At 63.3% G+C, this 113160-nt stretch carries 105 protein-coding genes and 2 pseudogenes (1 of these 107 only partly in view); 47 read left to right on the top strand and 60 right to left on the bottom strand.

Annotation, left to right across the window (positions count from 1 at the left end):
* Together A6723_RS20135 and A6723_RS20130 are read right to left on the bottom strand one after the other, a co-directional pair.
* Positions 1-233, bottom strand: the beginning of a protein-coding gene (locus A6723_RS20135; protein ID WP_054907916.1) for a thermonuclease family protein. It extends 235 nt beyond the left edge of the window; the window shows 233 of its 468 coding nt (coding positions 1-233); it begins with the start codon at positions 231-233; its stop codon lies off the left edge, out of view.
* A 67-nt stretch (positions 234-300) separates the two neighbouring features.
* The gene (locus A6723_RS20130) at positions 301-1293 is read right to left on the bottom strand and encodes an aldo/keto reductase (RefSeq protein ID WP_054907917.1); all 993 of its coding nucleotides are present in this window, start codon (positions 1291-1293) and stop codon (positions 301-303) included.
* Positions 1294-1407: 114 nt separating this feature from the next.
* Here A6723_RS20130 and A6723_RS20125 point away from each other — a divergent pair, with 114 nt between their 5' ends.
* Together A6723_RS20125 and A6723_RS20120 are read left to right on the top strand one after the other, a co-directional pair.
* Positions 1408-2307, top strand: a complete 900-nt coding sequence (locus A6723_RS20125) for a LysR family transcriptional regulator (RefSeq protein ID WP_054907918.1) — start codon at positions 1408-1410, stop codon at positions 2305-2307.
* A gap of 143 nt (positions 2308-2450) precedes the next feature.
* A complete protein-coding gene (locus A6723_RS20120; RefSeq protein WP_054907919.1) occupies positions 2451-3272 on the top strand; it encodes an alpha/beta fold hydrolase in 822 nt (273 codons plus the stop codon).
* 80 nt (positions 3273-3352) lie between these two features.
* Here A6723_RS20120 and A6723_RS20115 read toward each other — a convergent pair whose 3' ends face one another.
* The 14 genes from A6723_RS20115 to A6723_RS20050 form a co-directional block, all read right to left on the bottom strand.
* A complete protein-coding gene (locus A6723_RS20115; protein WP_054907920.1) occupies positions 3353-3706 on the bottom strand; it encodes a VOC family protein in 354 nt (117 codons plus the stop codon).
* 39 nt (positions 3707-3745) lie between these two features.
* On the bottom strand, positions 3746-4255 hold the full coding sequence (locus A6723_RS20110) for a hypothetical protein (RefSeq protein WP_065348198.1): 510 nt from the start codon (positions 4253-4255) through the stop codon (positions 3746-3748).
* A gap of 135 nt (positions 4256-4390) precedes the next feature.
* Entirely contained in the window at positions 4391-5035 is a 645-nt protein-coding gene (locus A6723_RS20105) for a methionine ABC transporter permease (protein ID WP_054907922.1), read from the bottom strand.
* Entirely contained in the window at positions 5028-6089 is a 1062-nt protein-coding gene (locus tag A6723_RS20100) for a methionine ABC transporter ATP-binding protein (RefSeq protein WP_054907923.1), read from the bottom strand. The genes A6723_RS20105 and A6723_RS20100 overlap by 8 nt, the downstream gene beginning before the upstream one ends.
* Positions 6090-6315: 226 nt before the next feature.
* Positions 6316-7113 (bottom strand): MetQ/NlpA family ABC transporter substrate-binding protein, encoded by a 798-nt coding sequence (locus A6723_RS20095; RefSeq protein WP_054907924.1) that lies wholly within the window; start codon positions 7111-7113, stop codon positions 6316-6318.
* Positions 7114-7151: 38 nt separating this feature from the next.
* A complete protein-coding gene (locus A6723_RS20090) occupies positions 7152-8549 on the bottom strand; it encodes an LLM class flavin-dependent oxidoreductase (protein ID WP_054907925.1) in 1398 nt (465 codons plus the stop codon).
* Positions 8550-8664: 115 nt separating this feature from the next.
* Entirely contained in the window at positions 8665-9882 is a 1218-nt protein-coding gene (locus A6723_RS20085; RefSeq protein ID WP_054907926.1) for an SfnB family sulfur acquisition oxidoreductase, read from the bottom strand.
* A gap of 9 nt (positions 9883-9891) precedes the next feature.
* Positions 9892-11127 carry an SfnB family sulfur acquisition oxidoreductase gene (locus tag A6723_RS20080; protein WP_054907927.1) on the bottom strand — a complete coding sequence of 412 codons (1236 nt, stop codon included), beginning with the start codon at positions 11125-11127 and terminating at the stop codon, positions 9892-9894.
* 121 nt (positions 11128-11248) lie between these two features.
* Positions 11249-12019: a MetQ/NlpA family ABC transporter substrate-binding protein gene (locus A6723_RS20075; protein ID WP_054907928.1), complete on the bottom strand. Its 771-nt coding sequence runs from the start codon at positions 12017-12019 to the stop codon at positions 11249-11251.
* 128 nt (positions 12020-12147) lie between these two features.
* Positions 12148-12813: a methionine ABC transporter permease gene (locus A6723_RS20070; protein WP_045208070.1), complete on the bottom strand. Its 666-nt coding sequence runs from the start codon at positions 12811-12813 to the stop codon at positions 12148-12150.
* Positions 12813-14186 (bottom strand): LLM class flavin-dependent oxidoreductase, encoded by a 1374-nt coding sequence (locus A6723_RS20065; RefSeq protein ID WP_054907929.1) that lies wholly within the window; start codon positions 14184-14186, stop codon positions 12813-12815. The genes A6723_RS20070 and A6723_RS20065 overlap by 1 nt, the downstream gene beginning before the upstream one ends.
* Before the next feature lie 10 nt (positions 14187-14196).
* On the bottom strand, positions 14197-15420 hold the full coding sequence (locus A6723_RS20060) for an SfnB family sulfur acquisition oxidoreductase (RefSeq protein ID WP_054907930.1): 1224 nt from the start codon (positions 15418-15420) through the stop codon (positions 14197-14199).
* 309 nt (positions 15421-15729) lie between these two features.
* A complete protein-coding gene (locus A6723_RS20055) occupies positions 15730-16197 on the bottom strand; it encodes a YbaK/EbsC family protein (RefSeq protein ID WP_054907931.1) in 468 nt (155 codons plus the stop codon).
* Positions 16198-16276: 79 nt separating this feature from the next.
* Entirely contained in the window at positions 16277-16924 is a 648-nt protein-coding gene (locus A6723_RS20050) for a hypothetical protein (protein ID WP_054907932.1), read from the bottom strand.
* Between the two features lie 246 nt (positions 16925-17170).
* Here A6723_RS20050 and A6723_RS20045 point away from each other — a divergent pair, with 246 nt between their 5' ends.
* The gene (locus A6723_RS20045) at positions 17171-17596 is read left to right on the top strand and encodes a YciI family protein (RefSeq protein WP_024765485.1); all 426 of its coding nucleotides are present in this window, start codon (positions 17171-17173) and stop codon (positions 17594-17596) included.
* 17 nt (positions 17597-17613) lie between these two features.
* A complete protein-coding gene (locus A6723_RS20040) occupies positions 17614-18030 on the top strand; it encodes a VOC family protein (RefSeq protein ID WP_054907933.1) in 417 nt (138 codons plus the stop codon).
* 89 nt (positions 18031-18119) lie between these two features.
* Here A6723_RS20040 and A6723_RS20035 read toward each other — a convergent pair whose 3' ends face one another.
* Positions 18120-19166, bottom strand: coding sequence for an AraC family transcriptional regulator (locus A6723_RS20035; RefSeq protein WP_054907934.1), 1047 nt, complete (start codon positions 19164-19166; stop codon positions 18120-18122).
* Between the two features lie 111 nt (positions 19167-19277).
* On the opposite strand from A6723_RS20035, the gene A6723_RS20030 reads away from it, so the two are divergent.
* Positions 19278-21026 (top strand): amidohydrolase, encoded by a 1749-nt coding sequence (locus tag A6723_RS20030; RefSeq protein WP_054907935.1) that lies wholly within the window; start codon positions 19278-19280, stop codon positions 21024-21026.
* Complete coding sequence (locus A6723_RS20025; protein ID WP_054907936.1) at positions 21023-21940, top strand: GTP-binding protein; 918 nt, start codon at positions 21023-21025, stop codon at positions 21938-21940. Before A6723_RS20030 ends, A6723_RS20025 begins: the two co-directional genes overlap by 4 nt.
* A 148-nt stretch (positions 21941-22088) precedes the next feature.
* Here the strand turns inward: A6723_RS20025 and A6723_RS20020 are convergent, their stop codons facing one another.
* Together A6723_RS20020 and A6723_RS20015 are read right to left on the bottom strand one after the other, a co-directional pair.
* Complete coding sequence (locus A6723_RS20020; RefSeq protein WP_024765480.1) at positions 22089-22370, bottom strand: pyrimidine/purine nucleoside phosphorylase; 282 nt, start codon at positions 22368-22370, stop codon at positions 22089-22091.
* A 111-nt stretch (positions 22371-22481) separates the two neighbouring features.
* Positions 22482-23033, bottom strand: a complete 552-nt coding sequence (locus A6723_RS20015; RefSeq protein WP_054907937.1) for an exonuclease domain-containing protein — start codon at positions 23031-23033, stop codon at positions 22482-22484.
* A gap of 97 nt (positions 23034-23130) precedes the next feature.
* Here A6723_RS20015 and A6723_RS20010 point away from each other — a divergent pair, with 97 nt between their 5' ends.
* The gene (locus A6723_RS20010) at positions 23131-24015 is read left to right on the top strand and encodes an NAD(P)-dependent oxidoreductase (RefSeq protein WP_305729048.1); all 885 of its coding nucleotides are present in this window, start codon (positions 23131-23133) and stop codon (positions 24013-24015) included.
* 66 nt (positions 24016-24081) lie between these two features.
* Here A6723_RS20010 and A6723_RS20005 read toward each other — a convergent pair whose 3' ends face one another.
* Positions 24082-24423, bottom strand: a complete 342-nt coding sequence (locus tag A6723_RS20005; protein ID WP_045208042.1) for a DMT family protein — start codon at positions 24421-24423, stop codon at positions 24082-24084.
* A 70-nt stretch (positions 24424-24493) separates the two neighbouring features.
* Here A6723_RS20005 and A6723_RS20000 point away from each other — a divergent pair, with 70 nt between their 5' ends.
* The 3 genes from A6723_RS20000 (at position 24494) to A6723_RS19990 (ending at position 27753) form a co-directional block, all read left to right on the top strand.
* Positions 24494-26743 (top strand): alpha-glucosidase, encoded by a 2250-nt coding sequence (locus A6723_RS20000; protein WP_175405567.1) that lies wholly within the window; start codon positions 24494-24496, stop codon positions 26741-26743.
* Between the two features lie 25 nt (positions 26744-26768).
* Positions 26769-27023, top strand: a complete 255-nt coding sequence (locus A6723_RS19995) for a YkgJ family cysteine cluster protein (RefSeq protein WP_054907940.1) — start codon at positions 26769-26771, stop codon at positions 27021-27023.
* A gap of 124 nt (positions 27024-27147) precedes the next feature.
* Positions 27148-27753 carry an START domain-containing protein gene (locus A6723_RS19990; protein WP_024765475.1) on the top strand — a complete coding sequence of 202 codons (606 nt, stop codon included), beginning with the start codon at positions 27148-27150 and terminating at the stop codon, positions 27751-27753.
* Positions 27754-27965: 212 nt separating this feature from the next.
* Here A6723_RS19990 and gltA read toward each other — a convergent pair whose 3' ends face one another.
* Entirely contained in the window at positions 27966-29249 is a 1284-nt protein-coding gene (gltA, locus tag A6723_RS19985; RefSeq protein WP_045208034.1) for a citrate synthase, read from the bottom strand.
* A gap of 355 nt (positions 29250-29604) precedes the next feature.
* Between gltA and sdhC the strand changes: the two genes are divergently transcribed.
* From sdhC to brnQ, 10 genes are all read left to right on the top strand, one after another.
* Positions 29605-29991, top strand: a complete 387-nt coding sequence (sdhC, locus tag A6723_RS19980; RefSeq protein WP_162483999.1) for a succinate dehydrogenase, cytochrome b556 subunit — start codon at positions 29605-29607, stop codon at positions 29989-29991.
* On the top strand, positions 29985-30353 hold the full coding sequence (gene sdhD, locus A6723_RS19975) for a succinate dehydrogenase, hydrophobic membrane anchor protein (RefSeq protein ID WP_024765472.1): 369 nt from the start codon (positions 29985-29987) through the stop codon (positions 30351-30353). Before sdhC ends, sdhD begins: the two co-directional genes overlap by 7 nt.
* Before the next feature lie 3 nt (positions 30354-30356).
* Positions 30357-32129, top strand: coding sequence for a succinate dehydrogenase flavoprotein subunit (sdhA, locus tag A6723_RS19970; RefSeq protein ID WP_054907941.1), 1773 nt, complete (start codon positions 30357-30359; stop codon positions 32127-32129).
* Between the two features lie 11 nt (positions 32130-32140).
* On the top strand, positions 32141-32848 hold the full coding sequence (locus A6723_RS19965) for a succinate dehydrogenase iron-sulfur subunit (RefSeq protein WP_024765470.1): 708 nt from the start codon (positions 32141-32143) through the stop codon (positions 32846-32848).
* Between the two features lie 249 nt (positions 32849-33097).
* The gene (locus tag A6723_RS19960) at positions 33098-35929 is read left to right on the top strand and encodes a 2-oxoglutarate dehydrogenase E1 component (RefSeq protein WP_054907942.1); all 2832 of its coding nucleotides are present in this window, start codon (positions 33098-33100) and stop codon (positions 35927-35929) included.
* Between the two features lie 42 nt (positions 35930-35971).
* Positions 35972-37204: a 2-oxoglutarate dehydrogenase complex dihydrolipoyllysine-residue succinyltransferase gene (gene odhB, locus A6723_RS19955; RefSeq protein WP_054907943.1), complete on the top strand. Its 1233-nt coding sequence runs from the start codon at positions 35972-35974 to the stop codon at positions 37202-37204.
* 81 nt (positions 37205-37285) lie between these two features.
* Complete coding sequence (gene lpdA, locus A6723_RS19950; protein ID WP_054907944.1) at positions 37286-38722, top strand: dihydrolipoyl dehydrogenase; 1437 nt, start codon at positions 37286-37288, stop codon at positions 38720-38722.
* Positions 38723-38881: 159 nt separating this feature from the next.
* Positions 38882-40048 (top strand): ADP-forming succinate--CoA ligase subunit beta, encoded by a 1167-nt coding sequence (sucC, locus tag A6723_RS19945; protein ID WP_015477516.1) that lies wholly within the window; start codon positions 38882-38884, stop codon positions 40046-40048.
* Complete coding sequence (gene sucD / locus A6723_RS19940) at positions 40048-40929, top strand: succinate--CoA ligase subunit alpha (RefSeq protein ID WP_038803160.1); 882 nt, start codon at positions 40048-40050, stop codon at positions 40927-40929. The genes sucC and sucD overlap by 1 nt, the downstream gene beginning before the upstream one ends.
* Before the next feature lie 482 nt (positions 40930-41411).
* Positions 41412-42725 (top strand): branched-chain amino acid transport system II carrier protein, encoded by a 1314-nt coding sequence (gene brnQ, locus A6723_RS19935; protein WP_054907945.1) that lies wholly within the window; start codon positions 41412-41414, stop codon positions 42723-42725.
* A 102-nt stretch (positions 42726-42827) separates the two neighbouring features.
* Here brnQ and A6723_RS19930 read toward each other — a convergent pair whose 3' ends face one another.
* Positions 42828-43493 carry a DUF3313 domain-containing protein gene (locus A6723_RS19930; RefSeq protein ID WP_054907946.1) on the bottom strand — a complete coding sequence of 222 codons (666 nt, stop codon included), beginning with the start codon at positions 43491-43493 and terminating at the stop codon, positions 42828-42830.
* Between the two features lie 75 nt (positions 43494-43568).
* Positions 43569-44870 carry an OmpP1/FadL family transporter gene (locus tag A6723_RS19925; protein WP_054907947.1) on the bottom strand — a complete coding sequence of 434 codons (1302 nt, stop codon included), beginning with the start codon at positions 44868-44870 and terminating at the stop codon, positions 43569-43571.
* A gap of 615 nt (positions 44871-45485) precedes the next feature.
* On the opposite strand from A6723_RS19925, the gene A6723_RS19920 reads away from it, so the two are divergent.
* From A6723_RS19920 to A6723_RS19875, 10 genes are all read left to right on the top strand, one after another.
* The gene (locus tag A6723_RS19920) at positions 45486-46979 is read left to right on the top strand and encodes an arylsulfatase (protein ID WP_256233667.1); all 1494 of its coding nucleotides are present in this window, start codon (positions 45486-45488) and stop codon (positions 46977-46979) included.
* A 273-nt stretch (positions 46980-47252) separates the two neighbouring features.
* Positions 47253-48233: a MoxR family ATPase gene (locus tag A6723_RS19915; protein ID WP_054907949.1), complete on the top strand. Its 981-nt coding sequence runs from the start codon at positions 47253-47255 to the stop codon at positions 48231-48233.
* Positions 48234-48247: 14 nt separating this feature from the next.
* On the top strand, positions 48248-49189 hold the full coding sequence (locus tag A6723_RS19910; RefSeq protein WP_054907950.1) for a DUF58 domain-containing protein: 942 nt from the start codon (positions 48248-48250) through the stop codon (positions 49187-49189).
* Positions 49186-49683, top strand: coding sequence for a DUF4381 domain-containing protein (locus tag A6723_RS19905; RefSeq protein WP_054907951.1), 498 nt, complete (start codon positions 49186-49188; stop codon positions 49681-49683). The genes A6723_RS19910 and A6723_RS19905 overlap by 4 nt, the downstream gene beginning before the upstream one ends.
* A complete protein-coding gene (locus A6723_RS19900; RefSeq protein ID WP_054907952.1) occupies positions 49670-50677 on the top strand; it encodes a VWA domain-containing protein in 1008 nt (335 codons plus the stop codon). Before A6723_RS19905 ends, A6723_RS19900 begins: the two co-directional genes overlap by 14 nt.
* Positions 50677-52251, top strand: coding sequence for a VWA domain-containing protein (locus A6723_RS19895; RefSeq protein WP_054907953.1), 1575 nt, complete (start codon positions 50677-50679; stop codon positions 52249-52251). The genes A6723_RS19900 and A6723_RS19895 overlap by 1 nt, the downstream gene beginning before the upstream one ends.
* Positions 52248-53570: a BatD family protein gene (locus A6723_RS19890; RefSeq protein WP_054907954.1), complete on the top strand. Its 1323-nt coding sequence runs from the start codon at positions 52248-52250 to the stop codon at positions 53568-53570. Before A6723_RS19895 ends, A6723_RS19890 begins: the two co-directional genes overlap by 4 nt.
* Positions 53571-53584: 14 nt before the next feature.
* Positions 53585-54580, top strand: coding sequence for an HAD family phosphatase (locus A6723_RS19885; protein WP_054907955.1), 996 nt, complete (start codon positions 53585-53587; stop codon positions 54578-54580).
* Between the two features lie 107 nt (positions 54581-54687).
* Positions 54688-56262: an arylsulfatase gene (locus A6723_RS19880; RefSeq protein WP_054907956.1), complete on the top strand. Its 1575-nt coding sequence runs from the start codon at positions 54688-54690 to the stop codon at positions 56260-56262.
* A 124-nt stretch (positions 56263-56386) separates the two neighbouring features.
* A complete protein-coding gene (locus A6723_RS19875) occupies positions 56387-58897 on the top strand; it encodes a fused MFS/spermidine synthase (protein ID WP_256233668.1) in 2511 nt (836 codons plus the stop codon).
* A 21-nt stretch (positions 58898-58918) separates the two neighbouring features.
* Here the strand turns inward: A6723_RS19875 and A6723_RS19870 are convergent, their stop codons facing one another.
* Together A6723_RS19870 and aspT are read right to left on the bottom strand one after the other, a co-directional pair.
* Positions 58919-59527 carry a hypothetical protein gene (locus A6723_RS19870; protein WP_054907958.1) on the bottom strand — a complete coding sequence of 203 codons (609 nt, stop codon included), beginning with the start codon at positions 59525-59527 and terminating at the stop codon, positions 58919-58921.
* Between the two features lie 63 nt (positions 59528-59590).
* Positions 59591-61279 (bottom strand): aspartate-alanine antiporter, encoded by a 1689-nt coding sequence (aspT, locus tag A6723_RS19865; RefSeq protein ID WP_054907959.1) that lies wholly within the window; start codon positions 61277-61279, stop codon positions 59591-59593.
* A 249-nt stretch (positions 61280-61528) separates the two neighbouring features.
* Between aspT and A6723_RS19860 the strand changes: the two genes are divergently transcribed.
* From A6723_RS19860 to A6723_RS19840, 5 genes are all read left to right on the top strand, one after another.
* Positions 61529-62125, top strand: coding sequence for a paraquat-inducible protein A (locus tag A6723_RS19860; RefSeq protein ID WP_054907960.1), 597 nt, complete (start codon positions 61529-61531; stop codon positions 62123-62125).
* On the top strand, positions 62122-62757 hold the full coding sequence (locus A6723_RS19855; protein WP_054907961.1) for a paraquat-inducible protein A: 636 nt from the start codon (positions 62122-62124) through the stop codon (positions 62755-62757). The genes A6723_RS19860 and A6723_RS19855 overlap by 4 nt, the downstream gene beginning before the upstream one ends.
* Positions 62738-64378 (top strand): intermembrane transport protein PqiB, encoded by a 1641-nt coding sequence (locus A6723_RS19850; protein WP_054907962.1) that lies wholly within the window; start codon positions 62738-62740, stop codon positions 64376-64378. The genes A6723_RS19855 and A6723_RS19850 overlap by 20 nt, the downstream gene beginning before the upstream one ends.
* Before the next feature lie 24 nt (positions 64379-64402).
* Positions 64403-64936, top strand: a complete 534-nt coding sequence (locus A6723_RS19845) for a membrane integrity-associated transporter subunit PqiC (protein ID WP_054907963.1) — start codon at positions 64403-64405, stop codon at positions 64934-64936.
* A 146-nt stretch (positions 64937-65082) separates the two neighbouring features.
* Positions 65083-67056, top strand: a complete 1974-nt coding sequence (locus tag A6723_RS19840; RefSeq protein ID WP_054907964.1) for a choline BCCT transporter BetT — start codon at positions 65083-65085, stop codon at positions 67054-67056.
* Positions 67057-67058: 2 nt separating this feature from the next.
* Here A6723_RS19840 and A6723_RS19835 read toward each other — a convergent pair whose 3' ends face one another.
* The 12 genes and pseudogenes from A6723_RS19835 to A6723_RS19785 form a co-directional block, all read right to left on the bottom strand.
* The gene (locus tag A6723_RS19835; protein WP_371914067.1) at positions 67059-68282 is read right to left on the bottom strand and encodes a chloride channel protein; all 1224 of its coding nucleotides are present in this window, start codon (positions 68280-68282) and stop codon (positions 67059-67061) included.
* Between the two features lie 352 nt (positions 68283-68634).
* Positions 68635-69789: a DUF1254 domain-containing protein gene (locus A6723_RS19830; protein ID WP_083192889.1), complete on the bottom strand. Its 1155-nt coding sequence runs from the start codon at positions 69787-69789 to the stop codon at positions 68635-68637.
* Between the two features lie 523 nt (positions 69790-70312).
* On the bottom strand, positions 70313-71077 hold the full coding sequence (locus A6723_RS19825) for an ABC transporter ATP-binding protein (RefSeq protein WP_054889688.1): 765 nt from the start codon (positions 71075-71077) through the stop codon (positions 70313-70315).
* An 18-nt stretch (positions 71078-71095) separates the two neighbouring features.
* Positions 71096-71185, bottom strand: a pseudogene (locus tag A6723_RS32465) (hypothetical protein); the annotation flags it as partial.
* Positions 71186-71204: 19 nt separating this feature from the next.
* Positions 71205-71903: an ABC transporter permease gene (locus tag A6723_RS19820; protein ID WP_054889689.1), complete on the bottom strand. Its 699-nt coding sequence runs from the start codon at positions 71901-71903 to the stop codon at positions 71205-71207.
* Positions 71900-72589 carry an ABC transporter permease gene (locus A6723_RS19815; protein WP_054889690.1) on the bottom strand — a complete coding sequence of 230 codons (690 nt, stop codon included), beginning with the start codon at positions 72587-72589 and terminating at the stop codon, positions 71900-71902. The genes A6723_RS19820 and A6723_RS19815 overlap by 4 nt, the downstream gene beginning before the upstream one ends.
* 279 nt (positions 72590-72868) lie before the next feature.
* Complete coding sequence (locus A6723_RS19810) at positions 72869-73138, bottom strand: hypothetical protein (protein WP_137108988.1); 270 nt, start codon at positions 73136-73138, stop codon at positions 72869-72871.
* Between the two features lie 83 nt (positions 73139-73221).
* Positions 73222-74004 carry a transporter substrate-binding domain-containing protein gene (locus tag A6723_RS19805; protein WP_054889692.1) on the bottom strand — a complete coding sequence of 261 codons (783 nt, stop codon included), beginning with the start codon at positions 74002-74004 and terminating at the stop codon, positions 73222-73224.
* 50 nt (positions 74005-74054) lie between these two features.
* Positions 74055-74405 carry a RidA family protein gene (locus A6723_RS19800; RefSeq protein WP_054889693.1) on the bottom strand — a complete coding sequence of 117 codons (351 nt, stop codon included), beginning with the start codon at positions 74403-74405 and terminating at the stop codon, positions 74055-74057.
* On the bottom strand, positions 74402-75808 hold the full coding sequence (locus tag A6723_RS31410; RefSeq protein WP_083192887.1) for an NAD(P)/FAD-dependent oxidoreductase: 1407 nt from the start codon (positions 75806-75808) through the stop codon (positions 74402-74404). Before A6723_RS31410 ends, A6723_RS19800 begins: the two co-directional genes overlap by 4 nt.
* Positions 75798-76136: a (2Fe-2S)-binding protein gene (locus tag A6723_RS31405; protein ID WP_054889695.1), complete on the bottom strand. Its 339-nt coding sequence runs from the start codon at positions 76134-76136 to the stop codon at positions 75798-75800. The genes A6723_RS31410 and A6723_RS31405 overlap by 11 nt, the downstream gene beginning before the upstream one ends.
* Positions 76126-77250 (bottom strand): FAD-binding oxidoreductase, encoded by a 1125-nt coding sequence (locus A6723_RS19785; RefSeq protein WP_054889700.1) that lies wholly within the window; start codon positions 77248-77250, stop codon positions 76126-76128. The genes A6723_RS31405 and A6723_RS19785 overlap by 11 nt, the downstream gene beginning before the upstream one ends.
* A gap of 158 nt (positions 77251-77408) precedes the next feature.
* Here A6723_RS19785 and A6723_RS19780 point away from each other — a divergent pair, with 158 nt between their 5' ends.
* Complete coding sequence (locus A6723_RS19780) at positions 77409-78320, top strand: LysR substrate-binding domain-containing protein (protein WP_054889696.1); 912 nt, start codon at positions 77409-77411, stop codon at positions 78318-78320.
* Between the two features lie 41 nt (positions 78321-78361).
* Here A6723_RS19780 and A6723_RS19775 read toward each other — a convergent pair whose 3' ends face one another.
* The 11 genes from A6723_RS19775 to A6723_RS19725 all read right to left on the bottom strand — a co-directional run bounded on the left by A6723_RS19775 (position 78362) and on the right by A6723_RS19725 (position 89351).
* Positions 78362-78826: a hypothetical protein gene (locus A6723_RS19775; protein WP_054889697.1), complete on the bottom strand. Its 465-nt coding sequence runs from the start codon at positions 78824-78826 to the stop codon at positions 78362-78364.
* Positions 78807-80846, bottom strand: a complete 2040-nt coding sequence (locus A6723_RS32460) for a hypothetical protein (protein ID WP_065348197.1) — start codon at positions 80844-80846, stop codon at positions 78807-78809. Before A6723_RS32460 ends, A6723_RS19775 begins: the two co-directional genes overlap by 20 nt.
* Positions 80843-82573: an integrase gene (locus A6723_RS19765; protein ID WP_054889701.1), complete on the bottom strand. Its 1731-nt coding sequence runs from the start codon at positions 82571-82573 to the stop codon at positions 80843-80845. Before A6723_RS19765 ends, A6723_RS32460 begins: the two co-directional genes overlap by 4 nt.
* Positions 82566-83855: a site-specific integrase gene (locus tag A6723_RS19760; RefSeq protein WP_054889699.1), complete on the bottom strand. Its 1290-nt coding sequence runs from the start codon at positions 83853-83855 to the stop codon at positions 82566-82568. The genes A6723_RS19765 and A6723_RS19760 overlap by 8 nt, the downstream gene beginning before the upstream one ends.
* Before the next feature lie 303 nt (positions 83856-84158).
* Positions 84159-84704: an arsinothricin resistance N-acetyltransferase ArsN1 family B gene (locus tag A6723_RS19755; protein ID WP_043273945.1), complete on the bottom strand. Its 546-nt coding sequence runs from the start codon at positions 84702-84704 to the stop codon at positions 84159-84161.
* 7 nt (positions 84705-84711) lie between these two features.
* Positions 84712-85413: an arsenical resistance protein ArsH gene (gene arsH / locus A6723_RS19750; RefSeq protein ID WP_043273944.1), complete on the bottom strand. Its 702-nt coding sequence runs from the start codon at positions 85411-85413 to the stop codon at positions 84712-84714.
* A gap of 12 nt (positions 85414-85425) precedes the next feature.
* A complete protein-coding gene (locus A6723_RS19745) occupies positions 85426-85896 on the bottom strand; it encodes an arsenate reductase ArsC (protein WP_043273942.1) in 471 nt (156 codons plus the stop codon).
* 27 nt (positions 85897-85923) lie between these two features.
* Positions 85924-87207 carry an arsenic transporter gene (locus A6723_RS19740; RefSeq protein WP_043273941.1) on the bottom strand — a complete coding sequence of 428 codons (1284 nt, stop codon included), beginning with the start codon at positions 87205-87207 and terminating at the stop codon, positions 85924-85926.
* Between the two features lie 20 nt (positions 87208-87227).
* Entirely contained in the window at positions 87228-87575 is a 348-nt protein-coding gene (locus tag A6723_RS19735) for a metalloregulator ArsR/SmtB family transcription factor (protein ID WP_043273940.1), read from the bottom strand.
* 179 nt (positions 87576-87754) lie between these two features.
* A complete protein-coding gene (locus tag A6723_RS19730; RefSeq protein WP_043274015.1) occupies positions 87755-88372 on the bottom strand; it encodes a class I SAM-dependent methyltransferase in 618 nt (205 codons plus the stop codon).
* Positions 88373-88421: 49 nt separating this feature from the next.
* Positions 88422-89351, bottom strand: coding sequence for a LysR family transcriptional regulator (locus A6723_RS19725; protein WP_043273939.1), 930 nt, complete (start codon positions 89349-89351; stop codon positions 88422-88424).
* Between the two features lie 132 nt (positions 89352-89483).
* Here A6723_RS19725 and A6723_RS19720 point away from each other — a divergent pair, with 132 nt between their 5' ends.
* A complete protein-coding gene (locus tag A6723_RS19720) occupies positions 89484-90662 on the top strand; it encodes an MFS transporter (protein ID WP_043273938.1) in 1179 nt (392 codons plus the stop codon).
* 39 nt (positions 90663-90701) lie between these two features.
* On the opposite strand, the pseudogene A6723_RS19715 reads toward A6723_RS19720, so the two are convergent.
* Positions 90702-91672: pseudogene (locus tag A6723_RS19715) on the bottom strand (arsenic resistance protein).
* A gap of 146 nt (positions 91673-91818) precedes the next feature.
* Here A6723_RS19715 and chrA point away from each other — a divergent pair.
* The gene (gene chrA, locus A6723_RS19710) at positions 91819-93015 is read left to right on the top strand and encodes a chromate efflux transporter (RefSeq protein ID WP_043273936.1); all 1197 of its coding nucleotides are present in this window, start codon (positions 91819-91821) and stop codon (positions 93013-93015) included.
* A gap of 273 nt (positions 93016-93288) precedes the next feature.
* On the opposite strand, the gene A6723_RS19705 is transcribed toward chrA, so the two are convergent.
* A complete protein-coding gene (locus A6723_RS19705; protein WP_236175246.1) occupies positions 93289-94551 on the bottom strand; it encodes an OprD family porin in 1263 nt (420 codons plus the stop codon).
* Positions 94552-94978: 427 nt separating this feature from the next.
* On the opposite strand from A6723_RS19705, the gene A6723_RS19700 reads away from it, so the two are divergent.
* Together A6723_RS19700 and A6723_RS19695 are read left to right on the top strand one after the other, a co-directional pair.
* Complete coding sequence (locus tag A6723_RS19700; RefSeq protein WP_043273934.1) at positions 94979-95653, top strand: heavy metal response regulator transcription factor; 675 nt, start codon at positions 94979-94981, stop codon at positions 95651-95653.
* Positions 95650-97029, top strand: coding sequence for a heavy metal sensor histidine kinase (locus A6723_RS19695; protein ID WP_043273932.1), 1380 nt, complete (start codon positions 95650-95652; stop codon positions 97027-97029). The genes A6723_RS19700 and A6723_RS19695 overlap by 4 nt, the downstream gene beginning before the upstream one ends.
* Positions 97030-97630: 601 nt before the next feature.
* Here A6723_RS19695 and A6723_RS19690 read toward each other — a convergent pair.
* The 3 genes from A6723_RS19690 to A6723_RS19680 all read right to left on the bottom strand — a co-directional run bounded on the left by A6723_RS19690 (position 97631) and on the right by A6723_RS19680 (position 103400).
* Positions 97631-100795, bottom strand: coding sequence for a CusA/CzcA family heavy metal efflux RND transporter (locus A6723_RS19690; RefSeq protein WP_043273930.1), 3165 nt, complete (start codon positions 100793-100795; stop codon positions 97631-97633).
* Between the two features lie 12 nt (positions 100796-100807).
* Positions 100808-102064, bottom strand: a complete 1257-nt coding sequence (locus tag A6723_RS19685) for an efflux RND transporter periplasmic adaptor subunit (protein ID WP_043273929.1) — start codon at positions 102062-102064, stop codon at positions 100808-100810.
* Positions 102065-102257: 193 nt separating this feature from the next.
* Complete coding sequence (locus tag A6723_RS19680) at positions 102258-103400, bottom strand: TolC family protein (protein WP_236225493.1); 1143 nt, start codon at positions 103398-103400, stop codon at positions 102258-102260.
* A gap of 404 nt (positions 103401-103804) precedes the next feature.
* Here A6723_RS19680 and A6723_RS19675 point away from each other — a divergent pair, with 404 nt between their 5' ends.
* Both A6723_RS19675 and A6723_RS19670 read left to right on the top strand, forming a co-directional pair.
* The gene (locus A6723_RS19675) at positions 103805-104479 is read left to right on the top strand and encodes a heavy metal response regulator transcription factor (RefSeq protein ID WP_043273927.1); all 675 of its coding nucleotides are present in this window, start codon (positions 103805-103807) and stop codon (positions 104477-104479) included.
* Complete coding sequence (locus tag A6723_RS19670) at positions 104476-105861, top strand: heavy metal sensor histidine kinase (RefSeq protein ID WP_043273926.1); 1386 nt, start codon at positions 104476-104478, stop codon at positions 105859-105861. The genes A6723_RS19675 and A6723_RS19670 overlap by 4 nt, the downstream gene beginning before the upstream one ends.
* A 1-nt stretch (position 105862) precedes the next feature.
* Here the strand turns inward: A6723_RS19670 and A6723_RS19665 are convergent, their stop codons facing one another.
* The 6 genes from A6723_RS19665 to A6723_RS19645 all read right to left on the bottom strand — a co-directional run bounded on the left by A6723_RS19665 (position 105863) and on the right by A6723_RS19645 (position 108240).
* Positions 105863-106225: a DUF2790 domain-containing protein gene (locus tag A6723_RS19665; RefSeq protein ID WP_236225492.1), complete on the bottom strand. Its 363-nt coding sequence runs from the start codon at positions 106223-106225 to the stop codon at positions 105863-105865.
* Between the two features lie 75 nt (positions 106226-106300).
* Positions 106301-106651: a DUF2790 domain-containing protein gene (locus tag A6723_RS19660; protein ID WP_051879426.1), complete on the bottom strand. Its 351-nt coding sequence runs from the start codon at positions 106649-106651 to the stop codon at positions 106301-106303.
* Positions 106652-106807: 156 nt separating this feature from the next.
* Complete coding sequence (locus A6723_RS32170; protein WP_169890401.1) at positions 106808-106975, bottom strand: co-regulatory protein PtrA N-terminal domain-containing protein; 168 nt, start codon at positions 106973-106975, stop codon at positions 106808-106810.
* A gap of 106 nt (positions 106976-107081) precedes the next feature.
* Positions 107082-107360, bottom strand: a complete 279-nt coding sequence (locus tag A6723_RS19655) for a metal-sensing transcriptional repressor (RefSeq protein ID WP_043273924.1) — start codon at positions 107358-107360, stop codon at positions 107082-107084.
* Between the two features lie 31 nt (positions 107361-107391).
* Entirely contained in the window at positions 107392-107742 is a 351-nt protein-coding gene (locus A6723_RS19650; protein ID WP_043273923.1) for a DUF3147 family protein, read from the bottom strand.
* 96 nt (positions 107743-107838) lie between these two features.
* Entirely contained in the window at positions 107839-108240 is a 402-nt protein-coding gene (locus tag A6723_RS19645; protein ID WP_043273922.1) for a helix-turn-helix domain-containing protein, read from the bottom strand.
* Positions 108241-108307: 67 nt separating this feature from the next.
* On the opposite strand from A6723_RS19645, the gene A6723_RS32455 reads away from it, so the two are divergent.
* Genes A6723_RS32455 through A6723_RS19620 form a run of 5 tightly spaced genes read left to right on the top strand, consistent with a single transcriptional unit; the run spans position 108308 to position 111280 of the window.
* Complete coding sequence (locus A6723_RS32455; RefSeq protein WP_081884771.1) at positions 108308-109261, top strand: cation diffusion facilitator family transporter; 954 nt, start codon at positions 108308-108310, stop codon at positions 109259-109261.
* An 18-nt stretch (positions 109262-109279) separates the two neighbouring features.
* A complete protein-coding gene (locus A6723_RS19635; protein ID WP_043273921.1) occupies positions 109280-109705 on the top strand; it encodes a copper chaperone PCu(A)C in 426 nt (141 codons plus the stop codon).
* Between the two features lie 11 nt (positions 109706-109716).
* Entirely contained in the window at positions 109717-110151 is a 435-nt protein-coding gene (locus tag A6723_RS19630; RefSeq protein ID WP_043273920.1) for a disulfide bond formation protein B, read from the top strand.
* A complete protein-coding gene (locus A6723_RS19625; RefSeq protein ID WP_043273919.1) occupies positions 110148-110813 on the top strand; it encodes a thioredoxin domain-containing protein in 666 nt (221 codons plus the stop codon). The genes A6723_RS19630 and A6723_RS19625 overlap by 4 nt, the downstream gene beginning before the upstream one ends.
* Before the next feature lie 5 nt (positions 110814-110818).
* Complete coding sequence (locus tag A6723_RS19620) at positions 110819-111280, top strand: isoprenylcysteine carboxylmethyltransferase family protein (protein ID WP_043273918.1); 462 nt, start codon at positions 110819-110821, stop codon at positions 111278-111280.
* 374 nt (positions 111281-111654) lie between these two features.
* Here A6723_RS19620 and A6723_RS31380 read toward each other — a convergent pair whose 3' ends face one another.
* A complete protein-coding gene (locus A6723_RS31380) occupies positions 111655-112917 on the bottom strand; it encodes a HEPN/Toprim-associated domain-containing protein (RefSeq protein ID WP_082450912.1) in 1263 nt (420 codons plus the stop codon).
* Positions 112918-113160: the final 243 nt, after the last annotated feature.

The following is a 113160-nucleotide window of genomic DNA, read 5'->3' as shown; positions in this document are numbered from 1 at the left end:
GCGCTTTTGCCCAGCGCGAGTTGCACCAGGGCTGCCCGAGAGCGCTGGCCAAAGGGCTGTTCCAGTTCCGGGGCCGCGACACCGCGCAGGTGAATGGTGGTGTCGTTGCTGTCCGCGCGCTGGCAGGTCAACTGGTCGCCGCTGAAGACGGCCGTTACCTGGCACTCTTCATCCGCGTGCGCGGCAAAGGGAAGGACGGAAAGTACGAGCAGTGCGGCGGGAACGAATCGCATGGAGCCTCCGGTGGACACTGCCAGCATAACCGCTGCGAGCGCCCACCGGAGCCCCGGTGCAGAGCTTTTACTGGATCAGCGCCATCACCTGTTCGCTGTAGCGCCCGCCGGCGGCGGCGCCGGCCGGGAAGATCGCGTCCAGTTCGAGCAGTTCAGCCTGGGTCAGCGCGAGATCCACGGCGGCGACGTTCTCTTCCAGGTACTTGCGCTGCTTGGTGCCGGGGATGGGCACGAGGTGCTCGCCCTGGGCCAGCACCCAGGCCAGTGCCAGTTGCGAGGGTTTCACGCCCCGAGCGGCGGCCAACTCGGCGACCTTGTCCACCAATCGCAGGTTCTTCGCGAAGTTCTCCCCCGTGAAGCGTGGGCTGGAGCGGCGATAGTCGTCTTCGGCGAAATCATCCGGGCTCTTCAGCGCGCCGGTGAGGAAGCCCCGGCCCAGAGGGCTGTAGGGCACGAAGCCGATGCCCAGGCGTGCACAAGCAGCCAGCACGCCGTTCTCTTCCGGGTCGCGGGTCCACAGCGAGTACTCGCTCTGCAGCGCGGTGATCGGGTGGACCCGGTGCGCGCGCTCCAGGGTTTCTGTCGAGGCTTCGCTGAGGCCGAGGAAGCGCACCTTGCCGGCCTTCACCAGTTCGGCCATGGCGCCGACGGTGTCCTCGATGGGCACCCTGGGGTCGACGCGGTGCTGGTAGTAGAGGTCGATGTGGTCGGTGCCCAGGCGTTTCAGGCTGCCTTCCACGGCCTGGCGGATGTACTCCGGGCTGCCGTTGGCGCCGCGCACCTGCGGCTGCTCCGGGGTGCGCACGATGCCGAATTTGGTAGCGAGGAAGACCTGCTCGCGCTTGCCTTTCAGGGCGCGGCCGAGCAGTTCCTCGTTGGTGTGCGGGCCATAGATGTCGGCAGTGTCGAGCAGCGTGACGCCCAGTTCCAGCGCGCGGTGCAGGGTGGCGATGGATTCGGCTTCATCGCTGCCGGTGGTGTAGAAGTCGGACATGCCCATGCAACCGAGGCCGATGGCAGAGACGGTAGGGCCTTGCGGGCCCAGGCGACGGGTTTTCATGCGGGATTCTCCAGGTGAGGAAAGGGCAGGACCATTCTTGTTGTTTGTCTGGCATGGATAAACCAGCGGATTACGGTTTAACTATTCGGCATGGATGAATAATCGGAGCGCGTTATGGACCGCTTGCAGGCCATGCAGGTCTACACCCGGATCGTCGAACTCAGGGCCTTCGGCAAGGCGGCGGACAGTCTCCAGCTGCCGCGCGCCAGCGTGACCCAGCTGATCCAGCAATTGGAGACGCACCTGGGCGTGCAACTGCTGCGGCGCACCACCCGGCAGGTCAGTGTCACCGCCGACGGGCAGGCCTATTACGAGCGCTGCGTGCGCCTGCTGGAGGATCTGGAGGAAGCGGAGAACTGCTTCTCCGACTCTCCCGACAACCCGCGCGGCAAACTGCGGGTCGACCTGCCCAGTTCGCTGGGGCGGCTGGTGGTGATCCCGGCATTGCCGGAGTTCTGCCGGCGCTACCCGCAGATCGAGCTGGAGCTGAGCCTGAACGACCGCCAAGTGGACCTGGTACGCGAAGGTGTGGACTGCGTGCTGCGCGCAGGCGAGCTGCCGGACTCCAGCCTGGTCGGCCGGCGTATCGCCGAACTCGAGCAACTCACCTGCGTGGGGCGCGCCTACGCGCAAGAGTTCGGGCTGCCCGAGCACCCGGAGCGGCTCGAAGGGCACTTCGCGGTGAACTACCAGTCGGCTTCCAGCGGGCGCATCTTCGACCTGGAGTTCCGCTTCGATGGCCAACTGCGCACCCAGCGGTTGCCCAGCCGGATCACGGTGAACAACGCCGATGCCTACATCGCCGCTTGCCGGGCCGGCTTCGGGATGATCCAGGCGCCGCGCTATCACCTGCGTGAGGGCCTTGCCAGCGGCGAGTTGGTGGAGGTGTTGCGCGATTGGCAGCCGCCGCCGCTGCCGGTAAGTGTGCTGTACCCGGTGCGGCGGCAGATGTCGCGGCGCTTGCGGGTGTTTTCCGACTGGCTCGGCAGGCTGTTCGAGGCCGGCATCGACTGAGCCTTCCGACGCTCGTCGGAAAGCCGCCGGCCGTCGCTGCCGGCGTCACCGCGCTGTCTATGCTCAAGGCCGCCGTAGAGCGGTTCGCAGTCGCCGGAGTTGCGGCGTTTCTTTTCAACCAATCCCTGAAGGAAACGACCCAAATGAGCATCGTGAAAGCGAAAGATGGCACCGAAATCTTCTACAAGGACTGGGGCAGCGGTCAGCCGGTGGTGTTCTCCCATGGCTGGCCGCTCAATGCCGACGCCTGGGACGCGCAGATGCTGTTCCTGGTGCAGAAGGGCTACCGGGTCATCGCCCATGACCGGCGCGGCCACGGCCGTTCGGGCCAGCCGGCCAACGGCAATGACATGGACACTTACGCCGATGACCTGGCGGCGGTGATCGATGCACTGGACCTCAAGGGCGCAACCCTGGTCGGTCACTCCACCGGCGGCGGTGAGGTGGCGCACTATATCGGCCGCCACGGCACGAAACGGTTGTCCGGTGCGGTGCTGATCGGCGCGGTGCCGCCACTCATGCTCAAGACCGCGGCCAACCCCGGCGGCTTGCCGATCGACGTGTTCGATGGCATCCGCAAGGGCGTGAAGGAGGACCGCTCGCAATTCTTCAAGGACCTGGCAGTGCCGTTCTACGGCTACAACCGGCCCGGCGCGAAGCAGTCCCAGGGGGTGATCGACAATTTCTGGCTGCAGGGCATGACCGGCGGGCACCTGGGGCAGTACCTGTGCATCCACGAGTTTTCCGAGGTGGACTACACCGAGGACCTGAAGAAGATCGACGTGCCGGCGCTGATCCTCCATGGCGATGACGATCAGATCGTGCCCATCGATGCGGCTGGCCGGCGCTCGGTGGAACTGGTGCAGAAGGGCGAATTGAAAGTCTACAAGGGGGGGCCGCACGGCATGTGCACGACCATGGCCGACCAGGTCAACGAGGATCTACTGGGCTTCCTCAATCGCTGAAACCGTTCGCGAGCAAGTTCGCTCCTGCAGGTGCCTGGGTGTTCTTCCTGCAAGAGCGAGCTTGCTCGCGAACCCTCTCTTCAATGGACGTGCTGCAGCACGTTCAGCAGCGTCCCTAACGGGTCACGCAGGAAGAAGCGCCGTACGCCCCACGGTTCGAGGGTCAGTGTGTAGGGAATCTCGTGACCGGCAGCCAGGGCACGCTGGTGGACCTCATCGAGATTGTCCACTTCGATGGAAAGGTCCGGCACGGGTGCGCCGGAGCCGCCTTCGCTGGCCAGGCTGACCTGCGCCAGGGCTGGCTCGCCGCTGGCGAGCGTCAGTATCCAGCCATGGTCCATCACGACTTCCAGATCGAACAACTCGCGGTAGAAGCGTGCCACCTCGGCAGGTTTGCCGGTGGCGAGGTTGGCGACGATGCGGCGGACGGTCATGGCGGCGCTCCGGAAGGATGACGCCGCCAGCATAGACCCTCAGTGCGCCGGGCGCGCCGGCGGCATGCGGCGCCGGTGGATGCGGTAGAACTGGTAGAGCACGCCAACGAAGAACACCAGTAGCGCGATCATCACGGCAGTCTGCACCGGCGGCGAGTCCGGGCCCTGGCCGATGGGGTTGGAAGGCGGTAGCCGCGACAGCGATTCGTTGAGCGTCGGGATCATCATCAGGAAGAAGCTGAAGCTCATCGCCGCCGTTTCCACGTACTCGCCCAGGCCGCCGAGGGCGCCGACGCGCTGCGCGTAGCTACCCACCGCAATGGCGACCAGGCAGAGGATGCCGATGGCGTGCCCCGCATTGAAGCCGCCGGTACTGGAGAGTCCGAATGCCGTCAGCACGCCGAGGATCATTCCGTAGACATACCACCTGCCGACACGGCTGCGCGGGTCGATGCGCCCTGCCTGATAGAGCGCCCAGATGCCCGCGACAAGGGGCACCAGGCTGATGGCGGTATGCACGATACCCAGGGTGGAAAGAGGGTTGGCCATGACGAACGCCTCCGCAGTGAGCACAGGGACGCCACGCATCCACGAACTGTGCCGCGGCACGGAGGGGCGGGTGTGTAGTCAGGTTAGACGCAACCCACGTGGGAGTAAGGCTTCGCTGGATTCAGCCGACGAACGTCACAGCCGCTTGTTGAGCCAGCGCGCCAGACGGTCGCCGCCGAACTGGATCAGCGTCACCAGCGCCACCAGGAGGATGATCACGGTCAGCATCACCTGGGTATCGAAGCGCTGGTAGCCATAGCGGTATGCGAGATCGCCCAGGCCGCCGGCACCGATGGCGCCGGCCATGGCCGAGGAGTTGATCATGGTCACCAGGGTGATGGTGAAGCCGGCGACGATGCCCGGGCGTGCCTCGGGCAGCAGCACGTTCCAGATGATGTGCCGGGGTTGGCAGCCCATCGCCTGCGCCGCTTCGATCAGGCCGTGGTCGACCTCGCGCAGGCTGACTTCGGCGATGCGCGCGAAGAACGGCGTAGCAGCGATGGTCAGCGGCACCACGGCGGCCCATACGCCGTAGCTGGTGCCGACGATCAGGCGGGTGAAGGGGATCAGCGCGACCATCAGGATCAGGAACGGGATCGAGCGCAGCACATTGACCACGCTGCCCAGGCCCTGGTTGACCAGGCGCGCCTGGAATATCCCGCCGGGGCCGGTGGTGACCAGCACCAGGGCCAGCGGAATGCCCACCAGCAGGACGATGGCCGAGGACGCGCCGATCATCAGCAGGGTATCGAGCAGGCCTTGCAGCAAGCGATCAGGCATGGGTGAGCACCTCCAGGCGATCGGCGACGTCGCGGGCACGTTCGAGCAGTTGCGGTGCGTTGGCGGCGGGGGCGGCAACGCTCAGCAGCAGGCGGCCGAGGGCGCGGCCCTGGATGCGCTCGATGCCGCCGTGCAGCAGGCTGACGCGGCTGCCCAGGGCCTGGGCGATAGCCAGCAGGTCGGGTTCCTGTTCGCGCACGCCGGTGTAGTGCAGGTCGAGGATGACTTCGTCGGCTGACGGATGTTCCAGGCGCGCCAGCAGGTCCGGCGGCAGGTGCTGCTGCAGCGAGCCGAGCAGGGTGCGGCTGACTTCGTGCTGCGGGTTGCCGAAGACTTCCCAGACATCGCCCTGCTCGACGATGCGCCCGCGTTCGAGCACCACCACGCGGTCGCAGATTTCGCGGATCACTGCCATCTCGTGGGTGATCAGCACGATGGTCAGGCCGAGGCGGCGGTTGATGTCGCGCAGCAGCGCGAGGATGGCCTGGGTGCTCTCCGGGTCCAGCGCCGAGGTGGCTTCGTCGCAGAGCAGGATTTCCGGCTGGTGCACCAGCGCGCGGGCGATGCCGACGCGCTGCTTCTGCCCGCCGGAGAGTTGTGCCGGGTAGGCGTGGCGCTTGTCTTGCAGTCCCACGAGCTGCAGCAGTTCGTCCACCCGCTCGGCGATGCGCGCCTTTGGCACCCCCGCCACGCGCAGGGGCAGGGCGATGTTCTGCGCCACCGTCTTGGCCGACATCAGGTTGAAGTGCTGGAAGATCATGCCGACGCGGCGGCGCAGGCCGACCAGTTGCTGGGCGTCGAAGGCGCCGATGTCCTCGCCGTCGATCAGCACCTGGCCGACGCTGGGATTTTCCAGGCGGTTGAGGGTGCGGATCAGCGAGCTCTTGCCGGCGCCGCTGCGACCGATGATGCCGAACACTTCGCCACGGCGGACGGAGAGTTCGATGTCGCTCAGTGCTTCCACCGGGCCGTGGTGGCCGGCGTAGGTCTTGCCCAGCTCGCGCAGGGCGATGTGCTGGGTAGCGAGTTCGAGGTTGCGGTTGAAGCTGACCATGGTGGGGGCCTGTTCCTGAAATGTGAGGCAAGGAACGTAGGGCGCATAACCTGGAACAGGTTATCCGCCGGCTGCTATGCGGCGGATAACGCTGGCGCGTTATGCGCCCTACGAAAGCAAGCTTGCGAGTCCGGCAATCGTTGTAGCGGACTCTGTCCGCGATGGCCTCGGGCGCGATGCGGACCTATCGCGGACGGAGTCCGCTTCTACGTAAACGCTAACGCGCTTATTGCCAGCCCGGCTGGTAGAGCGAGCCGTGGGCCTTGTCCAGCGCGGCGCGGACCTGCGGCGAGTGCTGGTAGAGATCGACGAACCGCTTCAGCCGGCCGTCCGGGTCCTTGTAGTCATCGCGGGTGACGAACTGGATGACGTATTCCTTGTTCTCGATGCCGTCGAACAACAGCGCGCTGTTCGGATCGATAGTCCCAGCGAGACGGATGTAGTGCGGATAGCCCTGGGCGAGGTCGACGTCATCCAGCGCGCGCACCAGCTGCACGGCCTCCAGCTCGATGATCTGGATGTTCTTCGGGTTGGCCACGATGTCGTCCAGGGTCGCCTTGTAGCCCACGCCATCCTTGAGCTTGAGCAGCCCGGCTTTCTGCAGCAGCTGCAGGCCGCGGCCGCCATTGATCGGGTCGTTGGCGATGGCGACCTTGGCGCCGTCGGGCAGGTCGGCGATGGCCTTGTAACGGGTCGAGTAGAGGCCGACGTTGTTGATGATCCCCGGCGCGAACGCCTTCAGGTGCAGGCCACCCTCGCGGTTGGCGTTCTCCAGGAAGGGCGTGTGCTGGAAGTAGTTGGCGTCGATGTCGCCGTGGTCGAGGGTGATGTTCGGCGCGTTCCAGTCGGTGAATTCCACCAGTTCGACCTTCAGCCCTTGCTGGGCGGCTTCCTTCACCGCCACTTCCAGCGGCGGCGCGAAGGCGGCGGTGGTGCCCAGGCGCAGGGTGTCGGCGGCCTGGGCGAGGCCGGCGGCAAGGAGGCTCAGCGAGAGGCCGAGGGTGAGTTTGAAGCGTGCATGCATGGCAACGAGTCCTTATAGGTTTTAGAGCCTGATGGCCTTTAAAGAGAGAAGGCTGGAGTCGCTCCAGTGGCGGTTGCCTGGCGATAGCTCGCACCGACGTGCCGCGCGGGCAGTCGGGCGCGGCCGGCGCCGAAGAGTTTTTCCCGCAGGGTGCCGTCGGCGTAGGCGGTCTTGTAGGCGCCACGGTTCTGCAGTTCGGGCACGACCCATTCGATGAAGTCGGCGTAGCTCTCCGGCTCCACGGTGCGGGTCAGGTTGAAGCCATCGAGCCCGGCATCGTTGATCCAGCCCAGCAGCTCATCGGCGACCTGCACCGGATTGCCCACCAGCGTGGTGTAGCGCCCGCCAAGGGCCAGTTGCTCGAGCAACTGGCGCACGGTGGCGTCGGTGCGGGCGACGGTCAGGGCCTTGGTGGCGGACTCGATGGCGTTGGTCTTCTCGTAGCGGATCGGCTCGTCCAGCGCATAGCGCGAGAAGTCGATGCCGGTGGTGCTGGAAAAGTGCGCAAGACCCGCCTCCGCGCTGGCGAAGCGGCGATACTCGGCGAGCTTGTCGCGCGCCTCGGCCTCGGTCGGTGCGACGATCACATTGATGCCCATGAACACCTTGATGTCGTCCGCCCGGCGGCCAGCATCGACCGCCGCCTGGCGGATGCGGTCCACCAGCACGCGGGTGGCCTCGCGGGTCTGCGCCGAGACGAATACGCACTCGGCGTGGCGTGCTGCAAAGGCCAGCCCGCGGTTCGACGCGCCGGCCTGGAACAGCAGCGGCGTGCGCTGCGGTGAGGGCTGGCTGAGGTGGTAGCCCTCGACGTCGAAGAACTCGCCGCGGTGGCGAACCTTGTGCACCTTGCCCGGCTGCGCATAGAGGCGGCGCTCGCGGTCGGCAATTACCGCGTCGTCTTCCCAACTGCCTTCCCAGAGCTTGTAGAGCACCTCCAGGTATTCGTCGGCGCGGTCGTAGCGGCGGTCGTGGTCGATCTGCCGGTCCTGGCCCATGGCGCGGGCGGTGCTTTCCAGGTAGCCGGTGACGATATTCCAGCCGACCCGGCCATCGCTCAGATGGTCGAGGGTGGAGAGGCGCCGGGCGAACGGGTAGGGCGCCTCGTAGGTAAGGTTGGCGGTGACGCCGAAGCCCAGGTTTTGCGTCGCACCGGCCATGGCCGAGACCAGCATCAGCGGGTCGTTCACCGGGAGCTGGATGGCTTCTTTCGCGGTGAGCTCGATGCCGTTCTGGTAGACGTCGTAGACGCCGAGGATATCGGCCAGGAACAGGCCATCGAACAGGCCCTTCTCCAGCAGGCGTGCGAGGTCGGTCCAGTGGCTGAGCTTGTTGAAGTCCGTCGAGCGGTCGCGCGGGTGGGTCCACAGGCCGTGGTTGATGTGGCCGACGCAATTCATGCTGAAGGCGTTGAGGAGAATCTGTTTCTGACTCATGGGAAATCCTCGCTGGCAGAGGCCCTGTAGGAGCGAGCTTGCTCGCGAACCATCGGGCGCAAGGACTGTTCGCGAGCAAGCTCGCTCCTACGAAAGGCAGGTAGGGTGCGGGGCATCACAACGTCCCCCGGCGCGGCGGCAGCTTGCCGTTGAGGTAGTAGTTGCCCACCGCGAAATACTTCCAGCGCGCCGGGTCGTGCAGGGTGTGCACGCGGGCGTTGCGCCAGTGGCGATCCAGGCCCAGCTCGGCGAGGCTGGCGCGGCTGCCGCCCAGTTCGATCAGCTTGCTGCCGGCCAACAACGCGACTTCCGTGGTGATCGCCCGCGCCTCGGCCACGGCGATGGAGGCGGCGGCAACGCTTTCGGCAGTCGGCTCGGCGGTGGCTGCGTCGAGCACTCGGCCAGAGCGATCCAGCAGCGCTTCGGCGGCATGCAGGCGGATCGCCAGGCGTCCCACCTCGTTGATCGCCAGCGGATCATCGCTGGCCTTGTCCACGCCCGAATCGATCCACGGTCGTGCCTTTTCGCGCAGGAAGGTCAGCGTGTCTTCATAAGCGCCCCGAGCGATGCCGACATCGATGGCCGCGTGCAGAATCTGCGCGTACGGGCCAACGGTGGTCGGGCGCTCGAAGGCTGCCTGGAACGAGACGATGTCGTCCTCACTGACCTGCGCGCCATCGAACACCACGCTGCCGCTGCCGGTGGTGCGCTGGCCGAAGCCGGACCAGTCGTCGATGATCTCGACGCCCGGAGTGTCGCGCTGAATGAAGGCGAACTGCTGCAGGCCATCGTCATCGATCACCAGCGTTGGAATGCGCTGCGCGTAGAGCGCGCCGGTGCAGTAGAACTTGCGGCCGTGTATACGCAGACGGCCGTCCTCGCGCTTGAGGCGCGTGGTGCGGTCGTGGGCGGTACGGGTGCCGATCTCCGCCAGCGCATTGCCGAAGCGCACGCCGGCCAGCACCTCGGCGAACAGGCGGGCTTTCTGCTCGTCGTTGCCATTCACCCGCAGCAGTTCGACGGCGTAGAGATGGTTCTGCGGAATCTGCCCCAGCGAGCCGTCGGCGGCGGAAATGATGGCGATCACGCGCGCCACGGTGACGCGGGAGGCGCCCGCGCCGCCATACTCGCGTGGCACGGTGATGCCCCACAGGCCGGAGCGGCTGAAGCGTTCGAGTTCGTCCCATGGCAGGCGTCGCTCGCGGTCGCGGGCGATGGCGTCTGCGCTGAAGTCGGCGGCCAGCGCGCGGGCGACGTCGAGAGCTTCGTCGTCGCTGCGGATGATATGGACGGGATTGGCCAGCTCTGGGTTGGACAAAACGATGCTGTTCATCGGCGCTCCTCAGATCCAGGAATGACGCGCCGGGCGGGCGCCGTTGAGGTGGTAGGCGCCAACTGCCTGGACCTTCCAGCGCACCGGGTCGTGCAGGGTGTGCACGCGGGCGTTGCGCCAGTGGCGGTCGAGGTTGAATTCGGCGAGGGTGGCGCGGCTGCCGGCCAGTTCGAAGAGCTTTTCGCTGGCGGCCAGGCTGATCTCGGTGGTCAGCACCTTGGCCTCGGCCACGGCGATGGAAGCGCGGGCGGCGGACTCGTCGTCGATGGGCCGCGCGCTGACTTCGTCGAGGATGTGCCCGGCGCGCTCCAGCAGGGCTTCGGCGGCGTGCAGTTCGACTTGCAGGCGGCCGATCTCGAAGAGGGTGAAGGGCTCGTCGCTGGCCTGCTCGACGTTCGCGTCGATGAATGGGCGAGTGCGCGTGCGGATGAAGTCGATGGCGTCTTCCAGGGCGTTGGCAGCGATGCCGGCGTCGATGGCGGCCTGGATCAATTGCGAGACGGCGCCCTGGATGTTCGGGATGTCGGCCAGGCGGCCGTTGTGGATCACCAGGGAGCCGGCGACGGGTGCGTTATCCAGCAGCACGGTGCCGCTGGCGGTGGTGCGCTGGCCGAAGCCGGACCAGTCGTCGACTATGCGCAGGCCATCCACGCCGCGTTCGACGAAGCCCATGACCGCGCGGCCGTCTTCGTCGATGGCTTTCACCGCGACCCAGTGGGCGAACAGCGCGCCGGTGGAGTAGAACTTCTCGCCGCTGACGCGGAAGTTGTCTCCATCGCGCAGCAGGCGCGCCTTGAGTTCGAGGGTGTTTCTGGTATTGCGCTCGGGCCCGGCATTGCCGATGCGCCGGCCGTTGAGCACGCCGCCGAACAGCACGCGCTTCTGTGCCTCGCTGGCGACGCTGTCGATGACGTTGAGCAGGCCGAACTGGTTCTGCGGGATTTGCCCCAGTGCCGGGTCGGCGGCACAGATCACGCGGAAGACGTCGGCGACGGTGGCGTAGGAAACCTGCGCGCCGCCGTACTCGCGGGGAATGCTGATGCCGCCGAGGCCGAGGGCGGTGAAGTGTTCCAGTTCGCTCCAGGGCAGCGCGCGCTCGCGGTCGCGGGCGGCGGCTCCGGGTTTCGCCAGGCGGGCCACTTCGTGGGCGGCTTCGATGGCCTGGGCGTCGTTACTGATACGGCGCGCCGGGAGTAGCCGGGGCGCCTGGTCACGAAGGTCCTTGGGTGCGGATTCGTTGGTCATGCGGTTTCCTGTGGTGACGGAGCAGCTCTTCGTAGGAGCGAGCTTGCTCGCGAACAAACCCTGGTGCGGGGCCGAAAGGTTCGCGAGCAAGCTCGCTCCTACAGGACAAACGCGGGGGCGCTTAGAACGCCGGCGCAATCTCGCCCTTGTAGCGGGTCAGGATGAACTGGCGGACTTCCGGCGAATTCAGCACCTTGGCCAGCTTCTGGATGCCCGGGTCCTGGATGTTGTCCGGGCGAGCTACCAGGAACTCGGCGTAGAGGTCCTTGCCCTTCTCCACGATCAGCGCGCTCTTGGTATCGATACCGGCCTCCAGCGCGTAGTTGGCGAAGATGAACGCCAGGTCGACCTGCTTCACCGCGCGGGCCAGCAGCGCGCCTTCCAGTTCACGGATCTTCAGGTGCCTGGGGTTGTCGGTGATGTCGCGCTCGGTGGACTGCGGGTTGCTCGGGTCCTTGAGCTTGATCAGGCCGCTCTCGGCCAGCAGCACCAGGGCGCGGCCGGTGTTCACCGGGTCGTTGGGGATGGCCACGCTGGCGCCGTCGGGCAGTTCGGCGAGGGACTTGTACTTGGTGGAGTAGGCGCCGAACGGCTCGATGTGGATGCCCACCACCGGCACCAGGTCGGTGTGGCGGGTCTTGTTGAAGTCATCGAGGAACGGGCGGTACTGGTAGTAGTTGGCGTCGAGGTTCTTCTGCGCGAGTTGCAGGTTGGGCTGGATGAAGTCGGTGAAGACCTTGATGTCGAGGTCGACGCCTTCCTTGGCCAGTTCCGGTTTGACGAACTCGAGAATTTCCGCGTGCGGCACCGGGGTGGCGCCGACAACGAGTTTCTCCCCCGCGTGGGCGGAGAAGGCGACGACGGCCGCCAGAATGGCGATGGCCTTTTTCATGGGTGTTGCTCCTTGGGGCTTCAGTGGGTGGGCCGTCGTGGTGTGGACGTGGGGCCTTGATGGCAGCGGGGCCCGGCTGCCGGCGGGTGTTCTGGGTGCCGCTCCCGGAGAGGGAGTGGGCGGGGAATTCAGCGCCGGGTGTAGCGCGCCACCAGGCGGTCGCCGCTCATCTGCAGGGCCTGCACCAGCAGGATCAGCAGGGCGACGGTGATGATCATCACGTCGGTCTGGAAACGCTGGTAACCGAAGCGGATGGCCAGGTCGCCGAGGCCACCGCCGCCGATCACGCCGGACATCGCCGTGTAGTCCACCAGCACGATGGCAGTCACGGTGACGGCAGCGATCAGCCCGGTGCGGGCTTCCGGCAGCAGCGTGTGCCAGATGATCTGCCAGGTGCTGGCGCCCATCGCCTGGGTGGCTTCCACCAGGCCGCGGTCGACTTCGCGCAGGGCGGTTTCCACCAGCCGCGCGAAGAACGGCGTGCAGCCCACCACCAGTGGCGGAATGGCACCGGGCACGCCCAGCGAAGTGCCGGTGACCAGCGTGGTGACCGGGATCAGCACGATCAGCAGGATGATGAACGGCAACGAACGCAGCATGTTCACCACCACCGACAGGGCGCGGTACAGGCCGGGTTTCTCGTGCAGCTGGCGCTTGCCGGTGAGGTACAGCAGGACGCCCAGCGGCAGGCCCAGCAGCACGGTGAAGGCCAGCGCGCCGCCGAGCATGGCGAGGGTGTCCAGGCAGGCCTGGCCGAGGTCGTGCCAGTCGAGGTTGCGGAACCAGCCGTCCATCATTCGCGGCCCCTGCGCAGCTGCGCGGCGCGGTGCGAAGCGCCGAGGCGGTCGCCCTGGCCGAACAGCTTGTTGCGCAGCGTGCCCTGTTCGTACTCGCGCTTGAACAGTCCGCGCGCCTGTAGTTCCGGCACCAGCAGGTCGACGATGTCGACGAAGGTTTCCGGCGCCACCAGGCTGGAGAGGTTGAAACCGTCCACGTCGGTTTCCTCGACCCAGGCCTGCAACTGGTCCGCCACGGTCTGCGGCGAACCCACCAGCAGCGGGCCGTCGCCGCCCAGGGCGCAGTAGTCGGCGATCTCGGCGGCGGTCCACTGGCGCTGCGGGTCGGCAGCGCTGAAGGCGTCCACCGCGGACTGGATGGCGTCGCTCTGTACGTGGCGCAACACCTGGTCCGGCGCGTACTGGCCGAAGTCGATGCCGGTCCAGCCGGAGACCAGCGCCAGGGCGCCTTCGCGGTCGCTGTACTGGCGGTAGTCTTCCAGCTTGGCCAGCGCCTCGGCATCGGTCGGCGCGACGATTACCGTGAGCTGGTTGAGCACCAGCACGTCGCCGGGCTGGCGGCCGGCCTCCACGGCGAGGCGGCGCAGGTCGGCCACCTGGTCGCGGAGGATGTTTTTGGTCGGCGCGGCGACGAATACGCACTCGGCATTGCCGGCGGCGAAGGCCTTGCCGCGGCTGGAGGCGCCGGCCTGGTACAGCACCGGCGTGCGCTGCGGCGATGGCTGGCTGAGGTGGAAGCCGGGCACCTCGAAGTGCTCGCCCTTGTGCTCGATGGGGTGCACCTTGCGCGGGTCGGCGTAGACGCCGCTCTTGCGGTCGGCGACCACGGCGTCATCGTCCCAGCTGGCTTCCCAGAGCTTGTAGCAGACCTCCAGGTACTCGGCGGCCAGGGCGTAGCGCTGCTGGTGGTTGAGCTGCTGCTTCAGCCCCAGGTTGCGCGCGCCGCTGTTGAGGTAGGAGGTGACGATGTTCCAGCCGGCTCGGCCACGGGTCAGGTGATCCAGCGTGGACATGCGCCGGGCGAACGGGAACGGGTGCTCGAACGACACCGAGGCGGTGATGCCGAAGCCCAGGTGCTCGGTGGCCGCGGCCATGGCCGGGACGATCTGCAGCGGGTCGTTGGCCGGCACCTGGGCGCCGGCGCTCAGCGCGGCGTCAGCGTTGCCGTGGTAGACGTCGTAGACGCCCAGCACGTCGGCCAGGAACAGGCCGTCGATCCTGCCGCGTTCGAGGGTTTTCGCCAGTTCGATCCAGTAGTGGATGTCGGTGTAGCGCGCGGCCTGCTGGTCGCGTGGGTGGCGCCAGAGGCCGGGCGAGAGGTGGCCGACGCAGTTCATGGCGAAGGCGTTGAGGCGAATCTGCTTGCTCATGGCGATGGCCTCAGTTCCAGTCGTGGCGCGGCGGGCGCTTGTCGTTCAGCAGCCAGTTGCCGACAAGGTGGTACTTCCAGCGCACCGGGTCGTGCAGGGTGTGCACGCGGGCGTTGCGCCAGTGGCGGTCGAGGGCGTGGCGGGCGAGGGTGGAGCGGGTGCCGCCCAGCTCGAACAGCTTGTTGGCGGCGTCGATGGCGACTTCGGTGGTCAGCACCTTGGCCTTGGCCACGGCAACCGAGGCGCGGGCCACGCTGTCTTCGTCCGGCGCCGGGCGGGCGGCGTCCATCACCTTGCCGGCGCGCTCCAGCAGGGCGTCGGCGGCTTCGATGCGGATGCCCAGTTCACCGACTTGGATGATGGTCAGCGGGTCTTCGCTGGCCTTCTCCACGCCGGCGTCGATCCACGGGCGCGCCTGTTCGCGGACGAAGGCGATGGTGTCGCGCAGCGCCGCGCGGGCAATGCCGGCGTCGATGGCGGCGGTGGTGATCTGCGCGAACGGGCCGGCCAGGGTCGGCACGTCGTAGGAGCGGTGGGTGGGGAAGACGTTGAACGCCGGCACGCGCAGGCCTTCCACCAGCACGGTGCCGCTGGAGGTGGTGCGCTGGCCGATGCTCGCCCAGTCGTCGACGATCACCAGCCCCGGCGTGCCGCGTGGGACGAAGGCGAGCTGGGCGTTGCCCTGTTCGTCCAGGCCCAGCACGCCGAGCCAGTGGGCGTAGAGCGAGCCGGTGCAGTAGCCCTTGCGACCGTCGAGCACGACATGGTCACCGTCGCGGCGCAGGCGGGTCTGGATGTCCTGCACGGTCTTGCCGCCGGTTTCCGACAGCGCGTTGGCGAAGCGGTTGCCCTTGAGCGCGAGGTCGAAGAAGAAGTGCTTCTGCTCGTCGCTGCCCTGCAGGCGGATGTCTTCCAGCAGGCAGTAATGGTTCTGTGGAATCTGCCCCAGCGACGGGTCGGCGGCGGAGATGATGGCGATGACATCCGCCAGCGTGGCGTAGGACACCTCGGCGCCGCCAAAGGCGCGCGGCACGGTGATGCCCCACAGGCCGCTGTTGGAGTAGACCTCGACGACTTCCGGCGGGACTTCGCGGTTGCGGTCGCGCTCGGCGGCGCCTTCGAGCAGGAAGGCAGCGACCTTGTGGGCGACGTCGATGGCCTCGGCGTCGGAGGCGATTACCTGGGAGTTCGGCTCACGGATGTCGTAGTTGGCGGATTCGGGGAGTTGGGACATGGCAGTACAGCGACCTCGGGGCAGATGAAGCGGCCCGGTGTTCGGGCCTGTCTGTCCAGGTCATTGCACAAGCTGTGCCGAAATTTAAAAGTCTTTTAAATCAATGGCTTGGTGTTTTTCGCCAACAGTTTAGGCGCTGGGCAAACAGCAAAGTGTTGGGCGAGTGTTGCTGGAGCAACAGCGACGGCGCAGCGGGGATTCTGTCGGTAGGGGGACGATGTTCGCGAGCAAGCGCGCTCCTACGGTTCAACGCCGATGCATTTCTTGTAGGAGCGAGCTTGCTCGCGAACCAGGCTGGCAGCGCCGATCTCAGGCCAGTTCCTGGCAGACATCGATCCAGTCCGCCGCCACCAGCTCTGCCATGCGCTGCGGCCCGATCCTCACAGCGCTGTGCACCGCGCCGGCCGCCGGCAGTACCTCATCGAACGCCTGCAACGACACATCGCAATACACCGGCAACGGCGTCGCCAGGCCGAACGGGCAGACCCCGCCTACGGGGTGGCCGGTCAACTCCACGACTTCCTCGGCGCCGAGCATCTTGGCCTTGCCGCCAAAGGCGTCCTTGAGCTTGCGGTTGTCCAGCCGCGCATCGCCACGCGCCACCACCAGCACGGTGCGTTCGCCGACGCGCAGGGAAAGCGTCTTGGCGATGCGGCCCGGCTCGACGCCGTGGGCCTCGGCGGCCAGGGCGACAGTGGCGGTACTGGTTTCCAGCTCGATGATGGCGATGTCGGGGGCCTTTTCGGCGAAGAAGGCGCGAACCGATTCCAGGCTCATGGGGTAATGCTCCGTGTAGTGCGAAAAGGTCTGAATCTAGGGAGTGCCGGCGGGGCTGTCCAGCCTCCGACTGTGGCTCTTAGAGGAGCAGGGCCCGGATGTTGGGAATGTTCAGGTGGCGCTCGGCGTTCAGCCGCTCCAGGCGTACAGCGAAGGTTTGCAGTTCGAGTTCGGCAGTCTGTACGGCTACTGCCAGACCAACCAATGGAAAGGATGCCGAGGAGCGCGCGGGTGGCGGAGCAAAGGCTTCGCCCATATCGCCTTCGCGGAAGTCGAAGGTAATGGTGCCTCGCTCGATACGGATCACCGGGGAAGGATGGCCACTGTAGAGGTATCGGCCTTTCCCCTGGGCGATCTGCCGCCAGCTCTGCAGGTCGCGCAGGTCGCTGCAACATTGCGGATAGAAGAGATCGCTGTTGTCCAGCCGTAGAACATAGCCGCCTGACAGCGGGCACACCTGTTCCCAGTCGCCGGAAATCTGCAGCCCCCCGGCGCAGTGCAGGCTGGCCAGTTGAGCGATATCCTCGTCAGTCATTTCTGCCAGCCGGTAGAGGGCCGCGCCTGCTCGATACGGCTTCAGGCCCGGGCTGAACCCGTTGGCCAGCAGGCTCCGTGACTGGTAGTCCTGCCAGCTGTCCACATGTTCCCAGTAGGGGCCTGTGGCGGGCGTGGGAACTGACCCGACCGGGTAGAACAGCTCGACGACCGGGATCAGTTGGACTTGCATGTCTCGAATTCACGGGTAGCGGGAGGCACGTTGTAATGGTGCCGACTTTGTTCGTCCATAGTGAAATTTCTCATATGGCGCTCTGGCGCTCGTCTGCCGGCCTATGCTCAGAGCCCGCCCAGCATCATTAAAAAAATTTGCCCGGCCTGTCGATCTGCCGTCCTGCCCTTCGACTATTTGTCAGGAACCGGATGAAACCGGCCGCCACGCTGGCAATTACAAGAGAATGACAAGAGGAGAAAACCCATGCGTTTCATGGTGATCGTCAAAGCCACCGCCGACTCCGAGGCGGGTGTGATGCCCAAGGAAGAACTGCTCGCCGCCATGGGGGCGTTCAACGAAGAACTGGTCAAGGCCGGGGTGATGCTGGCGGGCGAAGGGCTGCACCCCAGCGCCAAGGGCGCGCGGGTGCGCTTCGATGGCGCTTCGCGGCAGGTGATCGACGGCCCGTTCGCCGAAACCAAGGAGCTTATCGCCGGCTTCTGGATCATGCAGACCGCGTCGTTGCAGGAGTGCATCGACTGGGTCAAGCGCTCGCCCAATCCCTTCGATGGTGAGTCCGAGATCGAAATCCGGCAGATCTTCGAGGCCGAGGACTTCGGCGCCGAATTCACCCCGGAACTGCGCGAGCAGGAAGAACGCCTGCGCGCCGAAATCGCCAGCAAATCCTGAATCTGGAGGACACCGCCATGTTGATGAATGCCTACCTGGTCTTTGATGGCAACTGCGAGGAAGCCTTCCGTTATTACGCCGAGGTGCTGCGCGCCGAGCTGCCGGCGCTGATGCGCTTCTCCGATGCGCCGGGCTGCGAGGACATGCCCGAGGCGCTGAAAAACCGTGTCATCCATGTCCGCCTGGAGGTAGACGGCCATGTGCTGATGGGCTCGGATGCCTCGCCCCAGTGCGGCCAGTACGAAGGGGTCAAGGGCGTGTCGATCACCCTCAATGTCGATAGCAAGGCCGAGGCGCGGCGCCTCTTCGACGCCCTGGGCAAGGGTGGCAAGGTCACCATGCCGCTGGACCAGACCTTCTGGGCCGAGCTGTTCGGCGCGGTGGAAGACCGCTTCGGGGTGCCGTGGATGATCAATTGCGAGAAAGAAGCCTGAGTGCGCCTCGATAATCCGTAGGGCGCATAACGCGCCAGCGTTATCCGCCGTGGTGTTGCCGGCGGATAACCTGTTCCAGGTTATGCACCCTACGGCTGCTCCTTCCCACCGTTGGCGCGGAATCGCTCCGGTGTTGTCCCGGTAAACCGCTGAAATGCCCGGTGGAAACTGGTGACGTGTTCATAGCCGAGCAGGAAGGCGATCTCCTGCAATGCCATCCGGCTGGCCAGCAGATAACGCTGGGCCAGCGCCATCCGCACTTCCAGCACGATGCCCTTGAACGTCAGCCCGTGCTCGCGCAGCCGGCGTTGCAGCGTATGCGGCGGCAGGCGCAGCCAGGCGGCGGTCTGCTCCAGGTCCGGCAGCGGGATGCGCGCGTTCTGCAGCAGGTAGTAGCGCACATCATCGGGCAATGCCGGGCCGCGCTCGAAGCTGGCCAGCGTTGCCGCGCCCTGGGCCTGGCACAGCCGGCTCACCGAGGGGTTGGCGGTGGAGAAGGGTTGGTCATGGAATGCCTTCGGCATCCACAGCTCGGCCTGGCCGGCATTGAAATGGCAGGGGCCGGGGAATAGCTGTTGGTACAGCGCCGCATGGGCCGGCGGCGGGTAGGGCAGGTGCAACTGCATGTCGGCGCAGTGTTCCAGGTCCGGCAGGCGCTGGCACAACCAGCGCCAGGTACTGCTCAGCCATTCCTCGCAGAGGGCGATGCGCTCTACCTCGCTGAAGGGCGGCAATTGCAGTGTCAGGCGGATGTGCTCGCCGACTTCCTCGCGGTGGGTGTGGATCGGGTGGGGCATCAGGCTCGACGGCTGGCCGAGGGAAATGTCCCAGGAGCGCCGCAGGTTGGCCGCGCTGATCAGCGCGTAGCCGATCACTCCCAGGTCATAGAGGTTGTAGCGCTGGCCCAGGCGCAGGTAGAAGTCGCTCGGGCCGAGCAACCCGGCGGCCTGCTGCAGCAAGCGATAGTAGCGGGCGAAGTTCATCTCGGTGGCTGCCGCTTCTCCGCTCGGCGGCAAGCCCAGGCCGCCGAGCAGGGGAGCCACCGGAGGCAGGGCGGGGCGAGCGCGCCATTCGTCGAGGAAGTGGCGGAACAGTTGGCGCGCGGCGTAATCGATGTCGAAGGAAGCGGTGGGCATTCGCGCAGTCAACCTGTCGTTTAATGCTAGCGAGTTGTCATCTTGTGCTAGTCAATGGCTGAAAGTCGAGCCCTATACTGCCTCCACGGACAAGAACAACAAGGGCATCCCATGACCGCTCCGGACCGCTTCCGCTCCTCCAATTCCCCCAGCGACCGCTTCGCAGAACTGCTGCTGCACAACGGCCGCTTCTACACCCTCGACCCCGCCCAGCCCTGGGCCGAGGCCGTGGCCGTCCGCGATGGCCGGCTGCTGGCGGTTGGCCGGCGCGAGGACATGGAGCACCTGATCGGCCCGGACACCCTGGTGCGTGATCTCGAAGGCGCCTTCTGCATGCCCGGCCTGCACGACATGCACACCCACCCGGACCTGGCGCTGGCACCCCGCTACGCCGACGACCTCGATGTCGGCATCGAGGACCCGACTCCGGATCAGTTGGCGAAAGCGATCCGCGACTATGCCGACAGCCACCCTGGCGATGGCTGGGTCTACGGCCAGTACTGGGTGCGTTACACCTTCCGCGAGGCCGGGCTGAAGCCGGGCCGCGAGTGGCTCGACAGCATCCTGCCGGATCGCCCGGTGGCACTGCTCGACCGCATGTGGGGCACCATGATGGTCAACTCCCGCGCCCTGGAGCTGGCCCGCATCGACGCCAACACGCCCGATCCGCGCAATGGTTACCTGGAGCGTGACGAGCTCACCGGCGAGCCCAACGGCCTGATGATCGACGGCGCCTACGCGCTGATCCATGCCGCCATGCCGCCGACCCCGGCCAAGGTGCTGCGCCAGGCTTACCGAGATGGCGTGCACTTCCAGAGTTCGCGCGGGGTCACGGCGGCAAAGTATGTGCACGTCTGCGAGAACCGCCTGGATGCCCTCAAGCACCTAGACGACGCCGGCCAACTGACCCTGCGGGTGGAAGCAGCGATCAGCTGGCAGGACGATATCTTCCCGGTGCGCCGCCGCTGGGAACTGCTCAGCGGCGAACGCCACTACTACCGCAGCGCACGGTTGTCGGCGAACGCGGTGAAATTCCACTTCGACGGTACCGTCGAACCGCGTTCCTCCTTCCTTATTACGCCGTGGCCGGGCGAGGACGCCTGGCGCGGCAAGCTGAACCTGACCCCGGAGCACATCACCGACATGGTGGTGGACATGGATCGCCGGGGTATCCGTGTGATTGCCCATTGCACCGGCGATGCGGCGTCCGACGTGTTCCTCGACGCGGTGGCCGAAGCGCGCCGGCGCAACGGCTTCAGCGGCGTACGCCACCAGTGCGCGCACAGCACCATCCTGCATCCGGGCAACCTCAAGCGCTTCCGCGAGCTGGAGGTGATCGCCGAGTTCTCCCCGGCGGCCTGGTACCCGACGCCTTTCGCCAGCGGGGCGCGCTCCGGCTACGGTCCGGATCGCCTGAAGCGCATCTACGACTTCAAGGGCGTGCTGGCCGCCGGCGGCACCGCGGTGTTCGGCACCGACTGGCCAGTGGCGTCCATCGATCCCTGGCTGGCGCTGGAAACCCTGGTCACCCGGCAGAACCCGTGGAACGACGACCCGGCCTGCTTTGGCGAACCGATCAGCCTGGAACAGGCGATCCGCGTGGCGACCCTCAACGGCGCCTACGCCATGGGCCTGGAACATCTCACCGGCAGCCTGGAGGCGGGCAAGTCGGCGGACTTCATCGTGCTCGATCGCAACCTCTTCGAGCAGCCGGCACGCAACTACATTCACCGTACCGAAGTGCAGCTGACCTTCGTCGAGGGGCGGCCGGTCTACGACCGCCTCGGCCAGTTCGCCGACACGCCGCTGGCGGCTGTCTGGCAGGGCGAGCCGCCGCGCATCGAAGGCGTCAACGCATGAACGCCGCGAGCATCCCGGTAACGGTGGTCGCCGGCTTCCTCGGCGCCGGCAAGACCACGCTGCTGCGCAACCTGCTGGAGCGCTGCGAAGGGCGGCGGCTGGCAGTGATCGTCAATGACTTCGGCGAGCTGAACATCGACGCCGGGATGATCGCCGAGCAAACCGAGGCCGTGTACAGCCTGGAGAACGGCTGCATCTGCTGCTCGGTGCAGGACGACCTGCTGGCGCAGCTGGAACGGCTGGCGAACATGCACCCGCCGCTGGAACAGGTGGTGATCGAGTGCAGCGGGGTGTCCGACCCGCAGCGCATCGTACAGACGCTGGGCTACCCGAAGCTGCGCCGACGCCTGCACCTGGATGCGGTGCTGACCGTGGTCGACGCTGCCCGTCGTGAGCCGCTCGAAGGCGAGTATGCGCGGCTGGAACGCATGCAGGCGGCCGCCGCCGATCTGCTGCTGCTGAACAAGTGCGACCTGCTCGAAGCCGATGAGCTGGCCGCCCAGCGCGAGCGCTTCGGCCGTGGCGCGCGCGTGCTGGAAACTATCCAGGCGCAGATTCCCGATGAACTGCTGCTGGGCGAGCCGTCACGCAAGCTCCGGCCGCATGGGCAGGAAGGAGTCGACCATGGCGACCTGTTCGACAGCTGGAGCTGGCAGGGCGATGAAAGCTTCGATGGCGTGCGGCTGAAACACTGGCTGGAGACATTGCCGCGCGGGCTGTTGCGGCTCAAGGGGCTGATCCGCCTGAAGGGGCAGGGTGATGTGCAGTGGCTGCAGTATGTGGGCGGGCGCTATCAACTGCGCCCGGCGACGGCGGCCGAGGCGGCACAGGGCTCGCGGCTGGTGTTCATTGCCGAGAAGGATGCGGGGCTGCGGGCTGATCTTGAGGCTGGCCTGCAAGGGTGCTTTTCTTAGCTGCCTGGAATTCTGTGCCATGGGATGCCCTCTCCCTTTAGGGATAGGGCGGGGGAGAGGGGCGCCCGAGCACCGAGAGTTCGCCGGGCCTTTTCGCAGCCAATAAAAAACCGGCCACCAGGGCCGGTTTTTAATGGAACAGCCGAACTCAGCGGTATTCGCAGAGGTAGGCGGTGTCCTGGGCGACTTTCAGCTGGAACTTGCTGTTGGCCGGCACGGTGAAGTTGCTGCCGCCTTCGAAGGTTTCCCAGCTGTCGCTGCCCGGCAGCTTGACGGTCAGCGCGCCGGCGACGACGTGCATCACCTCCAGTTGGCTGGTGCCGAATTCGTATTCGCCGGGAGCCATCACGCCGATAGTGGCGGGGCCTGCGGTCATGTCGAAGGCGATGGATTTGACGGTGCCGTCGAAGTACTCGTTGACCTTGAACATGGGCTTCTCCTGCTAGAGGGGTGAAAAAGGGCCCGCCAGTATGCCCAAGGGCGCAGGCTCCGTCACTAGAGCGGCGCAGGCGACCGTTCGGTCAGTGAATGGGGCCTTCTTTCAGCCGGCCACCGGCAGTGTCAGCGGCAACAGGCGGGCCGTATTGCGGGCATCCTCCAGGGCGCGGTGCGGCTGTCCCTGGAAGTTCAATCCGGCCAGGTGCAGCGCGGCATTCAGGCCCACCGGCCGCTTGAGCTGGCGGGCCTGGGCGAAGCGCTGTTTGAGGTTGACGTGAGGAACACGGGCCAGGTGGCTGTCCAGGTTCTGGCGACGCCATTCCAGTTCCAGCTGGTGGCGGTCGTAGTCGCCCCAGCTGGTCCAGCCGGCCAGGCACGGGCGGTGCTGGGCCAGCCAGCGCTCGAATTGCGGCCAGACCTCATGCAGGGGCGCGGCGGCATCGACGTTGGCCTGGGTGATGTGGGTGAGTTCGCGACAGAAGGCGGTCAGCAGCGGTCGACGTTGCGGGCGTACGAAGCGCTGGAAGTGATCCAGCTCGCGGCCGTCGGCCTCGGCCACCAGGCTGGCGCCGATCTCGATGATTTCCATTTCCTCGACCGGCCAGCCGCCTTCCTCGGTGGTGGCTTCCAGGTCGATCACCAGCCAGTGGGGCATAGTCGGTGCTCGTGGTTGGGTACGAATCGAGTATGGAAGGCGTTTGCGGGGCCGGCAAACCGCTGTGCTAGGCTGACCGGCTACCAGGACAAGGGGGATCAAGATGGCGAAAGTGGCATTCATCGGTCTGGGCGTGATGGGCTATCCCATGGCCGGGCATCTGGCGCGCGAAGGGCATGAGGTGTGCGTCTACAACCGCACCGCGAGCCGCGCGGTCCAGTGGGTCAGGCAGTTTGGCGGCAGTTCGGCGGACACTCCGCGCGAGGCCGCGCAGTGGGCTGAGTTCGTGATGTGCTGCGTCGGCAACGATGATGACCTGCGCAGCGTGGTGCTGGGCGAGGAAGGCGCGTTGGCCGGGATGCAGCCGGGCGCTGTGCTGGTGGACCACACCACCGCTTCGGCTGAGGTCGCCCGTGAACTGGCCGTGGCGGCGGCGGAGCGCGAGCTGGGCTTCCTTGATGCGCCTGTCTCCGGCGGCCAGGCCGGCGCCGAGAACGGTGCGCTGACGGTGATGGTTGGCGGCGATGCGGACCTCTATGCGCGCGCCGAACCGGTGATCGCCACCTACGCGCGCATGGTGCGGCGCATGGGCCCGGTGGGCAGCGGCCAGTTGACCAAGATGGTCAACCAGATCTGCGTCGGCGGCTTGCTGCAAGGGCTGTCGGAGGCGCTGCACTTCGCCCAGAGCGCCGGCCTCGACGGGATGGCGGCCATGGAAGTGATCAGCAAGGGCGCGGCGCAATCCTGGCAATTGGAGAATCGCCACCAGAGCATGCTGGAAGGGCGCTTCGACTTCGGCTTCGCGGTGGACTGGATGCGCAAGGACCTGGGGATCGTGCTCGACGAGGCCCGCCGCAACGGCGCGCAACTGCCGGTCACGGCGCTGGTCGACCAGTTCTACGCTGAGGTGCAGGCCGCCGGTGGCGGGCGCTGGGATACTTCCAGCCTGATCACTCGCCTGCAGGATTCGCCCGTGTCCTGACCCGCTTTATTCCCCGCAGGTGGCGCCATCGGTCGCAGAGATCGTCGTGCGCCGCTCCTGCCCGCCTCAGGCGCGGAAGATAAAGTACACCGCGCCCAGCAGGCACAAGCCGGCCCACAAGTAGTCGAGCTTCAGTGGCTGCTGCATGAAGTACACGCTGAACGGCACGAAGACCGCCAGCGTGATGACCTCCTGCATGATCTTCAGTTGCCCCACCGACATCACCGTGTAGCCGATGCGGTTGGCAGGCACCTGCAATAAATACTCGAAGAGTGCGATGCCCCAGCTGACTAGCGCCGCGATGATCCACGGCTTGCTGCTCAGGGTTTTCAGGTGGCCGTACCAGGCGAAGGTCATGAACAGGTTGGAAAGCGACAGAAGAAACGCGGTTTGCAGCCAGACCGGCATGGCAGAGGCTCCAGAGAGGGACTGCGCCTGAGCCTAGTGGAGCGCCGCGCGACAGCCAAGGGGCGGGATAGTGATCAGATTCTTGTTGCGGGGAGGCGCGGTGTTGCTGGCGCTGGGTGTGCTGGCATTCGGCGGCTGGAAAGGCTGGCAGTGGTGGCAGCAGCGACCGGTATGGGCGCAGCTGACGGTGGCGCCGGCCATCTCAGCCGGGCAGAGCTGGAAGCTGGGTGACTACCGCCTGGAGTGGGATGGGGCGTCGTTTGCGCTGCTGGCGGGCGAGCACCCCGCGCAGACGCTGTGGCAAACCCGTGGCGGGTTCCTCGCCGCCGGCATCGGGCGTGTCGCGGCCGAGGAGCATCGTGGCGCAATGTTCGTCCACGAACACCGTGGTTTGCTGTGTCGCCAGCAACAGCTGGATGCCGTTCGGGGCGGCCCGGATGAGCTGCTGATCTCGGGGAAACTGGGTTGCGACGATGGTCGGCAGGTGCCCTACAGCGTTGCACTGCGTGCCGATGGCGAGCGCGGCGTGCTGATGGATGTGAGCCTGGATGACCCGGCGCTGAACCGTCTCTATCTGGCTTGGGCGCGGGAGGCGGACGAGCAGTTCCACGGCTTCGGCGAGCAGTTCACCCGCTTCGACCTGAGCGGGCGCCGCCTGCCGATCCTGGTGCAGGAGCAGGGCGTGGGGCGAGGCCTGCAACCCATCACGCTGGCAGCCGACCTGACCAACCGCGCCGGTGGTGATTGGTGGACCACCTACGCGCCAGTACCTTTCTACCTCACCTCGCGCCTGCACGGCTTTTTCAGCGAGGCGTCGGAGTACCAGGTCTTCGACCTGCGCGACGATCAGCGCGTGGCGCTGGAAGTGCACGCAGGCAAACTCAAGGCGCACTTCTATAAAGGCAGCAGTCCCAAGGCACTGATCGAGGCGCACACCTCGGTAGTCGGGCGCATGCCGCCGTTGCCGGCCTGGACGCAGCAGGGAGCGATCCTCGGGCTGCAGGGCGGCACTGAGCGTGTGCGTGGCATCGTCCATCAGCTGGAGCAAGCGAAGGTGCCGCTTGCCGGCGTCTGGGTGCAGGACTGGGTCGGCCAGCGCACCACCAGTTTCGGCAAGCAACTGTGGTGGAACTGGGTGCTCGATGGGGAGCGCTATCCGGGCTGGTCAGCCTTCAATGCCGAGCTGCGGGCCAAGGGTATTCGCAGCCTGGCCTACGTAAATCCCTTCCTGGTGGACACGGTGGAGAAGGGCGGGGCGACCCGCAATCTCTACCGGGAAGCGCTGGAGCATGGCTATCTGACTGTGGACGCCCAGGGGCAGCCGCTGCTGCTGCAGAACACCAGCTTCAGCGCCGGGCTGGTCGACCTGACCAACCCTCAGGCTGCCGAGTGGCTGCGCGAAGTGATGCGCAAGGAAATGCTTGGCGCTGGCTTCTCCGGCTGGATGGCGGACTTCGGCGAGGCCTTGCCCTACGAAGCGAAGCTGGCGTCCGGGGAGCCGGCCGCGGCGCTGCACAACCGTTATCCGGAACTGTGGGCGAAGCTCAACCGGCAACTGGTTGACGAGGAGGGGCCAGGCGAGCTGCTGTTCTTCATGCGCTCTGCCTACAGCCGCAGCCCTGGACTGACCACCAGCCTGTGGCTGGGTGACCAACTGGTGACCTGGGATGCCGACGATGGCCTGCACAGTGCGCTGTTGGGATTGCTGTCTGGTGGCGTTTCCGGTTTCAGCCTGAATCACAGCGACACCGGCGGCTATACCACCATCAGCAGCTCGATCAGGAACTACCACCGCAGCGAGGAACTGCTGCTGCGCTGGACGGAGTTTTCCGCCTTCACCAGCCTGCTGCGCACCCACGAGGGCAATCGCCCGGATGATAATGTGCAGGCCTACAGCACGCCGGCCACAGTGGCGCAGCTGCAGCGTTTCGCCACATTGTTCCGCGAGCTGGCGCCTTACCGCCAGCGCCTGATGGACGAGGCAGCGAAGCATGGCTGGCCGCTGGTGCGCCCGCTATGGCTGGAGTTTCCCGCTGATCCGGCCAGCTTGGCGGAAACGCCGACGAGCTATATGCTCGGCGACCAATTTCTGGTGGCCCCGGTGCTGGAGCCCGGCGTGCAGCGCCTGAGCGTGGCATTGCCCGAGGGGCACTGGGTGCACCTGTGGAGCGGCAGCACCTTCGAGGTGGCTGCCGGCGGGACAGTTGAAGTCCCCACGCCAATTGGCGAGCCGGCGGTGTTCTACCGTGCCGGTTCCGCCGAGGGCGCGCATCTGGTGGCGGCGCTGCGCGAGCAGGGGCTGCTGCGCTCCAACCCATGATCAGCGAGTCGAGAGTTCATCAACCATGCAATGCCGTATCGGCTGTGGCGCCTGCTGCATAGCGCCGTCGATTTCCTCGCCCATCCCCGGCATGCCCGACGGCAAGCCTGCGGGGGTGCGCTGCGTGCAACTGGATGAACGCAATCTGTGCAAACTATTCGGCGACTCACGGCGTCCAAAGGTCTGTGCGGCCTTCGATGCGGACGCCGATGCCTGTGGCAGCAGCAATGAACAGGCCCTGCAGATCCTCACCGAGTGGGAACGCATCACCGCCGCCTGATGTGACTTGGAAGTCACGATTTCGCGGTCCATACTGACGCCCCGATCCGCTCAAGACCGCGGATTGCGACAGGGCGCCGGCAATTGCCGACCCTACGAGACCAAGAATAAAGAGAGGTAAGACGATGCGTGGTGTATTGCGTATGACCCTGCTGGCCACTGCCGTGATGGGCTTTGCCGGTACTGCCCTGGCGGACGACTGGAAGCTGGAGAAGGAAGACGACGGTGTGAAGGTCTTCCTCAGCCCGGTCGCGGGCTCCAAGTACAAGGCCTACCGTGGCGTCGTCGACATCAAGGCCGATGTGGCCAAGATCAACGCCCTGCAGGAAGACGTGGCCGGCTCCTGCAAGTGGATCCACGCCTGCGCCGAGATGCGTCTGCTGAAGACCGAAGGCGACAATTCCTGGACCTACTCGAAGATCGACATGCCCTGGCCGGTGACTGGCCGCGACGTGGTGATCCACGTGACCACCGAGAAGACCGCCGACGGCGGCCTGATCCGTCATCTCAAGGCCGAGCCGACCTATATCCCGGAAGAAAAAGGCGAAATCCGCGTGCCGAAACTGATCGGCGAGTGGAAGCTGGTGCCCAAGGGCGCTGGCGTGACCGAGGTGACTTACCAGGTGCAGACCGAGCCGGGTGGCAGCATCCCGTCCTGGCTGGCCAACAGCTTCGTGGTCGATGCGCCGATGAATACCCTGAAGGGCCTGCGCAGCGCTGCCGAGAAGTAATCGGCGCTGTCGTTCCCTTTCGTGAAGAAGCCGCCCTTGGGCGGCTTTTTTGCTTTTGCGGGACCGAGGTGACGCCTAGTTCCTGCTCGCGAACCGAGGGGTGGGGAAGCTCGCAGCGGGGCTGTTCGCGAGCAAGCAAGCTCGCTCCTACAGAAAAGCCGTGGCAATAAAAAGGCCGCCCGAAGGCGGCCTTTTCTTTTACGCCGTAGCGCTTAGCGGGCCTTGAGGTCCACGAAGTCGCGCTGGGTGGCGCCGGTGTACAGCTGGCGCGGACGGCCGATCTTGTACGGGCCGGAGAGCATTTCCTGCCAGTGCGAGATCCAGCCCACGGTACGTGCCAGGGCGAAGATCACGGTGAACATGCTGGTCGGGATGCCGATGGCCTTCAGGATGATGCCGGAGTAGAAGTCCACGTTCGGGTAGAGGTTGCGCTCCACGAAGTACGGATCGTGGCGGGCGATTTCTTCCAGCTTCATGGCCAGTTCCAGTTGCGGGTCGTTGATGCCCAGCTCCTGGAGAACCTCGTCGCAGGTCTGCTTCATGACCTTGGCGCGCGGGTCGAAGTTCTTGTAGACGCGGTGGCCGAAGCCCATCAGCTTGAACGGATCGTTCTTGTCCTTGGCCTTGGCCACGAACTTCTCGATGTTCGATACGTCACCGATCTCGTCCAGCATGCGCAGAACGGCTTCGTTCGCACCGCCGTGAGCCGGTCCCCACAGGGCAGCGATGCCCGAGGCGATACAGGCGAACGGGTTGGCACCCGAGGAACCCGCCAGGCGCACGGTGGAGGTGGAGGCGTTCTGCTCGTGGTCGGCGTGCAGGATGAAGATGCGGTCCATGGCCTTGGCCAGCACAGGGCTGATCGGCTTGGTCTCGCAGGGAGTGTTGAACATCATATGCAGGAAGTTTTCTGCATAGTTCAGGTCGTTGCGCGGGTACATCATCGGCTCGCCCTTGGAGTACTTGTACACCATGGCAGCGATGGTCGGCATCTTGGCGATCAGACGATGCGCCGAGACTTCCCGGTGCTTCGGATTATTGATGTCCAGGGAGTCGTGATAGAAGGCGGAGAGGGCACCGATCACGCCGCACATCACGGCCATCGGGTGCGCATCACGGCGGAAACCGTTGAAGAAGGTCTTCAGCTGCTCGTGAACCATGGTGTGGTTCTTGATGGTGCCGACGAACTTCTCTTTCTGCTCGGCAGTGGGCAGTTCGCCGTTGAGCAGCAGGTAGCAGGTTTCCAGGTAGTCGGACTTCTCGGCGAGCTGTTCGATCGGGTAGCCGCGATGCAGCAGTACACCTTTATCACCATCTATGTAGGTGATCTTCGACTCGCAGGAGGCGGTGGACATGAAGCCGGGGTCGAAAGTGAAGTGACCCGTGGAGGTCAGGCCCCGCACGTCGACAACATCGGGACCCAGCGTGCCGGAGAGGACAGGCAGTTCGACGGGGGCAGCGCCCTCGATGATCAACTGCGCTTTTTTGTCAGCCATGATGGCCTCCTATTTATGCTTGAAATCATCTGTACGACCCCCCCACGCAGGGCCCGCACCACTATAGAGAGATAAATCCGAATGTCAATTTGCACAATCGGAGAAGTTTGGCTCCTCCAAGCCCCTGTTTTGCCGGAAAAATTTGCCTGTTTACGCCTTTTATGGGGGTGCGGCAATTAGTCCTTAGGTGGAGGTCTTTCCGTTGTCATTAGGGGCCTAACTGTCTATACTCGGCGACCAGCCGCCAAGGGCCGTCCGGCCTAGCTTGATTGGTGGTTGTCACTCCCGAAGGTGATGGGTACCTGACAAGTGCACCTCCCGACAACTAGCCCTGATCCATAGAGGGGCTCTCAGTGTGAAAAAAGCCGTGAATAGCAAACGACCCGTAAACCTAGACCTAAGGACCATCCAACTCCCTATCACTGCTTACACGTCGATTCTCCACCGTATCTCCGGCGTCATTCTGTTCGTGGGCATCGCAGTGCTGCTGTTCGCACTGGATCGTTCCCTCGCATCCGAAGACAGCTTCGAGCAGGTGAAGGCGTGTCTGACCCATCCGTTGGTCAAGCTTGTGATTTGGGGCCTGCTGTCTGCGCTGCTGTACCACCTGGTAGCCGGTATTCGTCACCTCGTCATGGACGCAGGTATTGGCGAAACACTGGAAGGCGGTAAGCGTGGTTCGAAAATCGTCATCGCTGTCGCAGTGGTGCTGATCGTTCTGGCGGGGGTATGGGTATGGTAACTAACGTCACTAACTTGTCGCGTTCGGGTCTCTATGACTGGATGGTCCAGCGCGTCTCCGCGGTCGTTCTCGCGGCTTATGTTCTCTTCCTGCTGGGCTTCCTGATCGCTCACCCAGGTATCACCTACGCCGAGTGGCATGGTCTGTTCTCCCACAGCCTGATGAAGATCTTCAGCCTGTTGACGCTGGTTTCCCTGAGCGTGCACGCCTGGGTCGGTATGTGGACCATCACCACCGACTACCTGACTCCGATGGCGCTGGGCAAGTCCGCGACCGTCGTGCGTTTCCTCGTCCAGGCGGTATGCGGCATGGCCATGTTCGCATTCTTCGTCTGGGGTGTGCAGATTCTCTGGGGTAACTGATCCATGGCTAGCATTCGTACTCTTTCCTTCGACGCCATCATCGTTGGTGGTGGCGGCGCCGGCATGCGCGCTGCGCTGCAACTGGCCCAGGGTGGTCACAAGACTGCCGTGGTGACCAAGGTCTTCCCGACCCGTTCGCACACCGTATCCGCCCAGGGCGGCATCACCTGCGCCATCGCTTCGGCCGACCCGAACGACGATTGGCGCTGGCACATGTACGACACCGTCAAGGGCTCCGACTACATCGGTGACCAGGACGCTATCGAATACATGTGCTCCGTCGGCCCGGAAGCCGTGTTCGAACTGGAACACATGGGCCTGCCGTTCTCCCGTACCGAGCAGGGCCGCATCTACCAGCGTCCGTTCGGTGGCCAGTCCAAGGACTTCGGCAAGGGTGGCCAGGCTGCGCGCACCTGCGCCGCGGCTGACCGTACCGGTCACGCCCTGCTGCACACCCTCTATCAGGCCAACCTGAAGAACGGTACTTCCTTCCTTAATGAGTGGTACGCGGTCGATCTGGTGAAGAACCAGGACGGTCATGTGGTTGGCGTCATCGCCATCGACATCGAAACCGGCGACACCGTTTATATCCGCTCCAAGGCCGTGGTCCTGGCCACTGGCGGTGCCGGCCGTATCTACGCCTCCACCACCAACGCCCTGATCAACACCGGTGACGGTATCGGCATGGCGCTGCGCGCTGGTGTGCCGGTGCAGGACATCGAGATGTGGCAGTTCCACCCGACCGGCATCGCCGGCGCTGGTGTACTGGTCACCGAAGGCTGCCGCGGTGAAGGCGGCTACCTGATCAACGCCCATGGCGAGCGTTTCATGGAGCGTTACGCTCCGAACGCCAAGGACCTGGCCGGCCGCGACGTGGTTGCCCGTTCCATGGTGAAAGAAGTGATCGCCGGCAACGGCGTGGGCCCGAACAAGGACCACGTACTGCTGAAGCTCGACCACCTCGGCGAAGAAGTTCTGCACAGCCGCCTGCCCGGCATTTGCGAACTGTCCAAGACCTTCGCTCACGTCGACCCGGTCGTCGCTCCTATCCCGGTCATCCCGACCTGCCACTACATGATGGGCGGCGTTGCCACCAACATCCATGGCCAGGCCCTGACCACCGATGCCAACGGCAACGAGCAGATCATCGAAGGCCTGTTCGCTGTAGGCGAAGTGGCTTGCGTATCGGTACACGGCGCCAACCGCCTGGGCGGCAACTCGCTGCTCGACCTGGTTGTGTTCGGTCGTGCCACCGGTCTGCACCTGGAGAAGGCGCTCAAGGATGGTATCGAGCACCGCCAGGCTTCCGAGTCCGACCTGGAATCCGCTTTCAAGCGCCTGAACGGCGTGAACGAGCGCACCAGCGGCGAAGAAGTCGCTCCGCTCAAGCGCGAGCTGCAATCCTGCATGCAGAACTACTTCGGTGTGTTCCGTACCGGCGAGTACATGCAGAAAGGTATCGCTCAGCTGGCTGATCTTCGTGAGCGTATCGCCACCGTCAAGATCAACGACAAGAGCCAGGCATTCAACACGGCGCGTATCGAAGCGCTGGAACTGCAGAACCTCCTCGAAGTGGCCGAAGCCACTGCGATTGCGGCAGAAGCCCGCAAAGAGTCCCGCGGCGCGCATGCCCGTGAAGACTTCGAGGAGCGCGATGACGAGAACTGGCTGTGCCACACCCTGTACTTCCCGGGTGAGAAGCGTGTAGCCAAGCGTGCCGTCAACTTCGCGCCGAAAACTGTTCCGGCATTCGAACCCAAGGTTCGTACTTACTAAGGGTGCCCGCCATGTTGCAAGTGAGTGTTTACCGCTACAACCCTGAGAAGGACGCTGCACCCTACATGCAGGACTTCCAGGTCGATACCGACGGCAAGGACATCATGGTCCTGGACGTGCTGGCGCTGATCAAGGAACAGGACGAGGGCTTCTCCTATCGTCGTTCCTGCCGTGAAGGCGTGTGCGGCTCCGACGGTATGAACATCAACGGCAAGAACGGCCTGGCCTGCATCACCCCCCTGTCGGCCGCTGGCCTGAAGGGCGGCAAGCTGGTTCTGCGTCCGCTGCCGGGCCTGCCGGTCATTCGTGACCTGGTCGTCGATATGCGCATCTTCTACAAACAGTACGAGAGCGTGAAGCCGTTCCTGCAGAACAAATATGCAGCGCCGGCCATCGAGCGTCTGCAGAGCCCGGAAGAGCGCGAGAAGCTGGACGGTCTGTACGAGTGCATCCTGTGCGCCTGCTGCTCGACCTCCTGCCCGTCGTTCTGGTGGAACCCCGACAAGTTCCTGGGTCCCGCCGCGCTGCTGCAGGCCTACCGCTTCCTGGCCGACAGCCGTGACACCGAAACTCAGGCGCGCCTGGCGAGCCTGGATGACCCGTTCAGCGTCTTCCGCTGCCGCGGGATCATGAACTGCGTGAACGTTTGCCCGAAGGGTCTGAACCCCACCAAGGCAATCGGTCACATCCGTAACATGCTGCTGCAGAGCGGCACTTGATCTGCGGGCCTTGCGCCCAAAGATCATGAAAGAGCGACACCTGTGCCGCCGGAACATTGTCCGGCGGTACAGTCCTTAGGACCCAAGCCCACAAAGCGGGGGTCCTGTTTTGAAAACGTATATATGACCAGCAGGGGCATCCGGGCTGGTACCCGGACTATCTGCGGGAATCGGTGGCTTGAAGTCGCTGTGTTTGACTTCGCGCCAGAGGTTCCACAGGTGGAGTCCCCTTACCGAGGGTGACCAAGCATGCACGAAAGCGTAATGCAGCGGATGTGGAACAGTGCCCATCTATCCGGTGGAAACGCTGCCTACGTCGAAGAGCTCTACGAGCTCTACCTGCACGACCCGAACGCTGTGCCAGAAGAGTGGCGCACGTACTTCCAGAAGCTTCCTGCCGACGGCAATCCTGCCCCCGACGTTTCGCATTCCTCTATCCGTGATCATTTCGTACTCCTGGCCAAGAACCAGCGCCGCGCCGCGCCTGTTTCCGCTGGCAGCGTAAGCACCGAGCACGAGAAAAAGCAGGTTGAAGTCCTGCGCCTGATCCTGGCATACCGTCTGCGTGGACATCAGGCAGCATCGCTCGATCCGCTGGGTCTCTGGGTGCGTACCGCTCCCTCCGACCTGTCGCTGGAACATTACGGGCTCACCGCTGCAGACCTCGACACTACTTTCCGTACCGGTGAGCTCTACATCGGCAAGGAAGAAGCGACCCTGCGTGAAATCATCGATGCGCTGAAGCAGACCTACTGCAGCACCATCGGCGCCGAGTTCATGCACATCGTCGACTCCGAGCAGCGTCACTGGTTCGCCCAGCGCCTGGAAAGCGTCCGTGGCCGTCCGACGTACTCCGCCGACGCCCGCTCCCACCTGCTCGAGCGCCTGACCGCTGCCGAAGGCCTGGAAAAATACCTGGGCACCAAGTACCCGGGCACCAAGCGCTTCGGCCTGGAAGGCGGCGAGAGCCTGATCCCGATGGTCGACGAGATCATCCAGCGCTCCGGCTCCTATGGTGTGAAGGAAATCGTCATCGGCATGGCCCACCGCGGCCGTCTGAACGTCCTGGTCAACACCCTGGGCAAGAACCCGCGCGAGCTGTTCGACGAGTTCGAAGGCAAGAAGCTGGTCGAGATGGGCTCCGGTGACGTGAAGTACCACCAGGGCTTCTCTTCCAACGTCATGACCACCGGCGGCGAAGTCCACCTCGCCCTGGCGTTCAACCCCTCGCACCTGGAAATCGTTTCCCCGGTGGTCGAGGGTTCGGTACGCGCCCGCCAGGACCGTCGCAAGGACGGCACCGGTGACAAGGTCGTGCCGATCTCCATCCACGGTGATGCCGCCTTCGCGGGGCAGGGCGTGGTCATGGAGACCTTCCAGATGTCGCAGACCCGTGCTTACAAGACGGGCGGCACCATCCATATCGTGATCAACAACCAGGTGGGCTTCACCACCAGCCGCCAGGACGATGCTCGTTCCACCGAGTACGCGACCGACGTGGCCAAGATGATCCAGGCGCCGATCTTCCATGTGAACGGCGACGATCCGGAAGCGGTCCTGTTCGTGACCCAGCTGGCCGTCGACTACCGCATGCAGTTCAAGCGTGACGTGGTCATCGACCTGGTCTGCTACCGCCGTCGCGGCCACAACGAGGCCGACGAGCCGAGCGGCACCCAGCCGCTGATGTACCAGCAGATCGCCAAGCAGCGCACCACCCGTGACCTGTATGCCGACGCGCTGATCGCAGCCGGCGTGCAGACCACCGAGCAGGCCCAGGAGAAGGTCGACGAATATCGCGACGCTCTCGACAACGGCCAGCACGTGGTGAAGAGCCTGGTGAAGGAGCCCAACAAGGAGCTCTTCGTCGACTGGCGTCCGTACGTGGGCCATGCCTGGACCGCGCGACACGACACCCGCTTCGACCTGAAGACCCTGCAGGACCTCTCCGCCAAGCTGCTGGAGACCCCGGACGGCTTCGTCATGCAGCGTCAGGTGCAGAAGATCTACGAAGACCGCGCGAAGATGGCTGCCGGCGGCATGCCCATCAACTGGGGCTTCGCCGAGAACCTGGCCTACGCCACCCTGCTGTTCGAAGGTCACCCGGTTCGCATGACCGGTCAGGACGTCGGCCGCGGCACCTTCTCGCACCGCCATGCGGCGCTGCACAACCAGAAGGATGACTCGGTCTACATCCCGCTGGCCAACCTGTTCGAAGGTCAGCCGCGCGTCAGCCTGTACGACTCCTACCTTTCGGAAGAAGCAGTACTGGCATTCGAATACGGCTACGCCACCACCATGCCGAACGCGCTGGTGACCTGGGAAGCCCAGTTCGGTGACTTCGCCAACGGTGCGCAGGTCGTGATCGACCAGTTCATCACCAGCGGCGAAACCAAGTGGCAACGTCTGTGTGGTCTGACCATGCTGCTGCCGCACGGTTACGAAGGCCAGGGTCCGGAGCACTCCTCCGCGCGCCTGGAGCGTTACCTGCAGCTGTGCGCCGAGCAGAACATCCAGGTCTGCGTGCCGACTACCCCGGCGCAGGTCTACCACATGCTGCGCCGTCAGGTGATCCGTCCGCTGCGCAAGCCGCTGATCGTGATGACTCCGAAGTCGCTGCTGCGTCACAAGCTGGCCATCTCGACCCTGGAAGATCTGGCCGACGGCTCGTTCCAGACTGTGATCAACGAGATCGACAGCCTGGATCCGAAGAAAGTCGACCGCATCGTGCTGTGCAGCGGCAAGGTGTACTACGACCTGCTGGAGAAGCGTCGCGCCGAAGGTCTCGAGAACATCGCGATCGTTCGCCTCGAGCAGCTGTATCCCTTCCCGGAAGACGATCTGGCCGAGGTGCTGTCGCAGTACAAGAACCTCAAGCACATCGTCTGGTGTCAGGAAGAGCCGATGAACCAGGGTGCCTGGTTCTGCTCGCAGCACCATATGCGTCGTGTCATCGCCGCGCACAAGAAAGGTCTCAACCTGGAATACGCGGGCCGCGAAGGCTCGGCAGCTCCGGCTTGCGGCTACGCTTCGATGCACGCCGAGCAGCAGGAAAAACTGCTGCAGGACGCCTTCACCGTTTAACGCCAACGCGCAGTTGATACCGAATTTAAGGAAACACACATAATGGCTATCGAAATCAAAGCCCCAACCTTCCCGGAATCGGTTGCCGACGGCACCGTTGCAACCTGGCACAAGAAGGTCGGTGAAGCCGTCAAGCGCGACGAACTGATCGTCGACATCGAGACCGACAAGGTCGTGATCGAAGTACTGGCCGAGGCTGACGGCGTCCTGGCAGAGATCGTCAAGAACGAAGGCGACACCGTTCTCTCCAACGAGCTGCTGGGCAAGCTGAGCGAAGGCGGTGCTGCCGCTGCCGCTCCGGCTGCTGCCTCGGCTCCGGCTGCTGCACCTGCTGCCGCTGCACCGGCCGCTGCTGCCGCTGGCGACGACAACATCCTCTCGCCGGCTGCCCGCAAGCTGGCCGAAGAAAACGGCATCGACCCGAACAGCCTGGCCGGTACCGGCAAGGGCGGTCGCGTCACCAAGGAAGACGTCGTCGCTGCCGTTGAAGCCAAGAAGAACGCCCCGGCCGCCGCTCCGGCTGCCAAGGCTGCAGCTCCGGCTGCCGCTGCTCCGGTGTTCGCCGCTGGCGACCGAGTCGAGAAACGCGTTCCGATGACCCGCCTGCGCGCCAAGGTTGCCGAGCGTCTGGTCGAAGCCCAGTCCTCCATGGCCATGCTGACTACCTTCAACGAAGTCAACATGAAGCCGATCATGGACCTGCGCAACAAGTACAAGGACCTGTTCGAGAAGAAGCACAACGGCGTACGCCTGGGCTTCATGTCCTTCTTCGTCAAGGCCGCCACCGAAGCCCTGAAGCGCTTCCCGGGTGTCAACGCCTCGATCGACGGCAACGACATCGTCTACCACGGCTACCAGGACATCGGTGTGGCAGTTTCCAGCGACCGCGGTCTGGTCGTACCGGTTCTGCGTAATGCCGAGTTCATGAGCCTGGCCGAGATCGAGAACGGCATCGCCACCTTCGGCAAGAAAGCCAAAGACGGCAAGCTGTCCATCGAAGACATGACCGGTGGTACTTTCACCATTTCCAACGGTGGCGTATTCGGTTCCCTGCTGTCGACTCCGATCGTCAACCCGCCGCAGACCGCCATCCTCGGCATGCACAAGATCCAGGAGCGCCCGATGGCCGTTAACGGTCAAGTGGTCATCCTGCCGATGATGTACCTGGCGCTGTCCTACGATCACCGCATGATCGATGGCAAGGAAGCAGTAAGCTTCCTGGTCACCATGAAGGATCTGCTGGAAGACCCGGCTCGCCTGCTGCTGGACGTCTGATACGTCAATTCACACGACGGCCCCGTACTACACGACGGCCCCGAAAGGGGCCGTCCGCTTCACCGGAATAAGGATTGAGACATGAGCCAGAAATTCGACGTGGTTGTGATTGGTGCCGGCCCCGGCGGCTATGTAGCCGCCATCCGTGCCGCCCAGCTCGGCCTGAAGACCGCTTGCATCGAGAAGTACATCGGTAAAGAGGGCAAGGTTGCCCTCGGCGGTACCTGCCTGAACGTAGGTTGCATCCCGTCCAAGGCACTGCTGGACAGCTCCTGGAAGTACAAGGAAGCCAAAGAAGGCTTCGACGTCCACGGTATCTCCACCGGCGGCGTGAAGATGGACGTTCCGGCGATGATTGCCCGCAAGGCCAACATCGTGAAGAACCTGACCGGCGGCATCGCCACCCTGTTCAAGGCCAACGGCGTGACCTCCTTCGAAGGCCACGGCAAGGTCCTGGCCAACAAGCAGGTCGAAGTGACCGGCCTGGACGGCAAGACCCAGGTTCTGGAAGCCGACAACATCATCATCGCCTCGGGCTCCAAGCCGGTTGAAATCCCGCCGGCCCCGCTGACCGAAGACGTGATCGTCGACTCCACCGGCGCCCTGGAATTTCAGAGCGTACCGAAGAAGCTCGGCGTGATCGGCGCTGGCGTCATCGGCCTGGAGCTGGGTTCGGTCTGGGCTCGCCTGGGCGCTGAAGTCACCGTCCTGGAAGCCCTGGACAAGTTCCTCCCGGCTGCCGACGAGCAGATCGCCAAGGAAGCCCTGAAGGTCCTGACCAAGCAAGGCCTGAACATCCGCCTGGGCGCTCGCGTCACCGGTTCGGACGTGAAGAAGAAGCAGGTCACCGTGACCTTCACTGACGCCAATGGCGAGCAGAAGGAAACCTTCGACAAGCTGATCGTGGCTGTGGGCCGTCGCCCGGTGACCACCGACCTGCTGGCCGCCGACAGCGGCGTGACCCTGGATGAGCGTGGCTTCATCTACGTCGACGACCACTGCAAGACCAGCGTTCCGGGCGTCTACGCCATCGGTGACGTGGTCCGCGGCGCCATGCTGGCGCACAAGGCCTCGGAAGAGGGCGTGATGGTTGCCGAGCGCATCGCCGGCCACAAGGCTCAGATGAACTACGACCTGATTCCGTCGGTGATCTACACCCACCCGGAAATCGCATGGGTCGGCAAGACCGAGCAGCAGCTGAAAGGCGAAGGCGTTGAAGTCAACGTCGGTACCTTCCCGTTCGCCGCCAGCGGCCGTGCCATGGCCGCCAACGACACCACCGGCCTGGTCAAGGTCATCGCCGATGCCAAGACCGACCGCGTACTGGGCGTCCACGTGATCGGCCCGAGCGCCGCCGAGCTGGTACAGCAAGGCGCGATCGGCATGGAATTCGGCACCAGTGCCGAAGACCTGGGCATGATGGTCTTCTCCCACCCGACTCTGTCCGAAGCGCTGCACGAAGCGGCCCTGGCAGTGAATGGCCACGCCATCCACATCGCCAACCGCAAGAAGCGCTAAGGAACGGGACCACGGCGGGGAGGGCGGCAGTCTTTTGCGAGGGGCTGCCCCCGACCCGCCGGATCGTTTCTCCCCCGAGGGGGACTCGGTCACAGGTGGCGTGGCGCCACGAGCGCCGCGCCGAATGCGCAATACCCAAGACGAAAACGGTAGACAAGCATGAATCTCCACGAATATCAGGGTAAGCAGCTGTTCGCTGAGTACGGCCTGCCCGTATCCAAGGGCTTCGCCGTCGACACACCCGAAGAGGCCGCAGAAGCCTGTGAAAAAATCGGTGGTACCGAGTGGGTCGTTAAAGCCCAGGTACACGCCGGTGGCCGCGGTAAAGCGGGCGGTGTGAAGCTGGTCAAGAGCAAAGAGGACGCCAAGGCGTTCGCCGCCAACTGGCTGGGCAAGCGTCTGGTGACTTACCAGACTGACGCCAACGGCCAGCCGGTCAGCAAGATCCTGGTGGAATCCTGCACCGACATCGACAAGGAGCTGTACCTCGGCGCCGTTGTCGACCGTTCCAGCCGTCGCATCGTCTTCATGGCCTCCACCGAAGGTGGCGTGGACATCGAGAAAGTTGCGCACGAGACCCCTGAGAAGATCCTGAAAGCCACCATCGATCCGCTGGTTGGCGCTCAGCCGTACCAGGGTCGCGAGCTGGCTTTCCAGCTGGGCCTGAAGGGCGACCAGATCAAGCAGTTCACCCACATCTTCGTGGGCCTGGCCAAGCTGTTCCAGGATTACGACCTGGCGCTGCTGGAAGTGAACCCGCTGGTGATCAAGAAAGACGGCAACCTGCACTGCCTGGACGCCAAGATCAACATCGACTCCAACGCCATGTACCGTCAGCCCAAGCTGCGCGCCATGCACGACCCGTCCCAGGACGACGCTCGTGAAGCCCATGCGCAGAAGTGGGAACTGAACTACGTCGCGCTGGAAGGCAACATCGGCTGCATGGTCAACGGCGCTGGCCTGGCCATGGGCACCATGGACATCGTCAACCTGCACGGCGGCAAGCCGGCCAACTTCCTCGACGTTGGCGGCGGTGCCACCAAAGAGCGCGTGACCGAAGCGTTCAAGATCATCCTGTCCGACAGCAACGTCGCTGCCGTTCTGGTGAACATCTTCGGCGGCATCGTTCGCTGCGACATGATTGCCGAAGGCATCATCGGCGCCGTGAAAGAAGTCGGCGTGAAAATCCCGGTTGTCGTTCGTCTGGAAGGCAACAACGCCGACCTCGGCGCCAAGGTCCTGGCCGAAAGCGGTCTGAACATCATCGCGGCGACCAGCCTGACCGACGCTGCCCAGCAAGTCGTCAAGGCCGCGGAGGGTAAGTAATGAGCGTCCTGATCAATAAAGACACCAAAGTCATCTGCCAGGGCTTCACCGGCTCGCAGGGTACCTTCCACTCCGAACAAGCCATCGCCTACGGCACCAAGATGGTTGGCGGCGTGACCCCCGGCAAGGGCGGCACCACCCACCTGGGCCTGCCGGTGTTCAACACCGTCAAGGAAGCCGTGGAAGCTACCGGCGCTGACGCGTCGGTCATCTACGTTCCGGCTCCGTTCTGCAAGGACTCGATCCTGGAAGCGGCCTTCGGCGGCATCAAGCTGATCGTCTGCATCACCGAAGGCATCCCGACCATCGACATGCTGGAAGCCAAGGTCAAGTGCGACGAGCTGGGCGTACGCCTGATCGGCCCGAACTGCCCGGGCGTGATCACTCCCGGCGAGTGCAAGATCGGCATCATGCCGGGTCACATCCACCTGCCGGGCAAGGTAGGCATCGTGTCGCGTTCCGGCACCCTGACCTACGAAGCCGTGAAGCAGACCACCGACGCCGGCTTCGGCCAGTCCACCTGCGTGGGCATCGGTGGCGACCCGATCCCGGGCTCCAACTTCATCGACATCCTGAAGCTGTTCCAGGAAGACCCGAAAACCGAAGCCATCGTCATGATCGGCGAAATCGGTGGTTCGGCTGAAGAAGAAGCGGCTGCCTACATCAAGGCCAACGTGACCAAGCCGGTGGTGTCCTACATCGCTGGTGTCACCGCACCGCCCGGCAAGCGCATGGGCCACGCCGGCGCCATCATCTCCGGCGGCAAGGGCACTGCGGACGAGAAGTTCGCCGCCCTGCAGGACGCTGGTGTGAAAACTGTGCGTTCCCTGGCCGACATCGGCAAGGCCCTGGCCGAGCTGACCGGCTGGCCGGTCAAGTAAGCGCCTCGCTTATTTAACCGTTCGTCAACAGAGGCCACCTTCGGGTGGCCTCTGTCGTTTCTGCCTCGTCTGAAAAGTGTCGTTCAGGCGACATCGCCGATCATTGCGCGGACGATCTGACGTATGTCAGTGCAGCTCATCGGAATAGATCGTTAGGCTAGCAACTATATGAAGCGTCGCGCTCCCCACAAGGGAGGGCTCGCTCACCGTCAATTCCTACCCGGAAGCGACGGCGATTCCTGACCGTCAAGGATGGCGGGATAACCAGAATGCAGGAGCAACCGGGCCACGAGCCCATGGAAAACCTCTGCTATCGGACTTCCAAGAACAACTCTCCGTACCGATGACAGCAGCATCACAGGATGCGCAGGCTCGCCCCGAGTGAGTCGGCCAGTCCCGTTCGATGCGGCTTTGTCACGTCCGTACGGCGTGCGTGCCTTGGGAGACCACAAACCCGCTAAAGCACTGTGGTATTTCCCTTCATGAAAGTCTTGAAAGGCCAGGACGTCCTGGCATTGGGTTTTATGACCTTCGCGCTGTTCGTCGGCGCGGGCAACATCATCTTCCCGCCGATTGTGGGCCTGCAGTCGGGGCCGCACGTGTGGATGGCCGCACTGGGCTTCCTGATCACCGCGGTCGGCCTGCCGGTGATCACCGTCGTCGCGCTGGCAAAAGTCGGCGGCGCGATGGACACCCTGAGCCACCCGATCGGTCGCGTTGCCGGTGGGTTGCTGGCGGCCGTCTGCTACCTGTCGGTCGGGCCGCTGTTCGCCACCCCGCGTACTGCCACCGTCTCCTTCGAAGTCGGCCTGGCGCCGCTGACCGGGGAGGGCGCTCTGCCGCTGTTCCTCTACAGCCTGGTGTACTTCCTGGTGGTGCTGGTGATCTCGCTGTATCCGGGCAAGCTGCTGGATACCGTCGGCCGCTTCCTCGCGCCGCTGAAGATCATCGCCCTGGCCGCCCTGGGCATCGCTGCCTTCATGCTGCCGGCCGGCCCCATCGGCGTTGCTGAGCCGGCCTACCAGGCCGCGGCGTTCTCCCAGGGCTTCGTCAATGGCTACCTGACCATGGACACCCTTGGCGCGCTGGTCTTCGGCATCGTCATCGTCAACGCGATCCGCTCCCGTGGCGTGGATTCGCCGCGGCTGATCACCCGCTACGCCATCATTGCCGGCCTGATCGCCGGTGTCGGCCTGGCGCTGGTGTACATCAGCCTGTTCCGCCTGGGCTCGGGCAGCCATGAGATTGCCGCCGGTGCCGCCAACGGCGCTGCCGTCCTGCACGCCTACGTGCAGCATACCTTCGGCTCGCTGGGCAGTACTTTCCTCGCCGTGCTGATCGCACTGGCCTGCCTGGTCACTGCCGTGGGCCTGACCTGCGCCTGCGCCGAGTACTTCTGCCGCATCCTGCCGCTGTCGTACCGCAGCCTCGTGATCATCCTGGCGGGCTTCTCGCTGCTGGTGTCGAACCTGGGGCTGACCAAGCTCATCCAGTTCTCCATCCCGGTGCTGACCGCCATCTACCCGCCGTGCATCGTGCTGGTAGCGCTGAGCTTCTGCGCCAGCCTGTGGCGCTCGCAGACCCGCATCGTTGCTCCGGTCATGGTGATTTCCTTCGTCTTCGGCATCATCGACGCGCTCAAGGGCGCCAAGCTCGACGCCTGGATGCCGGCCTGGATGGAGCATCTGCCGCTGGCCGAACAGGGCCTGGCCTGGCTGATCCCCTCGGTCGCCATGCTGGCCGTGATGGTGGTGATCGACCGGCTGCTGGGCAAGCCCCAGGAAGCGATGGCCTGATCACGCCGTACTGAGCCTCCAATGAAAAAGGCCGCCCACAAGGCGGCCTTTTTCATTGTTCCAGCAGATGCTTGGTGGCGTCCTTCCTGGACTCGTCGGGTTCTACTTGCGCTTCAACTGCTCGTAGGACTTGACCATGTCCCGCGCCCAGCCATCGAGCAGGGCCTTGGCGTCGTTGGCGGTCATGACCTGGGAGGAGTTTTCCAGCTCGGTACCGGCGCCCTTGCGTACCACCTGGGCGACTACCGTGCCGTTGCTGCCATCGAGGAAGGCGGCTTCGGTGGCGATGCTGGTGTCCTGGTCGCGGATGCCGGTGGCGGTACTGACGCCGGCGGCGATCAGGGCGATCGGAATGACCTCATAAGGCTGCAGGCTCTTGGTCGAGGCGCTGACAGCAGTGATCGCCGGGCGCACGATCAGCACGCCCGGGCCGGGGCCTTCGGCCAGTGGCAGGGCCTTGGAGAATTGCGTCTTCAGGGCCTGGTCATAGTATTTGGTAATACCGTCCAGGGTGCTCTGCGGAATCTTCTCGCTGGCTTGCGGCTGCGGGTAGAGCTGGCTCGGCTCGACATACACACTGGTGAACTGATTGGCGTCGATGCCGGGTTTGATCCAGCGCATCACTGGCGCGCCGGAGGGCGATTTGTCTTCCTTGAGGACGCTGTAGTCCTTGAGGAAGCCTGAGTATTTCTCGGGCTCGACGTACTTGCTTGCGCAGCCGGCGAGGGTGATGGAAGCCAGGCACAGGGCCAGGAGTTTGGTGTGCATCGAGTCGCTCCTTGTAGGTACAGCAGGTGTTGGATCGCGTTCTTCGTCGCGTGAATGCTTCGTTTACGTGGGTTGTCAGAACCGCCAGGTCGCACCGCCGCCCAGAATGTGCAGGGCGGCATTGCGATAGGTACCGGAGAGGGTTTCGCCGGATCGGGACTTGGTCTGCTCGTCGTCCATGTCGCCCATCCAGACCAGGGTGTAGGCCACATGCAGGTCGAGGCCCTCTTCCAGCTCGTAGTTCACCCCGGTCGCCAGGCGCCAGGCCTCGCCCATGGGGTTGTCGACGGTGCGATCCTTGTCGTCCACCGCCGAGCTGTCGTAGCCCAGGCCCATGCTCCAGCGCAGGCGCGGGTTGGCCTGGTACTGCGCGCCGAAGGAGGCGTGCCAGGTGTCCTTGTACTGGCGGTCGACGGTGCGGTCGACGCCGCCGGCGTTGGCGTCGACTTCCACGCCGATCTGGCCGAAGTCGCTCCAGTCCTGCCAGCCCAGGCTGCCCAGCAGCTTCCATTGCGGGTCGAGCTGGTGGGCGATGCTCAGGGTCGCCGTCTGCGGGATGTTCATGTCCAGTTCCAGCGAGTCGACATCCAGGCGATTGAGCGCGGCATTGATGATCGGGTTGCTGACCTTGCGCACATCCGGGCTGTCCTTGAACTCCAGCTTGACCTTGCTGGTGTAGGCGAGGCCGATCTGCGTACGGTCGCTCACGTGGTAGAGCAGGCCCAGGTTGACCCCGGTGCCGACGTCGGTGTCCTTGTATTCCAGCTGGCCGTCCGGTCGGTCCGCCAGCCCGAGCAGGTTGTTGTTGATGGCCATCTCGGTGCGGTAGTAGCCGTAGACGAAGCGCGGACCGATGCCCACGGTGAGGTCGTCGGTGAACTTGTGCGCCAGGGTTGGCTGGAAGGACACGCCGATTACCGCCGCCTCCTGGGTGAAGTAGCGGCCGGCCCAGTCGTCGTCGTAATCGAGCGCCAGGCCGAAATTGCCGTACATGCCGAAGCCGATGGCCGAGCGGTCGTCGATCTGGTGGCTGATGAACAGGCTGGAGCCCGGCAACCATTGCAGGGCATTGCCGCCTTCGTTGCCATCGAACTGGTTATTGCTGTCACGGGAGAAGCGGATGTCGCCGAGGATCACCTGGGCGTTGGCGCTGATCTGCGTGCCCTTGAGTTCGGCGATGCCGGCCGGGTTGCTCATCAGCACGCTCGGATCGGTGGCCAGCGCAGCGGAGCCGGCGTTGGCAAGGCCATTGCCTTCCTGCCCGGCCTCGTAGATCAGGATGCCGCCCGCCAGCGCAGGGCTGCTCAGGCAAGCCAGGAAAACCGTCGATAGCAGATAAACAGAAGCAGGCTTGGTTCGTAGGTGATCCGCGTTCATCTGGCGCTCCGAGTGCACACCGTTATCAACCGCCACAAGTGCAGGCCTGTGGCGGCTCAATGCTCCGAATGCTTTCTGGAGTCGAGTTCCGATTCCCCATCGAGAGGGGTGGCTGTGAAATCAGCCTAGATAGCCAAACGCGATGTGCAAGCCGACTTTAAATTCACAGTGAAATTAATAGTCGGCCCAGGCCCCACCGGATTAAGAGCGAGCGCTCGGTTGCGCGGAAGAGGGCGCGAGGATTGACGTCAAATGAAAAAATCCTGACGTAAAAAGACAAGAAAACAGGTGCGGTTCTTCCGAACACTTGCAGGCAATAACAACGCTGCAGCGGCCTGTGCCGAATGTAGGAGATCGCCATGCGCTTACTGGCTTGCCTGTTCCTTGTCGCGACAGTGGGTCTGACCTGTGCCGCCATTCAGGGGCATGTACCGACACCCAGGGCCGATACAGCAGAGCACGGAGGAGTTCCGGCCAGCGTAGGTGACATCTTCAACCGATTCTGAGCACTGCGCCGAAATCAGCCCAACTCCCTGCAACAAGGCCATAACAACAATGAAATCGGGTTCTCGTCTGGCTCACTGGTGTGGCATCGCCACGCTCATGCTTGCAAGCATGTCCTTGCCGACAGCGCTACTGGCTGCGGACAAGCCGAATATCCTGGTCATCTTCGGCGACGACATCGGCATCACCAACATCAGCAAGTACAGTTACGGAATGATGGGCTACAAGACGCCCAACATAGATCGCCTCGCCAATGAGGGCGTGATGTTCACCGACTACTACGGTGAGCAGAGTTGCACTGCGGGGCGTGCGGCCTTCATCACTGGCCAGCACCCGGTACGCACCGGCCTGACCAAGGTCGGAATCCCCGGCTCGCCGATCGGCATCCAGAAGGAAGACCCGACGCTGGCAGAGCTGCTCAAGCCGCTGGGCTACATGACCGGCCAGTTCGGCAAGAACCACCTGGGCGACCGCGACGAGTTCCTGCCGACCAACCACGGTTTCGACGAGTTCTTCGGCAACCTCTACCACCTCAATGCCGAAGAGGGGCCGGAAGATCCCGACTGGACGAAGAACCCGGCCATCGACAAGATGATCCACCCTCGCGGTGTCATCCACAGCACCGCCGACGGCAAGATCGAGGACCTGGGCGCGCTCACCAGCAAGCGCATGGAGACGATCGACGAAGAGTTCCTGCAAGCCTCGAAGAACTTCATCGACAAGGCGGTCAAGGCCGACAAGCCCTTCTTCGTCTGGTTCAACTCCAGCCGCATGCACTACTACACGCACATCAGCGACAAGGTGGCGGGGAAGTCCGGGCAGGACTTCTACAACGACGGCATGCTCGAACACGATGGCCACGTCGGCCAGTTGCTGAAGCAGCTCGACGACCTGGGCGTGAGCGAAAACACCATCGTGCTCTACACCACCGATAACGGCGTGCACTTCAACCAGTGGCCGGATGCGGGCATCACGCCGTTCCGCGGCGAGAAGAACACCAACTGGGAGGGTGGCTTCCGGGTGCCGGCCATCGTGCGCTGGCCGAATCACTTCAAGGCCGGTGAGGTGTCCAACGACATCATGTCCGCCCAGGACTGGCTGCCGACGCTGATGGCCGCCGCGGGCGTCAGCGACGTCAAGGAGCAATTGCTCAAGGGTTACCAGGCCGGGCCGAAGCAGTTCAAGGTCCACCTGGACGGCTACAACTTCCTGCCTTACCTGGAGGGCAAGAGCGACAAGGGCCCGCGCACCGACTTCTACTATTTCAGCGATGACGGCAAGTTGCTCGGCATGCGCGACGGTGACTGGAAGGTGGTGTTCTCCGAGCAGCGGGCTAAGCGCTTCGACGTGTGGCGCGATCCCTTCGTCGACCTGCGCATTCCCAAGGTCTTCAACCTGCGGCGCGATCCGTTCGAGCGCGCCGACACCGACTCCAACAGCTACAACGTCTGGTGGGACAAGAAGGTGGCGGTGGTGGCCTTGCCGGCAATGATCCGTGTCCAGCAGTTCCTCACCACGTTCAAGGAATACCCGCCGCGCCAGCGCCCGGCCACTTTCACCGTGGACCAGATGCTGGAGAAGTTCATGCATTACCAGGAGCAGTGAGACTTCCCCAGCTCTGCTGCCCGGGGCCCGCCAGCACTGCTGCGCGGGCCTCGCGACGCTCGAATTGACGATGGTGGAAGCCGAGACTGCACAGCACGCTGCCGCCAGCCTCCCTGGTTTTGCCTGCCCGCATCATGGCAACACGCTTCCATAGCGAAGCATTACCAGTGGGCTACCGTTATCCAGCAGGCCGTGGCACGGCAGTGTGGCTGGAGGGCAATTCCAGCACGCCATCGGCAAGGAACCCGAACCCACGATACAAGGATCATCCCCGTGTCCACGCGTGAACAGATTGCTGGCCTGGAAGCCGCCGTGTCGGCGCAGGTGCTCGGCCAGGAAGAAACCGTCCGCCACATCCTGCTGGGCCTGCTGGCCAACGGTCACGTCTTGCTGGAAAGCCTGCCCGGGCTGGCCAAGACCCGCACCGTCAAGGCGCTGTCGAAGCACCTCGATGCCCGCATGAGCCGCGTGCAGTTCACCCCCGACCTGTTGCCGTCGGACATCACCGGTGCCGAGATCCTCCAGCAGACCGAGCAGGGCAACCAGCTCAGGTTCCAGCCGGGGCCGCTGTTCGGCAATGTCATCCTCGCCGACGAGATCAACCGCGCGCCGGCCAAGGTGCAGGCGGCGTTGCTCGAAGCCATGGAAGAGCGCCAGATCACCGTCGCCGGACAAACGCATCGGATGCCTGGCCTGTTCATGGTGCTGGCGACGCAGAACCCCATCGAGCAGGAAGGCACGTACCCGTTGCCGGAAGCGCAGATGGACCGCTTCCTGATGAAGCTGCTGATCGACTATCCCAAGGTCGAGGACGAGTCCCGCGTATTGCAACTGGTGCGCGCCGAGGAGCGCAGCCAGCAGTCCGGCGCCGAGCCGCTGGAGATCACGCCGCTTGCCCAGGACGCCGTGTTCGCGGCGCGCCGGGAAGTGGGCGACGTACATGTCTCGGACGCCATCGACCGCTACCTGATCGACCTCATCCATGCCACTCGCCGCCCCGCCGACTATGACGCCGACCTGGCCCGCTGGTTGAAGGTCGGCGCCAGCCCGCGCGGCGGCATCAGCCTGGACCGCGTTTCCCGCGCCCACGCCTGGATGGCCGGCAATGATTACGTCACGCCCGACGATGTACGCGCTGTCGTGCATCCCGTTCTGCGTCATCGCCTGCTGCTGTCCTATGACGCGGTGGCCGATGGCGTCGGTGCCGATCAGGTGATCGACCGGCTGCTCGACAAAGTCGCGATTCCTGCCTGAGGAGGAGGGCGTCGATGGCGGATCAGCAGCCGGTCGCCGATGGTTTCGTCTACGCCTCGCTGGACCAGCTGATGCTGCTGGAACATCGCGTGCGCGGCCTGAGCTTCCTGTCGCGGCAACCGTTGTCCAGCATCCTTTCCGGCAGCCACGCGGCGCGCCTGCGCGGCCGGGGGCTGAGCTTTGACGAACTGCGGCAGTACAACCCTGGCGACGACCTGCGTCATCTGGACTGGCGCGCCTCGCTGCGCTACGGCAAGCCCTTCGTGCGCAGCTATACCGAGGAGCGCGACCGCCCCACGCTGCTGCTGGTGGACCAGCGCATGAGCATGTATTTCGGCTCCAAGCGCAGCTTCAAGTCCGTGACCGCTGCGGAGATTGCCGCGCTCGGCGCCTGGATGGCTCTGCAGGCGGGTGACCGGGTCGGCGGCCTGGTGTTCGGCGACCGCCAGATCGAGTACATCCGCCCCTTGCGCAGCCGGGCCAGAGTCGAGGCGCTGTGCGCGGCCATCGTGCGGCACAACCATGCACTGCAAGCCACCCGCAGCGACGACGATGCACCCGGCCAGCTCGACCGGGCGCTGCGCCAATGCCTGGGGGTAGCGGGGCACGACAGCCTGGTGGTGATCATCAGTGACTTTGCCGGCGTGACCGACCAGACGCTGCAGCTGTTGCGGCAGCTGAGCTCGCATAACGACGTGCTGGCCTTGCAGGTATTCGATCCACTTGCCCTGCGCCTGCCGGATCGCGGCCGCGTGACCGTGACCCAGGGCGAGCTGCAGGTGGAGCTGGAGGTTGGCCGGCGACAGGTGCACCGGCCGCTGGGCGAGTTCCTATCCGGCCGCCTGAAGGACGTGGCGACCCTGCTGCGCCGCAGCCAGGTGCCCTTGATGATGTTCAGCAGCGGCCGCGACAGCCTGGAGCAACTGCGCGGCGAGCTGGGGCGCCTGGCGCGATGAGCACTCCGCGCATCGACCAGCTCCAGGAACTGCCGGCGCCACCGACGCTGGTCAGCTACTGGCCGCAGACCTGGGCCTGGGCGGTACTTGCCCTGCTGCTCGTGGCGGCCTTGGCCGTTTGGGCGCTATGGCGCTACCGGCGATGGCGGCGCGACCGCTATCGGCGCGAGGCGCTGCTGCTCCTGGATGACCTGGGTACGGCCCTGGCGGACCCGCAACGTCGACTAGCCGCGCTGCGCCAGCTGCCTTCGCTGCTCAAGCGTGTGGCACTGTCGATGCCCGGTGGCGAAGCCACGGCGGCGCTGGGTGGCAGCGCCTGGCGCAGCTATCTGCAAGGCCGCAGCCCGGCGCAGCTGCCGGCTGATCTGGATCAGCGGCTGGCCATGCTGGCCTATGCGCCGGATGAGCGCGTCCAGGCGCTGGACGAGCAGGAGACGCAGGCCCTGCTGGCGGTCTGCCGGGAATGGATCGAGGTGCACCATGTGGCAGTTTGACCTGCCCTGGCTGCTGCTCCTGCTGCCGTTGCCCTGGCTCGCCTGGCGCTACCTGCCGGCCTACCGGGAATCGCGCAGCGCCTTGCGGGTGCCGTTCTTCGCCGCCATGAGCCGCGCCGTGGGGCAGGAACCCAGCCGCGGCGGAGCCGCCGGTGGGCGCTGGCAACTCCCCCTGAACCTGCTGGTGTGGGTGCTGGTGCTGGTGGCGTGCGCGCGTCCGGTCTTGGTGGAGAAACCCATCGAACGGGTGCAGCCGATCCGTGACCTGATGCTGGCCATCGATATCTCGCAGTCCATGGAGACCAACGATTACCTTGATGCCGGTGGCCAGCGAGTGGACCGCCTGAGCATCGTCAAGGGCGTGGTGCGCGACTTCATCGGCGAGCGCAAGGATGACCGTATCGGCCTGATCGTCTTCGGCACCGGCGCCTTCGCCCAGGCGCCGCCGACGCTGGACCACGCCAGCCTGTTGATGTTGCTGGACGAAGTCGGCATCGGCATGGCGGGGCCGAACACCGCCCTGGGCGACGCCATCGGCCTGACGCTCAAGCTGCTCAAGGACGCGCCGGAGCAGGAAAAGGTGCTGATCCTGCTCACCGACGGCAACGATACTGCCAGCGCCATCACGCCCAGCCACGCGGCGGCCATGGCCCATGAGCGCGGCGTGGTGGTGCACACCATCGGCATTGGCGACCCCGCGGCCAGCGGCGAGTCGAAGGTGGACCTGAAGACGTTGCAGGATATCGCCCACAGCACCGGCGGGCGCTACTTCCGAGCCGGCGACCGCGAGGCACTGAAGGCCGTCTACGCGACGCTGGACCAGATCACGCCACACCAGGTGAAGACCCTCAGCCACCAGCCCAAGCGCGACCTGTTCTGGATGCCGCTTGGCGCTGCGTTGGCATTGCTGGTGCTGTCGCACCTGTTGGCGGCCATCGCCGGACGATTGGCCGTGCCAGGCGATTCGCGCGCCAGCCGGGAAGTGGAGGGCTGATGGACATCGACTTCAGTGCCTTCCACTTCCTGCGGCCGTGGTGGTTGCTGCTCCTGTTGCCGGGAGTGCTGCTGCCGCTGCTATGGAGCCGGCGTCACGATCTGGCCCGCCGCCTCGATGGCATCATTGCGCCCCATCTGCTGGAGCACCTGGTGATCACACCCGCCGACCGCCAGCGTGTGCGCCCGGTGCAGCTGCTTGGCGCCGTGCTGGTGCTAGGCGGCGTGGCGGCGGCCGGGCCGACCTGGGAGCAGGACCGCCCGGCCTTCCTGGAGAACCGTGCGCCGCTGATACTGGCGGTGGACCTGTCGCCCTCCATGGCCGCCAGCGATGTTCCGCCGTCACGCATCGAGGCGGTGAAGCACAAGCTCCACGACCTCATCGTGCGGCGGCCGGGCAGCCCGACGGCGCTTATCGCCTATGCCGGCAGCGCACACCTGGTGCTGCCCGCCACCAACGATGGCGGCTTGCTCGACAGCTTCCTGCAGGCGCTGTCCCCCGGCCTTATCCAGCGCAGCGGCAAGGACGCGCTGGGTGCCATCGAGATCGCCAAGCGCCTCCTGGCGGCCGAGCAGTCGCCGGGTACCCTGGTATTGCTGACCGATGGCGCCGACCAGCAGCAGTTCGACGCCATCGACAAAGCCCTGCGCGGCAGTGATCTGCAAGTGCTGGTGCTCGCTGTAGGCAGCCAGGATGGCGGCTTGCTCGACGGTGGCCAGCAGGACGCCGCCGGCCGCCCCTTGTTGGCCAGCTTCGACTCGGACGCCTTGAAGGGCCTCGCGGAGGCGGCGGATGCGCCGCTGGGCAGCCTGACCCTGGGAGATGACGACCTGGACTGGATCGAACTGCACGCCCAGCAACACTTCCAGGCCGCCCAGGGTGACGAGCAGCAGCTGCATTGGAAGGATGCCGGTTATTGGCTGTGCTGGCCGTTGCTGCTGCTGGCGCTGGTGAGTGTACGCAAGGGCTGGAAGGTGCACTGGATGAGCGCACTGTTGCTCGCCGTCGGGCTGAGTGGTGCCCCGGAACCGGCGCGTGCCGGCGCGCTGGCCGATGCCTTTTTTACGGCGGACCAGCAGGGGCGCTGGGCTTTCGAGCACGGCCATTATCCGCAGGCGGCTGCGCATTTCCGTGATCCATTCTGGAAGGGGCTGGCCGCGTATCGCGCCGCAGACTACCCGCTGGCCCTGAGCAGTTTCGCCCGGCTGGATTCGTCCGAGGCGTACTTCTACCTGGGCAATACCTATGTGCGCCTGTCGAAGTTCGATCAGGCCATCGACGCTTATCGTCAGGCGCTGCAGCGCCAGGCGGACTTTCCAGCCGCCACCGCCAACCTCGCCCTGGCGCTGGCCCTGCAGAAGGACCGCGAAGACCAGCAGGAAGCCGGCCCGCCCGACGAGAAGCCCGACCAGGAGGTCTTCGACAATACCGCCGGCAAGGGCAAGAGCGTGCCCCGCGCACGCGCCAAGGCCGACTCGGACGAGCAGTGGCTGAACAACCTGAGCACCTCGCCGGCACAGTTCCTGCGCCGCAAGTTCCTGCTGCTGGATGCGGCGACGGGGGCGGGATCATGAGGCGCGCGCTGCTCTGCCTGTTGCTGTGCTGGCCTTTGCTGGGGCTGGCCGCCGAGCCGGAGGTGAAGGTCCGTACCCAGCTGCTGCCGGGCGATTCGGTGCTGGTCGGTGGGACGCTCACGCTGCAGGTCGATCTGCTGGTGGACACCTGGTTCGCCCAGCCGCCGCAGCTACCCGTGCTGAAGGTCGCCGGCGCGGTGGTCTCCGAGCCGAGCAGCGAGGCTGCCCACCTCAACGAGAAGATCGCCGGGAAGCCGTTCTTCGGCCTGCGCTACGGCTACCAGATCACCCCGCAGAATGCCGGGGAGTTCACGCTGCCTGCGCTGGATATCCAGGTGCAGCCAGGGCAGGGCAGCGGTCCGGTGAAGATCACCAGCCAGCCGCTGCACTTCACCGCCAAGGCCCCCGCGGGCGTTGCTGCCGAAGGCGGTCAGCGCCTGGTCGCCAGCCAGGTGCTGATCACCCAGCAGCTCACGGCTTCCCACGAGCCACTGCGGGTGGGCGACAGCGTGACCCGCAGCCTGCACATCACCGCGGAAAACGCCCAGGCCATGCTGATCCCCGCGCCGGACTTCGCCGAGGTGAAGGGGCTGCGCCGCTACGTGCAGCCCCCGACGGTGCAGGCCTTGAGCGATGGGCGTGGCGGCAGCAGCGGCGGTGAGCGCATGGATGCGGTCACCTACGTGGTCAGCCAGGCCGGTGATTTCCAGTTGCCGCCCATCGAGTTGCACTGGTGGGCGGCGGACAGCGGGGAGCAACGTACTGTTTCGGTCCCTGCGCTGGAGCTGTCGGCCCAGGCTGCGGCCGTCTACAAGGCGCCTTTCTCCATCAGCGACGACCTGCGCGAACTGGGGCGCCATGCCCAATTGCGTATCGCCCGTCACTGGTTGCTGCTGGCCGTGTTACTGGCGGTTCTGGTGGGCGCGGGTTACGCCGCGCATGCGTGGGGCGCGCCGTTGCGTACCGGCGTGATGAATGCCATCGAACGCCGCCGCCAGGCATGGCGCGAGTCGCCTGGCTACGCCTGGCGCCAGGTTCGCTCCCAGCTCAAGGGCGACCCGCCGCAGCTTGGTGCGCTGTACCTGTGGCTGCGGCGGACAACCGGGTGTCGTGAATTAAGCACGGCAGTGCCTGATGGTTCCGTCAAGCCCGGCAATTCTTTGCTAGCGTTTCTCAGGGCCCGTTACGGCCGGGCCGATGCGCAGGCGCGTAGCGCGCCCGCCCAACTGATACAGGCGTTGCCGGAAATCCACCGGGAGATGGGCCACGGCAAGCCGACGAGCCTGCCGGCCCATGCCCTCAAGCCTTTGAATCCGTGATCCAGGGATGTGACATGCCTTCGTACCTCGCGCGACCGATTGCCCGCTGGATGCTCCTGCTGCTCTGCCTGCCGCTGCTGGTTCAGGCGGCGGACGCGTTGCCATCGTGGAACGAAGGGCCGTCGCGGCAGGCGATCATCGAGTTCGTCGAGGCCGTGACCCACGAGGGCGGCAAGGACTTCGTGCCGCCGGCCGAACGCATCGCCGTGTTCGATAACGACGGTACGTTGTGGAGCGAGCAGCCGATGTACTTCCAGGTGCTCTTCGCCCTGGACGAGGTGAAGCGGCAGGCGCCGCAGCATCCGGAGTGGAAGCAGAAGCAGCCGTTCAAGGCGGTGCTCGAAGGCGACCAGAAGACCCTCGCCGCCAGCGGCATGAACGGCATCCTGGAGATAGTCGCCGCTACCCATTCGGGCATGAGCACCGAAGATTTCATCGCCAACGCCCGCCGCTGGCTCGCCAGCGCCAAGCACCCGCGCAGCCAGCGGCCCTACACCGAGATGGTGTTCCAGCCGATGCTGGAGCTGCTGGGCTACCTGCGGGCCAACGGCTTCAAGACCTACATCGTCTCTGGCGGCGAAGTGGCGTTCATGCGCGCCTTCGCCGAAGAGGTCTATGGCATTGCGCCGGAGCAGGTGATCGGCACCACCCTGGGCAGCCGCTTCGAGGACCGCGACGGCAAGTTGTCGATCCAGCGCCTGCCCAAACTGGTGCACAACGACGACGGCCCCGGCAAGCCGGAGAGCATCGACAGCATCATCGGCCGCCGGCCGATCCTGGCCTTCGGCAACTCCGACGGCGACCTGCAGATGCTGCAGTGGACGACCGCCGGCAAGGGTCTACGCTTCGCCGGCCTGGTGCACCACACCGATGCCGGGCGGGAGTGGGCCTATGACCGGGAGAGCAAGGTCGGGCGCCTGGACAAGGCGCTCGATGAGGCGAAGAGCAAGGACTGGGTGGTAGTGGACATGGCAAAGGAATGGAAGCGGATCTACCCGTTTGATCAGTAAGACCAACAAGTGAAACCGCAGGGGCATGGGGATCTCCAGTCGAGCAGTCGGTATCTCCAGTGACGCAGTCGTGGCAAACGATGAGTAACTGGAATGGAGAGACAACAATGAAGCGCACGGGAAGATGGTTATCGCAGTTCGCCCTCGCGGCGACCGCGATAGTGGGGTGTACGGTTGCCAGCGCTGCTGACAAGCCGAACATCCTGGTGATCTTCGGCGACGATATCGGCCAGACCAATATCAGCGCCTATTCGTTCGGAGTGGTCGGCTACCAGACGCCGAACATCGATCGCATCGCCAAGGAAGGCATGATGTTCACCGACTACTACGCGGAGAACAGCTGCACCGCGGGGCGTTCGACCTTTATCACCGGGCAGTCGATCCTGCGTACCGGGCTGTCGAAGGTGGGCATGCCGGGCGTCCCGGTCGGCCTGCAGGACCGCGACGTCACCATCGCCCAGGCGCTCAAGGCCCACGGCTATGCCACCGGCCAGTTCGGCAAGAACCACCTGGGCGACAAGGACGAGTACCTGCCGACCAAGCACGGCTTCGACGAATTCTTTGGCAACCTGTACCACCTCAATGCCGAAGAAGAGCCCGAGCGCCCGTACTGGCCCAAGGACGACCCGGACTTCGTCAAGGCCGCCTCGCCGCGCGGCGTGCTCAAGGCCACCGCCGACGGCAAGATCGAGGACACCGGTGCGCTGAACAGCAAGCGCATGGAGACCATCGACGACGACACCACCCAGGCCGCCATCAACTTCATCGACAAGCAGGTCAAGGCCGACAAGCCGTTCTTCGTCTGGATGAACACCACGCGCATGCACGCCTTCACCCACGTGCGCGAGTCCATGCAAGGGCAGAGCGGCATGCCGGGCAACGAGTACGCGGATGGCATGATCGAGCACGACGGCGACGTCGGCAAACTGCTCAAGGCGGTGGATGACCTGAAGATCGCCGACAACACCATCGTCATCTACACCACCGACAACGGGCCGAACCAGTGGTCCTGGCCGGATGCGGCAACGACCCCGTTCCGCAACGAGAAGAACTCCAACTGGGAAGGCGCCTACCGTGTACCGGCGATGATCCGCTGGCCGAACCACGTCAAGCCGGGCAGCGTGTCCACCCAGATGTTCTCCGGGCTGGACTGGTTCCCGACGCTGCTGGCCGCCATCGGTGACACCGACATCAAGGACCGCCTGCTCAAGGGCGCCGATATCGGTGGCAAGAACTTCAAGGTGCACCTGGATGGCTACAACCAGCTCGACTACCTGACCGGCAAGACCGACAAGGGTGCGCGAAACGAGTTCTACTACTTCAACGACGACGCCGAGCTGGTGGGCATGCGCTTCGGTGACTGGAAGATCGTCTGGTGCGAGCAGCGTGCACCGGGCGGGCTGAAAGTCTGGAGCGAGCCGTTCACCTGCCTGCGGGTACCCAAGCTGTTCAACCTGCGGATGGACCCCTACGAGCGGGCGGACGTGGTGTCGGACCAGTACTACGACTGGCTGACCAAGAACGACTACCTGATCTTCCAGGGCACTCGCAAGGCCGCAGCCTTCCTGCAGACGTTCGTCGATTACCCGCCGAGCCAGCGCCCGGCCAGCTTCAGCATCGATCAGATTCGCAAGGATGTGGACGCGAAGATCGAAGCGAAGATGAAGCAGGGCAGCAAGTAGTGATCCACGCATTGGGCAGCGCTCTGGCATTGCCCACCTCGATCCCCGCGACAGCTGTGCTGTCGCGGGGATTCTTCTGTTCGACAAGGTTGTCTCGATGCCGTCACCTGTCAGTTCGTCGACCATGAATGCTCGCCCCGCCAGACAGGCTGCCGTTGGCGTTCCGCGCCGGCTGGCCATGTGGATGCCGGCTCTGCTGCTGTTTGCTTCCGGCGGTGCGGCGCTGGTGTTCCAGGTGCTGTGGGTGAAGCAGTTGTCGCTGGTGGTCGGTGTGGAGGTGTATGCCGTGACCACGGCGATCAGCGCCTTCTTCGCCGGGCTGGCGCTGGGAGGACTGGCGTTCGGGCGGCTCGCCGATCGGCTGGCGCGGCCGCTGCGACTCTATGCGGCGCTGGAGGTCCTGGTGGCGCTGCTGGCCGTTGCGTCTACCGTGGCGCTGGCCAATGCCGCCAGCGCCTTCGCATTTCTGGAGGAAGCCTTCGGCATCCTGGCCTGGGCGCTGCCGTTGGTGCTGGTGGGCGTGCCGGCATTCTTCATGGGCGGCACGCTGCCGGTGCTGGTGCGCGCCGTGGAGCCCGCCGACGGGCAGATGGGCCGCACGGGCGGCGGTCTGTACGCTGCCAATACCGCCGGCGCCATCGCCGGTACGCTGATGGCGGCGTTCGTCTTCCTGCCGATGCTTGGCGTGCTGGCGAGCGCCTTTGCGGCGGCTGTGTTCAATCTGATTGCTGCCGCAGGCGCGCTGACGCTGCGGCGCGAGGCCGCCACGCCAGTGATCGCAGGTGAATCGCTGGCCGCTCCGCGCAGCAAGGCGGCGCGCCTGGCCATCACCCTTTACTGCGTGGCGGGTGGCGTCGCGCTGGGTTACGAGGTGGTCTGGACGCAATCCATCGTCCAGTTCATGAGCACCCGGACCTTTGCCTTCGCCGTGGTGCTGGCCACCTATCTTTGCGGCCTGGTGCTGGGCAGCGCCCTGTATGCCCGGCGCGCGGACCGCCTTCGCGACCCCTGGGGCCTGTTCGGCCTGCTCATCGCAGCGGCCGGGTTGCTGGCCATCCTGCAGGTCGCCGGGCTGGGTAGCTGGCTGGTCGGCTTGCAGACCCGCGCCGAATGGCTGGTGCTGCAGGCCGGTGGCAGCGAACTGGCGGGCATGTGCGCGCGCTTCGCCGTGGCCGCGCTGTGCGTGGTGTTCCTGCCGACGACCCTGCTGGGGGCGGCGTTCCCCATCGCCCTGCGCTTGGCGGTGGACCAGCGGCACGTGGGCCGCGATGTGGGCGTGGTGGTGGCGCTCAATACCCTGGGCGGCATCGTCGGCGTGATGCTGACCGGTTTCGTCCTGGTGCCGGGGATCGGCCTGGTACGCACCCTGGCGGTCCTCGGAGCTTTGGCTGCGCTCATCGGCCTGCTGGCAGTCTGGCGGGGGGAGGGCGTGGGCAAGGTCCTGCGCATTGGCGTCGCCATGGTCGCGGTCCTGACGCTGGCCATCGGCGCGCTGACGCCAGCGCAGCACCTCGCGCAGCTGATGCCGGGGGCGCGCAACGGCCAGATCAGCTTCTATGCCGAGGGCCGCGGCGGCACGGTGGCGGTGATCGAGCAGGGCCGGGGCGACAACCGTTTCAGCCGTCTCTACATCCAGGGCGTTTCCAACACCGGCGATGCCATGCCGTCGCTGCGCTACATGCGACTGCAAGCGCTGTTGCCGCTACTGATCCATAACGGCGAGCCGCGTTCTGCGTTGGTCATCGGTTTCGGCACGGGCATTACCGCAGGCGCGATGCTGCGTTATCGCGACCTGCAGCACCCGGTGGTGGCCGAGTTGCTGCCCGAGGTACTGGCCGCCGCCCCTCGCTTCAAAGGCAACTTCGATGCGATCCACGACCCGCGCCTGGATATCCGCCTGCGCGATGGTCGGCGTGAGCTGCTGCGCAGCGCCGAACGCTACGACATGATCACGCTCGAACCGCCACCGCCCTCGGCTGCCGGGGTGGTCAACCTGTACTCGCGGGACTTCTATGAGCTGGCGGCGTCGCGGCTGGAGGAGGACGGCATAGTCGCCCAGTGGTTGCCGCTGCCGACGCAGAACGATGAGGAAAGCCGCTCGCTGGTGCGCAGCTTCATCGATGTCTTCCCCAATGCCACGCTCTGGACGACCGAGTTCCACGAAATGCTCCTGGTTGGCTCGCTGCGGCCCCTGCACCTGGATGTGACGCGTATCCGCGCGCGCTTCGAGCAGCCCGACGTGGCCCAGGCCTTGAGCGAGGTCGGCATCGATTCGGTCGAAGCACTGCTCGCCACCTGGGTGACCGATCGCGATGGCCTGGTGCGGTACGCCGGCGATGCGGCGCCGGTGACCGACGACCAGCCGCGCATCGAGTACGCGCCCTGGGTTCGCTCGAAGGAAATTGCCCGTGTCCTGCCGACGTTGCTGGCCCTGCGCACCGCACCGCCCCTGGAGAACGCCGTGCCATCGGTTCGCGCCTCGGTAGACGATAACTGGGCAAGGCTGCGGCGCTTCTACGACATGAGCCTGAGTGCCTATCGCGGCGACCGCCAGGCCTGGGCCCGAGAGGCGCGGCAGGTGGTCCGGGAGGACGGCGACAATCCCTACTACCGCTGGTTCCTCGGCGAGCGCTGAGCCCCCGGCGCGTGGCCCGCGTCAGGGCTGCGGGCTGCCATCCTCGCCCATGTGCCGGGCGGCCAGCTCCAGGGCGCCGAGCCCGCCCCGGCGCAGGCAACCCAGCAGGGGCAGCCAGGGGATATCGGTGATGCGCACCGAACTGGCGGGAACCATCCGTACTTCACCGGCGGTGCCGCCGGCTGGTCCGCCATCCGGCAGGTAGACGAGCAGCCAGTCGTCGCGCTCCTCGAAGATCAGCGCGAAGCGAAAACCGACGTCCTCGCTCACCAGGCCGACCTTCGCCGCCCCCACGTCATCCATCCCGGTGAAACGTGCGGCGGCGTCCTTGAGCAGCGGGTAGCCCGGCAGGTTGCTCAGCAGCCGGTCCTCCAGCGTCTGCAGCGCCGCGCTGGCTGCGCGGGTCCTGGCCAGCAGCCCGGCGAGGAAGCACAGCAGGGCGAGCAGGACGATGCAGGCCAGGGTGATCTCCGTGACACCCAGCGCGGTGAAACCGGTGAACAGCGGGAGGAGTTTCTGTACCGGCGGCGTGAGCAGGTGGATGGCCTTCTCGACCAGGACGAACACCAGTACCAGCGGCAGGATGAACAGCAGCCCACCGGCGATGGTGGTGCGGATGAACTTCAGCATTTCGACCTCCTTGGGGAAGCCGGCCGACGACAGCGCAACGCAGCCGGTGAATCGATGGCGGGCTCAGCCCGCCGTGACGGCGACGATGATCGGACCGCACACCGCCAGCAGTACGTTGGAAATGGCGTAGCACACCGTGAAGCCAATGACCGGTGTATTGCTGCCGGACTGCTCGATGATCTTGTTCATCGAGGCCGCTTCGGTCTGCGCGCCGGCCAGGGCGCCGAACAGGATCATCGGGTGCAGCCCCAGGACGTAGCGGCCGAAGTAGAGCGTCACCAGCGGCGGGATGATGGTCACCAGGGCGCCGGAGAGCAGCAGCGCCGCGCCCTGGCTCTGGATCGCGGCGATGGCGGCGGGGCCGGCCAGCAGCCCCACCACGGCGCCGAAGGCGGTCAGCCCGAACTCCGAGAAGGCCCATTGTGCGGCCGGGGGCAGGGCGCCCACTTCGGGATGCCGCGAGTTGTACCAGCCGATCAGCAGGCCGGCGAGGAGCATGCCGCCACCGATGCCCAGCTCCACCGGAATCATGCCGATGTGGGTGGAGAGCATGCCGACCAGCGACCCCACGACCATGCCCAGGGTATGGATGGCGATATCGCTCTTGTAGTTGTTCGCCCGGACGCGGCCGATCTGCGCGGCCAGCGCCTCGACGCTGGCCGTGCGGCCGACCAGGGTGATGACGTCGCCACGGCGCAGCACGGTGTCGGGCAGCAGCGGTAGCTCCAGGCCTTGCCGGGTGATGGAGCGGATGTAGCAGCCCATTCGGTCGGCGCCGACCAGCAGCGTCTTGATCTGGTGGATGGTCTTGCCTGCCAGCCGGGGCGAGGTCAGGACGATATCGGCATCGCGGGTGGCGAAGGACATGCTGTCGGGGTTGTCGATTTCCGGGCCGATCCAGTCGTTGAGGTCGGCCACGGCTTCGCGCAGGGCGTAGACGCCGAGGATGTCGCCGCTCTCCAGGCGCAATTGCGGGTCGCGCTCGAGAATCTGACCGCCACGGATGACCCGCTCCACGCTCAGCGCGGCGTGCCGCGCCTCGACATCGGCGATGCGCTGGCCGATCGCTGCCGCCGACTGGGCACGATGGGCACGGACGACGATACGGGTGTAGGGAATGCTGATGGCGTTCTCTTCGCGCTCGATGCCCAGCTCCCGTTCCAGCTCGCGCGCGCTCTGGCGCAGGTCGACGCGCAGCAGCTTCGGCGCGATGCTGCCGACGAAGACGATCAGGCCGATGGTGCCGAACAGGTAGGTAATGGCATAGGCCACCGCCATGTGGCTATTGAGCTGGCTCTTGGCGGCATCGTCGATGGCCAGCTGGGAAATGGCGCTGCTGGCGGTGCCCATTATCGCCGTGTCGGTCAGCGCTCCCGCGCCCAGGCCGGCGGTGAAGCCGGCGTCGAAGTGGAACAGGTGATACATGCCGAGGATGACGCCCAGGGCAGTGGCGCAGAGCACTACGGAAAGCAGTACCAGCTTCAGGGTGCCGCGATTGAGGCTGCCGAAGAACTCCGGGCCGCTCTTGAAACCGACGGCATAGATGAACAGCGCAAAGAACACCGACTTCAGCTCATGGGGCACTTCCAGGCCGATCTGCCCGATCAGCAGGCCCATCAGCAGCGCGCCGGCGACCGAGCCCAGGTGAAAGCTGCCGATCTGTATCCGCCCCAGCAGAACCCCCAGGGAGATCGCCAGGAACACCGCAATCTCGGGGTTGGCGCGCAAGGCGTGGAGGAAAAAATCGAGCATCGACGCGGCTCCCTGTCGAAGTGGCGTCCGTGCAGTATGGACGGTGAATGCCGAGCTGCCGTTATGCAGTGGAGTGTGGAACGAGTTTCTCTTTAGTGCGATTTCGCCGCGCGACCCCCACCATCGAAAATCCTCGACTAGTCTTGTGCAGACTTCATGTGGATCGCTCCAGAGCCTGTGCCCAGGCTCTCGTCGTGGATAGCGATTTCCCTGGCCGGCGCCGTGCGCCGGCTCACCACGAGAGCGCCCATGGCAGCAGCCAGCGACCTGATCATCTGTGAGTACTGCGATGCGGTGTACGAACGCCAGCCGCTGCAGCGACACCAGCGTGCACTGTGCGTGCGCTGCGGCGGGGTACTGCATCGGCACAACTCACTGTCAGTACAACAACGCCTGGCGCTGGCGCTGACCGGCGCGGTGCTGCTGGCCTTCGCCAACAGCTACCCGGTGATGACCATCAGCATGCAGGGCCTGAGCAATTCGGCGACGCTGTGGGACGCGGTGATGATCCTGAGCAGCGGCCCCATCACCTTCATCGCACTGGTGACAGCACTGGCCATCATCCTCGCGCCGGCGCTGCAGGTAGCGCTGCTGATCTGGGTGCTCGGCTTCGCCCTGGCCGGCCGCCGCGCGCCGGCCTTCGCCGGGTGCATGCGCTGGCTGGAGTCGTTGCGCCCCTGGAGCATGCTGGAGGTCTGCCTGCTGGGCACCATGGTCGCGGTGATCAAGCTGGCCGGCCTGCTCGATGTGATACCCGGTATCGGCCTGCTGGCGATGGCCGCGCTGAGCGTGCTGATCATCTACATCGCCGGCAAGGACATCCGCGATCTCTGGGAGCGGATATGAATACGCCCCCGCTCGCCGCTCACCTGAACCTGTGCCTTTGCCACGGCTGCGGCGCCGCCTGTGATACGCGCAGCGGCGGCCATCATTGCCAACGCTGTGGCGCCCCCTTGCACCAGCGCAAGGCCGATGCCATCACCCGCGGCTGGGCGTACCTGGTGGCGGCGCTGATCTTCTACGTGCCGGCCAACCTGTTGCCGGTCATGCATACCGAGATGCTCGGCCAGGGCATCGACAGCACCATCGGTGGCGGGGTGCTGGAGTTCTGGGAAAGCGGCGCCTGGGACATCGCGCTGATCATCTTCATTGCCAGTATCGGCGTGCCGGCGATCAAGTTCTTCTCCCTCGGGCTGCTGCTCTGGACTGCCCAGCGCCGCAGCAACTGGGCACGTCGGCAGCGTTCGCAGCTGTACCGCTTCGTCGAGCTGATCGGCTACTGGTCGATGCTCGACGTGATGGTCGTCGCGCTGGTGGCGGCCCTGGTGCAGATGCATGAACTGGGCACCATCGAGCCGCGCGCCGGCATCCTGTTCTTCGGCATGGTGGTGGTCCTCACCATGCTTTCCGCCATGAGTTTCGATCCACGACATATCTGGGACGACGGAGATCCGATCGATGGAGCAGGACACCCCTAAGCACGCCGCCCCCGGACAGCCGCAGGTACGCACGCGGCGCTGGAATGTATCGCTGGTCTGGATCGTGCCGATCGTGGCGCTGCTGGTAGGCGCTTCGCTCATCGTGCGCAACTGGATGGAGCAGGGGCCGACCATCGAGATCTCCTTCCGGACGGGGGAGGGCCTGGTCGCGCACAAGACCCAGGTGAAGTACCGCAGCGTGGTGATCGGCGAGGTCGAAGGCGTCGAGCTGGCCAAGGACAAGAAGAGCGTCACCGCCAGCGTCAAGCTGAACAAGGAGGCCGAATCCTTCGCCACCGAGGGTGCGAAATTCTGGGTTGTGCGTCCGCGCATCGGCGCTGGCGGCGTGACCGGCGTCGACACGCTGTTGTCGGGCAATTTCATCGGTGCCGACGCCGGTGAATCGAGTGCGCCGAAGAAGCGCTTCACCGGCCTGGAGCTGCCGCCGCCGATCACTTACGGGGAGAAGGGCAAGAGCTTCGTCCTGCGCGCCGACGACCTGGGCTCGCTGGATATCGGCTCGCCCATCTACTACCGCAAGATTCCAGTGGGCCAGGTGACTTCCTACGCCTTGCGCAGCGATGGCAAGGGCGTGGACCTGGGCATCTTCGTCGAGTCGCCCAACGATGCCTTCGTGACCCAGAACACCCGGTTCTGGAATGCCAGTGGCGTCGACGTCAACGTCAGCGCCAACGGCCTGAAGGTGAACACCGAATCGCTGTCCGCGCTGTTGGTCGGCGGGCTGGCCTTCGGCACGCCCGAGGGAAGCGAGGAGACGGCCGCCGCCCAGGACAACGAAGCCTTCGACCTCTACGTCGACCGCGACAATGCCCTGGCTCCGCCCACCGGCCTGCCGCAGTACCTGCGCCTGCGCTTCGACCAGTCGATGCGCGGCCTGAGCGTGGGCGCGCCCGTGGAGTTCATGGGTGTCGAGTTCGGCAAGGTCACCAACATCCAGCTGGATTACGACGAGAAGCTGCAGATTTTCCCGGTGGTGGTCGATGCGGTGATCTACCCGCAGCGCCTGGGGCCCGTGCACCAGAAGATGCTCAAGGTCTTCAACAGCAGCGTGGGCGACCAGGGCGGCGTCACCCGCGTGATCGGCAGCTTCGTCGAGCACGGCATGCGTGCCCAGGCGCGCAGCGGCAACCTGCTGACCGGGCAGTTGTATATCTCGCTGGACTTCTATCCGGACGCCAAGCCGGTGGCCTTCGATGCCAGCGCGCGGCCGCTGCGCATCCCGACGGTGCCCAGCAGCCTGGCGAAACTCCAGGAACAGTTGCAGGCGGTGGTCGACCGCATCGGCAAGCTGCCGCTGGAGCGCATCGCCAACAACCTCGACGGCAACCTGCGTGAGTTGCAGGGCAGCCTCAAGCAGTTCAATACGCAGACTTTGCCGGGCGTCACCCGGACGCTCGATGAGGTGCGCACCACGCTCGCCACGGCCAACTCGGCGCTGGGCGAGAACTCGCCGCAACGGGAAAAGCTCAGCGACACCCTGGATGAGCTGGACCGCATGTCGCGCTCGTTGCGTGACCTGTCCGACTACCTCGGGCGCCACCCGGAATCCTTGATCCGTGGTCGTCCGAAGAACGCCAACGCCGACAACCTGCAGCCCTGATTCGCGTACAAGGAGAGACTTCAGATGCCGAAGCTGCCCATGCTGCTCCTGGCCGCACTGTTCCCCGTGTTGTCGGGCTGCAGCAGCGCTCCGATCCACTACCACACGCTGGTTCCCGCACAGCCGGGCAGCCCCGCCAGCGGCCAGGTACGCGTCGAACGGGTGGAGATGCCGCCGCAGGTCGATCGCTCGCAGATTGTCGTCCGCCAGGGCGGCAGCGGGCTGTCGATCCTGGAAACCGAGTGGTGGGGCGCCAACCTGGTGGACGAGTTCCGCAATGCCCTGGAGGACCAGCTCGGTGCTCCGGGGCCAGGGGCTGCGCGGCTGCGCGTGGAGGTGCAGCGCTTCGATTCGGTGCCGGGCCAGTACGCGCTGCTCGATGCCCGGTGGCGCCTGCAGCGGCCCGGCGCGAACAAACCACTGACCTGCCGCAGCAGCCTGCAGACGGCCGCCAACGATACCGTGGACGGGCTGGTGGTCGCGCACCAGGCCAATGTGCGCAAGTTCGCCGCACTGGTGGCGCAAGCGAACGCCAATGGCGGCACGCGTTGTCCTTGATGCTTGGGGCCGGACGGCGCCGGGCCGGGCGCCTATCGATACTTTACGAATACTGAACGCGATACCCTTGGACCGGCGTGCCACCACGCACGCCGTGGCTTGCAGGTTGGTGCGCGCGATGTCGTTGCACAGGAGAAACCTTCCCGATGAGCTCATCCGGCAAGCCAAGGACAACCCTGAACCCTCCGGTTTTCTATACCAGCGCGGCGCTGATCCTGCTGCTGGTGCTCTACGCCGTCCTCTTCAAGAGCCAGGCCCAGACGCAGTTCGAACACATCCAGCAGTGGATCTTCACCAACGCCAGCTGGTTCTACATCCTCGCGGTGGCGCTGATCCTGATCAGCGTGGTGTTCCTCGCGGTCAGTCGCTACGGCGACATCAAGCTCGGGCCTGATCACAGCGAGCCCGAATATCGCAGCAGCAGCTGGTTCGCCATGTTGTTCTCCGCCGGCATGGGCATCGGCCTGATGTTCTTCGGCGTAGCTGAACCGGTGATGCACTTCACCAGCCCGCCGGTGGGCGAGGCGGGGACGGTCACCGCGGCTCGCGAAGCGATGAAGATCACCTTCTTCCACTGGGGCCTGCATGCCTGGGCGATCTACGCCATCGTCGGGCTGATCCTGGCCTACTTCAGCTTCCGCAAGGGCCTGCCGCTGACGTTGCGCTCGGCGCTGTATCCGCTGATCGGCGAGCGCATCTACGGCCCGATCGGCCATGCAGTGGACATCTTCGCCATCCTCGGCACGGTATTCGGCGTCGCCACCTCGCTCGGCTATGGCGTGCTGCAGATCAACAGCGGCTTCCACCACCTGTTCGGCCTGCCGGTGAATGCGACCGTGCAGATCATCCTGATCGCCGCGACCTGCGCCCTGGCGACACTCTCGGTGGCCAGCGGCCTGGACAAGGGCATCCGCATCCTTTCCGAGCTGAACCTGGCGCTGGCGGTGATCCTCATGCTGTTCGTGCTGCTGCTCGGCCCGACCGTGTTCCTGCTGCAGACCTACGTGCAGAACACCGGTGCCTACCTCTCGGACATCGTCAACAAGACCTTCAACCTCTATGCCTACGAGCCGACCGACTGGATTGGCGGCTGGACCCTGCTGTACTGGGGCTGGTGGCTGTCCTGGTCGCCTTTCGTGGGGCTGTTCATCGCACGCATCTCGCGCGGGCGGACCATCCGCGAATTCGTCTGCGGCGTGCTCTTCGTCCCGGCCGGCTTCACCCTGCTGTGGATGACCGTGTTCGGCGATTCGGCGATCCACATGATCCTCAACGAGGGCGTGACCACACTGGCGGCGGTCGTCGACCAGGACAGTTCCCTGGCGCTGTTCGCCTTCCTCGAGCACTTCCCGCTATCCAGCGTGGTGTCGATGGTGGCGGTGCTGATGGTGGTGGTGTTCTTCGTCACCTCGGCAGACTCCGGGGCGCTGGTGGTGGACATGCTTGCTTCATCGGGGCACTCCCACTCGCCGTTGTGGCAGCGCATCTTCTGGTCGGTGAGCATTGGCGTGGTGGCGGTGGCATTGCTGCTGGCGAACGGGCTGAAGGCCCTGCAGACAGCGACCATCGCCAGTGCGCTGCCGTTCTCGGCGATCCTGCTGGCGTCCATCTGGGGGCTGTTCCGCGCGCTGCACCTGGATGCCACGCGACGCGGCCTGCGCCACCAGTCGCTACCTGCGCCGCGGCATGCGCCACACCACGAAGGCGGTTGGCAGCGGCGCCTGCGCAGTATTGCCATGCGCCCCCGGCGTGCCCATGTGACCCGCTTCATTGCCGAGGTCGTGCGCCCGGCTTGCGAGGAAGTGGCCGCCGAGTTGCGCAAGCAAGGCCATGACGTGCAGGTGCTGGAGCGCGAAGATGGCCGCGTGGCCCTGGAGCTGGCGCAGCCGGGGGAGGGCCATTTCCTCTATGAAGTCCGCCCGCGGGCCTTCACCAGCCCCAGCTTCGTTCTGCTGGATGAAGACGAGGGCACCGAGGCGCGCAAGTACTTCCGCGCCGAGGTTCACCTGCGCGAAGGCGGGCAGGATTACGACGTGATGGGGTGGAACCGCGACGACGTGATCTCCGACATCCTTGACCAGTACGAGCGGCACCTGCATTACCTCCACGTCGTGCGCTGAACTCAGGGCTTGTTCGGCGCCACCTTGTCGAGAATCTGCCGGGCCAGGGCATGGTAGAGCGAAACCGGCGCTATCCAGCCGGAGATGGCCGCGGCCAGCAGCGTGGCGGCGAGCATGGGAATGGCCAGGTCCGGGCTGTGGGAAAGCTCCAGCACGATCACCGAGGCAGTCAATGGCGAGCGCGTGACGCCCGCCAGATAGGCGCCCATGCCGAGCAGCGCGCAGGTCTGCGGGTTGACGCCCGGCAGCAGGGAGAGCACGGGCGCGAACCCTGCGCCGACACTCAATGACGGCGAGAACAGGCCGCCAGGGATTCCGGCCAGGTACGACACCACGTTGGCGAGGAACTTCCAGAGCAGGAAGCTGGCGTCGGTCACCGGGTTGCCGTTGAGCAGGGCGCGGGTTTCCTCGTAGCCGGTGCCGAACACGTGGTTGCCGGAAATCACGCCGAGCAGCGCCAGCGCTAGCCCGCAGACAGCAGCGAAGCGCACCGGGAAGCGCTCCCGCACGGCGCACATCCGGCCGATCCAGCCGTGCTGCGCCGGCAGTACCAGCTTCACGTAGAGCCCACCGAGCACGCCGCCCAGCAGCGCGCAGGCGGGCACTTCGCTCCAGCCCCAGCCCGTGGGCAACCCGCCGCTGATGTCGCCAAAGTAGGAGTAGTGCCCCATCAGGCCCAGGGTGACCACGCCGCCGATCAGCACGGCGGTCAGCACCAGGCCGCTGAAGCGCTGCTCGTAGGTGCGGCTCAACTCCTCGATGGCGAAAACCACCCCGGCAAGGGGCGTATTGAAAGCCGCCGCGATACCGGCTGCGCCGCCCGCCAGGATCAGCCCTGCCACGGTGCGTCGGCCGTGGAGGCCCAGGCGCGTACCGAAGGCGTAGATCACCGCGGCACCCACGTGCACGGTCGGCCCCTCACGGCCGACCGAGCCACCGACCAGCAGGGCGCCGAGGGTGAACAGCATCCGCACCAGCGCCACCGGCAGGGCGAGCACCTGTGCACGGAATCGTCGCGATGGCGATTCCAGCGCGGCAATCACCTGCGGGATGCCACTGCCTTTCGAGTTCACGAACCAGCGCTGGGTGATCCAGGCCAGCAGCGCAAAACCCAGCGGCGTCGCCAGCAGCGGCAACCATGGGGATACCTGCAGCATCCGCTGGAACAAGCCGAAGGAGCGATCCGCCAGCCAGGCAAAAGCCAGGGCCACCAGCCCCACCAGCAGGGCGCCGACCCAGAACGCGAGGTGCTGCCGCCATTTCAGCCAGCGCGAGCGAAGCAGTCGCCGCGTGCGCTTGCTCGCGGCGGAAACGCTTTGCGCATCGGGTTCAACTTGAAGATCAGAGTCGGACATTGGCCGGCAGAGGTCTCGGGAGTGAGACGTTGAGTATGGTCCGCTGGCGCCGATCAGGGGAAGTCGGGCGTCTGCAGGCCGGCCCGGCCTGTGGCAAGGACGCCAGGCGCTGATTCAGGCCGAGGCCGGCTCCAGTGCTGCAGATTGCGTGCACAGAACGCCGGCCCGGTGGATGGTGGGTCAGTGTCCCGTCCCTTCCGCGAGGAAAGGACGGGACTGCCGGTCACGGCTTGGCGACTTCGACAGCGGGGAACTTGTAGCTGCCTTGCTGCACTGCTTTGCTCGGGCCGTACAGCCGCATGATGATGTAGGAGTCCTTCTCCGGAATGGGCAGGTAGTTCGGGTTGTTGGCGTCGCCCTTGGCGCTGAGTTCGATGGTGTAGTTGCCGTCGGCATCCGGCTTCAGCGTGCGATCGCCACGGCTGTGGCGGTTGATGTCGTTATGCGCCATGAAGCGGTTGTCGTTGCCGTAGACGGTGAAGGACCAGAACTGGCTGACATCCGGGGCCTTGAAGGTGATGCGGTAGGACTTGCCGTTGGCGCCGTTGATGGGCTTGCCATCGCTGCCGACTCCCGCCTTGAGGTACATGCTTTCCTCGGGCGGCAGGCCCCATTGGCCAACGTAGGTGCCCACGGCGAACAGGTCGCGCGCGCCGTCGCCCAATTGCTCGCGGGTCCCCAGCGACTTGCTGGAGTCCTGGAGGGTCGTGGCGATCTCCTTGATGTGCTTCGTGCCCAGTTCTTCGCCCTTCTTCGCGGCGGCCAGTTGCTCCTTGCTGAAGTTTTCCTTGCACGGCTCAAGGCCGATGTCCTTGTACTGGCTCAGCCACTTCTGGTCGGCCTTGCCCATGCTGCCATCGCACAATACGAAGTTGACCCGTTGCAGCCAGTTGGTCTTCGCAGGGTCCAGGTAGTGGCGCTGCTTTTCCTTGGGGCCGGGCTCACCCAGGTAGGCCGACAGGGTCCGGACGTTCCAGTCGTCCATGTACTTGAGGGCCACCTTGGTGTCCTCCGGGCTGGTGGCCATGATCCGTCCCATCAGCTTGACCAGGTTGGAGTCGACGCGGATCACCTCGTCGACGCTGCCCGGCACTTCACCCTTCCAGTCCTGCGCGGCGAACATGAAGTGGCCGCCCTTGGTCTCGCGGGTGCGCGAGCCGAGCATGGTCACCGTGTAGTGGCCCATGTCCATGGTGTGGAGGATCCAGTAGCGGCCCTTGTCCATGTCCGGAACGGTGACGATCACCGGTTCGGCGGCGACGTCCAGCCAGCCCATCAGGTGCAGCGTGTCGTTGTTGATGGTCGGGTGGTCGGTGTAGGTGTCGTCGGCCAGGTGGCGGATGTTCTGGAAGCGGTTGAGCGGCGTGTGGGTCTTCACCGCCGTTTCATAGAAGAACTTGTACGCCTCATCGACCTAAAGGAAAGTAAACACCCTATGGACATCGCTTCACGGATAGACGGGCCGCTGATTCGGTCGTAACTGCTCACTGTCCATAGAGATAACCCGTTTTCACTCGCAATGGCCTAACCATGTCCATACCGTAGCGGATCATTTTTCTGCCTCAATTAGCCTCGTGCTTGGCAACGAAATAGCCGCGTAGATCTGATCAGCCAGCCGCATTTTTGCATTCGCTGCTAGCGCTCAGTTGCCCAAGTGCGCCTGTTGCCTGCCGACCATTGTTTTCATTAGATCAGCCGTAAGCCGGGGCTGGTCGTACCAGACGTCTGACTTGGCAGGCCTGCATGAGTCTGGCGGTAGTGTATCCGAGGCCAACAATGCAGAACTGCGGCACCGCCAGCGTATACGTCATGCCCCTCATGCACGGCCTTTGGCCGGAGCCAGCTTGCCGACGATCCTCCGGCAAGCTGGTTTTAGCGCAGCCTGAAAGGCTGGCCCGAAGTTACTTCAAGCTCCCGGCAAGAAATTGCTGCAAACGCCCGGAACGCGGATTTCCCAACACTTCTTTCGGACATCCGTTTTCCTCTACCAGCCCCTTATGCAGGAAGATCAGTTGGTTGGACACCTCGCGGGCGAAGCCCATTTCGTGGGTGACCACGACCATGGTGCGGCCTTCTACGGCAAGGTCCTTCATCACCTTGAGCACCTCCCCCACTAGCTCCGGGTCGAGGGCCGAGGTGGGCTCGTCGAACAGCATCACCTCCGGCTCCATCGCAAGGGCGCGGGCGATGGCCACACGCTGCTGCTCGCCGCCGGACATGTGTGCCGGGTAGGCGTCCTTGCGGTGCGCCACACCCACCTTGGCCAGGTAGTGCTCGGCCTTCTCGATGGCTTCCTTCTTCGGTACGCCGAGCACATGCACCGGTGCTTCGATCACGTTTTCCAGGGCGCTCATGTGCGACCACAGGTTGAAGTGCTGGAACACCATGGCCAGGCGCGAGCGCATGCGCTGCAGCTGCTTGGGATCGGCCGCCTTCAGGCCGCCGCCCTTGTTGGCCACCAGCTTGAGTTCTTCGTTGTTGAGCTTGATGGAGCCTCCGTGGGGCTGCTCCAGCATGTTGATGCAGCGCAGGAAGGTACTCTTGCCCGAGCCGCTCGAGCCAATGATGCTGATGACGTCGCCCGCCTTGGCCGCCAGGGACACGCCCTTGAGCACTTCGTGGCTACCATAGCATTTGTGCAGATTGCCGATTTCGAGTTTGTACATTGGGGTGATCTCGTGATGTCAGTCGCTGAGCAGCCATCCCTGACGAATGAGTTCTCGGCTGGCCACCTTGGCCAGCCACTGTCCGGGTTGTGCGAAACGCGTCTCCTCGCCGATACGCCGCATGGCGTCAGGCCTGGCGTGGTGCCAGGTAGGCCAGGTAGCGACGCTCGGCGGCCTTGAACAGGCGCACCAGGATGAAGGTCAGGCACAGGTAGAACGCACCGGCGGTGATGAAGGCCTCGAACGGCAGGTAGTACTGCGAGTTCACGGTACGCGCGGCGCCGGTGATGTCGATCAGGGTGACGATGGACGCCAGGCTGGTGGTGTGCAGCATCATGATCACTTCGTTGCTGTACTGCGGCAGGGCGCGGCGCAGGGCCGACGGCAGCAGGATGCGGCGATAGAGCTTGGCGCGGGACATGCCCATGGCCTTCGCCGCCTCGATCTCGCCATGGGGCGTGGCTTTGATGCTGCCGGCCAGGATCTCGGCGGTATAGGCGCTGGTGTTGATCGCGAAGGCCAGGCAGGCGCAGAAGGTCGCGTTGGACAGGTAGGGCCACAGCACACTCTCGCGCACCGCCTCGAACTGGGCCAGGCCGTAGTAGATGAGAAACAGCTGCACCAGCATCGGGGTGCCGCGGATCACATAGGTGTAGAGCCAGGCCGGGAAGTTCACCCAGGGCTGCTCGGACACCCGCATCAGCGCCAGCGGCACGGCCGCGGCCAGGCCCAGCGCCAGGGAAATCGCCAGCAGCTTGAGAGTTACCAGCACGCCGCCGAAGTAGAGCGGCAGGTTCTCCCAGATCAGGTTGTAGTCGAAGATCATAGTTCAGCCGCCTTGATGCCAGCGGAGTAGCGACGCTCCATGTAGCGCAGGGCCAGCAGGGAAATGCTGGTCAGCACCAGGTAGAGCGCGGCAACCGCGAGGTAGAAGGTGAAGGGTTCACGGGTCGCGTCCGCTGCGCTCTTGGCCTTGAACATCATGTCCTGCAGGCCGACCACCGAGATCAGCGCGGTGGCCTTGGTCATCACCAGCCAGTTGTTGGTGAAGCCGGGAATCGCCAGGCGGATCATCTGCGGCACCAGGATGCGGAAGAACACCTTGGTCCCGCTCATGCCGTAGGCCAGGCCGGCCTCGCCCTGCCCCTTCGGGATCGCCATGAAGGCGCCCCGGAAGGTCTCGGACAGGTAGGCCCCGAAGATGAAGCCAAGGGTGAAGACACCGGACCAGAACGGATCCAGGTCGATGTAGTCCTCGTAGCCGACCATCGGCGCCACGACGTTCACCAGTTGCTGGCCGCCGTAGAAGATCAGGAGAATCAGCACCAGGTCAGGAATGCCGCGAATCACGGTGGCGTAGGCCTCGCCCAGCAGGGCCAGCCACTTGACCGGCGAAAGCCGGAAAGCCGCCCCAATCAGGCCGAGGATCACCGCCAAGGTAATGGAAGTGACGGCCAGCAACAGGGTGAGCCAGGCACCATCGAGAATGGTTGAGCCATAGCCGTTGAGCATGATCAGGTTCCTCATGCGATGCGCCAGTAGGCGCGTAGAAAAAGAGAGAATGCGTCTCTGCTCCAGAGGCGCCTGGGTTACAGATGAGTAATCACTAGCGGTTGTTTGCCGTTGGATCGCTTGGAATCGATGGAGGCAACGAAGCGCGCAGCGTTCGCGCTGTCACCTTGTCGAATGGCAGTCAGCAACTCTGCCGAAGCGCTCTCTGCCTGCTATTGATGGGCGTATCCCGCAGCTCTTCTTGATACTGCCCTTCTTCAAGGCACTGCCGGTTGCACGTCAGGCCCGTCTCGAACTCCGACTTGCCCAGCAAACGTCGGCCGGGGAAATGTCCTCGGGCCAAGGCTGCTGATTGGCGACGGCCTCAAGGCAGATGCTTTCGTCGTCCTCAATCCAGCATACAAAGTACCCACCACGCTTGAGCGCGTGGTGGGTAATGGGGAGGATCAGCTCCAGCGACGAAGGCAACGACTCAAGCACCTCGTGTTGTTGGATCAGCGTGTAGAACCCGGAGGTCGTCCTTTCCCTCCCCAGAACGTCAAAGTCCATCAGGTCCCACCTCGTTCTCAATACGCCAGCCATGCCGAGTAGCTGCGTGAGCGCAAAGCGTTCTAGGGAGTCAAGGGCCATGCTTACTCGCCGAAAATGTCGTAGGCGAAGTACTTCTTGCGAATCTCGTCGTACTTGCCATTAGCGCGAATGGTTGCCAGGGCGGTGTTGATCCGTTCGGCCAGGGGATCATGCTTGCGCACTGCGATACCAGCCCCCATACCAAAGTAATTCGCATCCCTGTAGTCGGGGCCGACAAACTGATAGGCCTTACCTTCTGGCTTGCTTAGCAAGCCCATGTCGATAGCGACAGAGCCTGCCAAGGTTGCGTCAAGGCGACCGGCAAGCAAGTCCAGGAATACTTCGTTCTGATTGCCATAACGGACAATCTGGGCACCCTTGGGCTCAAAATATTCGGTGGCGTAGCGATCAAAGTTGGTGGAGCGCTGAACGCCAATGCGCTTACCGGCGAGGTCGCTGGGGATGTCCTGAATGCCGCTATCCTTGCGTACAGCTATTTTGGCTGGAAGCCGGTAGTAGCTGTTGGTGAAGTCGACCGACTTCAAGCGGTCCGGCGTGATGGATACGGATGAAATGGCCGCATCAATTTTTCGGACCTTGAGGGCCGGGATCAGACCGTCGAACTCCATCTCCGTCCATTCACAACGGACTTTCAGTTCAGCGCAGATGGCTTCACCTATGTCGTAGTCGAAACCTTCGATATGGTTGTCGGCAGTCTTGTAGGCGAAGGGCGGGTATGCCGCCTCAATGCCAAGGCGCAGATTTTCGGTATCTGCTTGAGCGGCGTTGCACAGACCGAGCAGGGCCCCGAGGGCCGTTGCAATGAGAGTAATTTTGCGAGACATAGCTAGCTCCAGTTGCGATGTTGTTGTTGGAGTTACTGGGCGTGACCGTTTCATATTGCTGCGGTCACTATGAGTTCCAGGCGGATGTCCGGATCGTCGAAAGTTACTTGGCAAGTGGCACGGGCAGGGGGAAAGCCCTCGCACCAGGTGCTCCACTCCTCATTCACGGTGTCGAAGTCCGCCACCATGTCCTTGAGCCAGATCTGGGTGCTGAGCAGGCGTGACCGGTCACTACCTACCGAGGCAAGAAGATCGTCGAGCCGCGCCAGTACTTGGCGAACTTGGCTGCGGGTGTCTTGGCTGCAGTCAGCAGCCACTATTCCACTAAGCCACGCGACTCCTTGGTGGACCACAACGCGGCTGAGTCTGGAATTACTGTCGAAACGCTGAATAGAACTCATGGGGCCTCCGGATCGAGGTTGTGGCTGGGTTGACCGGCAAGTTGCGCCAACGTAATTGGCTTGAGCGGTGGTCGGATGCGGTAATAGCCCACGTCCGCTCTCGGAACTTGTCGCTGATCGGCAATGATCTCGGTCACAGTCAGGCCGCAGAGCCGGCCTTGGCATGGGCCCATGCCGCAACGGCCGAAGGCCTTGGTTTGATTGGGGCCAAGACAACCGAGGCGGACATGGGCGCGAACTTGGCCAGCGGTAACCTCCTCGCATCGGCAAACGATTACATCGTCCTGAGGAATGCGGTTTTCCTGATGCGGGCGGTACATTGCGTCTAGGAGTGGTCGCGCGGCGAGGCACCGGGCCAGCGCTCGAAAATGGGGGCGGGCCAGACGATCTCGGTTCGATGCACTTAAGTGCTGAAGCTGGGCAGCGATGGCGAGGGCGGCAAGATGCCCCTGCTCTCTGGCGGCCAGCGCTCCGCCTATGGAGCCGCCGTCACCAGCGAGAAAGACTCCAGGCAAGGTGGTTTCACCCCAGCTGTCACGCAGGGCGCGCCAACAAAGCTGTTCTTCGCTCCACTCGTGTGCCAGTCCCAGGGACCAACTGATCTGAGTGTTGGGCACTATGCCTTGATGAAGCAGAATCAGATTGGCTGGTAAGCTGTGACGTGTTTCACCGCAGGTAAAACTGAGAGCTTCGGCGCATTGATCCCCTTCTATGCCTAACTCTCTTGCTCCCCGGAAATGAGAAACTCTGGCGCGGCGCAGGATAGCTAGAAGCGATACCCCTTTGAGCAGATCACGCCAGCCCATAAGTGCGCGGGGAATATGGCGCCAAGCGTGCAAGATGTCGGCAGAACTGCTCGTGTCCACCAGCGCCGCCAGTTGAATACCGGCCCGCAGGTATTGCACTGCAAGTAGGTAGAGCAGCGGCCCACCGCCAGCCAGCACTACGGGCTTGCTGGGCAACAGAGCCGCACCTTTCAGAAGGATCTGGCCGGCACCAGCAGTCATGACTCCGGGGAGTGTCCAGCCCGGAATCGGCATGGGACGTTCGTAGGCTCCCGTGGCAACTACCAAACGACTCGCCTGGACGGTATGAGAACGGCCCTCGTGCAGGTAGTGGACGCGCATATCTTGCTCGACTTGCCAGACCGAAGCGCCCGGAATGTAGTGGGCGCCACATCCCATGAATGTTGCTGCCAAGCCGTGTCCCGCTTGATAGTCGGCGCCGAGCACGGCCAAACGTCGAGAGTCGCTTTCGAGAATGCCCCGATAGATTTGGCCTCCAGGTCCTTGCTGTTCGTCGAGGACCATTACCGATAACCCGTGACTGCGAGCCTCGATGGCAGCACTCAGGCCTGCAGGCCCTGCCCCCAGAATCAGCAGGTCGATGGTCTCAGGCTTCATCGTGCTTCTCCTTCGTAGGCAGCTCGCTCAATGCCCGAGTGCCTTCTTGGCGTCGCACCTTCATGCCTTCACTGACAATGGTCAGACAGGCCTGACAGTTGGGTACGCCATTCACTTCAACCAGGCACTCGAAGCAGACACCCATCATGCAGTAGGGGGCTCTCGGTGCACCGCTGACGGGCGTGCTGCGGGTCCGTCCTGCGCCGCTTGCAAGCAGAACTGCTGCCAGGGAAAGCCCAGGCGGCACCTGTAAGGGTTTTCCTTCAAACTCGATCAGCACGTGCGGCCCATCGATGGGCATCCGCGTGAAAAGGGGATTAGTGGACATTGCGAATCTCGGTGGCAGAAGCGAAGCGGTCTAGGCCAAATCCCGCAATTTCGGGGAAGGTGCGTTCGCCGGTCACCCAGGACGCTAGGTGCAGGGCGTGAGCGGCTGCTAACGTGACTCCGCTGTGACAGCAGAGCACATGAGCCCCGGGAGCTTTAGGCAGGTGCTGGTAAATAGGCGCGCCATCTGGGCTCATGACCCGCAGTGCCCCCCATGCACGAACGAGGCGGACGTTTTCGAGACGCGGGAAACAACGAACGGCGCGCTCCGCTATTTCAGCCATCACGGGAGTGCTCGTGCCGTCATTGAATCCAACGTTTTCTGCCGAGTCGCCCAATTGCACCGTTCCCTCATCTGTCTGGCGCACATAGGTAGTGGGATAGTTCAGGAACGGCTCGACCCGTTCTGTAACCAGGATCTGACCCCGGCTAGGGCTCAGTGGCACATCGTGTCCGAGGGCGGCGCCCAATCTCCGATTGCCAAGGCCGGCGGCCAGAACCAGCTTTTCGCAGCGCAATCTCTGTCCGCCGGCACTGAGCACAAAATCCTCGCCACTGTTATCAATGCCATCAACTTGGAGACCGCTCAGCATGCGTACACCACGCAACTGGCATGCGCTGTACAGGGCCCGCAGTAGCTTCAGGGGATTTACATGGCCATCCATGGGCGAGAAGCAAGCCCCGACCACAGTGGGCCCAATGCCCGGCAAGCGCATGCGCAGCGCTGCCGGGTCAAGGACTTCGAAGGGGTAATCGCCGCCTAGGGCATCACGGAGCCAGTAGAGGCGCTGGGATTCTTCGGCCAGTTCTGCCTCGGACAGGCAGAGTTGGAAGCCGCCGGGCTGGCGTAATTGAACATCGATCCCAGTTTCGCTCAGCAGTAGCCTGGCCAGTTCCGGCCAATGCGCCACAGACTGGCGGGTCCAGCACGCGTAGGGGCTCATGCCGTAACCCTTGCCCTGCACCCAGAGAAGGCCAAAGTTGCCGCGAGAAGCGCGAATAGCAGAGTCACCCTCGTCAAGTACACAGACTTGCTGGCCTAGTCGAGCGAGACCGTAGGCGGTCGCCATGCCAACCAGGCCGCCGCCGACGATAATGGTCTGAACTTTATGCATAGCACTCGCCTCGTTGATGACCTGTGGCAATAGCGGCATGAAAGCCACGTAAATTGCGGGACAGGTCGTAGTGCGAGTGATCCTACGGCGCTTTATCTACAGCTGAAAAATGCTTTATTTTGTCTAGACCATGTTTTTTTGTTATGGATTTATCGGCCATGAACCTACGCCAACTGGAAGCCTTCCGAGCAGTCATCCTCGGGCAAACAGTGACACGAGCAGCAGAGATGCTGCACATCTCGCAACCTGCCGCCACACGACTGATCAGTGCATTGGAGGAGGACATCGGCTTTCCACTCTTCGAGCGGATCAAGGGCCGGCTGCAGCCGACGCCGGAGGCACTGGTTTTGTATGAGGAGGTGCAGCGTTCGTTGCTGGGCGTGGAACGCATTGCTCGCACGGCGCGCGAGATTGGCAGCCTCGCACGCGGTTCGTTGCGCATCGCCTGTGCGCCCGCGCTGGGACTGTCATTCATGCCACGGGCGATCTGTGCCTTTGTCAAACAGCATGAGCAAGCAAGGATCAGCTTGGTGGTGCAATCCTCGGCCGAAGTAGTAGACCAAGTGGTCGGGCAGCGCTGTGATCTGGGCCTGATCGCCGAACCTCACGCCTTCCCCAGCCCTCGCGGCGAGTGCCTATTGCGCTCGCCGCTGGTTTGCGCGTTGCCTGCGGGCCATCACCTGCAGAGCAAAGCGGTTCTGATCCCGGAGGACTTGGAGGGCGAGGCCTTTATCTCCTATCCGCATGCGCTGGGTTCGCGGCAGCACATTGATGGTCTCTTCGCCGCGCATGGTGTGAACCGTCGACTGCAGCTGGAAGCCCAGCTATCCGCATCCCTCTGCGCCCTCGTCGAGCAGGGGGGCGGTATCGCACTGGTCGATGCCATCACTGCGTTGGAAAACCGGAGCGAAAGCATCGTATTCCGTCCCTTTGAGCCGGCCATCGAAATGGACTTCAGCCTTTTGCTCCCCCCCCAAAGCAGACCTTCGCTTTTCCAGGATTGCTTCGTGGAGCACTTACGCGTCTTTGTTGCACAGGAAGTTCCTGCGCACCATCGACCAATTCGATGAGACCAACGAACGATTCTTTTCAGCTCTGCGTGCTCGCTGACTCATAACTTCTTGGGGCCTCGCGGACCAAGGGGCAGCACATTGGATGCAGGCAGTTGTCGTTCCAAATCCGCAATACGGTCGTACAGCTCAAGAATGGTGGCGTCGGCCTCGCTTAGCAGGCTGGCTAGGTGGTCCCGCTGCTGCGTGACTTCCTCGATTCGCTCCCGAAGGCCACGATTCTTCTTGCGGGCTAATAAGCTGACCTGACGCACAGACGGCGGACGCTCCTCCGCGTGCGATTCCACGTATTTTTGGATTTCGGCGATGAGGAGGGGAAAGCGTACTTTTTTCAATGCAGAGGGATCGCTGCCGGCCTCTTTGGCAACGTTGTTCTGGCTTACGGGCGTCCCCTTCGGCAGTCGTTCGGGTTTGTTGTTTTTTAGCCGCTCGAACGCTGCGCGATACTGCTCTCCGGCACTTATTCGTTTGGCCGGGTCAACAGGGTCATGTTTGCCGGATGACATGGCGATAGTTCTCCACACTACGTTTCTGGGCCTCCAGTGAAGCTCTCAGCGGACTGCCTACCTCGGCAGCGGCCAGGCGCTCATCCAATACCGCCTCCAACACATCGACTTCGTCGAGTTGCTCGGGGTCATACAGCACGTCCGCACACGGTTTGGGCTCTCCGGGGGAGTCGCCCCCTCCGCAGCGAGCGATGTTATCGATGCCGCCATAGGGACAGGGAGTTCGACTGGTGCAGATGCCCAGTAAAATCGGTCGGTGAGTCACCGTGCCCTTCTTTGCCAGGTTGATCGCTTTCTTGGCATCAGCGGCTGAGATCAGTCGGACTATCTCAGATTTCCGCTTCTCACCGTGGGGGCTGACGAATCGGTTGCTCGTCAGCTGTTGCAGCTGCCTACCCAAGGTTTCGTACATGGTACGGACATAGTAGGTATGGGCCTTCTCTTCGAGCCGCACCCTGGCATGGTTTTGCCCGTAGTAGAGACTCATCGCTCTGGCCACATGCTTCAGCTGAAACTGCAATGAAGCGTCGCTGACCAGGCCGGATGCCTGCATATTCACTGCGCCGGTTCGCCGAAGTTGATGCCAGGCGAATGGCCAGATTTTGCCGACCGCAAACTCGCCCGTCAGCGTCGGCGTCACCAATCGCGCCAGTTCAAAATCTTCCGGTGTAATGCGCAATTGCTCAGAATCAAACAGCTTGTCGAACGACTGAAGCGCGTTGGCATAGCTCGGGATCGTCGGGCGAAGCGCAAGGTTGATTTTGGTGAACTTCGTTCCCCAAGGCTCAAGCATGTAATCAATCAAATAGCGCTTGGCCGAATCTCGCCGATCTGAACGTGCGCCGGGGGGCAAGGCGCATTCTGCGCGGAGGTCTGCAATTACACGCATGGATTCAACCGCCACCTTCGCTGAAGGAGACGTCACCCAAAGGGCCTCAGCGTCTGACATCGTCTTGGTCGTTCGTCCACGCAATACATGGATGTCGCCAAATTGTGGATCGCGTTCAATTTGCAGGCAATCGGCCTGCAAATTCCATGCTTCTTCGACTCGCATGAGGCTGAAATTCAGCAGATAGCTCAAGCCAGCTCGGCTCACGAGATGCAGATAGCGACTCAAGGTTTGAACACGGATTTCGTCGTTGCTCACGCCCAGCCAGCGCCCCAATAGCTCCCCTATGCCAAAGCGATGCGCGGTGTCGTTGAATGGGCCATAGTACCGATTCCCGGCCCGCTGACCCTTGGTTCCATCCGACGGCCACTGAAACGGATAGAAGGATTGAGGCCTGGCTTGTGCTTCGAGATTGGCAGAGTTGTGCCGATAGGCATCCACACAGAAGCGGAAGCATTCCTCGACTTGGTTTCGATGCGCCAAAAAGTCATCCAGGCATTCGCGCAAGCGAGTGATTTGATAGTGCCAAATACGGGGCGGGATATAGGGTGTCTGGGCTTTCTGATGATCGGGCATGGCCGCTGCGAGGCGTGCCAAGCCTCCGCGATCCAGCAAGGTGAAACCCAGCGCATCCCGCCGCTCGTAAAGGTCGTGCAGCAATGTCAAAAACTCACCGGACCGGGAAGCCTGGAGCACCTCCGGGAGACGATCGGCCACGCGCGGAAAATGACAAAGTTCGGATGCGAGAATGCCTTCTTGAGTACACAAGACGAACAGTCGACGCATCTGGTCGAAGCGCGTTTTCAGGCCTCGGTATCCACGGGCTCCATTGGGGCCATACAGCCACCAACCGATAACGGTCCGCAGTAAATCGGCGTTCGCACGATCGATCGCGGCGGCATACTTCTTAGCCGGGCCATCTCCAAAATTGAGAGTAACCGGTTTTCTCGCCCACGGGTCGAGCCGCCAAATGGGATCGCCCCATCGACTCACTACCTGGCCAGCGGCATCTATGATGACCGGCCAATCACGCTGGGGCGGCCAGTACGGCGGACGGTAATTCGGAGTGCCAGGAACCGCTAGGGGTGAGTCGATGCCGAGACCAAGTTCGGAAAGAATATTTTTCGTCATGCTGATCTTTGTCTCAGTTCTACCAATCGGATGAAGCCATCCCACGCCGGGTGGTAATCCCCCTCGCTTATGCGCGCTCGCGCTTCTTCGACCCAGTGCCTGCGGACCTCACTACTTTCTTCGAAGAAGTGCAGCTTGGCCGTCAGCCGATCGATCACCAGCAATGCCGGATGCTTTGGAATCGGCCGTTTGCCGGAACAGGGCGGGCGGTAGCGTGCCAGCTCAAGCGATTTGAGATGGCGCAAGCTGCTGAGAGACCACACATGATCTTCACTTTCGATGTCTCGGTGCTGGGTACAGAACAGGCAACCAGCGGCATTGATACAGTCGGGACGCGGGGCATTTACCGGGATTTCGCCCACTGGCTCCGGTATGACTGAAACACATCTGCCAGGAGCAGGAGGTGAAAGGGAGGGATCGGTTTGCTGGTGGAAGCGCGTAATCTCCACCATAGCAATTTGCGGATGCGGGTCAGCATATACGCGGATCAGGGTTTCCACCGTGTGCTGGGCCAACTCCGCAACCTGTTGGGGGTTCTGTGACTCCCGAAGTAACCAATTGATGCGCGTCCCCCGCAGTTTTCGCGGTCTCACTAAGGGGATGTCCAGTTCGCGGCAGATGCGCATAACGTTCGTGAACTGTGTCGCCTCTTCTAGGATTCGTCCCCCGCTGCGTATAAGCGGAAAGAGCAGACCATCCGGTTCATCGGGAAACCATTCGGAACGCCATTCGAGATAGCGCTCTAACCACTCTCGATAACTGGCGAAAATCTCGAACAGCACTTCTCCTTCGCGTCGATTCTTGTAGCTACGTACCTGGTAGCCGTCCAAGTGACTGGTGTAATGAAACTGCTCAACCCGCAGGGTATGCGCTTGCTGGAGGTTCACGCCGGTCTGCGCAATGAACATCAGCAACTCGCTCTCGATCCGTAAATTGACGAGGGAGTAGCGCGTCCGCAATGTGCGATCTGCATCGTGGGCGGCACGCGCTGCAAGGGATGCTTCGATTTGCGCTCGGCTTTGCGGCCTGGTACGGCGGGCCGCTGCTTTCTCCGGGCGTGGCAGTCCGGACCAATGCTCCAGTACTTGGCCTGTGCGCAAGCGGATGGAGACCGGCAATGGTCCTGTCGTTGCCTCGAACGTCAGTGCATTGCATACGTCAGCTAGAAGGTGTCCGAATGAGAAGGTGTCTTGCAGATTCTGCTTGTCCGCTTTGCTCGTATGCACCTTGCCTTTGCCGCGCGGCTTACGAATGCGAGTGCTCTTGCTTAGGCTCGCTTGGCGGTCCAATGCTCGGTCCAGCACCGTCGCTGTGAGTCTGGTGAGATCGTACAGCGCCCCTTCGCTAAAGCTTCGTTCAACTCGCTGACGCTGGAGTAAGTGGTCGGTCCAACGAATGAACGTGTCGGCCACCGTCTCCAGACGGAGTTCCACGCCTTCTGAATCACTCCAGGCAAAGAAGCGCCGCAACGCACTGATCTTGTTCTGTGCCGAGAAGCGGCTTCCGCCACCAGCTAGGTCGTCAGTCATGTGCTCATACAGCCGTGCCACCAGCTCGATACGTTCTGGCAAGAGACTTCCGAGCTCGCCCTGCGCAATTTGGCGAGCCACGTGCTTCACCTTTGAAGCTGCACCTCCGCGAAACAGCAATGGCCGAAGGTCCCAGGGCGTTTCAGTGGCTCCATATTCAAGCATCGGGAAAGTGAGATCGATTTCGGAGCTAGCCATCCTGCCGTGCCCCAAAGCTGATTCCGCTAAATGCAACCATGAAGCTATGGGAGAGGGCTTGTTTGATCGGAAGTGCCTGCACGAATCGGATGTACTTAAAGGTGGTGGCTTCAGAGTTAGGGCCATGGAGCAGCGCGTCGCTGACCATCGCAATTACGAGAGCGACATCGGCACAAGCGGAGAGCGCCAGACGTGCCAACTCTGTACCGAAGGTGCAGCGCGACTGATGGAAGCGAAACTTACGGAGCACCTGTAGCCCTGCTTTGACGCCCCGCTTTCGAAAGTCTGACATCTCGACATTCACAGCGGATGACTGATCGGAGCCACGCCTACCGTAGGAGTTTCCAAAACGGGTCAAGAACAGCAGATCACGATTCTCGGGCGAGGCTTTCGCCTCTCGCTCCATCCGCCGCCAGCCCTTGGCGTATTCCAGCAACTCATCGCGCAAGGCTTCGGGTATCCACACCTGGCCCGTCACGCCGAATTTCGTGTGCACTGGCGGAGCTGCGCCCGGACCAACCGCAAAACGTAGTAGTCCCGGAGCGGAAGGGTCGGGGATGGCATGTTCCAGAGTCTGAAGCTTGAGATCACAGATGCTGCCGAGCCGCATGCCGGTAAAAAATCCCAGTGCCAGCATGAGGTAGAGTTCGGGCGTAGCGTTCTCGGCGGCGAAATCCAGAATTGCATCGCGGCCGCTCTCCGAGACTGGCAACAGCCCATCCTCCAGTGTCAGGCCTGGTCGTTTGCGGTTTGGGATGCTGAGATCGGTTGTGGTTCCAGTGATCGTTCGCTCGAAACCCACTCGGTCAAAGAATTTGACGACGTAGGGCTTCTCCCGCCACAGGAGAACGTGTGGAGCAAGAAGCTCCTTCTGCATCACCCACCGGTAGAACATGATGCAATTACGCATGTACTCAGACGCCGTGGAGGGGCTGATCTGTCCGTCATTGCGCATCTTGATCAACGCTCCCCGGTATAGCACCAGGCAGCGTTCAGCTTTTCGGGCAGGGAACTCGAACCAATGCAGATCACGTGATTCGAGGAACTTGGCGTAGTTCAAAAGACCATTCATGTTGCTGGCAACGGTCTTAAGGGACGCTTCACCACTCGTTGCTCGCTCCACCGCCCACAGATTTGCCTCCCTCCAGGGCGTGCAATCTTTCCAGAATATCTGCGGCAGGCCTTCGATGGATGGACGGCTGCTACTACGGGAGTAAGTGACAGCGTTCGGCCTATGCACCAGGTAGTGGGGTACGAAAAGAATGCGCTCTAACGTCGCCATTCGACGCCCCTCGAAGACGCAAGAATGTCCATGGGCAACACCTAGTAGTTTGGGTGCCGGCACTATACAACTTGCTCTTATCGACCGAGTAGATCTCCTGGCGCGGCGCGAAATCTCTAAGGACGGCCATCACACGCGACGACAGGTTGCCGTTTATGTGGAATAGAAAATCAAGCCAGTCGAATTGGTCTGCTGATGACCAAAGAAGCGTCTCTCGTGTGGCCACGGCGCTGCTAATTATTTCCGGCCGTACCTACGACTAGCGCGCTTTGTAACCGTGATGGGCAGAGATCGGCTGTGGATTCAACCCGCAATTTCCAGGAACAGCCGAGGCTCGTCAGGCAGATTGCTCTGCGTAGCAAGCTCACGGCGCCAGTAACCCACGTCATGCCATTGCCCCAGCTTGAAGCCGACCTGAGGGAAAGTGCCGATGTGCCGGAATCCGAGCCGCTCATGCAGGCCAACGCTACCGGCGTTGGGCAGCGCAATGCCAGCATAGGCCGCGTTGAATCCCTGCTTGGCCAGGATTGGAAGCAGCTCGGCATAGAGGCTGCGACCCACTCCAGCGCGACGCTCACCCTCCGCGATGTAGACGGTCACATCCACTGCCCAGCGGTATGCGGCACGTTCTCTGTGCTGGCTGGCGTAGGCGTAGCCAACCAGGCGTCCATCACGCATCGCGACGAGGTAAGGGTACTTCTGCAAGGTCGTGGCGATGCGCTGCCGCATCTCCTCGATGGTCGGCGGCACCTCCTCGAAGGAGATTGCCGTGCCAGCCACTATGGGGGCGTAGATGAGCTGGATTGCCGGCGCATCTTCAGGGCGTGCTTGTCTGATTTCGATGGGCATGGCGACCTCAGATCGAGCGCTGATTCACGCGGGCGGAAAGCTGCTCGGCGCTTTCCTTGCGCTCCGAATAACGATCCACTAGGAAGTCCTGGCGATCACGCAGCAGCAAGGTGAACTTCACCAGCTCCTCCATCACGTCCACTACACGGTCGTAGTACGCCGATGGCTTCATGCGCCCCGCATCGTCGAACTCCAGGTAGGCCTTGGGCACAGAGGATTGGTTGGGAATGGTGAACATGCGCATCCAACGGCCAAGTACGCGCAGTTGGTTGACCACGTTGAACGACTGCGAGCCGCCGCAGACCTGCATCACCGCCAGCGTCTTRCCCTGGGTGGGGCGCACGGCGCCGAGTGCCAGGGGAATCCAGTCGATCTGCGCCTTGAACACGGCCGAAAGCGCTCCGTGGCGCTCCGGCGAGCACCACACCTGGCCTTCCGACCACAGCACCAGATCACGCAGTTCCTGCACCTTGGGATGCTCCACCGGCACGTCGTCAGGTAGCGGCAGGCCCGAAGGATTGAAGATGCGCGTCTCGGCGCCGAAGTGCTCCAGTAAGCGCGAGGCTTCTTCAATCAGCAGGCGGCTGAAGGAGCGTTCGCGCGTAGATCCATAGAGCAGCAGGATGCGTGGCTTGTGCTCACTGGTGCGGGTTGCCGCTGGCGGCAGGTCGAACAGCGAAAGGTCGAGGTTGGGCAGTTGCTCGGACATGTTTCCTCCTGCTCAGAGAGCGCCGATGCGATCCAGCTCGCGCTTGAGTTCGTCGCGGCCGAGGGTGGCGAAAGGAAGGCCGAAGAAGGCCCGGCAGCGCAGCTCGATGCGAGCCAGCGTGGCGCGGAAGGCGGCGTTGATCGAAGCCTCGTCCCCCTCGATATCCGACGGGTCTTCCAGTCCCCAGTGGGACCTGAGCGCCGGGCCAAAGTACACCGGGCAGGCTTCGCCGGCAGCCTTGTCACAAACGGTGATGACGATGTCCGGCGGGGTGCCTTCGAAGGCATCGTTGCCCTTGCTGCTCAGGTCCGCCGTGGAGATGCCGGCCTGCTGCAGGGTAGTGAGGCTGCGCGGCAACACCTGGCCCTTGGGGAAGCTGCCGGAGCTGACCGCCTCGAAGCCTTCCGGCGCCAGGTGGTTGAACAGCGCTTCGGAGAGGATGCTGCGGCAGCTGTTGGCCGTGCACATGAACAGGACTCGCATGGAGGTCTCCTCCGCTCAACGCGGACGTCAGAGGCTCAGGCGCAGCGCCAGGGCCGAAAGGGTGATCAGCAGGACGGGCAGGGTCAGCAGGATGCCGACCTTGAAGTAGTAGCCCCAGGTGATGCGCATGCCTTTACGCTCCAGCACATGCAGCCAGAGCAGCGTGGCGAGGCTGCCGATGGGGGTGATCTTCGGGCCGAGGTCRCAGCCGATSACGTTGGCGTAGATCATCGCCTCGCGCACCAGGCCTTCCGCRCCGCTGGCCTGGATCGACARSGCGCCGACCAGCACGCTGGGCATGTTGTTCATCACCGATGACAGCAGCGCCGAGAGCAGGCCGGTACCGATGGCAGCGCTCCACAAACCCTGTTCGGCAAGGTGGTCGAGCAGGTGGGTGAGGAACTCCGTGAGGCCGGCATTCTTCAGGCCGTATACCACCAGGTACATGCCGAGGGAGAAGATCACCACCTGCCAGGGCGCTTCGCGCAGCACGCGGCGGGTGGAGATGCGGTGCCCGCGAGCGGCGACGGTAAACAGAATGGCCGCACAGGCAACGGCCACCGCGCTGACCGGAATGCCCAGCGGTTCCAGGGCGAACAGGCCGACCAGCAGCACCAGCAACGTCCACCAGCCGACAATGAAGGTGGCGCGGTCGTGTATCGCCGCCTTCGGCTCCTTCAGCGCGTCGAGCGCGTACTGCCTCGGGATATCGCGGCGGAAGAACAGGAACAGCACCAGCAGGGTGGCGGCGACACTGGCGAGGTTCACCGGCACCATCACCGAGGCGTACTCGGCAAAGCCCAGGCCGAAGTAATCAGCCGAGACAATATTCACCAGGTTGGAGACCACCAGCGGCAGGCTCGCTGTGTCGGCGATGAAGCCCGCAGCCATGACGAAGGCCAAGGTTGCGGCCGGSGAGAAGCGCAGGGCGAGCAGCATCGACATGACAATGGGCGTGAGGATCAGTGCAGCACCATCGTTGGCGAACAGCGCCGAGACAGCAGCGCCGAGCAGTATGCAGAAGGCAAACAGCCGGTAGCCGCTGCCATTCGCCCAGCGCGCGACGTGCAACGCGGCCCACTCGAAGAACCCGGCCTCATCCAGCAGCAGGCTGATGATGATGACGGCGATGAACGTGGCGGTGGCGTTCCAGACAATCGCCCACACGGTCGGGATGTCATGCAGCGAAACCGCGCCGGCGGCCAGGGCGATGATCGCTCCCAGCGCGGCACTCCAGCCGACGCCGAGGCCCTTGGGTTGCCAGATGACCAGAACGAGGGTGAAGACGAAGACAGCAACGGCGACCAGCATGGAAGACTCGCTCGAGGGGATCAGCAGCAGGCGGCATCACGGACGGGGCGGCCGTCCATGTTCTGCAGGCGGAGGGTGTTGTCGGCCAGCCATTGCGCGTTGGCTCGCAGGGTGACCTGCAGCATCTCGTGTACCCAGTCAGGCAGCTCGGGGTTGAGGCGGTAATACACCCACTGGCCCTGGCGACGATCCAGCAGCAGGCCGCTGCTGCGYAGYTGTGCCAGGTGGCGGCTGATCTTCGGCTGGCTRTCGTCCAGCGCGCACATCAGCTCGCAGACGCAGAGTTCGCCCAGACTGGCGATGAGCAGGGTGGCGCGAACACGGGTCTCGTCGGCCAGGCTCTTGAAGACTTCGGGCGGAGTGATCATGACTGCACCTCGCATATTCAAAATCGAATATACGTATATCCATATGTTTAATGCAAGAGCATCACCTAAAAATGCCGGTTGATGGCTGTCAGGTGTTCTGCAGCTAATCGCCTATTGCAGCGCTACTGCCGTCAATCACACGGAGACTTCCCGCTCGTGGATTAAGCAAATATCAGTGTTCAACTCAGTTTTCGGCAGTAGCAATAGAGGAATTTCTGCACCGTCCCGAAGGGGGTTCTGTGGTCTTCCTTAGCATGCCCCAGCAGTTGGTAGTCGGCACCGAACTCCCCATGCAGAGCTTCCGCGCTGTAGCGCCTTACAGGCAAACCGCTGCACTTCTTAGGGCCGTCCTCAGCAAAGGTCCCGATGATGACAAAGCCGCCGGGCTTCACCGCGCGGTCGACTACCTGGAGGTACCGCAGCCTATCCTGCGGCCCTGTCAAAAAGTGGTAAACAGCGCGATCGTGCCAGAGATCGAACTGGTGTCGCTGGAGCTCCACCTGGGTTATGTCCGCCTCCAACCAATGGACATCGCAGGCTTTAGTACCAAGCCGTGCCTTCGCTACTGCTAACGCGGAGGCCGAGATGTCGAGGACGGTCAGATCGTTGAAGCCCAACCCCAGAAGATCATCCACCAAAGTTGACGCCCCGCCGCCTACATCAATGACAGCAGACGCCGGGTTAACACCCAACTGGCGGATCAAGGCAACCGAGCTGTCGGCATGTTCCTGGTACCAACTCACTGCTTCGGCGCTTTTCTCGGTATACACGCGCTCCCAATGGGATTTGCTCTTCATCATCTGTTCCTGGGCTAACGAAGCAAGTGCAAGCATCTTTCGGAAAAACTCAGTCGATCAACTCAACCTCTGGGATACCAGCCGCGGTTGTCTCCTTGAGCAGCGAAATGAACTCCGTCAGATACGGCTTGCTGCTCTCGGAGGGCAAGGTCGCTGCCCAGATTTCCGATGTCAGTCCTTCTCGGGTAATCGGTTTGGCGGTCACGTATTGCCGTTGCAGATAACTCTGAACGGCCCAGCGAGGCAATACTGCTATCCCGCGCCCTGTGGCGACCAGCATCAGGATCGCCACGGTCAGCTCCGTGGTGCGTCGGACCGGCTTGATGCCAGCTGGGCGGAGCAGCAAGCGAACAACATCCAGGGCGTCGTCTTCCACCGGGTAAGTCACCAGGGTTTCGTCACGGAAGTCTTCCGCCTCCAGGTGGGCCTTCTGCGACAGCGCATGGTCGTTTGCCACCAACCCCACAAGGCGATAGCGGAACAGGCCATGAAAATCGACACCCTGCTCGTCCTTGTCCGCGCAGGAAACTAGCGCGAGATCGGCACGACCTTGATGAAGCAACCCGATCGGATCGGCGTGGTAACCCGACACCAGATCGATCTCCACCTCGGGCCAGCGCGCACGGAATGCATCCACCGCCGGCATCAGCCAGTCGAAACAGGTGTGGCACTCGATGGCGATCCGCAGCGTGCCGCTGACGCCGCTAGTCATGCGCAGCAGATCGCGAGTGGTCTGGTTGAGGATGGGAACGACCTGGTCCGCAGCTTCCAGCAGACGCCGCCCAGCGGGCGTGAACATCACGGGAGAGGATTTGCGCACGAACAATGACACGCCGTAAAAATCCTCCAACGCCTTGATGTGGTGGGACAGCGCACCCTGCGTCAGACGCATCCAGGTCGCAGCCTTGGACACACTGCCGCTGTCGCGCAGGGCAATCAGCGTTTGCAGGTGGCGAATATCGATGGGAATCCGATCCATTAAAAATACTGAGATCAAGTCGAGTGATTATTCGTTTGAATAATATTCGCTCAATTCCAATACTTCCACTCCTTGATCGTCGCCACTGCCACTTCCGGCAGACGACCTCCGGAACCCAACCCAGGCCCCGCAATGTTCAGACAATCCATGCACCGCCAGGTGCTCATCCTCGCCATCGCCCAAGCCTTGTTCCAGACCGTTTCGGTACTGGTGATGACGGTCGGCGGCTTGGCGGGCAGCCATCTCTCTTCCCGGCCGGAATTGGCCACAACGCCCATTGCCAGCATGTTCCTGGGGACCGCAGTGGCCATGTTCCCCGCGTCCATCTGGATGACCCTGGTCGGTAGACGTGCAGGTTTTCTGGTGGGTAGCTCGCTGGGTGTACTGGCCGGACTGGTCGCCGCGCTCGGCATCTGGATGGGCTCATTAGCGGTACTTGCGCTGGGCACCTTCCTGGTCGGCACGTACCAGGCCTTCGCTCAGTTCTATCGCTTCGCGGCCAGCGAGGTCGCCAACGACAGCTTCCGTCCCAAGGCGATTTCATTAGTCCTGGGTGGAGGCATCGTCGCGGCGCTGCTTGGCCCTACCCTGGGGCGATTCGGCGGTCCGCTACTGGAGCCGCTCTATCTGGGCTCGTTCCTTTTGCTAGCGGTGGTTTCGTTGGTGGCAATGGGCGTTCTGTTCTTCCTTGAAATGCCCAAAGGAGAGATTGCGCAGATCGATCACGACCAAGGCCGCCCCTGGGGGCAGATCGTGAGGCAGCCGACCTACCTGGTGTCGCTCTTCGGCGCAGCAACTGGCTACGGAATCATGATCCTGGCGATGACCGCCACCCCGCTCGCCATGGTGCATCATCAGCATGGTCTGGGCGCTGCCGCCACCGTCATCCAACTGCACGTACTGGGCATGTTCCTACCTTCGTTCTTTACAGGTGCGCTGATCTCACGCCTGGGAGTGTTGTGGGTAATGTTGCTGGGCGTGCTGCTGCTCGCCACCCATGTGCTGATGACCTGGACAGGGACCGGCTTCAACTCCTTTGCCAGTGCTCTGGTGCTGTTAGGTATGGGCTGGAACTTCCTCTACATCGGCGGGACGACGCTGCTCACCAGTACCTACAGCCCCGCCGAAAAAGGCCGGGCGCAGGCCACCAACGACATGACCATCTTCGCGGTGGGCCTGGCCTGTTCTTTCAGCGCTGGCGGCCTTCTGCAGCTGCTGGGCTGGCAGACACTGAATCTGCTGCTGTTGCCATGGCTGGTTCTTGCAGCGCTGGCAATTGTCTGGTTGAAGGTTCGCGCGTCTATCCAGTAGTAGCCTACCGGCAGGCGCATGACTGTAGTGAAAGCTGCTTCAGGCATCTGGCCGCCCGGCCCTGATCAATGCCGGAATGGCTCGCAGGTAGATCAGCTCACCCACCAGCTCCACCAGGGTTTGAGTTATCACGGCAGCCGCTGCCATCAGGCGCACTGACTCCGGGAGCGCCATGGCAAGGGGTAACACCACCAGAGAGTTTCGAGTGGCGGCGCTAAAGGCCACAGCCCGTCTCTCTGGAATCGCCAATCCCCAGGCTTTCGCGCAAAGTGCGCCGGTCGCAGGGGCCAGTACCATGAACGCGGCGTATATCGGCAACAGCGGCGCCAGTGTTTGCAGTTGGCCAATCACGGTAGCGATTTGCGACCCGACCACGGCGATCAGTACTCCCGCCATGGCGGGAACCGGCATCCAGGCCCAGGCCGCACTCCAGCTTGCAGCCGCACTCCAGCGCTGGGCCGTTGCCTGGGATATTACGGCGAGCAGCAATGGCACCACGATCAGCAACACGAACGCTTCGGCAAAGGGCATCAGGTCGATGACCACAGCCGAAGCGCCGCCGAGCATGAGAGAAAGGTAGAGCGGCAACAGAATCAGTTGCAGCAGCAGTAGAACCGGAGTTGCCGCCAGCACCAGCCGTGAATCGCCTTTTCCCAGATGGGTAAATACCACCACATAGTCGATACAGGGCGTCAACAGGACCAGCAGGGCCCCAACCAGCAGAGCACGATCTCCAGCGACAGGCAGCGTCAGCAGCCAGACCAGTAGCGGTACGACCACGAAGTTTGCCGTTAGCAGGGCCCCATGAATCGCCAATTGCCGAACGCCTGGCGCAGCTCCAGAAAAGGGATCTGCAGGAACATCGCGTACATGAGTATCGCGATCATTGGCTTGATTGCCGCCGTAGCGATGCCGGCGAAACTTGGCGACAGCAGTCCCGCCAAGGCAGCCAAGCCAACCGAAGCAAAGTAAACAGCGATCTGATAACGCTCCAATGAATCGCGAGTCACGCCTATGTCCGCCTTTTCCAAGTTATCGAGGGGCGCTCATTCTTGCAGAGACGTAGTTGATATTCCTCTTCGCCGTCACAACGAAATTCTCACCGGCCTCAGGTATCGTGCTGTTTCGACTTCCACCCCGGACACTGACACCTCCCATGGCTAACGCAGCCTCTTCCACCCTCAGCGTGTTCCTCGCCTTTCTACGCCTGGGCCTGACCTCCTTTGGTGGCCCGATCGCCCATATCGGTTACTTCCGCGAAGAGTTCGTGGTGCGGCGGCGCTGGCTGGAAGAGCGAACCTTCACCGACCTGGTTGCGCTATGCCAATTCCTTCCAGGCCCGGCCAGCAGCCAAGTGGGAATGGCCATCGGGCTGTCCCGGGCAGGCTATGGCGGAGCCATGGCTGCCTGGGTCGGTTTCACGCTTCCCTCGGCCGTCGTGCTGATTCTTTTCGCGCTGGGCCTGTCCCAGCATGCGCAGTGGATTCCCTCCGGCGCCCTGCATGGTTTGAAAGTCGTCGCGGTCGCCGTGGTCGCCCAAGCGGTCTGGGGCATGGCCCGCAACATGTGTCCGGATGCACCCAGAATCACGCTGATGTTGGGGGCAGCGGTTGCGGCGCTGATGTCCGCCTCTGCCTGGACGCAAGTAGGGATCATCCTGCTGACCGGCGCCGTCGGCGCGATATTGTTCAGACCTGCGCAAAGCAACGGGCACGAAGCACTGCGCATTCCCATCAGCGCTCGAACCGGCGCGCTGTGGCTGGCCGCCTTCGTCGCGCTGCTGCTAATCCTGCCCGTTCTCGCATCGTTGACCGCCAACCCAGTGCTGACCCGAATCGACGCTTTCTACCGTACCGGCTCCCTGGTTTTCGGTGGTGGCCACGTCGTACTGCCGCTGCTACAGGCCGAGGTCGTCGAGCCCGGCTGGGTCAGCAACGAAACCTTCCTCGCCGGCTACGGCGCGACCCAGGCGGTACCGGGCCCGTTGTTCAGCTTCGCTGCCTTCCTCGGCGCCTCGATGCAGAGCGGCCCCACCGGCTGGGGCGGCGGGCTGCTCTATCTTCTGGCAGTCTTCCTGCCCTCCTTCCTGCTGATCGCCGGCGCGCTGCCCTTCTGGGAACGGCTGCGTCGCTATCGACGAGCGCAGGCAGGCATGCTGGGTGTAAACGCAGGAGTGGTCGGATTGCTGCTTGCAGCGCTTTACCAGCCGGTCTGGACCAGCGCGATTCTCGATACCGGAGACTTCATACTGGCGTTACTGGCACTGGCAGCTTTGCAGTGGTGGAAACTACCGGCATGGCTGGTGGTGTGTGCCACCGCCGTAAGCGGTGCTGTGATGCAGGCCTCTAACTAGCCTTTGCCGTTGACGCAAACCTCTGCCGAAGGCCTGGCCAGGGGCATAAAAAAAGGCGCCCGTTAAGGGCGCCTAATAAATTCACCTCTTCCAAAGGAGCAATTAAGCTTCAAAGGTGAACTCTAGGGTAGAACCCGGCCTTGCGACCGGGCAGAACAATGCCGACAAAATCAAAAAAGGTTGAATCGCACAGAAATATTAACGATTCCCCTCTGACATGAAGATGGAGGCAACATTAAATTCCTGTCATCTTTCCTGCCGTGATTTCAGTGATCAGAGAACCGAGAGCGGGTACTCCACGATCAGACGAGTTTCATCGAGATCGGACTCGAACTGGGTTGCACGAGTGGTTGCCTGACGCAGTCGGAAGGACAAGTCTTTGAACTGTCCAGTCTGCACTACATATTTGGCTTCGATATCTCGCTCCCAGCGCTTCTGGTTGGTCAGCGGATTACCGTCGGCATCGCGGCGCATATAAACGCTGTTGGCGTTGGAGTAGTCGATATCGCTGCCGCGACCGTAACGGGTCATGAAGGTCAGGCCGGGCACGCCGTAACGCTCCATATCCAGGTCGTAACGCACCATCCACGACTTCTCCTTGGGCGAGTTGAAGTCGCTGTACTGGATGGAGTTGTCCAAGAAGATCGAGTCCGACTGGCGCAGGTAGTCGAAATCGTCGTTGCCGTTGTTCTGCTGGTGAGAAACGGAAACGGTATGGGCGCCAAACTGCAGCCCAACCTTGCCCGCCCAGATGTTGTTGTTGAACTCGCCGAGCAGCTTCTTGCCCTCGTCGACGGCCTTGTAGTAGTTGAAGTCGCCGATCAGCATCAGCTCTTCCGCCAGCGGATAGGCCAGGTAGGCACCGAAGTAATGCTGATTCCAGGCATCCTTCAGGCGGCTGGTGTACAGGCTCACGCTGACGTTCTTGTTGATCGCGTAATCACCACCGCCGTAAGCCACCCAGGGCGAATCCACCGGACCCGCATAGAAGGTGGCGAACTGGTCGCGCATGTTGCTGGAGGTCGGCTGGCTCATGGAGTGCAGACGACCGCCCTGCAGGGTCAGGCCCTCAAGGCTGGTATTGCTCAGGGTCACACCCCGGAAGGATTCGGGCAGCAGGCGCGAATCGCCAAATGCCACGACGGGCGTCGCCGGGAAGACATCGCCCACCTTGACTTCGGTATCGAAGGCGCGCGCCTTCACGGCGCCGCCGACCTTGGTGAATTCATCGCGTGCCTTGCCTTCGCTGTCCACCGGCATCATGTCGAAGGAGCTGCGCCCACCGTTACGGCCATCGCCGGTATCCAGCTTCAGGGCGATCATGGCGAAGGCGTCCACGCCTACACCAACGGTGCCCTGGGTGTAGCCCGACTCGAACTTGCCGATGATGGCATGGGCCCAGGTCTCCGAGTATCCGGCCCCGCCCGGCGCGGTTTCGCCGTTGCGGTTGTCACGGTTGAAGTACATGTTTCGGTTCAGGATCGAGAGCTTGCTGCCCTCGACGAAGCCCTCTTCGGCTTCCGCTGCACCAGCCATCGGGCTGATGCAAGTAAGCGCGGAGAGAGCCACAAGGGATAGGGATGGAATACGGGACATGATTGCTCCATGGTCAATGGCAGTTCTTGTTGGTCTATCAACACCACTATTTTTTATTCAGAGAATGCGTGCAGGTGTTAGCGACCTATGCTTACTGGCCATGTCTAACCGTAGGATTAACTGTTGATTACAATTTTGAAAGAATTCGAATGTAATAAGTCCCTCTTTCGGGGAGGCGGTTGTTATCACCCAGGTGATGGGCAAATTACAAATTTGTAGGATTTATCGAAGTAAGTTTCTTCCACGCTAGAATCCGCCAACAACCCATTCATGGGCTGGGCGCCAATCCGCAATACCCGGTGCGCCGGCAATCCAACGGACATGACGCACCCGCCATACCCCGCCTTAACGTTTCAGAGTGTCGTTCATGCGGATACTTGTTGTTGAAGATGAAGAAAAAACCGCCTCCTATATCAAACAAGGTCTCACCGAAAGCGGATTTATCGTTGATCGTGCCGCCAACGGCGTCGATGCACTGCATCTATTCGGCCATAACAACTACGAACTTATCCTGCTCGATGTGAATATCCCCAGCATCGATGGCTGGGGCGTGCTCGAATTCATCCGCAAGACCAGCCGCGTTCGTATCCTCATGCTCACCGGGCGCAGCCGGTTGAATGACCGGATCAAGGGGCTCGATGCCGGCGCCGACGATTACATGACCAAGCCCTTCGAGTTCCCCGAACTGCTGGCCAGAGTAAGGGCCCTGATGCGGCGCGGCGACAGCCTGAGCGAAACACCGACGTTCAGGGTTGCCGACCTGGAGCTGGACCCTGGCCGCCATCGCGCCTTCCGCGGTGATCACCGCATCGACCTGACCACCAAGGAGTTCGCCTTGCTCCAGCTGTTGATGAGCCGTACCGGCGAAGTGCTCAGTCGCACGCAGATCATCTCGCTGGTGTGGGACATGAACTTCGACTGCGACACCAACGTGATCGACGTTTCCATACGCAGGCTTCGGGCGAAGATCGATGACCCGTTCGAGACGAAGCTGATCCACACCATTCGCGGCGTCGGCTATGTGCTCGAGGACCGTACATGAGCCTGGCCACTCGGCTGGGCGTCAATGTGGGCCTGATGACCGCCATCCTGGTCGCCGCCCTGGCAGTCGTCTGCTATTTCCTGCTGTCGCAAGGGCTGGAGCGCTCGGTCAAGACCACCCTGGGAGCGAAGATGGTCAGCGTTGCCCACAGCGTTTCGCAGATGAGCGAGATCGGCGAGATTCGCAGCGAACCACACATCCTGATGGATCTCGCGCTGGGGCACACCAACATGTTCCTCAACATCTACACACCGTCGGATCGCCAGAAGCCCCTGCTGACCATTGGCACCCTGAAGGTCGCTTTCAACCCGCCCTCGCTGGACCTGGGGCGTGATCTGAACTTTCACGAGTGGCGCGACGAGGGTGGTCGCCCAATGCTGAGCGTCGCGCAAGCGCTGAGCATCAAGGACGGAAGCCCGGTAGTGGTGTACCTGACGATCGACAGGACATCGGACCGGGAGCTGCTCAACTCGATTTCCCGCACGGCGCTCGTGGCCTACCCCTCCGTGCTGCTACTGATCCTGTTCCTCGCCTGGTGGACGGTCAGGCAGGGACTCAAGCCGCTGAACAGCTTCCTGCGTGTAGCCTCGAAAGTTTCGACCGACAATCTGGACCATCGCCTGCCCACCGAGCGGCTGCCGGCGGAGCTGGGCAACCTCGCCGAGGGCATCAACGTCATGCTCAATCGGCTGGACGATGGCGTGCAGCAGTTGTCGCAATTCTCCGATGATCTGGCCCACGAGCTGCGCGCGCCCATCACCAACCTGATGGGCAAGGCACAGGTGGCGCTGACGCGCACCCGCTCCCCCGAGGAATACCGCGACGTGCTCGAATGCTGCACCGAGGAGCTCGACCGTCTGACGCGCATCGTCGCCGACATGCTGTTCCTGGCCCACGTCAGCCACCCGCTGGAGCTGGTGCATTTCGAGCGCGTGAACCTTCGCGACGAAGCCGAGCGGGTCTGCGATCTGTTCAGCCTTTCCGCCGAAGAGGCTGGTGTGGAGCTGCAGATCGAGGGCGAGGCAACCGTCAGCGGCAATCGCCTGATGATCCAGCGAGCGATCTCCAATCTACTGTCCAACGCGATTCGTTACTGCCCCTCGGGCTCGGCCGTGACCCTGCACATTGCAACGTACGGCTCCAGCGCGCGCCTAAGTGTCAGCAATCCCGGCAAAGGCATCCCCGCCGAACATCTGCCGCACCTGTTCGAACGCTTCTACCGGGTCGACAAGAGCCGTGCGCGCAGTGAAGGCGGGACGGGCCTGGGCCTTGCCATTGTGCGTTCGATCATGACGCTGCACCAGGGCGCTGCAGATGTCGAAGTAGCGCCGGACCGGGTCACCCGCTTCTACCTCGAATTCCCATCGCAACACTGAGCGCAGTCCAGCTGCCGCTCATTTGCGCAAGGCGCCGAGCGGCGGCAAACGCCGCCCCTCTCTTCGAATCACCCTCTTCGCCATCGCTCTCGCGCCACTTGCCTCCCATCAGCCCGACCTGCCGCGCACGCAGCGCCCATTCCAGTCGCGGTGCCCTGCAAACTGGCCGACCATGGGTAGCTCCGAGCCGGAGGGCGGCTTCAGCCGCTGCAGGTTGTCCCGGCGTGGCCAGGAAAAAGCAGCGTGGAGAGGCGCGCGGTCAAGCTGTCGAAATTGTCACACCGTGCTCACCGACGCGTTAAACGGCCGAAGGTATAACGGTAAGCGTCACCTTCCCCAAGACGGTGGCTGATTTCCCTATCCGTTTCTCCTCCCAGTGCTCCAGACTTCCTTTGGGGGAAGAGAAACCCTCCGCAGCGCCCTCCCGGGCGCTTTTTTTTGCCCGCCATCCCGCCTGCCGCTGCGCGCGCTCACATCCAGTACCCGAATCCCGGGCTTGGCTACCGTGGCTTCGCCTGTGCGTTGATGGAGCAGGACGGGAGGCGCCCACAAAAAAGGCGGCACCCTCAGGTGCCGCCTTTTCCGTTGCTGGTCGTCAGGATCAGTAAAGCGCCGGCGCATCCTCGCTGGCCTCGGCATCTTCGTCCTTGCGATGCATCCAGCGATACAGCGCCGGTAGCACCAGCAACGTCAGCGTGGTGGAGGACAGAATGCCGCCAATCACTACCGTTGCCAGCGGGCGCTGCACCTCGGCGCCAGTGCCGGTGGCCAGAGCCATGGGCACGAAGCCCAGCGACGCTACCAGAGCCGTCATCAGCACCGGCCGCAGACGCGTCAGCGCCCCTTCGCGAATCGCGGCGTCAAGGCTGCGTCCCTCCTCTCGCAGGCTGCGGATGAAGGAGATCATCACCAGGCCATTGAGCACCGCCACGCCGGACAAAGCGATGAAACCGACGCCAGCGGAGATCGACAATGGGATGTCCCGCAGCCACAAAGCCACCACGCCGCCGGTCAATGCGAAGGGAATACCGGTGAACACCAGCAAGCCATCGCGCACGTTGTTGAACATCATCATCAGCAGCGTGAACACCAGCAGCAGCGCCACCGGCACCACGATCTGCAGGCGCTGCGCCGCCGACTGCAGTTGCTCGAACTGCCCACCCCAGGTGGTCCAGTAGCCGGCCTGCAGCTTGACCTGCTGCTCCAGGCTCTGGCTCGCCTCGGTGACGAAGGAGCCGATATCGCGGCCACGGACGTTGGCGCTCACCACCACCAGGCGCTTACCGTTCTCGCGGCTGACCTGGTTCGGCCCCTGCACCAACTCCAGGCGCGCCACCTCGCCCAGGGTAATGAAGCCGATGCGGGTCGCCGAGCCAGTAGCAGGCACTGGAATCAGCATGCGCGACAGCGCGTCGATGTCGCTGCGCAGTCGCTCAGGAAGGCGCACGATCATGTCGAAACGACGGTCGCCCTCGAACAGTGTGCCAGCCTCGCGACCACCAATGGCCACCGCGACAGTGTCCTGGATGTCGCCAACGTTCAATCCGTAGCGTGCCGCACGCTGGCGGTCGATGTTCACGGTAAGCACCGGCAGGCCGCTGGTCTGCTCGACCTTCACCTCGGAAGAACCCTGGACTTTGCGCAACACGCCAGCGATCTGCTCCGCGGTCTGGTTCAGCACCGCCATGTCATCGCCGAACACCTTCACGGCCACGTCACTGCGTACGCCGGAAATCAGCTCGTTGAAGCGCAACTGGATCGGCTGTGACAGTTCGTAGGCACTCCCGGGCACGCCGTCGGCGGCTTTCTGGATATCCGCTTCCAGTTCGGCACGGCTCTTCTTTGGATCCGGCCACTGGTCCTTGGGCTTGAGCATCACGTAGGCGTCGGAAATGTTCGGCGGCATCGGATCGGAAGCGATTTCCGCGGTGCCGGTGCGGCTGAACATGCGTTCCACCTCGGGCACCTTCGCCAGGACCTGCTTCTCCAACCGCTCCTGCATGGCTACGGACTGCGACAGGCTGGTGCCCGGCGTACGCAGCGACTGCAAGGCGAAGTCGCCCTCGCCAAGGCTGGGAACGAACTCGCTGCCCATGCGGCTGGCGAGCACGCCCGAAAGCACCACCAGCACCGCCGCGAAAGCGAAGATCACTGCGCGACTCCCCATCACCCAGTCCAGCACCGGTTCGTAGGCCCGGCGGGCACCGCGCATCAGCAGGTTTTCCTCTTCCTTGACCTTGCCGGTAATGAACAGCGCGATGGCCGCCGGAACGAAGGTCACCGAGAGGATCATCGCCCCCAGCAGGGCCAACACGACGGTGAAGGCCATGGGGTGGAACATTTTCCCTTCCACGCCGGTGAGGGCGAAGATCGGCAAGTACACCACCATGATGATCAATTGCCCGTAGATCAGCGCGCGGCGCGCTTCCTTCGACGCGGCGAAGACTTCGTGCATTCGCTCGCTGCGGGTCAGCATGCGGCCATGGTGCTGCTGCGCGTGGGCCAGGCGGCGGATGGCGTTCTCGACGATCACCACGGCGCCGTCGACGATGATGCCGAAGTCCAGCGCGCCSAGGCTCATCAGGTTGGCRCTGATRCGGTTGCTGAACATGCCGGTGAAGGTGAACAGCATCGCCAGSGGGATCACCATGGCGGTGATCAGCGCCGCGCGGATRTTGCCCAGGAACAGGAACAGCACCGCGACCACCAGGATCGCGCCCTCGGTGAGGTTGCGCTTCACCGTGGCAATGGCCTTGTCCACCAGTTGAGTACGATCGTAGACGGTCACCGCCTTCACGCCCTGGGGCAGCGTACGGTTAATCTCCGCCAGCTTGTTGGCGGCCGCCAGGGACACGGTACGACTGTTCTCGCCGATCAGCATGAACACCGTACCGAGCACCACTTCCTGGCCATTCTCGGTCGCGGCACCGGTACGCAGTTCCTTGCCCAGATCGACTTCGGCGATATCACGCATACGGATCGGCGTGCCATCGACGTTGGCAACCACGATGTTGGCGATGTCTTCCAGATCCTTTACCTGGCCAGGCGCGCGCACCAGCAACTGCTCGCCGCTGCGCTCGATGTAACCGGCGCCGACGTTGGCGTTGTTGCGCTCCAGGGCGGTGATCAGGTCCGTCAGCGTCAAGCCGTAGGCCGCCAGTCGGCGGGTGTCGGGCGCTACCTGGAACTGCTTGGCGAAGCCGCCGATGGTATTCACCTCGGCCACGCCGGGGACATTGCGCAGCTGCGGTTTGACCACCCAATCCTGAATGACTCGCAGGTCGGTCGGCGTGTAGGGGGAACCATCCTCCTTGCGCGCGCCCTCCTCGGCCTCGATGGTCCACAAGAAGATTTCCCCAAGACCGGTGGAGATCGGCCCCATGGCCGATTCCACGCCCTCGGGCAACTGCTCGCGCGCCTGCTGCAGGCGYTCGTTGACCAGTTGGCGGGCGAAGAACAGRTCGGTGCCGTCCTTGAAGATCACCGTCACCTGGGACAGGCCCGAGCGGGAGATCGAGCGAGTCTGCTGCAGGTCCGGCAGGCCGGCCATCGCCGTCTCCACCGGGTAGGTCACGCGCTGCTCGGTTTCCAGTGGCGAGAAGCCCGGCGCCGAGGTGTTGATCTGCACCTGGACGTTGGTGATGTCCGGCACGGCGTCGATGGGCAGCTTCTGGTAGCTGGCGATGCCCAGCCCGGCCATGCCGAGGACGGCGAGCAGCACCAGATAGCGCTGCTCGATGGCGAATCGAATGATGCGTTCGAACATGTCAGCGCCTTGTCAGTGAGCGTGGGACGCCGAGCTCTTGCCCAGCTCCGACTTGAGGATGAAGCTGCCTTCGCTGGCGACCTGATCGCCCACCGCCAGGCCATCGATCACTTCCACATGGCCGTCGTTGCGCAGGCCCAGGCTGACCGGGCGTGCCTCGAAGCCTTCGGCGTTGCGGACGAACACGCTGGGCTTTTCCTCCACCGTCTGCACCGCCTGCTCCGGAATGGCCACCGGCACCTGGCGCGCTTGGGCGCTGACTCGCACGTTGACGAACAACCCTGGGCGCCAGGCGCCATCGGGGTTGTTCAGGGTGACGCGGGCTACGGCACTGCGGGTCTGCTCGCCGAGCAGATTGCCGACATAGGCAACGCGGCCCTCGACCTGCATGCCCAGGTCCGGTGCTTCGACTCGCGCGGGCTTGCCGACCTGGATGCGCGCCAGGTCCTGCGGGGCGACGCTGAAGGTCGCCCAGACCCGCGAGAGGTCCGAGAGGGTGAAGGCATTAGTGGTTTCGCTGACCACTTCGCCCTGCACCAGGTGCTTCTCCACTACCACACCGTCGAAGGGGGCCCGCAGCTCGTAACGGTTGCCACCACCGCTGGCGGTAACCCCGCTGAGGGCGCTGGTCTTCTGCTTGGCGTTGGCCAGCGCAATCTGCGCCTCTTCCAATACCTGGCGCGCCTGGAGGTAGTCCTGTTCGGCGGAAATCTTCTCGCGCCACAACTCGCGCTCGCGCTCGAAGGTGGTGTTGGCCAAGGCGACGCGACGCTGCGCCGCGGCCAGCTCGCTGCGCAGCTCGGAGATCTGTTGGCTGGAGATGATGGCCAGCAGGTCGCCTTTCTTAACGCTCTGGCCCAAATCGACCGACACCGACTCCACCACGCCCGCTGTACGCGGCACGATGTGCGCGGTGCGGTCCTGATCGAAGCCGATCTCGCCCGGCAGGCTGACGGCTTCATCGAGCGCACGCGGGGCGGCAGTGACCAGCTTGATGCCCGCGGCGCTGATCTGCTCCGCGCTCAGGTGCAGACCTTCCTCTTCGCCGGCTTCTTCCCCCCCTTCAGCGTTGTGATGCTCGCCATCGGCATGCCCGGACGCCTCCGCATGCGCCGATGCGCCGGCCTCGCCGTGGTGTTCGTTGTCGGCGTGGGTCGCATCGTCCTGATGCGCGCCTGGCTGGCTTTCCCCACCCAGCCAGGTGAAGGCGCTGATACCCAGGACGGACGCCAGTACGACGGCCCCTGCAATGTGGACTCTCTTGACCATGAGGACTCCGGAATGAGCCCGACCGCGCCAAAGGCGTCAGACGTCGGGACTGGAAAATAATTGATGCAGGTCCTGAAACAGGTCATGGACGCACCAGTGCGCCACTCCCAGATCCCGGACGAAACCCGGGGCGGGTGCGCAAGTCGGCAAGACCAGCAGCACCCACCCCACCAGAAAACGCGCCGCGCGCCCTTTAGCGTGAGGCCGAGCCGACATCACCGTAGACACGCTCTATGCGCCCCCAGGCATCGCTGACTTGGGCCAGCGCCTGCAAGTACTGATCGCGAGCGGTAATCAGCGTGCGCTGGGCGTCGAGCACTTCGAGGAAGCCGAACTTGCCCATCTCGAAACCACGGGTGGCGCTCTCTACCGCGGTCTGCGCGGTGGGCAGGATGGTCTGGCGGAAGGCATTCACTTCCATCTGCGCGGTGCTCCACTGCTGCAGGGCCTGCTGCGTTTCCTGGCGCAGCCGCAGTTCGGTGGCATTGCGCAGGTCGCGGGCCTGATCGGCACGGCGCGACTCGGCCAGGATGTTGCCCTGATTGCGGTCGAACAGCGGCAACGGCAGGCTCAGGCCGACGACGGCAATGCGGTCGCGGTTGCCTTCCTCGATGGCCTCCTGGGTGCCGACGGTGACGTCCAGGTCCGGGATGCGCTGAGTGCGCGCCAGGCGCAACGCGGCTTCGCTCTGATCGATGCGGCTCTGCGCAAGACGAAGCGAGGCGCTGTCGCCCAGTCGATCGAGCAGCGTCACATCCGAAGGCAGCTCCGGCAGCGGCCTGGTGGTGTCGCTAAGCACGCTGGTGAAATCGGGGCGCGGCAGGCCCATCAGCACGGCGAGGTTCTGGTAGGCATCGGCGCGATCCCGTGCGGCACGCTCCTGCTCCAGCTTTACTTCCGCCAGCTGCACCTGGGCGCGGTTGGCTTCCAGTGGAGGCGCCTTCCCGGCGTGAACACGACCTTGGGCTGCCTTCACTCCCCGCTCGGCCAATGCCACAGACTGCTGTGCCAGGCGCTCGCGCTCCTGGGCGCGCAGGGCAGAATAGAAGCTGGCAATGACATCGCCGCGCAAGGCGTTGCGTTGCTCTTCGACGCTCAGTGCCGCAACTTCCTCCCCCCGCTCGGCCAGCTCGACGCGCGCGCCGCGCTTGCCGCCCAGCTCGAAGGGTTGGGTCAGGCCGACGGTGGTCGTGCGATTGCGTGACTCGGTGCCCTCCTGCTCCCAGGACAAGGTAGGGTTACGCAGCAATCCCGCCTGCTGGCGAAGCCCCTGGGCAATGCCGATTTCACGGGAGCCGGCGGAGTACGAGGGGTTGTTCGCAACCGCCGCCTGCATCGCCTCCTCGATACCCAGATCACGTGCTGCGGCGGAATTCGACAGACTCCAGGCCACGGCGAGGCCAATGGCCCAACGCCCTCCTGATCGAACTCCCTTTGCGAATCGACTCGAACACACCATAGACCTCACCCGCTGGCTCCAGATTCGACGGCAAGAGCCGTCATTTGCTGCGCCAATCTAAAGGTGAGCCACTAGCGACAAGGTGACTGTCAAATTACAAAGATGTAATCCAGCCCCCCGCGCCAGAGCGGCTGAGCACGACAGCGTTCCGGTAATCCGCAGAAACAGTTACCCAGCCCTGCACCACATTGACCTTGTAGTAACTACAGCTTTTAGACTCCGCCGCCATTGCGCCCCGCACATTGGGGCACTGCCCGATGAAGTAGAGCGGAAGCTGACCGATGAAAATTCTTCTCGTCGAAGACGAACCCAAGACTGCCCAGTACCTGCGGCAGGGGCTGAGCGAAAGCGGTTATGTGGTGGACCACGCCGACAACGGCCTGGACGGACTGCACCTGGCCCGCCAGTTTCCCTACGACCTGATCGTACTGGACGTAAACCTGCCGAAGATGGACGGCTGGGAAGTACTGAGCCAGTTGCGCAGCAAATCCGATACCCGCGTGATGATGCTCACTGCACGCGGCCGCCTCAGCGAAAAGGTCAAAGGCCTGGACCTGGGGGCCGACGACTATCTGCTCAAGCCCTTCGAGTTTCCCGAACTGCTGGCGCGCATCCGCTCCTTGCAGCGGCGCGGAGAGCGTGCGCAACCCAGCCAGGTTCTACAGGTGGCCAATCTGGAGCTGGACCCAGGCCGTCACCGTGCCTTTCGCGGTGAACAGCGCATCGATCTGACCAGCAAGGAATTCACTCTGCTCCAGTTACTGATGAGCCGCAGCGGCGAAGTCCTGTCGCGCACGCAGATCATTTCCCTGGTGTGGGACATGAACTTCGACTGCGATACCAACGTGGTCGAAGTGACTATCCGCCGCCTGCGGGCGAAGGTCGACGATCCGTTCCCCAGCAAGCTGATCCACACGATCAGGGGCGTGGGCTATGTACTGGAGTCACGCGAATGAAGCCGGCTAGCCTGTCGCTGAGGATCGGTTTGTGGGTTGGCCTACTCGGCTCGGTGCTGATGGTGCTGTTGATCACCCTGACCTATCTGGTACTCGAACACCAGCTCGACATCCGCGCGCGGCAGTCGCTGGACAGCAAGATGGATCAGGTTCGCCATCGCCTTGACGAGGACATGGGCCCCGGCATCCTGCCTCAGGGCACCCATGCCCTTCGTGACCTGATCATAGGCCATGACTACCTAAGCCTGACATTGCTACCGACTGCGCCTGGCCTACCTCCGCTGATGCAGACCGAGTCTTTCGTAGACTGGCAGACCCTGGATCGCCTGCCGCTACAAAAGGGCAGTCGCGAATGGACGGCGGGCAACGGCCATAACCTGCTGACTTCGCGCAGTGTCGTGACGCTTGAGAACGGTGAGTCCGTGCGGGTATTTCTCACCCTTGACCGCCACGCCGATGCCGCACTGCTCGGCGCCTTCCTGCGCTCTTCGCTGCTGTCGACGCCGCTGCTTCTGCTACTGATCGCGCTGGGCGCAAGACTCGCGGCGCAACGCGGGCTTCTGCCCTTGCGGCGTTTCGGCAAGGTGGCCGCACTGGTCTCCACCGACGACATGAGCCATCGCATTCCAGTCAAACGCTTGCCGGATGAACTCAAGGATGCCGCTCATGCCCTCAATACCATGCTGGGCCGGCTGGACGAAGGTGTACGGCAACTCACGCAGTTCTCTGACGATCTCTCCCATGAGCTGCGCTCACCGATCAACAACATGCTGGGCAAGACCCAGGTAGCGCTTTCCCGCCCGCGTGACAACGACGCTTACCAGGCAGTGCTGGAGTCCAATGTCGAAGAGCTGGAACGGGTCGCCCGCATCGTCAGCGAAATGCTGTTCCTCGCCCAGGTCAGCCATCCGAAGACCCTCCTGCCCGGCGATCCCGTGCATCTGGCCGCAGAGGCGCACAAAGTTGCCGAGCTGTTCGAACTCAGCGCGGAAGAGAAGGACCTGCAGATTCAAATAACCGGCGATGCACAGGTGCTGGGCGACCGACTGATGATCCAGCGAGCCATCTCCAACCTACTCTCCAACGCGATCCGCCATACCCCTGAGCGGAGCATCGTCGAAGTCCGGATCAGCGAGGATGAATCAGGCATCGCACTGCAGGTTGAAAACCCAGGCTCTGGTATTGCCGCCGAGCACCTGCCACACCTGTTCGAGCGTTTCTATCGCGTCGATCCGAGTCGCACCCGTGCCGCGGGGGGAACCGGGCTGGGTCTGGCCATCGTCAACACGATCATGGACCTGCATCAGGGAACGGTCAGCGCCCAGAGCTCGGAAGCGGGCCCTACCCGCTTCCTGTTGAAATTCCCGCGCCGGGCCGACTGACTCAGCGAATCGAGCGGCAGGCGAAGCGCTCCTGGCGATACTCGACCAATTGCTCTTCGCCGAAGGAGTCCTTGTAGCGCATCTGTACGGGGACCACGCCGCAGTCGCGGCTGAGTGGGGTCACCGAAACGACCTCGGCGATATCCAGGTCCATGCCGTAGGTGTATTGCTTGGCCTGTGCGACCTCTGTGGCCGAGGGTTGAGCAGCCGCCATCGCGTGCTGCCGCGCTTGCTGCATGCGCGAGAAGGTGATGTCGCCACCGCCGTCGGCCAGGGCCAGCGATGTCGAACCGAACAGGACGGTGAACAGAAGAGCGTGCTGAATTTTCATCGTGATCGCCTCGGTGGAGTCAGTGCTATGCATTGACTCCACCTTACGATCCGGCCCCTAACAGCAGCCTGAGCAACTCATGACGATTCGGTAATGCGGCACGGCGAGCTAGCGCTCGTTGCGGCAGTTGCCGTTGACGGTATAGCGGATGCTCTTCAGCTCTCCCGTGCTGTCCTCGTAGGACATCAACTTGGGAACATTGCCGCACAGGTTAGCGCTCGCCGTTGGAGTGACATGAATGACCTTGGCCACATCCATTTTCATGCCAAAGCGATAGTCTTCCACCGCGGGAACGGCCTTGCCTTCCGCCTCGGCATGTTGACGCACGGCCTGATCGTTGAGGGTCTCCATGCGCTGCACATAGTCCTCCGGCACCGCCTGGGCAGAGGCGAAGAATGCCTGGCTTAGCAGAAAGACCGCGGTAATGCCGATTGCCTTGGAAAAGCTCGATTTGCTCATTGCCTGTCTCCTTTCGAGTTTCCAACACGATACGAGGCAGGTGCTGACCAGAGCATGGCGAGCGACTTACATTACTGAAACGTCCTCGCCGGAAAGCCGGAAACGGCAAAAGCCGCGCCCCTTTCGGGACGCGGCCGCTGTTCTGTCGACGGCTGTTCAGTTCTTCGCGGTTTCGATCTGCGCCGGCACTTGCTGGGCTGCTTTCATTGCCTGCTGGCGAGCCTGCTCCATGCGCGCAAAGGTGATATCGCCGCCGCCATCGGCCAGGGCGAAGGAAGAGGTACCGAGCAGAGTGACGAGGAGCAGAACACTTTTGACTTTCATGGAGGGCCTCATGGCTGTTGTCCGTGGATGACAACACCTTAAGGCCCCATGCCTAACGGCATCCTGAGCGAAAGATGACGATTCGGTAATGCGCGGAGCTCGCCGCTCACAAGTAACGGGTGATCTCGCGAAACTCGTCCAGCGCGCCCGGCTTCACCCCCTGTGGATCATCCAGCGCATGCTCCAGGCAATGATCGATGTGATCCTGAATCAAGGTTCGCTTGGCCCGGCAGACCGCCTTTTCCACGGCGTGCAGCTGCTGGGCGATGTCCACGCAGGCGCGCTGTTCCTCGATCATTGCGATGATGCTGCGCAAGTGCCCTTCCGCGCGCTTGAGTCGCTTGCGCACCGCCTCATGGGAAGAGTGCGGCCCGTGATCCTGCATGTGAATTCCTCGTGCAGCGTAAAAAGTGGCTCTACCACAGCTCGATGCCGAATCGGTGCATCAGCAATGAAAAGAGGGCGAACAACAGCAAGGTGACGAAGATGCTGGCGATCAGCGTCGGCCAGAACCCCAGGCGCGGCAGGAGCGCCGGAAACAGCAGGAACATCGGCAGCGTCGGCACCACATACCAGAAGGTGTACCAGGCATGGTTGGCGATCTTGTCCTGCCCCTGGTTCTCCACCTGCAGCCAGATCAGCGTGAGCACGGTGACCAGCGGCAATGCCGCCACCAGCCCACCCAGTCGGTCACTGCGTTTGGCCAGCTCCGAGACGAGCACGACGATGCCGGCAGTGGTGGCGTACTTGGTCAGAATCCAGAGCATCGGGAGCCCTCCGGGGCATGAAACCCTGAAGCCCAGAATATCCCCCCAGGGGGGATACGACAAGTGACGCCCTCAGCGATTCAGCGATTCAGCGATTCAGCGATTCAGCGATTCGATGATCCGACACTCCTCGATCACCCCGCCGTGGCAGCAGGCGAGCAGCCGCTGCAATTCCTTCTCCAGCTCCTGCAGGTCGCGAATGCGCGAGCGCACCTGCACCAACTGCTCCGCCACCTTGGCGTCCACCGAGGCGCAGGAGGCCTGGCGGTGGTCAGAAAAGCCCAGTAGCTCGCGGATGTCATCCAGGCTGAAGCCCAGTGAGCGGCTGCGCCGGATGAATTGCAGGCGATCCCGCTCCTGCGCGCTGTAGAGCCTGTAGCCCGACGGCGTGCGAACCGGCGGCGCGAGCAGACCCTGCTGCTCGTAATAGCGAATGGTCACCGACTTGGTATCCGTGGCCCGTGCGAGCTGGCCGATGGTGAATTGGGCATCGTTCATGGCTCTTGACCTTATAGCGACTATAAGGTCCATCCTACCCGCTGAATCGACCGAGCGGGAGTCCACCATGGACAGCTGTTGCGAAAACAAAGCCGGGGAACTGGCACAACTGCGCGCCAAACAGGCCCGCGTGCTGTACATCGTGCTGGCGGTCAACGCCCTGATGTTCCTGGTGGAATTCGCCGCAGGCTGGATCGCCGGCTCGACAGCCCTGCTGGGGGACTCCCTGGACATGTTCGGCGATGCTTCGGTCTATGCGCTGACCTTGTTCGTCCTGCATCGCAGCGTCCGCGCTCGGGCCGGAGCCGCGCTGTTCAAGGGCGGCTTCATGTTGCTGTTCGGCCTGGTGGTGGTGGCCGATGCCGTTCGCAAACTCCTGATACAAGAAGTTCCAGCAGCGGACTGGATGGGCGCCGTAGGATTGCTCGCCCTGCTGGCCAACGGCTGGTGCTTCTACCTCCTCTTTGCTCACCGTTCCGACGACCTGAACATGCGCTCCACCTGGCTCTGTTCGCGTAACGACCTGCTTGCCAACTCCAGCGTGATCGTAGCGGCCGGGCTCGTGGCAGTGACCGGCAGCCTGTGGCCGGACATCATCGTCGGTCTGGCCATCGCCGCGTTGTTCCTGCACTCGGCCTGGCAGGTGATCCGCGAAGCCTTGGCGGAGTGGCGAGCCAACCCAGCGCCACGGGCAGAAGCGGTCGTTGCCACCAGCAGCGCTGCCAGCGCGGGGGTCTGTGGCGGAACCAATACAACCACCGACACCTGCTGCGCGCCACCCGCATCCCAGAGCAAGGGCTGCTGTGACGAGCAGAGCGGCGCCGCTACTGCGACGGCCGTAAAAGCCACTGCCTGTTGCGAACCGGCGCCGGCGAAAGCACTCAGCTCGTGCTGCGCCGAGCATACGACCTCCTGCAGCGAGCCGGTAAAAACGACGCAGAGCCCATTGCTCGGCATCAGTGAGCCGGCCAAGAACACCGCCGCAGAAGTCTCTTGCTGCGGATCGCCTAAAAACCCCTAAGGGATGAGGACCGAAAGGATGCGATACGCTTGCACGCTATGCCTGCCATTACTACTGACCTCGATGTTTGCCCAGGCCGCCATCGAGGTCGGCGATGCCCGAATCAGGATTCTGCCTGGCGACCTGCCGGCAGCCGGCTATTTCACCCTGACCAACGATAGCCCGACGTCTGTCACCCTCGAAGGCGCCGAAAGTCCTGCCTTCGCCAGCGTGATGATGCACCAGAGCGTGCAACGCGACGGCACCGCCAGCATGCAACACCTCATGCAGGTAGAAATCCCGGCCAACGGAAAACTCAGCTTCGCGCCCGGCGGTTATCACTTGATGCTCATGCAGCGCCAGGTGCCACTGGCCGTGGGCGACAAGGTGCAGATGACCTTGAAGTTCAGCGACGGGCAGCGAGTTCCTGCGACCTTCACCGCCGTCCTCCCCGGCAGCGATTGAGGGTGCCCGCCATGACTCAAGCTCTCAGCTCGCGCGCCTGGTATCTGCTGCTCTTTGCCTGGCTGGTGGCACTGGTTTCGACGCTCGCAGCCCTGTTCATCGGCGAAGTGCTTGGCCAACAACCCTGTGTGCTGTGCTGGTACCAGCGCATCCTCATGTTCCCGCTGGCGATCCTACTGGCGATCGCCTGCTTCCGATCAGACTTCGAGATCTGGCGCTATGCGCTGCCACTGTCGGTGATCGGTGGCCTATTCGCCCTTGGCCATAGCCTGCTCTATGCCGGCATCATTCCTCAGCAGATACAGCCCTGCAGCCCCACCGGTCCTTCCTGTACCGACGCCAACACGACCTTGTTCGGCGTGATTCCGCTGCCCTTCCTGGCGCTCCTCGCCTTCATCCTGATTTCCGCCACCCTGCTCATCGTTCGCCGGAGAACCACGCCATGAATCGCCGCGCCCTTGTCGTGACCATCTGCGTGCTGCTACTCGGCGTCTTCGCTGCGGCGGCATACGTCTTCAAGCCTCAGAAAACATCGGAATCGGCCCTTGAGACAACGTCAGCAACGCCGCCCGCCTCGGTGAAGAACAACTTGGTTCGCTTCCATTCGCCCTCCTTCGGCCGGGCCAGCGCCCCCGTCACCATCGTCGAGTTCTTCGACCCGTCCTGCGAGGCCTGCCGCTCCTTCTACCCCTATGTGAAGAACATCCTCGCGGAGGACACCCAGAACGTGCGCCTGGTCCTGCGCTACGTACTGTTCCACAAGGGCTCCGAGGAGGTGGTGCGGATGCTCGAAGCCTCGCGCAAGCAGAACCTGTTCCCGCAGGTGCTGGAGGTGGTCCTCAAGGCGCAGCCACAGTGGCATGACGACGCCACCGCCGCCGCAGCCTGGGACGCTGCTGCCGCTGTTGGGCTGGACGTCGAGAAAGCCCGAAAGGACATGTACGCCCCGGCCGTCGATGCGGTACTCGCCGCCGACAAGCAGGACGTCCAGACCGTTGGCATCAAGTCCACACCCACCTTCTTCGTCAACGGCAAGCAACTGATGCAGTACAGCCCGGACGTGCTGCGCCAGATGGTTCGCGAAGAAGTCGCCAAGAGCCGGAACTGAAGATCATGGCGTGGCTCGAGCATCGCATCCCGCCCGTTGTGCTGATGCTGGTCTGCGCCTTGCTGATGGGATTTGCCGCCAGACTGCTGCCGCCCCTGGAGGTGTCGCTGATCTGGCGGCTCCCGCTGTCTCTGGCCATCACGGCTACGGGCACCGCTATCTGCCTCACGGGCGTTCGCTCGTTCCGGCGGGCAAGGACAACGGTGAATCCGCTGAGCCCTGACTCGGCCAGCGATCTAGTCACCCAAGGGATTTACCGACTGACGCGAAACCCGATGTACCTAGGATTCACCCTGATGCTGGTGGGCTGGGCAGTCCTGCTCGCTTCGTTCTTTGCGTTTGTAGGTGTCGCAGCCTTCGCTCTCTGGATCGATCGTTGGCAGATTCGTCCCGAGGAGCGAGCGCTTCAAAGCTTGTTTGGCGATGACTTTGCTGAGTATTGCTCTCGCACCCGACGTTGGATTTAAGAAACGCACTTCGGATGGAGTGCTGCGGCTCTAGCCGGCTGAACGTGCTATGGGGCGTTATATGCGGATCGCGGCCACGCAGTAAATGCGTCAGATCTGGTAAAAGTAACTGGTCAAATCGAGTGTAGTCAGGTGGCCAGATAAGCGCAGATGCGCATTAGGACAAATTACGTCTCAACCACTCTGGTTCTTAAACCCAATTTCGCTTGGTATCCTGCCATCTGGAGTCGGTACATTATCGAGCTTGCGAATAAGGCTCTCCAGTTTTTCAAAGGCCTGCCAGCGGACGAATTCGAGTTCTATCGCGTAAGCAAGGCTGTAAGCCAACGAAGGGATGCTCCCTCTATAATCACTCCGTTGCGAGATTAATAGCCTCACAGCACTGGTCCTTGCGCCATGAGAACGCATTCTTTCTGCAATGCATCAAGCACAGCGCCAACTTTGTGAAAGTCGTAATTTCTACTTTTTATTTCCTCAGCAGTAAGGGACATAAAATCCCTTGTATACGACTCCTTAAAATCCAAAGAACCATGATACAACTTTAGTGACTGCTTATAATTAGTCCAAGCAACACGAGCCGGATTATATCCCGGCAGCTCAAGATCCAAATAACACTCAATTGCAGCCGCCTTACCATTAATATTAGCCATGCCCTCCCCTTCCGGCCCAAACACCGGGAAATCTTCAAAATCGACAAGATCAGGCAAACACATCCTACGCATATTACTCGGGAGCTTTAGCCTTCCAACCTTGCCATAAGCCTCCACTCCTTCAGCATCATTATCGAACACAAAAACAATCTGGTTTTGAACATCAATATTAACTAGACCTTCTGCAAACTTTGTCAAACCTCCAGTTCCAGAGAAGGGATGGCCTGCGGCATCAATAAATTTGAAAAAATCTGCCACATCGGGCCTAAGGATACTAAGCGCTTGGGAAATTATCAGCGCGTCGGACGTTCCCTCTGTGACAACTAGAATTTTATCTGCTCTTTCGACCCCGGCATTGAAATCACTTTCACTTGCCCATCCAGCATCCACCAAAGGGCCGTATTCCCAAACCACCTCGCATCTAAGATTATCTGAGTTCTCACAAAGCATCCGCATAAACAAATAAGGATGCAAAAAATCTATAAGCGTCCGAAAATAACTTAGCTCAGAATAAAAATTATTATCATAACCCTCATTAGTAGGAATTCTCTCCAGCCGTGGATCATGCAATAAATTCCCCTTCATCCACTCAAAATCCACACCTCCATCATAAATATCCTCAAAGGTCTCAAGAGGCCGCGACTTAATGAAAGCCAGGAGTTCTTCAAAACTCATCGGAGAGGCTTCCCCTTCATCCAAATCAACTATAGAGGAAAGATAATTCTCGTACTCGAACTTTGCTCGCATCAATGTATAACCGAGCAACTCCAGCCTCGGCTTGACGTGCCTCAAAGTTCGTCTAAACGCCCACTCCAACTCAGCAGAATCATCCTCCAGACCATCTCGCGCACCATAATCACTAATACTTCGACCACGAGTTCTTTTTCTATCAACCTCCTGAAATAGAGCGCCGTGATTTATCCCAACATGATTTTTGGAATAACAGAGTTCCAACCCTCCGACATCCAATGTGATTACAGTTCCCACTGTCCAGCTCCTCTGCCACATGCCCCAGCTAGTTTTTCTCTACAGAAAAACTGAGATGGGCCTCAATGAATATTAAAGATAGTTCCCCTTCCTAATCTAGGAGCCGCGGTCCCAACGTCACGTCAAGAAGGTCATCTTAAGGTCCCTGAATTCATAGAATAAGCGCAACGCTTGAAACGAGAGGCAGAGAGCCAGCCACCGGTAGAATCCAGGCTCTCACACCGAAGGATTCAAGCGCAGATG

It is taken from the genome of Pseudomonas sp. AU11447 (assembly GCF_001672555.2).
Classification (GTDB): Bacteria; Pseudomonadota; Gammaproteobacteria; order Pseudomonadales; family Pseudomonadaceae; genus Pseudomonas; species Pseudomonas nitroreducens.
This window is presented reverse-complemented; position numbering and strand designations above follow the sequence as displayed.

Bases quoted from the DNA above. Each gene is read 5' to 3' on its own strand.
- A6723_RS20130 (WP_054907917.1), bottom strand. From the start codon at position 1,293: ATGAAAACCCGTCGCCTGGGCCCGCAAGGCCCTACCGTCTCTGCCATC.
- A6723_RS20125 (WP_054907918.1), top strand. From the start codon at position 1,408: ATGGACCGCTTGCAGGCCATGCAGGTCTACACCCGGATCGTCGAACTC.
- A6723_RS20120 (WP_054907919.1), top strand. From the start codon at position 2,451: ATGAGCATCGTGAAAGCGAAAGATGGCACCGAAATCTTCTACAAGGAC.
- A6723_RS20115 (WP_054907920.1), bottom strand. From the start codon at position 3,706: ATGACCGTCCGCCGCATCGTCGCCAACCTCGCCACCGGCAAACCTGCC.
- A6723_RS20110 (WP_065348198.1), bottom strand. From the start codon at position 4,255: ATGGCCAACCCTCTTTCCACCCTGGGTATCGTGCATACCGCCATCAGC.
- A6723_RS20105 (WP_054907922.1), bottom strand. From the start codon at position 5,035: ATGCCTGATCGCTTGCTGCAAGGCCTGCTCGATACCCTGCTGATGATC.
- A6723_RS20100 (WP_054907923.1), bottom strand. From the start codon at position 6,089: ATGGTCAGCTTCAACCGCAACCTCGAACTCGCTACCCAGCACATCGCC.
- A6723_RS20095 (WP_054907924.1), bottom strand. From the start codon at position 7,113: ATGCATGCACGCTTCAAACTCACCCTCGGCCTCTCGCTGAGCCTCCTT.
- A6723_RS20090 (WP_054907925.1), bottom strand. From the start codon at position 8,549: ATGAGTCAGAAACAGATTCTCCTCAACGCCTTCAGCATGAATTGCGTC.
- A6723_RS20085 (WP_054907926.1), bottom strand. From the start codon at position 9,882: ATGAACAGCATCGTTTTGTCCAACCCAGAGCTGGCCAATCCCGTCCAT.
- A6723_RS20080 (WP_054907927.1), bottom strand. From the start codon at position 11,127: ATGACCAACGAATCCGCACCCAAGGACCTTCGTGACCAGGCGCCCCGG.
- A6723_RS20075 (WP_054907928.1), bottom strand. From the start codon at position 12,019: ATGAAAAAGGCCATCGCCATTCTGGCGGCCGTCGTCGCCTTCTCCGCC.
- A6723_RS20070 (WP_045208070.1), bottom strand. From the start codon at position 12,813: ATGGACGGCTGGTTCCGCAACCTCGACTGGCACGACCTCGGCCAGGCC.
- A6723_RS20065 (WP_054907929.1), bottom strand. From the start codon at position 14,186: ATGAGCAAGCAGATTCGCCTCAACGCCTTCGCCATGAACTGCGTCGGC.
- A6723_RS20060 (WP_054907930.1), bottom strand. From the start codon at position 15,420: ATGTCCCAACTCCCCGAATCCGCCAACTACGACATCCGTGAGCCGAAC.
- A6723_RS20055 (WP_054907931.1), bottom strand. From the start codon at position 16,197: ATGAGCCTGGAATCGGTTCGCGCCTTCTTCGCCGAAAAGGCCCCCGAC.
- A6723_RS20050 (WP_054907932.1), bottom strand. From the start codon at position 16,924: ATGCAAGTCCAACTGATCCCGGTCGTCGAGCTGTTCTACCCGGTCGGG.
- A6723_RS20045 (WP_024765485.1), top strand. From the start codon at position 17,171: ATGCGTTTCATGGTGATCGTCAAAGCCACCGCCGACTCCGAGGCGGGT.
- A6723_RS20040 (WP_054907933.1), top strand. From the start codon at position 17,614: ATGTTGATGAATGCCTACCTGGTCTTTGATGGCAACTGCGAGGAAGCC.
- A6723_RS20035 (WP_054907934.1), bottom strand. From the start codon at position 19,166: ATGCCCACCGCTTCCTTCGACATCGATTACGCCGCGCGCCAACTGTTC.
- A6723_RS20030 (WP_054907935.1), top strand. From the start codon at position 19,278: ATGACCGCTCCGGACCGCTTCCGCTCCTCCAATTCCCCCAGCGACCGC.
- A6723_RS20025 (WP_054907936.1), top strand. From the start codon at position 21,023: ATGAACGCCGCGAGCATCCCGGTAACGGTGGTCGCCGGCTTCCTCGGC.
- A6723_RS20020 (WP_024765480.1), bottom strand. From the start codon at position 22,370: ATGTTCAAGGTCAACGAGTACTTCGACGGCACCGTCAAATCCATCGCC.
- A6723_RS20015 (WP_054907937.1), bottom strand. From the start codon at position 23,033: ATGCCCCACTGGCTGGTGATCGACCTGGAAGCCACCACCGAGGAAGGC.
- A6723_RS20005 (WP_045208042.1), bottom strand. From the start codon at position 24,423: ATGCCGGTCTGGCTGCAAACCGCGTTTCTTCTGTCGCTTTCCAACCTG.
- A6723_RS19995 (WP_054907940.1), top strand. From the start codon at position 26,769: ATGCAATGCCGTATCGGCTGTGGCGCCTGCTGCATAGCGCCGTCGATT.
- A6723_RS19990 (WP_024765475.1), top strand. From the start codon at position 27,148: ATGCGTGGTGTATTGCGTATGACCCTGCTGGCCACTGCCGTGATGGGC.
- gltA (WP_045208034.1), bottom strand. From the start codon at position 29,249: ATGGCTGACAAAAAAGCGCAGTTGATCATCGAGGGCGCTGCCCCCGTC.
- sdhD (WP_024765472.1), top strand. From the start codon at position 29,985: ATGGTAACTAACGTCACTAACTTGTCGCGTTCGGGTCTCTATGACTGG.
- sdhA (WP_054907941.1), top strand. From the start codon at position 30,357: ATGGCTAGCATTCGTACTCTTTCCTTCGACGCCATCATCGTTGGTGGT.
- A6723_RS19965 (WP_024765470.1), top strand. From the start codon at position 32,141: ATGTTGCAAGTGAGTGTTTACCGCTACAACCCTGAGAAGGACGCTGCA.
- A6723_RS19960 (WP_054907942.1), top strand. From the start codon at position 33,098: ATGCACGAAAGCGTAATGCAGCGGATGTGGAACAGTGCCCATCTATCC.
- odhB (WP_054907943.1), top strand. From the start codon at position 35,972: ATGGCTATCGAAATCAAAGCCCCAACCTTCCCGGAATCGGTTGCCGAC.
- lpdA (WP_054907944.1), top strand. From the start codon at position 37,286: ATGAGCCAGAAATTCGACGTGGTTGTGATTGGTGCCGGCCCCGGCGGC.
- sucC (WP_015477516.1), top strand. From the start codon at position 38,882: ATGAATCTCCACGAATATCAGGGTAAGCAGCTGTTCGCTGAGTACGGC.
- sucD (WP_038803160.1), top strand. From the start codon at position 40,048: ATGAGCGTCCTGATCAATAAAGACACCAAAGTCATCTGCCAGGGCTTC.
- brnQ (WP_054907945.1), top strand. From the start codon at position 41,412: ATGAAAGTCTTGAAAGGCCAGGACGTCCTGGCATTGGGTTTTATGACC.
- A6723_RS19930 (WP_054907946.1), bottom strand. From the start codon at position 43,493: ATGCACACCAAACTCCTGGCCCTGTGCCTGGCTTCCATCACCCTCGCC.
- A6723_RS19925 (WP_054907947.1), bottom strand. From the start codon at position 44,870: ATGAACGCGGATCACCTACGAACCAAGCCTGCTTCTGTTTATCTGCTA.
- A6723_RS19920 (WP_256233667.1), top strand. From the start codon at position 45,486: ATGTCCTTGCCGACAGCGCTACTGGCTGCGGACAAGCCGAATATCCTG.
- A6723_RS19910 (WP_054907950.1), top strand. From the start codon at position 48,248: ATGGCGGATCAGCAGCCGGTCGCCGATGGTTTCGTCTACGCCTCGCTG.
- A6723_RS19905 (WP_054907951.1), top strand. From the start codon at position 49,186: ATGAGCACTCCGCGCATCGACCAGCTCCAGGAACTGCCGGCGCCACCG.
- A6723_RS19900 (WP_054907952.1), top strand. From the start codon at position 49,670: ATGTGGCAGTTTGACCTGCCCTGGCTGCTGCTCCTGCTGCCGTTGCCC.
- A6723_RS19895 (WP_054907953.1), top strand. From the start codon at position 50,677: ATGGACATCGACTTCAGTGCCTTCCACTTCCTGCGGCCGTGGTGGTTG.
- A6723_RS19890 (WP_054907954.1), top strand. From the start codon at position 52,248: ATGAGGCGCGCGCTGCTCTGCCTGTTGCTGTGCTGGCCTTTGCTGGGG.
- A6723_RS19885 (WP_054907955.1), top strand. From the start codon at position 53,585: ATGCCTTCGTACCTCGCGCGACCGATTGCCCGCTGGATGCTCCTGCTG.
- A6723_RS19880 (WP_054907956.1), top strand. From the start codon at position 54,688: ATGAAGCGCACGGGAAGATGGTTATCGCAGTTCGCCCTCGCGGCGACC.
- A6723_RS19875 (WP_256233668.1), top strand. From the start codon at position 56,387: ATGAATGCTCGCCCCGCCAGACAGGCTGCCGTTGGCGTTCCGCGCCGG.
- A6723_RS19870 (WP_054907958.1), bottom strand. From the start codon at position 59,527: ATGCTGAAGTTCATCCGCACCACCATCGCCGGTGGGCTGCTGTTCATC.
- aspT (WP_054907959.1), bottom strand. From the start codon at position 61,279: ATGCTCGATTTTTTCCTCCACGCCTTGCGCGCCAACCCCGAGATTGCG.
- A6723_RS19860 (WP_054907960.1), top strand. From the start codon at position 61,529: ATGGCAGCAGCCAGCGACCTGATCATCTGTGAGTACTGCGATGCGGTG.
- A6723_RS19855 (WP_054907961.1), top strand. From the start codon at position 62,122: ATGAATACGCCCCCGCTCGCCGCTCACCTGAACCTGTGCCTTTGCCAC.
- A6723_RS19850 (WP_054907962.1), top strand. From the start codon at position 62,738: ATGGAGCAGGACACCCCTAAGCACGCCGCCCCCGGACAGCCGCAGGTA.
- A6723_RS19845 (WP_054907963.1), top strand. From the start codon at position 64,403: ATGCCGAAGCTGCCCATGCTGCTCCTGGCCGCACTGTTCCCCGTGTTG.
- A6723_RS19840 (WP_054907964.1), top strand. From the start codon at position 65,083: ATGAGCTCATCCGGCAAGCCAAGGACAACCCTGAACCCTCCGGTTTTC.
- A6723_RS19825 (WP_054889688.1), bottom strand. From the start codon at position 71,077: ATGTACAAACTCGAAATCGGCAATCTGCACAAATGCTATGGTAGCCAC.
- A6723_RS19820 (WP_054889689.1), bottom strand. From the start codon at position 71,903: ATGATCTTCGACTACAACCTGATCTGGGAGAACCTGCCGCTCTACTTC.
- A6723_RS19815 (WP_054889690.1), bottom strand. From the start codon at position 72,589: ATGCTCAACGGCTATGGCTCAACCATTCTCGATGGTGCCTGGCTCACC.
- A6723_RS19810 (WP_137108988.1), bottom strand. From the start codon at position 73,138: ATGGACTTTGACGTTCTGGGGAGGGAAAGGACGACCTCCGGGTTCTAC.
- A6723_RS19805 (WP_054889692.1), bottom strand. From the start codon at position 74,004: ATGTCTCGCAAAATTACTCTCATTGCAACGGCCCTCGGGGCCCTGCTC.
- A6723_RS19800 (WP_054889693.1), bottom strand. From the start codon at position 74,405: ATGAGTTCTATTCAGCGTTTCGACAGTAATTCCAGACTCAGCCGCGTT.
- A6723_RS31410 (WP_083192887.1), bottom strand. From the start codon at position 75,808: ATGAAGCCTGAGACCATCGACCTGCTGATTCTGGGGGCAGGGCCTGCA.
- A6723_RS31405 (WP_054889695.1), bottom strand. From the start codon at position 76,136: ATGTCCACTAATCCCCTTTTCACGCGGATGCCCATCGATGGGCCGCAC.
- A6723_RS19785 (WP_054889700.1), bottom strand. From the start codon at position 77,250: ATGCATAAAGTTCAGACCATTATCGTCGGCGGCGGCCTGGTTGGCATG.
- A6723_RS19780 (WP_054889696.1), top strand. From the start codon at position 77,409: ATGAACCTACGCCAACTGGAAGCCTTCCGAGCAGTCATCCTCGGGCAA.
- A6723_RS19775 (WP_054889697.1), bottom strand. From the start codon at position 78,826: ATGTCATCCGGCAAACATGACCCTGTTGACCCGGCCAAACGAATAAGT.
- A6723_RS32460 (WP_065348197.1), bottom strand. From the start codon at position 80,846: ATGACGAAAAATATTCTTTCCGAACTTGGTCTCGGCATCGACTCACCC.
- A6723_RS19765 (WP_054889701.1), bottom strand. From the start codon at position 82,573: ATGGCTAGCTCCGAAATCGATCTCACTTTCCCGATGCTTGAATATGGA.
- A6723_RS19760 (WP_054889699.1), bottom strand. From the start codon at position 83,855: ATGGCGACGTTAGAGCGCATTCTTTTCGTACCCCACTACCTGGTGCAT.
- A6723_RS19755 (WP_043273945.1), bottom strand. From the start codon at position 84,704: ATGCCCATCGAAATCAGACAAGCACGCCCTGAAGATGCGCCGGCAATC.
- A6723_RS19745 (WP_043273942.1), bottom strand. From the start codon at position 85,896: ATGCGAGTCCTGTTCATGTGCACGGCCAACAGCTGCCGCAGCATCCTC.
- A6723_RS19730 (WP_043274015.1), bottom strand. From the start codon at position 88,372: ATGAAGAGCAAATCCCATTGGGAGCGCGTGTATACCGAGAAAAGCGCC.
- A6723_RS19725 (WP_043273939.1), bottom strand. From the start codon at position 89,351: ATGGATCGGATTCCCATCGATATTCGCCACCTGCAAACGCTGATTGCC.
- A6723_RS19720 (WP_043273938.1), top strand. From the start codon at position 89,484: ATGTTCAGACAATCCATGCACCGCCAGGTGCTCATCCTCGCCATCGCC.
- chrA (WP_043273936.1), top strand. From the start codon at position 91,819: ATGGCTAACGCAGCCTCTTCCACCCTCAGCGTGTTCCTCGCCTTTCTA.
- A6723_RS19705 (WP_236175246.1), bottom strand. From the start codon at position 94,551: ATGGCTGGTGCAGCGGAAGCCGAAGAGGGCTTCGTCGAGGGCAGCAAG.
- A6723_RS19700 (WP_043273934.1), top strand. From the start codon at position 94,979: ATGCGGATACTTGTTGTTGAAGATGAAGAAAAAACCGCCTCCTATATC.
- A6723_RS19695 (WP_043273932.1), top strand. From the start codon at position 95,650: ATGAGCCTGGCCACTCGGCTGGGCGTCAATGTGGGCCTGATGACCGCC.
- A6723_RS19685 (WP_043273929.1), bottom strand. From the start codon at position 102,064: ATGGTCAAGAGAGTCCACATTGCAGGGGCCGTCGTACTGGCGTCCGTC.
- A6723_RS19680 (WP_236225493.1), bottom strand. From the start codon at position 103,400: ATGCAGGCGGCGGTTGCGAACAACCCCTCGTACTCCGCCGGCTCCCGT.
- A6723_RS19675 (WP_043273927.1), top strand. From the start codon at position 103,805: ATGAAAATTCTTCTCGTCGAAGACGAACCCAAGACTGCCCAGTACCTG.
- A6723_RS19670 (WP_043273926.1), top strand. From the start codon at position 104,476: ATGAAGCCGGCTAGCCTGTCGCTGAGGATCGGTTTGTGGGTTGGCCTA.
- A6723_RS19665 (WP_236225492.1), bottom strand. From the start codon at position 106,225: ATGCATAGCACTGACTCCACCGAGGCGATCACGATGAAAATTCAGCAC.
- A6723_RS19660 (WP_051879426.1), bottom strand. From the start codon at position 106,651: ATGAGCAAATCGAGCTTTTCCAAGGCAATCGGCATTACCGCGGTCTTT.
- A6723_RS32170 (WP_169890401.1), bottom strand. From the start codon at position 106,975: ATGAAAGTCAAAAGTGTTCTGCTCCTCGTCACTCTGCTCGGTACCTCT.
- A6723_RS19655 (WP_043273924.1), bottom strand. From the start codon at position 107,360: ATGCAGGATCACGGGCCGCACTCTTCCCATGAGGCGGTGCGCAAGCGA.
- A6723_RS19650 (WP_043273923.1), bottom strand. From the start codon at position 107,742: ATGCTCTGGATTCTGACCAAGTACGCCACCACTGCCGGCATCGTCGTG.
- A6723_RS19645 (WP_043273922.1), bottom strand. From the start codon at position 108,240: ATGAACGATGCCCAATTCACCATCGGCCAGCTCGCACGGGCCACGGAT.
- A6723_RS32455 (WP_081884771.1), top strand. From the start codon at position 108,308: ATGGACAGCTGTTGCGAAAACAAAGCCGGGGAACTGGCACAACTGCGC.
- A6723_RS19635 (WP_043273921.1), top strand. From the start codon at position 109,280: ATGCGATACGCTTGCACGCTATGCCTGCCATTACTACTGACCTCGATG.
- A6723_RS19630 (WP_043273920.1), top strand. From the start codon at position 109,717: ATGACTCAAGCTCTCAGCTCGCGCGCCTGGTATCTGCTGCTCTTTGCC.
- A6723_RS19625 (WP_043273919.1), top strand. From the start codon at position 110,148: ATGAATCGCCGCGCCCTTGTCGTGACCATCTGCGTGCTGCTACTCGGC.
- A6723_RS19620 (WP_043273918.1), top strand. From the start codon at position 110,819: ATGGCGTGGCTCGAGCATCGCATCCCGCCCGTTGTGCTGATGCTGGTC.